120 protein-coding genes (2 of these 120 running past the window's edge) are annotated in these 115,343 nt (G+C 29.0%); 67 read left to right on the top strand and 53 right to left on the bottom strand.

Going from position 1 to position 115,343, the window contains the following annotated elements; translation table 11 throughout:
- Positions 1–79, bottom strand: partial view of a hypothetical protein gene (locus R3342_RS10740; RefSeq protein WP_318940086.1) — the start only. Its footprint begins 476 nt before the window's first position; the window shows 79 of its 555 coding nt (coding positions 1–79); it begins with the start codon at positions 77–79; its stop codon lies beyond the left edge, outside the window.
- A gap of 180 nt (positions 80–259) precedes the next feature.
- Here R3342_RS10740 and R3342_RS10735 point away from each other — a divergent pair, with 180 nt between their 5' ends.
- Positions 260–2,809, top strand: a complete 2,550-nt coding sequence (locus R3342_RS10735; RefSeq protein ID WP_318940084.1) for an adenosylcobalamin-dependent ribonucleoside-diphosphate reductase — start codon at positions 260–262, stop codon at positions 2,807–2,809.
- A 43-nt stretch (positions 2,810–2,852) separates the two neighbouring features.
- Here R3342_RS10735 and kdsA read toward each other — a convergent pair whose 3' ends face one another.
- The 4 genes from kdsA to R3342_RS10715 form a co-directional block, all read right to left on the bottom strand.
- Positions 2,853–3,671 carry a 3-deoxy-8-phosphooctulonate synthase gene (kdsA, locus tag R3342_RS10730; protein WP_318940082.1) on the bottom strand — a complete coding sequence of 273 codons (819 nt, stop codon included), beginning with the start codon at positions 3,669–3,671 and terminating at the stop codon, positions 2,853–2,855.
- A 78-nt stretch (positions 3,672–3,749) separates the two neighbouring features.
- Positions 3,750–5,639: an OmpA family protein gene (locus tag R3342_RS10725; RefSeq protein ID WP_318940080.1), complete on the bottom strand. Its 1,890-nt coding sequence runs from the start codon at positions 5,637–5,639 to the stop codon at positions 3,750–3,752.
- A gap of 16 nt (positions 5,640–5,655) precedes the next feature.
- On the bottom strand, positions 5,656–6,591 hold the full coding sequence (locus R3342_RS10720; protein WP_318940078.1) for a type IX secretion system membrane protein PorP/SprF: 936 nt from the start codon (positions 6,589–6,591) through the stop codon (positions 5,656–5,658).
- Positions 6,592–6,618: 27 nt separating this feature from the next.
- Positions 6,619–9,645, bottom strand: coding sequence for a gliding motility-associated C-terminal domain-containing protein (locus R3342_RS10715; RefSeq protein ID WP_318940076.1), 3,027 nt, complete (start codon positions 9,643–9,645; stop codon positions 6,619–6,621).
- 202 nt (positions 9,646–9,847) lie between these two features.
- On the opposite strand from R3342_RS10715, the gene R3342_RS10710 reads away from it, so the two are divergent.
- From R3342_RS10710 to R3342_RS10675, 8 genes are all read left to right on the top strand, one after another.
- Positions 9,848–11,200: a UDP-N-acetylmuramate--L-alanine ligase gene (locus R3342_RS10710; RefSeq protein WP_318940074.1), complete on the top strand. Its 1,353-nt coding sequence runs from the start codon at positions 9,848–9,850 to the stop codon at positions 11,198–11,200.
- 184 nt (positions 11,201–11,384) lie between these two features.
- On the top strand, positions 11,385–11,951 hold the full coding sequence (locus R3342_RS10705) for an RNA polymerase sigma factor (RefSeq protein WP_318940072.1): 567 nt from the start codon (positions 11,385–11,387) through the stop codon (positions 11,949–11,951).
- A gap of 6 nt (positions 11,952–11,957) precedes the next feature.
- Entirely contained in the window at positions 11,958–12,407 is a 450-nt protein-coding gene (locus tag R3342_RS10700; protein WP_318940070.1) for a hypothetical protein, read from the top strand.
- Between the two features lie 89 nt (positions 12,408–12,496).
- Positions 12,497–12,982, top strand: a complete 486-nt coding sequence (locus R3342_RS10695; RefSeq protein WP_318940068.1) for a hypothetical protein — start codon at positions 12,497–12,499, stop codon at positions 12,980–12,982.
- A 76-nt stretch (positions 12,983–13,058) separates the two neighbouring features.
- Entirely contained in the window at positions 13,059–13,931 is an 873-nt protein-coding gene (locus tag R3342_RS10690) for a hypothetical protein (protein WP_318940067.1), read from the top strand.
- Between the two features lie 79 nt (positions 13,932–14,010).
- A complete protein-coding gene (gene radC, locus R3342_RS10685; RefSeq protein WP_318940065.1) occupies positions 14,011–14,709 on the top strand; it encodes a RadC family protein in 699 nt (232 codons plus the stop codon).
- A 39-nt stretch (positions 14,710–14,748) separates the two neighbouring features.
- The gene (locus R3342_RS10680) at positions 14,749–16,041 is read left to right on the top strand and encodes a polysaccharide deacetylase family protein (RefSeq protein ID WP_318940064.1); all 1,293 of its coding nucleotides are present in this window, start codon (positions 14,749–14,751) and stop codon (positions 16,039–16,041) included.
- Positions 16,042–16,047: 6 nt separating this feature from the next.
- Entirely contained in the window at positions 16,048–16,917 is an 870-nt protein-coding gene (locus R3342_RS10675; protein ID WP_318940062.1) for a hypothetical protein, read from the top strand.
- Here R3342_RS10675 and R3342_RS10670 read toward each other — a convergent pair.
- The 3 genes from R3342_RS10670 to R3342_RS10660 are packed head-to-tail and all read right to left on the bottom strand — an operon-like array spanning position 16,887 to position 21,174.
- Entirely contained in the window at positions 16,887–18,152 is a 1,266-nt protein-coding gene (locus R3342_RS10670) for a polysaccharide biosynthesis C-terminal domain-containing protein (RefSeq protein WP_318940059.1), read from the bottom strand. The two genes, R3342_RS10675 and R3342_RS10670, sit on opposite strands and share 31 nt — an antisense overlap.
- Complete coding sequence (gene asnB / locus R3342_RS10665) at positions 18,149–20,044, bottom strand: asparagine synthase (glutamine-hydrolyzing) (RefSeq protein ID WP_318940057.1); 1,896 nt, start codon at positions 20,042–20,044, stop codon at positions 18,149–18,151. The genes R3342_RS10670 and asnB overlap by 4 nt, the downstream gene beginning before the upstream one ends.
- Positions 20,045–20,046: 2 nt before the next feature.
- The gene (locus R3342_RS10660) at positions 20,047–21,174 is read right to left on the bottom strand and encodes a glycosyltransferase (protein ID WP_318940055.1); all 1,128 of its coding nucleotides are present in this window, start codon (positions 21,172–21,174) and stop codon (positions 20,047–20,049) included.
- Positions 21,175–21,253: 79 nt separating this feature from the next.
- On the opposite strand from R3342_RS10660, the gene R3342_RS10655 reads away from it, so the two are divergent.
- From R3342_RS10655 to R3342_RS10640, 4 genes are read left to right on the top strand one after another with little or no spacing between them, the layout of a single operon-like run.
- Positions 21,254–21,934, top strand: coding sequence for a YjjG family noncanonical pyrimidine nucleotidase (locus tag R3342_RS10655; RefSeq protein WP_318940054.1), 681 nt, complete (start codon positions 21,254–21,256; stop codon positions 21,932–21,934).
- A gap of 29 nt (positions 21,935–21,963) precedes the next feature.
- Positions 21,964–22,518 carry a hypothetical protein gene (locus tag R3342_RS10650; protein ID WP_318940052.1) on the top strand — a complete coding sequence of 185 codons (555 nt, stop codon included), beginning with the start codon at positions 21,964–21,966 and terminating at the stop codon, positions 22,516–22,518.
- The gene (locus R3342_RS10645; protein ID WP_318940050.1) at positions 22,515–23,888 is read left to right on the top strand and encodes a DUF5723 family protein; all 1,374 of its coding nucleotides are present in this window, start codon (positions 22,515–22,517) and stop codon (positions 23,886–23,888) included. The genes R3342_RS10650 and R3342_RS10645 overlap by 4 nt, the downstream gene beginning before the upstream one ends.
- A 25-nt stretch (positions 23,889–23,913) precedes the next feature.
- On the top strand, positions 23,914–24,738 hold the full coding sequence (locus R3342_RS10640; protein ID WP_318940049.1) for a hypothetical protein: 825 nt from the start codon (positions 23,914–23,916) through the stop codon (positions 24,736–24,738).
- Here R3342_RS10640 and R3342_RS10635 read toward each other — a convergent pair.
- The gene (locus R3342_RS10635; protein ID WP_318940047.1) at positions 24,735–26,009 is read right to left on the bottom strand and encodes a replication-associated recombination protein A; all 1,275 of its coding nucleotides are present in this window, start codon (positions 26,007–26,009) and stop codon (positions 24,735–24,737) included. The genes R3342_RS10640 and R3342_RS10635 overlap by 4 nt on opposite strands.
- 118 nt (positions 26,010–26,127) lie before the next feature.
- Between R3342_RS10635 and R3342_RS10630 the strand changes: the two genes are divergently transcribed.
- Positions 26,128–26,802: a rhomboid family intramembrane serine protease gene (locus tag R3342_RS10630; protein WP_318940046.1), complete on the top strand. Its 675-nt coding sequence runs from the start codon at positions 26,128–26,130 to the stop codon at positions 26,800–26,802.
- 67 nt (positions 26,803–26,869) lie between these two features.
- Here R3342_RS10630 and rlmB read toward each other — a convergent pair whose 3' ends face one another.
- From rlmB to R3342_RS10595, 7 genes are all read right to left on the bottom strand, one after another.
- Entirely contained in the window at positions 26,870–27,616 is a 747-nt protein-coding gene (gene rlmB / locus R3342_RS10625) for a 23S rRNA (guanosine(2251)-2'-O)-methyltransferase RlmB (RefSeq protein WP_318940044.1), read from the bottom strand.
- A 75-nt stretch (positions 27,617–27,691) separates the two neighbouring features.
- Positions 27,692–28,540: a hypothetical protein gene (locus R3342_RS10620; RefSeq protein ID WP_318940042.1), complete on the bottom strand. Its 849-nt coding sequence runs from the start codon at positions 28,538–28,540 to the stop codon at positions 27,692–27,694.
- A gap of 19 nt (positions 28,541–28,559) precedes the next feature.
- The gene (locus R3342_RS10615; protein ID WP_318940040.1) at positions 28,560–29,978 is read right to left on the bottom strand and encodes a RagB/SusD family nutrient uptake outer membrane protein; all 1,419 of its coding nucleotides are present in this window, start codon (positions 29,976–29,978) and stop codon (positions 28,560–28,562) included.
- A 12-nt stretch (positions 29,979–29,990) separates the two neighbouring features.
- The gene (locus R3342_RS10610; protein ID WP_318940037.1) at positions 29,991–32,987 is read right to left on the bottom strand and encodes a TonB-dependent receptor; all 2,997 of its coding nucleotides are present in this window, start codon (positions 32,985–32,987) and stop codon (positions 29,991–29,993) included.
- A gap of 216 nt (positions 32,988–33,203) precedes the next feature.
- On the bottom strand, positions 33,204–34,616 hold the full coding sequence (locus R3342_RS10605; RefSeq protein ID WP_318940036.1) for a SusD/RagB family nutrient-binding outer membrane lipoprotein: 1,413 nt from the start codon (positions 34,614–34,616) through the stop codon (positions 33,204–33,206).
- 12 nt (positions 34,617–34,628) lie between these two features.
- The gene (locus R3342_RS10600) at positions 34,629–37,838 is read right to left on the bottom strand and encodes a SusC/RagA family TonB-linked outer membrane protein (RefSeq protein WP_318940034.1); all 3,210 of its coding nucleotides are present in this window, start codon (positions 37,836–37,838) and stop codon (positions 34,629–34,631) included.
- 200 nt (positions 37,839–38,038) lie between these two features.
- Positions 38,039–39,724 carry a hypothetical protein gene (locus R3342_RS10595; RefSeq protein ID WP_318940032.1) on the bottom strand — a complete coding sequence of 562 codons (1,686 nt, stop codon included), beginning with the start codon at positions 39,722–39,724 and terminating at the stop codon, positions 38,039–38,041.
- 162 nt (positions 39,725–39,886) lie between these two features.
- On the opposite strand from R3342_RS10595, the gene rpsL reads away from it, so the two are divergent.
- The 39 genes from rpsL to R3342_RS10400 all read left to right on the top strand — a co-directional run bounded on the left by rpsL (position 39,887) and on the right by R3342_RS10400 (position 64,835).
- The gene (gene rpsL / locus R3342_RS10590) at positions 39,887–40,261 is read left to right on the top strand and encodes a 30S ribosomal protein S12 (protein ID WP_318940030.1); all 375 of its coding nucleotides are present in this window, start codon (positions 39,887–39,889) and stop codon (positions 40,259–40,261) included.
- A 23-nt stretch (positions 40,262–40,284) separates the two neighbouring features.
- Positions 40,285–40,761 carry a 30S ribosomal protein S7 gene (rpsG, locus tag R3342_RS10585; protein ID WP_318940029.1) on the top strand — a complete coding sequence of 159 codons (477 nt, stop codon included), beginning with the start codon at positions 40,285–40,287 and terminating at the stop codon, positions 40,759–40,761.
- 11 nt (positions 40,762–40,772) lie between these two features.
- On the top strand, positions 40,773–42,863 hold the full coding sequence (fusA, locus tag R3342_RS10580) for an elongation factor G (protein WP_318940027.1): 2,091 nt from the start codon (positions 40,773–40,775) through the stop codon (positions 42,861–42,863).
- A gap of 17 nt (positions 42,864–42,880) precedes the next feature.
- Positions 42,881–43,186 (top strand): 30S ribosomal protein S10, encoded by a 306-nt coding sequence (gene rpsJ / locus R3342_RS10575; protein ID WP_075342599.1) that lies wholly within the window; start codon positions 42,881–42,883, stop codon positions 43,184–43,186.
- A 149-nt stretch (positions 43,187–43,335) separates the two neighbouring features.
- Positions 43,336–43,953: a 50S ribosomal protein L3 gene (gene rplC, locus R3342_RS10570; protein ID WP_318940015.1), complete on the top strand. Its 618-nt coding sequence runs from the start codon at positions 43,336–43,338 to the stop codon at positions 43,951–43,953.
- A complete protein-coding gene (gene rplD, locus R3342_RS10565; protein ID WP_318940013.1) occupies positions 43,953–44,582 on the top strand; it encodes a 50S ribosomal protein L4 in 630 nt (209 codons plus the stop codon). Before rplC ends, rplD begins: the two co-directional genes overlap by 1 nt.
- Positions 44,583–44,591: 9 nt before the next feature.
- Positions 44,592–44,882 carry a 50S ribosomal protein L23 gene (gene rplW / locus R3342_RS10560; RefSeq protein WP_318940011.1) on the top strand — a complete coding sequence of 97 codons (291 nt, stop codon included), beginning with the start codon at positions 44,592–44,594 and terminating at the stop codon, positions 44,880–44,882.
- Positions 44,883–44,893: 11 nt separating this feature from the next.
- Positions 44,894–45,718: a 50S ribosomal protein L2 gene (gene rplB, locus R3342_RS10555; RefSeq protein ID WP_318940008.1), complete on the top strand. Its 825-nt coding sequence runs from the start codon at positions 44,894–44,896 to the stop codon at positions 45,716–45,718.
- A 7-nt stretch (positions 45,719–45,725) separates the two neighbouring features.
- Entirely contained in the window at positions 45,726–46,004 is a 279-nt protein-coding gene (gene rpsS / locus R3342_RS10550; RefSeq protein ID WP_318940007.1) for a 30S ribosomal protein S19, read from the top strand.
- 9 nt (positions 46,005–46,013) lie between these two features.
- Complete coding sequence (rplV, locus tag R3342_RS10545) at positions 46,014–46,418, top strand: 50S ribosomal protein L22 (RefSeq protein ID WP_318940005.1); 405 nt, start codon at positions 46,014–46,016, stop codon at positions 46,416–46,418.
- A gap of 12 nt (positions 46,419–46,430) precedes the next feature.
- Positions 46,431–47,162: a 30S ribosomal protein S3 gene (gene rpsC, locus R3342_RS10540; protein WP_318940003.1), complete on the top strand. Its 732-nt coding sequence runs from the start codon at positions 46,431–46,433 to the stop codon at positions 47,160–47,162.
- 23 nt (positions 47,163–47,185) lie between these two features.
- Positions 47,186–47,614, top strand: coding sequence for a 50S ribosomal protein L16 (gene rplP / locus R3342_RS10535; RefSeq protein WP_318940001.1), 429 nt, complete (start codon positions 47,186–47,188; stop codon positions 47,612–47,614).
- Positions 47,615–47,629: 15 nt separating this feature from the next.
- Positions 47,630–47,821, top strand: a complete 192-nt coding sequence (gene rpmC / locus R3342_RS10530; RefSeq protein WP_318940000.1) for a 50S ribosomal protein L29 — start codon at positions 47,630–47,632, stop codon at positions 47,819–47,821.
- A gap of 19 nt (positions 47,822–47,840) precedes the next feature.
- Positions 47,841–48,098: a 30S ribosomal protein S17 gene (gene rpsQ / locus R3342_RS10525; RefSeq protein WP_318939998.1), complete on the top strand. Its 258-nt coding sequence runs from the start codon at positions 47,841–47,843 to the stop codon at positions 48,096–48,098.
- 2 nt (positions 48,099–48,100) lie between these two features.
- Positions 48,101–48,472, top strand: a complete 372-nt coding sequence (gene rplN, locus R3342_RS10520) for a 50S ribosomal protein L14 (RefSeq protein ID WP_318939997.1) — start codon at positions 48,101–48,103, stop codon at positions 48,470–48,472.
- A gap of 15 nt (positions 48,473–48,487) precedes the next feature.
- Positions 48,488–48,793 carry a 50S ribosomal protein L24 gene (gene rplX, locus R3342_RS10515; RefSeq protein WP_318939995.1) on the top strand — a complete coding sequence of 102 codons (306 nt, stop codon included), beginning with the start codon at positions 48,488–48,490 and terminating at the stop codon, positions 48,791–48,793.
- A 2-nt stretch (positions 48,794–48,795) separates the two neighbouring features.
- Entirely contained in the window at positions 48,796–49,347 is a 552-nt protein-coding gene (gene rplE / locus R3342_RS10510) for a 50S ribosomal protein L5 (RefSeq protein WP_318939993.1), read from the top strand.
- Positions 49,348–49,350: 3 nt separating this feature from the next.
- Positions 49,351–49,620 (top strand): 30S ribosomal protein S14, encoded by a 270-nt coding sequence (gene rpsN, locus R3342_RS10505; RefSeq protein ID WP_318939992.1) that lies wholly within the window; start codon positions 49,351–49,353, stop codon positions 49,618–49,620.
- Positions 49,621–49,680: 60 nt separating this feature from the next.
- Positions 49,681–50,079, top strand: a complete 399-nt coding sequence (rpsH, locus tag R3342_RS10500; RefSeq protein ID WP_318939991.1) for a 30S ribosomal protein S8 — start codon at positions 49,681–49,683, stop codon at positions 50,077–50,079.
- Between the two features lie 18 nt (positions 50,080–50,097).
- Positions 50,098–50,643, top strand: coding sequence for a 50S ribosomal protein L6 (gene rplF, locus R3342_RS10495; RefSeq protein ID WP_318939990.1), 546 nt, complete (start codon positions 50,098–50,100; stop codon positions 50,641–50,643).
- A 14-nt stretch (positions 50,644–50,657) separates the two neighbouring features.
- Positions 50,658–51,011 carry a 50S ribosomal protein L18 gene (rplR, locus tag R3342_RS10490; RefSeq protein ID WP_318939989.1) on the top strand — a complete coding sequence of 118 codons (354 nt, stop codon included), beginning with the start codon at positions 50,658–50,660 and terminating at the stop codon, positions 51,009–51,011.
- Positions 51,012–51,017: 6 nt separating this feature from the next.
- Positions 51,018–51,542, top strand: a complete 525-nt coding sequence (gene rpsE / locus R3342_RS10485) for a 30S ribosomal protein S5 (protein WP_318939988.1) — start codon at positions 51,018–51,020, stop codon at positions 51,540–51,542.
- A gap of 11 nt (positions 51,543–51,553) precedes the next feature.
- On the top strand, positions 51,554–51,736 hold the full coding sequence (gene rpmD / locus R3342_RS10480) for a 50S ribosomal protein L30 (protein WP_318939986.1): 183 nt from the start codon (positions 51,554–51,556) through the stop codon (positions 51,734–51,736).
- A gap of 14 nt (positions 51,737–51,750) precedes the next feature.
- Positions 51,751–52,203 carry a 50S ribosomal protein L15 gene (gene rplO, locus R3342_RS10475; RefSeq protein WP_318939984.1) on the top strand — a complete coding sequence of 151 codons (453 nt, stop codon included), beginning with the start codon at positions 51,751–51,753 and terminating at the stop codon, positions 52,201–52,203.
- Between the two features lie 13 nt (positions 52,204–52,216).
- Positions 52,217–53,551 (top strand): preprotein translocase subunit SecY, encoded by a 1,335-nt coding sequence (secY, locus tag R3342_RS10470; protein ID WP_318939983.1) that lies wholly within the window; start codon positions 52,217–52,219, stop codon positions 53,549–53,551.
- Positions 53,551–53,766 carry a translation initiation factor IF-1 gene (gene infA / locus R3342_RS10465; RefSeq protein ID WP_028887454.1) on the top strand — a complete coding sequence of 72 codons (216 nt, stop codon included), beginning with the start codon at positions 53,551–53,553 and terminating at the stop codon, positions 53,764–53,766. The genes secY and infA overlap by 1 nt, the downstream gene beginning before the upstream one ends.
- Positions 53,767–53,778: 12 nt before the next feature.
- Complete coding sequence (gene ykgO / locus R3342_RS10460) at positions 53,779–53,895, top strand: type B 50S ribosomal protein L36 (protein WP_081932050.1); 117 nt, start codon at positions 53,779–53,781, stop codon at positions 53,893–53,895.
- Positions 53,896–53,897: 2 nt separating this feature from the next.
- Positions 53,898–54,272 (top strand): 30S ribosomal protein S13, encoded by a 375-nt coding sequence (gene rpsM / locus R3342_RS10455; RefSeq protein WP_318939978.1) that lies wholly within the window; start codon positions 53,898–53,900, stop codon positions 54,270–54,272.
- Positions 54,273–54,284: 12 nt separating this feature from the next.
- Complete coding sequence (gene rpsK / locus R3342_RS10450; protein ID WP_318939977.1) at positions 54,285–54,668, top strand: 30S ribosomal protein S11; 384 nt, start codon at positions 54,285–54,287, stop codon at positions 54,666–54,668.
- Positions 54,669–54,745: 77 nt separating this feature from the next.
- Entirely contained in the window at positions 54,746–55,351 is a 606-nt protein-coding gene (gene rpsD, locus R3342_RS10445; protein ID WP_318939976.1) for a 30S ribosomal protein S4, read from the top strand.
- Positions 55,352–55,373: 22 nt separating this feature from the next.
- Positions 55,374–56,366: a DNA-directed RNA polymerase subunit alpha gene (locus R3342_RS10440; protein WP_318939975.1), complete on the top strand. Its 993-nt coding sequence runs from the start codon at positions 55,374–55,376 to the stop codon at positions 56,364–56,366.
- A gap of 36 nt (positions 56,367–56,402) precedes the next feature.
- A complete protein-coding gene (gene rplQ, locus R3342_RS10435) occupies positions 56,403–56,888 on the top strand; it encodes a 50S ribosomal protein L17 (protein WP_318939974.1) in 486 nt (161 codons plus the stop codon).
- 95 nt (positions 56,889–56,983) lie between these two features.
- On the top strand, positions 56,984–58,096 hold the full coding sequence (carA, locus tag R3342_RS10430) for a glutamine-hydrolyzing carbamoyl-phosphate synthase small subunit (protein WP_318939973.1): 1,113 nt from the start codon (positions 56,984–56,986) through the stop codon (positions 58,094–58,096).
- A gap of 142 nt (positions 58,097–58,238) precedes the next feature.
- Entirely contained in the window at positions 58,239–59,525 is a 1,287-nt protein-coding gene (eno, locus tag R3342_RS10425; protein ID WP_318939972.1) for a phosphopyruvate hydratase, read from the top strand.
- A gap of 198 nt (positions 59,526–59,723) precedes the next feature.
- On the top strand, positions 59,724–61,031 hold the full coding sequence (locus tag R3342_RS10420) for a citrate (Si)-synthase (protein ID WP_318939971.1): 1,308 nt from the start codon (positions 59,724–59,726) through the stop codon (positions 61,029–61,031).
- A 135-nt stretch (positions 61,032–61,166) separates the two neighbouring features.
- On the top strand, positions 61,167–62,453 hold the full coding sequence (locus tag R3342_RS10415) for a citrate synthase (RefSeq protein ID WP_318939970.1): 1,287 nt from the start codon (positions 61,167–61,169) through the stop codon (positions 62,451–62,453).
- Positions 62,454–62,519: 66 nt separating this feature from the next.
- Positions 62,520–63,437 (top strand): dimethylarginine dimethylaminohydrolase family protein, encoded by a 918-nt coding sequence (locus R3342_RS10410; protein ID WP_413468709.1) that lies wholly within the window; start codon positions 62,520–62,522, stop codon positions 63,435–63,437.
- 13 nt (positions 63,438–63,450) lie between these two features.
- Complete coding sequence (gene ctlX, locus R3342_RS10405) at positions 63,451–64,386, top strand: citrulline utilization hydrolase CtlX (protein ID WP_318940099.1); 936 nt, start codon at positions 63,451–63,453, stop codon at positions 64,384–64,386.
- A gap of 23 nt (positions 64,387–64,409) precedes the next feature.
- The gene (locus tag R3342_RS10400) at positions 64,410–64,835 is read left to right on the top strand and encodes an Rrf2 family transcriptional regulator (protein ID WP_318939969.1); all 426 of its coding nucleotides are present in this window, start codon (positions 64,410–64,412) and stop codon (positions 64,833–64,835) included.
- 35 nt (positions 64,836–64,870) lie between these two features.
- Here the strand turns inward: R3342_RS10400 and R3342_RS10395 are convergent, their stop codons facing one another.
- The 5 genes from R3342_RS10395 to R3342_RS10375 all read right to left on the bottom strand — a co-directional run bounded on the left by R3342_RS10395 (position 64,871) and on the right by R3342_RS10375 (position 70,197).
- Positions 64,871–66,670 (bottom strand): hypothetical protein, encoded by a 1,800-nt coding sequence (locus R3342_RS10395; RefSeq protein WP_318939968.1) that lies wholly within the window; start codon positions 66,668–66,670, stop codon positions 64,871–64,873.
- A 153-nt stretch (positions 66,671–66,823) separates the two neighbouring features.
- Positions 66,824–67,546, bottom strand: a complete 723-nt coding sequence (locus R3342_RS10390; protein ID WP_318939967.1) for a head GIN domain-containing protein — start codon at positions 67,544–67,546, stop codon at positions 66,824–66,826.
- A 94-nt stretch (positions 67,547–67,640) separates the two neighbouring features.
- Positions 67,641–69,383 carry a PspC domain-containing protein gene (locus R3342_RS10385; protein WP_318939966.1) on the bottom strand — a complete coding sequence of 581 codons (1,743 nt, stop codon included), beginning with the start codon at positions 69,381–69,383 and terminating at the stop codon, positions 67,641–67,643.
- The gene (locus R3342_RS10380; protein WP_318939965.1) at positions 69,380–69,721 is read right to left on the bottom strand and encodes a PadR family transcriptional regulator; all 342 of its coding nucleotides are present in this window, start codon (positions 69,719–69,721) and stop codon (positions 69,380–69,382) included. The genes R3342_RS10385 and R3342_RS10380 overlap by 4 nt, the downstream gene beginning before the upstream one ends.
- A 32-nt stretch (positions 69,722–69,753) precedes the next feature.
- Complete coding sequence (locus tag R3342_RS10375; RefSeq protein WP_318939964.1) at positions 69,754–70,197, bottom strand: DUF4870 domain-containing protein; 444 nt, start codon at positions 70,195–70,197, stop codon at positions 69,754–69,756.
- 89 nt (positions 70,198–70,286) lie between these two features.
- Between R3342_RS10375 and R3342_RS10370 the strand changes: the two genes are divergently transcribed.
- Positions 70,287–70,748 (top strand): DUF4442 domain-containing protein, encoded by a 462-nt coding sequence (locus tag R3342_RS10370; protein WP_318939963.1) that lies wholly within the window; start codon positions 70,287–70,289, stop codon positions 70,746–70,748.
- Between the two features lie 6 nt (positions 70,749–70,754).
- The gene (locus tag R3342_RS10365; protein WP_318939962.1) at positions 70,755–71,555 is read left to right on the top strand and encodes a TIGR00266 family protein; all 801 of its coding nucleotides are present in this window, start codon (positions 70,755–70,757) and stop codon (positions 71,553–71,555) included.
- A gap of 57 nt (positions 71,556–71,612) precedes the next feature.
- Here the strand turns inward: R3342_RS10365 and R3342_RS10360 are convergent, their stop codons facing one another.
- From R3342_RS10360 to R3342_RS10345, 4 genes are all read right to left on the bottom strand, one after another.
- Positions 71,613–72,248, bottom strand: coding sequence for a hypothetical protein (locus R3342_RS10360; RefSeq protein WP_318939961.1), 636 nt, complete (start codon positions 72,246–72,248; stop codon positions 71,613–71,615).
- 3 nt (positions 72,249–72,251) lie between these two features.
- The gene (locus R3342_RS10355; protein WP_318939960.1) at positions 72,252–72,746 is read right to left on the bottom strand and encodes an RNA polymerase sigma factor; all 495 of its coding nucleotides are present in this window, start codon (positions 72,744–72,746) and stop codon (positions 72,252–72,254) included.
- 100 nt (positions 72,747–72,846) lie between these two features.
- Entirely contained in the window at positions 72,847–73,545 is a 699-nt protein-coding gene (locus tag R3342_RS10350; RefSeq protein ID WP_318939959.1) for a DUF4369 domain-containing protein, read from the bottom strand.
- 52 nt (positions 73,546–73,597) lie between these two features.
- Complete coding sequence (locus R3342_RS10345; RefSeq protein ID WP_318939958.1) at positions 73,598–74,899, bottom strand: DUF819 domain-containing protein; 1,302 nt, start codon at positions 74,897–74,899, stop codon at positions 73,598–73,600.
- Positions 74,900–74,997: 98 nt separating this feature from the next.
- On the opposite strand from R3342_RS10345, the gene R3342_RS10340 reads away from it, so the two are divergent.
- Complete coding sequence (locus R3342_RS10340) at positions 74,998–77,202, top strand: S46 family peptidase (protein WP_413468708.1); 2,205 nt, start codon at positions 74,998–75,000, stop codon at positions 77,200–77,202.
- Between the two features lie 49 nt (positions 77,203–77,251).
- Here R3342_RS10340 and R3342_RS10335 read toward each other — a convergent pair whose 3' ends face one another.
- The 5 genes from R3342_RS10335 to R3342_RS10315 all read right to left on the bottom strand — a co-directional run bounded on the left by R3342_RS10335 (position 77,252) and on the right by R3342_RS10315 (position 80,430).
- A complete protein-coding gene (locus R3342_RS10335) occupies positions 77,252–78,181 on the bottom strand; it encodes an aldose 1-epimerase (protein ID WP_318939957.1) in 930 nt (309 codons plus the stop codon).
- Positions 78,174–78,350, bottom strand: a complete 177-nt coding sequence (locus R3342_RS10330; protein WP_318939956.1) for an Arc family DNA binding domain-containing protein — start codon at positions 78,348–78,350, stop codon at positions 78,174–78,176. The genes R3342_RS10335 and R3342_RS10330 overlap by 8 nt, the downstream gene beginning before the upstream one ends.
- 4 nt (positions 78,351–78,354) lie before the next feature.
- On the bottom strand, positions 78,355–79,302 hold the full coding sequence (locus tag R3342_RS10325) for an alpha/beta hydrolase (RefSeq protein ID WP_318939955.1): 948 nt from the start codon (positions 79,300–79,302) through the stop codon (positions 78,355–78,357).
- A gap of 19 nt (positions 79,303–79,321) precedes the next feature.
- Positions 79,322–79,492: a DUF4177 domain-containing protein gene (locus R3342_RS10320; protein WP_318939954.1), complete on the bottom strand. Its 171-nt coding sequence runs from the start codon at positions 79,490–79,492 to the stop codon at positions 79,322–79,324.
- Between the two features lie 80 nt (positions 79,493–79,572).
- Complete coding sequence (locus tag R3342_RS10315; protein ID WP_318939953.1) at positions 79,573–80,430, bottom strand: SPFH domain-containing protein; 858 nt, start codon at positions 80,428–80,430, stop codon at positions 79,573–79,575.
- A 113-nt stretch (positions 80,431–80,543) separates the two neighbouring features.
- Here R3342_RS10315 and R3342_RS10310 point away from each other — a divergent pair, with 113 nt between their 5' ends.
- Positions 80,544–81,335 (top strand): S1/P1 nuclease, encoded by a 792-nt coding sequence (locus R3342_RS10310; protein WP_318939952.1) that lies wholly within the window; start codon positions 80,544–80,546, stop codon positions 81,333–81,335.
- On the opposite strand, the gene R3342_RS10305 is transcribed toward R3342_RS10310, so the two are convergent.
- From R3342_RS10305 to htpG, 5 genes are all read right to left on the bottom strand, one after another.
- Positions 81,324–82,172, bottom strand: a complete 849-nt coding sequence (locus R3342_RS10305) for an RluA family pseudouridine synthase (RefSeq protein ID WP_318939951.1) — start codon at positions 82,170–82,172, stop codon at positions 81,324–81,326. The two genes, R3342_RS10310 and R3342_RS10305, sit on opposite strands and share 12 nt — an antisense overlap.
- Before the next feature lie 165 nt (positions 82,173–82,337).
- Entirely contained in the window at positions 82,338–82,730 is a 393-nt protein-coding gene (locus tag R3342_RS10300) for an NUDIX hydrolase (protein WP_318939950.1), read from the bottom strand.
- A 5-nt stretch (positions 82,731–82,735) separates the two neighbouring features.
- Positions 82,736–83,401, bottom strand: coding sequence for a hypothetical protein (locus tag R3342_RS10295; protein ID WP_318939949.1), 666 nt, complete (start codon positions 83,399–83,401; stop codon positions 82,736–82,738).
- Positions 83,402–83,525: 124 nt separating this feature from the next.
- A complete protein-coding gene (locus R3342_RS10290) occupies positions 83,526–85,907 on the bottom strand; it encodes a LamG-like jellyroll fold domain-containing protein (protein WP_318939948.1) in 2,382 nt (793 codons plus the stop codon).
- A gap of 145 nt (positions 85,908–86,052) precedes the next feature.
- Positions 86,053–87,942 (bottom strand): molecular chaperone HtpG, encoded by a 1,890-nt coding sequence (htpG, locus tag R3342_RS10285; protein ID WP_318939947.1) that lies wholly within the window; start codon positions 87,940–87,942, stop codon positions 86,053–86,055.
- A 152-nt stretch (positions 87,943–88,094) separates the two neighbouring features.
- Between htpG and R3342_RS10280 the strand changes: the two genes are divergently transcribed.
- Together R3342_RS10280 and R3342_RS10275 are read left to right on the top strand one after the other, a co-directional pair.
- Positions 88,095–88,784 (top strand): nitroreductase family protein, encoded by a 690-nt coding sequence (locus R3342_RS10280; RefSeq protein ID WP_318939946.1) that lies wholly within the window; start codon positions 88,095–88,097, stop codon positions 88,782–88,784.
- Positions 88,785–88,974: 190 nt separating this feature from the next.
- Positions 88,975–89,982, top strand: coding sequence for a beta-ketoacyl-ACP synthase III (locus R3342_RS10275; RefSeq protein WP_318939945.1), 1,008 nt, complete (start codon positions 88,975–88,977; stop codon positions 89,980–89,982).
- 217 nt (positions 89,983–90,199) lie between these two features.
- On the opposite strand, the gene R3342_RS10270 is transcribed toward R3342_RS10275, so the two are convergent.
- From R3342_RS10270 to pyrR, 9 genes are all read right to left on the bottom strand, one after another.
- Positions 90,200–92,644 carry a TonB-dependent receptor domain-containing protein gene (locus R3342_RS10270; RefSeq protein WP_318939944.1) on the bottom strand — a complete coding sequence of 815 codons (2,445 nt, stop codon included), beginning with the start codon at positions 92,642–92,644 and terminating at the stop codon, positions 90,200–90,202.
- Between the two features lie 594 nt (positions 92,645–93,238).
- Positions 93,239–94,819 carry a DUF1036 domain-containing protein gene (locus tag R3342_RS10265; protein WP_318939943.1) on the bottom strand — a complete coding sequence of 527 codons (1,581 nt, stop codon included), beginning with the start codon at positions 94,817–94,819 and terminating at the stop codon, positions 93,239–93,241.
- 84 nt (positions 94,820–94,903) lie between these two features.
- The gene (locus R3342_RS10260) at positions 94,904–95,674 is read right to left on the bottom strand and encodes a LuxR C-terminal-related transcriptional regulator (RefSeq protein ID WP_318939942.1); all 771 of its coding nucleotides are present in this window, start codon (positions 95,672–95,674) and stop codon (positions 94,904–94,906) included.
- A gap of 113 nt (positions 95,675–95,787) precedes the next feature.
- Positions 95,788–96,411: a class I SAM-dependent methyltransferase gene (locus tag R3342_RS10255; protein WP_318939941.1), complete on the bottom strand. Its 624-nt coding sequence runs from the start codon at positions 96,409–96,411 to the stop codon at positions 95,788–95,790.
- A gap of 7 nt (positions 96,412–96,418) precedes the next feature.
- Positions 96,419–97,336, bottom strand: coding sequence for a ribonuclease Z (locus tag R3342_RS10250; RefSeq protein WP_318939940.1), 918 nt, complete (start codon positions 97,334–97,336; stop codon positions 96,419–96,421).
- Positions 97,333–97,686 (bottom strand): T9SS type A sorting domain-containing protein, encoded by a 354-nt coding sequence (locus R3342_RS10245; protein WP_318939939.1) that lies wholly within the window; start codon positions 97,684–97,686, stop codon positions 97,333–97,335. Before R3342_RS10245 ends, R3342_RS10250 begins: the two co-directional genes overlap by 4 nt.
- Positions 97,687–97,703: 17 nt before the next feature.
- On the bottom strand, positions 97,704–98,036 hold the full coding sequence (locus R3342_RS10240) for a ribonuclease Z (RefSeq protein WP_318939938.1): 333 nt from the start codon (positions 98,034–98,036) through the stop codon (positions 97,704–97,706).
- A 6-nt stretch (positions 98,037–98,042) separates the two neighbouring features.
- A complete protein-coding gene (locus tag R3342_RS10235; protein ID WP_318939937.1) occupies positions 98,043–98,972 on the bottom strand; it encodes an aspartate carbamoyltransferase catalytic subunit in 930 nt (309 codons plus the stop codon).
- Positions 98,973–98,976: 4 nt separating this feature from the next.
- On the bottom strand, positions 98,977–99,516 hold the full coding sequence (gene pyrR / locus R3342_RS10230; RefSeq protein ID WP_318940095.1) for a bifunctional pyr operon transcriptional regulator/uracil phosphoribosyltransferase PyrR: 540 nt from the start codon (positions 99,514–99,516) through the stop codon (positions 98,977–98,979).
- A gap of 136 nt (positions 99,517–99,652) precedes the next feature.
- Between pyrR and R3342_RS10225 the strand changes: the two genes are divergently transcribed.
- The 5 genes from R3342_RS10225 to R3342_RS10205 all read left to right on the top strand — a co-directional run bounded on the left by R3342_RS10225 (position 99,653) and on the right by R3342_RS10205 (position 105,831).
- Positions 99,653–101,038 carry a tetratricopeptide repeat protein gene (locus R3342_RS10225; protein WP_318939936.1) on the top strand — a complete coding sequence of 462 codons (1,386 nt, stop codon included), beginning with the start codon at positions 99,653–99,655 and terminating at the stop codon, positions 101,036–101,038.
- A 47-nt stretch (positions 101,039–101,085) separates the two neighbouring features.
- Positions 101,086–102,015: a DUF368 domain-containing protein gene (locus R3342_RS10220; RefSeq protein ID WP_318939935.1), complete on the top strand. Its 930-nt coding sequence runs from the start codon at positions 101,086–101,088 to the stop codon at positions 102,013–102,015.
- A gap of 8 nt (positions 102,016–102,023) precedes the next feature.
- Positions 102,024–103,049 carry a DUF368 domain-containing protein gene (locus R3342_RS10215; protein WP_318939934.1) on the top strand — a complete coding sequence of 342 codons (1,026 nt, stop codon included), beginning with the start codon at positions 102,024–102,026 and terminating at the stop codon, positions 103,047–103,049.
- Entirely contained in the window at positions 103,042–103,791 is a 750-nt protein-coding gene (gene aroE, locus R3342_RS10210; RefSeq protein WP_318939933.1) for a shikimate dehydrogenase, read from the top strand. The genes R3342_RS10215 and aroE overlap by 8 nt, the downstream gene beginning before the upstream one ends.
- 123 nt (positions 103,792–103,914) lie before the next feature.
- Positions 103,915–105,831 carry a DUF349 domain-containing protein gene (locus R3342_RS10205; RefSeq protein ID WP_318939932.1) on the top strand — a complete coding sequence of 639 codons (1,917 nt, stop codon included), beginning with the start codon at positions 103,915–103,917 and terminating at the stop codon, positions 105,829–105,831.
- A 47-nt stretch (positions 105,832–105,878) separates the two neighbouring features.
- Here R3342_RS10205 and R3342_RS10200 read toward each other — a convergent pair whose 3' ends face one another.
- Genes R3342_RS10200 through rsfS form a run of 7 tightly spaced genes read right to left on the bottom strand, consistent with a single transcriptional unit; the run spans position 105,879 to position 111,274 of the window.
- Positions 105,879–106,490, bottom strand: a complete 612-nt coding sequence (locus R3342_RS10200; RefSeq protein ID WP_318939931.1) for a YceI family protein — start codon at positions 106,488–106,490, stop codon at positions 105,879–105,881.
- Positions 106,491–106,510: 20 nt separating this feature from the next.
- Entirely contained in the window at positions 106,511–106,780 is a 270-nt protein-coding gene (locus R3342_RS10195; RefSeq protein WP_318939930.1) for an acyl-CoA-binding protein, read from the bottom strand.
- An 18-nt stretch (positions 106,781–106,798) separates the two neighbouring features.
- Positions 106,799–107,449 carry a phosphatidylserine decarboxylase family protein gene (locus R3342_RS10190; RefSeq protein ID WP_318939929.1) on the bottom strand — a complete coding sequence of 217 codons (651 nt, stop codon included), beginning with the start codon at positions 107,447–107,449 and terminating at the stop codon, positions 106,799–106,801.
- Between the two features lie 5 nt (positions 107,450–107,454).
- Entirely contained in the window at positions 107,455–108,270 is an 816-nt protein-coding gene (locus tag R3342_RS10185; protein WP_318939928.1) for a phosphatidate cytidylyltransferase, read from the bottom strand.
- Positions 108,271–108,273: 3 nt separating this feature from the next.
- Entirely contained in the window at positions 108,274–108,861 is a 588-nt protein-coding gene (locus R3342_RS10180) for an LUD domain-containing protein (RefSeq protein WP_318939927.1), read from the bottom strand.
- Between the two features lie 38 nt (positions 108,862–108,899).
- The gene (gene ftsH, locus R3342_RS10175; protein WP_318939926.1) at positions 108,900–110,870 is read right to left on the bottom strand and encodes an ATP-dependent zinc metalloprotease FtsH; all 1,971 of its coding nucleotides are present in this window, start codon (positions 110,868–110,870) and stop codon (positions 108,900–108,902) included.
- Between the two features lie 38 nt (positions 110,871–110,908).
- Entirely contained in the window at positions 110,909–111,274 is a 366-nt protein-coding gene (gene rsfS / locus R3342_RS10170) for a ribosome silencing factor (RefSeq protein ID WP_318939925.1), read from the bottom strand.
- Positions 111,275–111,360: 86 nt separating this feature from the next.
- Here rsfS and R3342_RS10165 point away from each other — a divergent pair, with 86 nt between their 5' ends.
- The gene (locus R3342_RS10165; protein ID WP_318939924.1) at positions 111,361–112,098 is read left to right on the top strand and encodes a biotin--[acetyl-CoA-carboxylase] ligase; all 738 of its coding nucleotides are present in this window, start codon (positions 111,361–111,363) and stop codon (positions 112,096–112,098) included.
- Positions 112,099–112,107: 9 nt separating this feature from the next.
- Here R3342_RS10165 and R3342_RS10160 read toward each other — a convergent pair whose 3' ends face one another.
- Both R3342_RS10160 and pyrE read right to left on the bottom strand, forming a co-directional pair.
- Positions 112,108–112,497, bottom strand: coding sequence for an SRPBCC family protein (locus R3342_RS10160; RefSeq protein ID WP_318939923.1), 390 nt, complete (start codon positions 112,495–112,497; stop codon positions 112,108–112,110).
- A 9-nt stretch (positions 112,498–112,506) separates the two neighbouring features.
- Positions 112,507–113,148, bottom strand: a complete 642-nt coding sequence (gene pyrE, locus R3342_RS10155; RefSeq protein ID WP_318939922.1) for an orotate phosphoribosyltransferase — start codon at positions 113,146–113,148, stop codon at positions 112,507–112,509.
- 7 nt (positions 113,149–113,155) lie between these two features.
- Here pyrE and R3342_RS10150 point away from each other — a divergent pair, with 7 nt between their 5' ends.
- Together R3342_RS10150 and R3342_RS10145 are read left to right on the top strand one after the other, a co-directional pair.
- A complete protein-coding gene (locus R3342_RS10150) occupies positions 113,156–113,737 on the top strand; it encodes an NUDIX hydrolase (protein ID WP_318939921.1) in 582 nt (193 codons plus the stop codon).
- 132 nt (positions 113,738–113,869) lie between these two features.
- Positions 113,870–115,343 carry the 5' portion of a SulP family inorganic anion transporter gene (locus R3342_RS10145; RefSeq protein ID WP_318939920.1) on the top strand. 131 nt of this gene lie beyond the right edge of the window, so only the first 1,474 of its 1,605 coding nucleotides appear in the window; it begins with the start codon at positions 113,870–113,872; its stop codon lies beyond the right edge, outside the window.

Raw genomic sequence — 115,343 nt, 5'->3', positions numbered from 1 at the left:
ACCCAAAAACAAATATCAAGGATAAAATTCCAAATATAATTCCTGTACTCCCGCGTAAAGATAAATTATGATTTTTCAATTTTTCTATGAATTACATTAGTTTATGGGCAAAACCTAAATCTACAAAAAAAAATCAAATTATTTCAGGAACTTTTCAACAGTAAAATGTTATTAACTAATTTAAATAAAGGACAGATTAGGTTTATTTATTCTCTAATTTTATTAACTCAAAATTAACAAATTAAACCAACTTTTTAAAATGCAACAATTAGTGTTTCCAAAAATATTTACATATAAAGAAGTGTTAGAGAGTGCTTTAGATTATTTTAAGGGCGATGAATTAGCTGCAACAACTTGGCTGAATAAATATGCAATGAAAACCAAAAAAGGTGAATATTTAGAAGCTACGCCTGATGAAATGCACCATAGAATGGCATCAGAATTTGCACGAATGGAAATCAAGTTTAAAGAGCAAGAAAAAGACACTGAAGGATTATCAGAATACGGAAAATCTCGAGAATTTTTATCTGAAGAAAAAATATACGAGTTGTTTAAAGACTTTAAATATATTATTCCTCAGGGTAGTGTTATGTCTTCTTTAGGAAATAAAAATGTAATTGCATCTTTATCTAATTGCGTTGTTGTTCCACCAGTTTACGATTCCTATGGAGGAATTTTTTATACAGATCAACAATTAGCCCAGTTATTTAAAAGAAGATGTGGTGTTGGAGTTGATTTATCTAATTTAAGGCCAAACGGAGCATCGGTATCTAACTCTGCAGGAACTACAACTGGAGCAGTTTCATTTATGCATAGATTTTCTAATACTACTCGCGAAGTTGCTCAAAACGGTAGGAGAGGAGCTTTAATGTTAACTATGGATATTGCGCATCCAGATATTGAAAATTTTATAACGGTAAAACAAGATTTAAGCAAAGTAACAGGCGCAAATATTTCACTTAGGTTGTCTGATGAATTTATGGTAGCGGTTGTTAATGATGAAGATTATACATTGCGCTGGCCAATTGATAGTAAAACTCCAAAATATACAAAAACAGTTAAAGCAAAAAAGCTTTGGGATTTAATTATTAAAAGTGCACATAAAACAGCGGAACCAGGTTTAATTTTCTGGGATCGCCAACATTTTTATTCTACATCTTCTATATATCCAGGCTTTAAAAATAGTTCAACTAATCCATGCTCTGAAATAGCAATGCAAGGTGGCGATAGCTGTCGTTTAATAGCTTTAAATTTATATAGTTTTGTTGAAAATCCTTTTACGGATAAAGCTAAATTCAACTATAAAAAGTTTTATAAAGTGGCTTATGAATCACAACGATTAATGGATGATTTGGTTGATTTAGAATTAGAAGCAGTAGATAGAATTTTTAATAAAATAATGCATGATAAGGAGCCACTTAATATTAAACAAGTTGAAATAGAAACTTGGAAATTATTATATAAAACAGGTAAAAAAGGTAGAAGAACAGGACTAGGGTTTACCGCTTTGGCAGATGCAATAGCAGCTTTAGGAATTAAATTTGATACGGATGAAGCTATTGCTGAAGTAGATAAAATTATGCAAACTAAATTTAAAGGAGAGTTTGATAGTTCTATTGATATGGCTATAACAAGAGGAAAATTTGAAGTATTTAATCCTGAAATTGAGAAATATTCAGAATTTGTTCAAATGATAGAAAAAGATTTTCCAGATATCTACAAACGTATGATGAAATATGGAAGACGAAATATTTCTGTTAGTACTGTTGCTCCAACAGGTAGTTTAAGTATGTTGGCGCAAACTTCTTCAGGTATTGAACCAGTTTTTCTATTATCGTATAAACGACGAAGAAAGGTTAACCAAGATGACGATAATGCTAAAGTTGCGTATGTAGATGATTTAGGAGATGCTTATGAAGAATTTGAAGTGTATCATCCAAAATTAAAAAAGTGGATGGAAATTTCAGGTAAAACGTCTATAGAGGAAAGCCCATACAAAGGAGCAACTGCTCCAGAAATAGATTGGAAAAAACGTGTAGAAATGCAAAGTTTAGTGCAAAAATACACTACACATTCTATAAGTTCTACCATAAATTTACCTTCAGATGTTGATGTGGAAACTGTTGGAAATATTTATATAGAATCTTGGAAAAAAGGTTTAAAAGGAATTACAGTATACAGAGATGGCTCAAGAAGTGGAATTTTAGTTGCTAGTGATAAAGGGAAAAAAGAAAAGAAGAGGGATGGTTGTTATGCAGACACTATTTTTCCAAAGCGTCCTAAAAAAATTAAAGCAAAGGTAGTACGTTTTCAAAATGATTATGATAAATGGGTTGCGGTTGTTGGATTAATTGATAATAGACCTTATGAAGTTTTTACTGGTAAAATTGAAGATGCTTTTATATTGCCAGCTTGGTTAGAAAATGGTTGGGTAATTAAAAACAGAGATAAAAAAGGAAATTCAAGATACGATTTTCAATTTTTAGACAAACAAGGTTACAAAGTAACTTTAGAAGGTTTATCTAGAACTTTTGACAAAGAATACTGGAATTATGCGAAACTAATTTCAGGTGTTTTACGTCATGGAATGCCTATTCAATATGTGGTTGATTTAATAAATAACTTAAACATGTATGACGAAAATATTAATACATGGAAAAATGGTATTGCACGTACTTTAAAACAATTTGTTAAAGATGGTACGGAAGCAGTAGATAAAAAATGTCCGGAATGTGGTGATCCTGAAGGTTTAATTTATGAAGAAGGTTGTTTAAAATGTAAAAATTGCGGACACTCTAAATGTGGATAAATTATGGTTAAATTAAAAAAAGCTCCTTTAAAGGAGCTTTTTTTTATAAGGTATTTATAACTTTTCGAATAGCTACTAAATTAGTTAGTAACTTTTCTAAATGTTTTATATTTAACATGTTAGCTCCATCACTTTTTGCTATAGAAGGATCAAAATGTGTTTCTAAAAATAAGCCATCTACACCAACAGCAACACCAGCTTTAGCTATGGTTTCAATTAATTCAGGTTTTCCTCCTGTAACACCACTGGTTTGATTAGGTTGTTGTAGAGAATGTGTAATATCTAAAATAGTTGGTGCAAATTGTTGCATTTCAGGAATTCCTCTAAAATCTACAATCATATCTTGGTAGCCAAACATAGTTCCTCTATCTGTAATCCAAACTTTATCATTTCCGCTATCTTTAACCTTTTGAACAGCATGTTTCATCGCAGAAGGACTCATAAATTGTCCTTTTTTCAAATTTACTACTTTGTTAGTTTTTGCTGCTGCAACTACTAAATCGGTTTGACGAACTAAAAACGCAGGTATTTGTAGTACATCTACATATTCCGCAGCTTTAGTTGCATCTGAGACTTCATGGATATCTGTAACTGTTGGTATATTAAAAGTTTCTCCTACTTTTTTAAGAATTTTTAAAGCTTTTTCATCTCCAATTCCTGTAAAACTATCAATTCTAGATCGGTTTGCTTTTTTAAAACTGCCTTTAAATACAAAAGGAATTTCTAATTTATTAGTAACCTTTAAAATATGTTCGGCAATTTTTAATGCCATTTCTTCTCCTTCAATAGCACAAGGACCAGCTAATAAAAAGAAGTTATTACTATTGGTGTGTTTTATGTTTGGAATTAGATTTAAATTCATGTAATGATATTTTTTTGCAAATGTACATTTTTTTTAATCAGATTAATATAGCAAGCTTGTTACTATTTAACCCAAAAATTAGTGTAAAATTACAAATTCACAACGTCTATTTTTATCATATCCTTCTTCATTACAAGATCCAGGTTTAGTACAATTATTTATAGGTTGTGTTTCTCCATATCCTGCAGAGGTTACTCTGTCAGAATTTATTCCTTGACTTACTAAATATTTTTTAACGGATTTTGCTCTTTTTTCAGACAGCATTAAATTATAATCAGCACTTCCTCTAAAATCTGTATGAGCACCAACTTCAATTTTCATGGAAGGATATTTATTTAAAATAGTTACAACGTTATTAAGTTCTAATGCAGCATCCTTTCTAATATTCCATTTGTCAAAATCAAAATAAATAGGTTTAATTTTTATTTGAATTTTATTGTTTTCGGCAATAATATTTTTTTCAGCTTGTTCAAAAGATTCCATTAATATAGGTAACTTGTTTGTTGCAATATTATTGGTAACTTGAAATTCAGTTTGAAAAGGAACGTATAAATTTTTAGTAGCTTTAATTAAGTAGCTTTTCCCATTTTCAACCTCAAAATTATAAGATGCTTGGTTATCAACTACTACTTTTTTAAGTAGTTTACCATTATTATTTAATAGGCTCACTTCCGTTTCAGGTAATAACTTCATAGAAGTTTTATCTTTAACTAACCCATTTACAAAATATTTCTGGTTTTGAATAAAAGCGTAAATATCATCATCTCCAACACCACCATTTCTATTGGACGAAAAATAACCTTTATTTTTATCATTAATGATAAAAGAAAAATCATCTAAATTACTATTAATTGGAGTGCCTAAATTTATAGGTGTTGTAAATTGATTGTTAACCAAACTACTTTTAAAAATATCTAATCCTCCATAACCTAAAGGTCTATCTGAAGAAAAATAGAGGTCGTTATTTTTACTAATAAAAGGGAATTGTTCTCTATAAATAGTATTAATTTTTGGACCTAAATTTTTAGGAGTTCCAAAAGTACCATCTTTATTAATATCCACTTCAAATAAATCTAAAGAACCAATGCTACCAGGCATATCTGATGCAAAATACAGTTTATTTTCAGCACTATTTAAAGCTGGATGCTCTACAGAATAGTTTACATTATTAAACGGTAATTCCGTAATGTTTGTCCATTGGTCATTAACTAATTCTGCTTTATAAATTTTTAAGTGGTTTATTTTTTGAGCGTCTTTTCCTTTTTTGCCGTTTAAATAATTATTACGTGTAAAATACATAGTTTTACCATCTTTTGTAAAAACAGCATTAGCTTCATGCATTTTAGAATTTATATTTTTTGATAATGGTTCTATATTAGATAAATTACCATTTTCATCTTTGTTTGCAATATATAAATCTAAGTAAGGTTCATTATTCCAAGCATATAAGTTTCCTTTTTTACTTGCGGATGCAAATACAATTTTATCGCCATAAAATGAGGTTCCAAAATCAGAGAATGATGTATTTCCTTTAATTTTATGAACTACATAATTGTTCTTTAATTGCTCTTTTTCATTTTTAAGAGTAGAAAGTGTTTTAATTACTTCAGGGGTTTGATGTAATTGTTCTTTATATTTTTGAAACCATTCATCAGCTTCATCATATTTTTTTATTCCTTTTAAAGTTTGCGCGTATCTATAATAATATTGTGGTGAAACGGTATTATTATATTCGGTTAGCAAAAATTTATACCATTTGGCTGCTATTTTCATATCACTATTAAAATAGTAACAATCTCCTAACTTTTGATAAATTTCTTGTGTTTTAGGACTTTCATTTGCATATAATTCGGCAGCATCCATATAAGCTCTATCTTCAAATAGATGGTTAGCTCTGTTTAAATTCTGTGAATTTGCAACTTGTGTTGAAATTGCTAAAATAAAAAGTATGTAATATATGTTTTTCATGGTTAAAGTCATTTTGTTAGAAGAATCTTGGCGATTTATCAAATCCTTTATGTAAGTTGAAAATATCTAAATTATAAAGCACAAATATTTCATGAGAACCAGAACTAAATGGTCCTAAGTTTGAGGTTGTATAATCATAAGCATAACCAATTCTTAATTCAGGAGTTGCTTTAAAGTTGACCATACCACTTATTGCATCATCAAAACGATAGCCAATACCTACTTCTAATTTATTGTTGTATAAAGCGTTAAGTGTTAAATCAACAACTGGGTCAGCTCCTTTAACAATTTTAGTCATAAAAGCTGGTTTTAGTTTTATTAAGTCATTTATTTCAAATACATAACCACCAGTTAAAAAAACGTGTGCTTGTTTAGTACCTTGGTATTTTCCATTATCTCTATCTAAATATTTACTATTTAATAAAGTTGGAACGGAAAGACCTACATAATAATTATCGGTATTATAGTAAACACCTGCACCAACATTAAAGTAGGATTTATGAATATTATCTGTAAAATTTGGATCGGTAAATACATCACCAGATTGAAGTGTAAATCCATTAAAGTCTACATCTAAAAAGGATACACCAGCTTTTAACCCAAAAGATAAATTACCATAATCTTCTAAATCTAGTTTATAAGCAACATCAGCATATAGGTTGTTTTGTTTAACAACATCACCAATATTATCATTTACCAATGAAAAACCTACTTCAATTTTGTTATTAATTGGAGTGTGTAAAAATAAATTAGATGATTTTGGTGATCCTTCAACGCCAACCCATTGTGTACGATGTAATGCACCAATATTAACAATTCCTATAGTGTTAGTTGTGTAAGCAGGATTTATAACACTCATATTGTACATATATTGTGTGTATTGAGCATCTTGCTGAGACCAAATAACCGCTGTTAAAAAAAGCGATAGTATGGATAGAATATATTTTTTCATATGTTTTAATTTTTCGCTAATTAAGGGTTAACGATTTAGGTATAATCTTTTTTGAATAGGTTTTCTGTTGTTTTTGTTAAAATGAATAACAAAGTAATAAACTCCAGTAGGAACTAAATTACCGCTACCATTTAATCTTCCATTCCAATTAGGTTTTGTAGCATCTTGAGTGTAAATTAATTTCCCCCAACGATTATAAAATTCAAGTTTAAAGTTAGGATAAAGTGCTTTTAAATTTCCAATTTCAAAAGTGTCATTTATGCCATCTCCATCTGGAGAAAACCCATCAAAAATTTCAACATCGTATTGGTCACAAGCATCTAAATTAACAGTTACTTGTAACGGATTTACACTAGAACAACCGTCAACATCTGTTTCAACAGCATAATAAGTATTCCCTTCAATTAAAGGATCAGATAGATTTAACATATTTCCATTTGGGTAGCTATCATACCAAGTAATCGGGTTAGAATTTGAACTTGTTACATTATTGTTTAAATCTGAAACAGTTGGATTATCAATAATACAAAATTCATTACCTGAGGTGCTTATTATTGGTGTTCCTGGATCTGTTAAAACTACATTAACAACCATTCTTGTAGAACTTTCACAATTTGAAGCGTTAGTTTGCGTAGCCCAATAATCTTCTCCATCAACTAATAATTCATTTATACTTAATGGAGTAGTAGCTGTTTCAGATTCATACCAGTTAATATTACTACCTGTTACATTTAAATTTTCTACGGTAGGCTCATCAGAAGCACAAAATGTTTGTGTAGTTTCAGTTATGGTTACAGGGGCATTATCTGTTATTGTAACTGTAACCTGAAGTCTGTTAATACTTTCACAACCTGAAGAGGCATCGCTTTCAGCAGCCCAATAATCTTCTCCATCAATTAAACTATCTGTTGAATTTAAAGGTGTAGTAGAAGTTTCTGTATCATACCATACAATATTAGTTCCATTTGCTTGTAAATCTGCAACTGTTGCATTGTCAACGACACAAAAAGTTTGATTTGTTTCAGAAGTAGTTGGTGTTACAGGGTTTATAAAAGTAACAGTAACCGCTAATCGAGTTGCGCTTTCACAACCAGAAGTTGCATCGGTTTGTGTAGCCCAGTAGACTTCTCCGTCAATTAAATTATCTGTTGAATTTAAAGGTGTAGTAGAAGTTTCTGTATCGTACCATACTACGGCATTACCTGACACACTTAAATCTCCAACGGTTGGTAAATTTGGATCATAATCTTTTAGACAAAAAGCTTGATTGGTTTCTGTTGTGGTAGGTGGTGGAGTTACATTAATGGTTACGTTAACCACAGTTCTTGTAGCACTTTCACAGCCAGTAGTAGCATCCGTTTGTGTAGCCCAATAATCTTCGCCATCTACTAATAAATCTGTTGAATTTAAAGGCGTAGTAGAAGTTTCTGTATCATACCATTGCACTGCATTACCTGAAATTGCTAAATCACCAACAGTAGCGTTATCAATTTCACAAAAAGCTTGATTGGTTTGTGTTGTTGTAGGTGGTGGAGTTACATTAATAGTAACGTTAACCACAGTTCTTGTAGCGCTTTCACAGCCAGTAGTAGCATCCGTTTGTGTAGCCCAATAATCTTCGCCATCAATTAAATTATCCGTTGAATTTAAAGGCGTAGTAGAAGTTTCAGTATCATACCATTGTATTGCATTTCCTGAAGCAGCTATATCAGCCACGGTAGCATTATCAATTTCACAAAAAGCTTGATTGGTTTGTGTTGTTGTAGGCGGTGGAGTTACATTAATGGTTACATTAACCACAGTTCTTGTAGCACTTTCACAACCAGTAGTAGCATCTGTTTGAGAAGCCCAATAATCTTGGCCATTAATTAATAAATCTGTACTATTTAGTGGTGTAGTAGAAGTTTCTGTGTCGTACCATTGTACATTATTTCCAGAAATAGCTAAATCAGCCACGGTAGCATTATCAATTTCACAAAAAGCTTGATTACTTTCTGTAGTTGTTGGAGGAGGAGTTGTGTTTATTACTACAGTAACATTTGCAGAATCATCAGGGCAAATTCCATTTGTACTAGAAACAGTATATGTATAGGTTCCAGCAACATTTACACCAGGTTCAAAAGTTCCTAAATAACCGTTGGATAAAGCACTAGGCCCTGTCCAACTACCAGTATTGCTAGGTGTTCCACCTAATAAAGTAAATAAATTTGTAGTAGTTAAATCAATTTCACAAACAGTTAATGAACCATCAGTACCAGCATTTGGTGCTGCATCTAATTGAACAGTTGTTTGAACTCTAGTAGTACTTTCACAAGGGAAAGAACTTTCTACAGCCCAATAATCTTCTCCATTTACTAAAGGTTCAGAAATATTTAATGGTGTAGTAGAAGTTTCTGTATCATACCATACAATATTTGTTCCAGTTGCTTGTAAATCTCCTACTGTTGGGTTTGGAGGATAACAATAGGATTGAATTGGTTCAACAGTAGGTGGAGTAGGATCTACTAAACTAACTGTTGTTGGTAAACGAACGCTGGTACAACCGCTCTCAGTTTGTTGTACCCAATAAGTCTGTCCATCAGTAAGGGGAGTTGTACTTGCAAGTAAATTACCTCCTGTTTGTGCATCAAACCATTCAATATTTGTACCAGTAGCGTTTAAATCTGCAATTGTTGGATTTTGACTAGCACATTTACCTACATAAACATCTACATTAGTAGGTATATCACCAACTATAGAAACAAGGACAGCTAATCTACTTACACTACAATTATTGCTACTTATGTCGTCAGCATAATAAGTTACTCCATCAAAAAGTGGAGTGGAAGGGTCGTATTGAGTTCCTCCTGTTGGAGCGTCATACCACACAATTGTGCCACCTGAAGCAACTAAATCTGCTACAGTACTATTATCTACCTTACAAAATGTTTGAGGTGAAGTTCCAGTTGGTGTAGCATTTGTACATTGTGAATATCCTATTTGAATATTTGAAAATAAAGCAATTACAAATATCAATAAGAATTTTTTTGTAATTGAAAAGTAATCTTTTTTCATAAAAAGAATGTTTGGTTAATTTTTTATAACATCGTGTAAAGGACGTTAAATACATTTTAATAAAAATAAGAAGTTAGCAGTAGCAATTAAAATTTAAATTTAAGTATTTAAGTTGAGTTATAAACAAAGTTATTAAAAAAATATGGTTATTTTATTTCTAATTAAAGATTAATTACTTTTGATAATCTTAATATTTTGATTGATGAAAATACATTTTATTGCAATTGGAGGAAGTGCAATGCATAATTTAGCACTTGCCTTAGTTGAAAAAGGTTATATAATAACAGGTAGTGATGATGCAATTTTTGAACCTTCAAAATCTCGTTTAGAAGCTAAAGGTTTATTACCAGATGATTTAGGTTGGTTTCCTAATAAAATAACTAAAGATTTGGATGCAATTATTTTAGGAATGCATGCAAAATCGGATAATTTAGAGCTAGTAAAAGCTAAGGAATTAGGAATTAAAATTTATTCTTATCCAGAGTTTTTATACGAGCAATCTAAAAATAAAACTAGAGTAGTTATTGGTGGTTCACATGGAAAAACAACCATTACTGCTATGATTTTACATGTATTAAATTATCATAATATTGAAGTAGATTATATGGTTGGTGCTCAGTTAGATGGTTTTGAAACCATGGTACATTTAACCAAAGAAAATGAGTTTATTGTACTTGAAGGTGATGAGTATTTAACTAGTCCAATAGATTTAAGACCAAAGTTTCATTTATACAAACCTAACATTGCTTTAATTAGCGGAATAGCTTGGGATCACATTAATGTTTTTCCAACATTTGATAATTATGTTTCTCAATTTTCAAAATTTATTGAAACTATTACTAATGGTGGAATTTTGGTTTATAATGAAGAAGATAAGGAGGTTGAAAAAATAGTTAAAGAAGCTAAAAATCAAATTAAACTATACGCTTATAAAACTCCAAATTATACTATAAAAAATGGAACAACATTTATAGATACTGCATTAGGTGAAATGCCTTTAGAAATTTTTGGCAAGCATAATATGCAAAATCTAGCAGGAGCTAAATGGATTTGTCAACATATGGGAGTTGGAGAAGATGATTTTTTTGAAGCAATTAGTAGTTTTAAAGGAGCTAGTAAACGACTTGAAAAAATTGCAGAAAATAAATCTACTGTTATTTTTAAGGATTTTGCACATTCTCCAAGCAAAGTTGAAGCAACTACAAAAGCGGTTAAAAATCAATATAAAGACAGAAAATTATTGGCCTGTTTAGAGCTACATACATACAGTAGTTTAAACTCAGAGTTTTTATCACAATATAAAGGAGCTTTGGATATGGCAGATGAAGCAATAGTATATTATTCTCCAAAAGCAGTTGAAATTAAACAACTTGAAAATATTAGCAAAAATCAAATTAAAAATGCTTTTGACAATTCTAATATAACAGTGTTTACCAACTCCGATGAATTTAAAACCAATTTATTTAATAAAAACTTGAATGAAACAGCTGTTTTACTTATGAGTTCAGGTAATTATGGAGGTTTAGATTTTGAAGAATTAAAAAATACACTTTAATTCTTTTTAAATAAAGTTTAAGAAGTTTCAGTATTAATGTACTCTAATTAACAGATTGAATTAAAAATTCTTAGTAACTTGTAATTAATTTTTTAGGTTCTTTAAACTATTTTAGTTTTTAAGGGTCTAACTAAATTATGATGATAAATTAGTCATTACATTTTGTTACTAAAAACTATTTCTGTTGAAAAAAGAAGCTGATTTTATACAACAATTGATAAGTAGTAAACATCGTGAAAAAGCGTTTAAAAAATTATTAGACCTTTATCAAGAAAGATTATATTGGCATATAAGAAAGTTAGTAATAACGCATGAAAATGCTAATGATGTTTTACAAAACACTTTTTTAAGAGTATATAAAAGTTTGCCGAAATTTAAACAAAAAAGTACCTTACATACTTGGATGTATAGAATAGCATACAATGAATCCATTCGATTTTTAGAGCAAAAAAATAATAAAATATATTATTCAGTGGATGATTTAAATAAAGGATATCTAAATAATTTAATTGAAGATGAGTATTTTGATGGAAGTGAAATTGCTATTAAATTACACACAATTTTATCAAAACTACCAGACAAACAAAGGCACATATTTCAAATGAAATATTATGATGATTTAAAATTTAGAGAAATGTCTGAAATATTAGATATTAAAGAAGGAACCTTAAAGTCATCATATTATAATACCGTAAAATTTATTGAACAAAATATAACAAATGTTGAACTTTTGGCTAAAACCGAGGTCTAAGTAATTATGAAAAAGTCCGTATTAAATAGAGTTAGAGTTAAATCATTATTTAATGAAAAAATGAAAAGAACTCATGCAGAAGAATTAGGATTAAACGTACCTAGCGATTATTTTTCTAATTCTAAACATGATATTTTAAATCAGGTTTCTAATTCCAAAGTAAAAGTATTATATAGTAAAAGGAATTTCCTTTTACCTATTGCAGCAGCAGTTGCTTTAATAATAACTTTAACAGTTTTTAAACCAAGTGTATTTTCATCATTTAATAATGTGCCAGCTATAGTTTCTGATACCATTAATAAATTTAAAACTAACAATTTAGCAAATGAAAATAATCTTTTTAATGTAGAAGATGTTTCTGTAGCAGCACTTTTTGTGGAAGATGATAAAATAGATGAATTTGTAAATGATTACGTTTTAGAAGATGTTATTAAAGATGTATCTTTAAAAAATTAAATATTTTTAAATTAAAAAACTATTTGTAAAAGCTAAGGTCTATACTAATAGAGTTCCCCCAAAATGAAAATTAATAAAAGAATATTAAGATGAAAACAATAAAAATATTTACTATATTAGTGTTTGGTTTACTAGTTGGAATTTATAGTTCTCAGGCTCAACAAAAAGAGCAAGAACAAATTCAAACTAAGAGCAAAATAAACCAAGCTGCAATGGCAGATTTAACGGAAGCTCAAAAATTAATGTTGCAAAAGCAACGAGAATTAATTAAGCAAAACAGAGAGAAGTTTAAAGCTAGTCTTTCTAAAAATCAGTTAGCTATTTTAGAAAATACAAAACTTACAAAACAAGAAAGGCAAAGAGCTTTAATAGCATCTTTTACAGAAGCACAACGAAAAATGATACAGGAGCAAAGATCAACTGTTCAAGCAATTAAGCAACAGTTTAGAAACTCTCTTACATCAGAACAGATTCAGCAAATTAGAACAAGATTACGTTCTGTAAAAAATATTCAAGACAATAAAGAGTTAATAGATAGAGTTAGGGATAGAAGGAATGGTCGGAATAATAATTAATGATGAATTAAAATTTATAAAACATAGCATAAGTGGTTAATTTAAATTAACCACTTATGCTTTTTCAGTTTCAAAAATGAAAAATATATTAACTCTTATTTTACTATTTTCAGGTATGTTTTTTGTTTACTCTCAAGAAACGCCAACAAAGGAAAATGAAGTTGATGAAATTATTGACAATTTGTTTAAAGAAGATGAGGTTATAAACGAATTAATTAATTCTCTTTCCAATTTTCAGTTTTTACATATATCCTTAAATTATAATAGTAACACGTATTTTTCAGGACGAGATATTGGTATAGATCAATATAATTTAAGACCACAAATTTCCTATATAAACTCTAAAGGAATTTTTGCCAGCATTTCAGGGACTTATTATAGTGAATTTTATCCTAAATGGGATGTAACTATGCTAACTTTAGGATACGGAAAAAATTTTGGAAAAAATAAGATTGGTAGATTTAGTACATCCTATTCTAGATATTTTTATGCCAATAGTGAAGATAATATATTTTCAAATGTTATAAATTTAACATTAGGTGTTCATAGCAAAAATAGAAGTATAGGAACACAAGTTTCAGGAGATTTTCTATTTGGCGATGATCAATCCTTTCAAATATCTTCACGAAGTTATGTTAAAATTAATTTTTTAAAAACTAAAAAAGTTACTTTAAATCTGCGTCCTCAGTTAAATATTATTGCAGGAAAACAAACTATAGAATTATCTAGATTTATAATTGAAAACGGACAGCAAACAACTCAAAATTATACTAGTAATACGTTTGAATTATTTAATACTCAATTAAATATTCCATTACAATTAAATGTAAATTCATTTGATTTTGAATTAGGGTACAACATTAATTTCCCTACAGAAATTGGTGATGAAACCAACTTAAAAAATACAAGTTATGTTAACTTTTCAGTAGCATATTTAATTGGTTTATAGTTTTTTTAAACCCAAAAACAGCAACTTACATCAAATTTATATTTTAAAATAATACTCTTATATTTGAAGAAAAGAGCTAATGAATAATTCTTCAAAATTTTTGAATATTAAATCTTGGGCTGTAGATGACAGGCCACGTGAAAAATTTATTTTAAAAGGAAAGGAATCTTTATCGGATGCCGAACTAGTAGCCATATTATTAGGTTCAGGCTCAAAAGAAGAAAGTGCGGTAGGATTAGCAAAACGAATTTTAGCATCCATAAATCATAATTTAAATAAATTAGGAAAGCTAACTATTGCCGATTTAACCAAATTTAAAGGAATAGGAGATGCAAAAGCAATTACCATAATTACAGCTTTAGAACTGGGTAGACGAAGACGTTTAGAAGAAGCATTAACTTTACCAAAAATAACTAGTAGTAAAGCAGTTTTTGAAGTAATGCAGACTTTAATAGGTGAATTACAACACGAAGAATTTTGGATATTATATTTGAATAATTCCAATAAAATAATAGAAAAAAGCCAACAGAGTAAAGGCGGATTAACAGGAACATTAGTTGATGTTAGGTTAGTGTTAAAGAAAGCCTTAGAATTAAATGTAACCGCTATTATTTTATGTCATAATCATCCTTCAGGAAAATTAAAACCAAGTAATGCAGATAAATTACTTACTAATAAACTAAAAATAGCAGGCGAAACAATGGATATTAAAGTGCTAGATCATGTTATAATCACCGAAAATGATTACTTTAGCTTTGCTGATGAAAATTTATTGTAAAAAGGAAATATTTATTAATTTTAATCATACTATAACCATATGTTATTGGTTTATACTCATAAAATTACTCCAAGGCTAAATTATATTTTTAAGCATTTTTTTGTTAGAATTTTACAAATTCCTATCACTTTTACCACTAAAGTAGATGAATTTGTAGCACATAATGGGCCAAAAATTACGTATTCAAAATCTCCTTTAGGTTCTGAATTTTTTATAAGAAGCCATACTTTATTATTTGAACAAGGTATAAATGATATAGATATAACTATGTCTAATTGGGATGATACTCCTTGTTTTTTCCCTACAGGAGAAAAATCGAGTATTCCGTTTGATATTTTTGCAGCGGGGTTTTATTTAATTACAAGGATTGAAGAATATTTACCACATGTTCAAGATGAGCATGATAGGTTTCCTGCAGAGGAAAGTTTAGCTGTTAAAAATGATTTTATTGAAAAGCCAGTAATAGATATTTGGGCGTATAAATTTCTAGAACTTTTAAAACAGAAATTTCCAAACTATGAATATAGGGACAAAAAATTTAAGTTAATTTCTACCATTGATGTAGATTCTGCATTTGCATATAAGCATAAAGGAATAGTTAGAACAATTGGTGGATTTTTTAATGATATTTTTCGATTCAGAATATTTAATTTATGGCATCGAATTTTAACTGTATTTAATTTTGAAAAAGATCCTTTTAACACTTTTAAAGAAATTTTAAAAATTAAAAAAGAACATAATGTAAATACGTTGTTTTTCTTTTTAATTGGAGATTATACTACGTACGATAAAAATATATCTTCCACTAATCTTAAATTTCAAGCACTTATAAAATCTGTTGCAGATTACGCAAAAATAGGAATGCATCCATCATATTTCTCCTATAAAAGTTTTGAAAAATTAAAAAAGGAAAAGACACGTTTAGAAAACATAATAAATACTCCAGTTACTTTTTCTCGTCAACATTATTTAAGGTTGAGTATTCCTGAAACGTATCAAAATTTAATAGATTTAGAAATTCAGGAAGATTATACAATGGGCTATGCTAAAGTTGTTGGTTTTAGAGCAAGTACGTGTACTCCTTTTTATTTTTATGATCTAGATTTTGAAATTCAAACACCGTTAAAAATTTATCCGTTAGCTTTTATGGATGGAACTTTAAAAGATCATATGAAATTAAGTAATGAAGAAAGTATCCAGAAAATAATGCAATTAAAAAATGAAGTTAAAGAAGTAAACGGCACATTTATTTCTCTTTTTCATAATGATACTTTAAGTGAAAATAATAATTGGAAAGGTTGGAGCACTATTTATAAACTTACCGTTATTTAAGGTTGTATGATTCGGTATTTAAAAAGAAACCAATTAGATACAAAATTATACGATGCTTGCATTCAAAAATCAGATAACGCTAGAATTTATGCTTATAGCTGGTATTTAGATTGCGTTGCAGATAATTGGGACGCATTAGTTTTAAATAATTATGAAGCGATCATGCCATTGCCTTGGAGAAGGAAATACCTTATAAAATATATATATCCACCAACTTGGACACAACAATTGGGTGTTTTTTCAAAAAATAGAATTACTCAGGAATTAATGCTAGATTTTATTAATGCTATTCCAAAAAAGTTTAAGAAAATTACCATACAATTTAATTCTGAAAACCAAAATAATTTTTTAAAACTAGAAGAACGGAATAATTTTATTTTAGCTTTAAATCATTCAAATGAAGCGTTAATAGATCGGTTTAATAATAATCGTAAAAGAGATTTAACTAAAGCTAAAGCTACTTCCTTAAAAATTGAAAAAGGAATAGATATAAACACTTTTTTAGATTTTTATTTAAGTGAAGATAAAAATTATACGTTAACTTTAAATCAGATTTCAACTTTAAATAACTTACTAAACAGTAATAATAAAAGTATTAATATTTGGGGAATTAGAAATAAAAAACAACTTGTAGCATGTTTAGTTTGGTTAAAAGAGGAAGACAGAATAACCTACTTATTACCAATTGCAACTTCTACGGCAAAAAACACGGGTTTACCAACGTTATTAGTTGCAGAATTAATACGTGAGTTTTCAAATAGTAATATGATTTTAGATTTTGAAGGATCTATGATTGAAGGTGTTGCAGATTTTTATAAAAGTTTTGGAGCAACCAAAGAAATTTATTATACTTTGTTGAAATACAATTTCTTATAAAAGTAGAAAAAGAATATAAGAGATAAAATACCAGTAAACCACATTATAATTGCAGAAGTAAAAGCTGCACCTAAAATTCCATATTTAGGAATAAAATAATAATTTAAAATTATATTTAGTGCTAAAGCTAAAGTTGTTGTTATAAAATTAATGTGAGTTTTACCTATTGAAGAAAGTAGATTTCCAAAAAGACCTCGAAAAGTTAAAATACCTGAAACGCCAATAGTTAATACCATTAATGAAGAGAAATAAGTAGTATAATTTTCATCGAAAAAGGATAAAATTACTTCACCAAATAAATAGATAATTAAAACACAAAAAGCACTTATAAGGCTAAATAATTTTATGTAATTTTTTATATAGTTTTTAATGTAGTTGCTATTATTTATTTTTTCTGTAAAGTCCACAAAATCAGTAGTTATAACTACGTTCGATAAAAACAGTAAACTATAAGGGACTATCGAAACGTATTTAAAGGCTGTTACCATTTCCATATCTTTTAAAATAAATCCTATTAAAATAATATCTATAGAAATAAGTAATTGTGTAGTTACATTAGATAAACTAGCAAAAAAGCCATATCTAAAAAAATAGACATCAATAAGCGATAACTTTAAATGTTTTTTCCACTGTATATGTAGTTTCGAAATAAAAATTAATGAGGTAATTAATGGTGTAATAATTAATGAAATGGCATAACCTAATTCATTGAAATTATAACTTAAAGTAAATACAAAAATTACTAGTAAAATATTGTAAGATAGTTCAGCTAAAGAAAATAACTTATTGTTTTTTTGAAGTCTAAATTGAATTTTTATAATTTCAAATATAAAACTTGAAGTAATTATTGTTGATAAAAGGATTAAATAGAAGCTGGTTTCATGTAATTTAAAGTCTAAAAAATAAGCAGTAATTGCTAGTATAATTGTTATTGCTAAACTAATAAGTATTCCTTTTTTTAAAATGAATAGAAAAAGAGCATTTTTTTCTTCAGTAGATTTTAATTGAGAACCATATCTAAGTAAACCTTGATTCAGTCCAAAACCTCCCATTGGAATTATAAAAACAATTATTTGAAAAGCATAAATTACAACTCCCAACTCTTTATTTGGAATTAGCTGTAAAGCAATCCAAGAAGCAAAAAATGAAAGTAGGCGAGAAGCAATGGTTGTAGTAAACACATAGCTGCCAGAACGACTTAAAAAGCTATTAATAAAATCTATAATATTTTTCACTTTATAAATTCATTAATCCATAATTCAGTGGAAACTAACTGCCATATTTTACGCTCATTGTTAGATTTTAAAATAAGGTCAATTTGATTATTATTAAAAATATTTCTATTTTTTAAGTTTATTATTGAGTCGTTTATTAAATCTCTAAACTCATTTTTAATCCAATATTCTAAAGGTAATCCTAATCCTTTTTTCTTCATAGAAAAGCAACTGGGAGCTATATATTTCTTTGCTAGTTTTTTTAGAATATATTTTTGAGTATTGTTTTTGAATTTGTATTTAGTTGGGATTTTAAAGGCTGTTTCTATAAAGTTATGATCTAGCATTGGAAATCTTCCTTCAATCGAAAATTTCATAGTACTATGATCTACAGCTCTAGTTTGATGATTACTTATATATGATTTTAAATTATAATAACTGATACCTTCAAAATCATCAGTAAAATTTAAGTGTTTAATATTGTAAAGATTAGAAATAGTGTTTTTTGTAGGAAATTTTTTATGATTAAATAACTTATCTATTTCATCATCATTATAATTTGTGAAATAATGAGAATAGAATTCTCCTAAATTTGTATATCTTGAAATGGTTTTAGCTTTTTTTATTTTTGGATAAATATTAGGTAATAAATTTATAATTTTTTTGGATCTCTTTAAGTTATTCCAAAATTGCAATTTATAAAAAACATCATAGCCTCCAAATAATTCATCACCACCAAGCCCATTGAGCACAACTTTTAAATTATTTTTTGCAGCCATATTGGCTAATACAAAATTAGCGGGTAAATGATGATATGGTTCTTCATAAGCAGTTGTAATATTTACAATGTTGTCGGTTATTTCATTTGAATTTGTATATGCTATTATATGATTTAAATTGTTTAAAGCAGCTGTAGCTTTTGCTTCTTTAGTTTCATCAAGTTTATTAAATTTTTTAAATCCTAAAGTTAATACTTTAATATTAGGGTTCATTTTTGAAGCAATTACAGAAAGTGTTGTTGAATCTATTCCACCACTCATAAAGGTGCCAACTTCTACATCAGCATTTAATCGATATTTTATTGACTTAAATAAACTTTCATTAATTAAATTAATTGATTGTTTTTCAGTTAAACTTAAATCTTGATTGTTTACTGGGATTTCCCAATATTGTTTTTTTTCTATTTTGTTGTTGTTTAAATCAATTTTTAAATAGTGTGCTGGTTCCAGAGCAGTAATATTTTTAAAACTAGTATTTGGTCTTTGAGCAATTGAGAATCTAAAATTTTGAGATAACCCATCCCAATTTATTTCAGGTTTATAAAGTTTTGAGTCTATAATTGCTTTAATGGTACTTGCAAAAATAAATTGTTCATTATTTTCATAAAAATAAAGAGGTTTTATACCAAGTCTATCTCTTGCAATAAATATTTCATTTTTTGTCTTATCAAAAATGGATAGAGCAAACATTCCGTTAAATTTATTTAAAGCTTTAGTATTCCATTCTTTATATGCATTTAAAGCAACTTCTGTATCTGAATTAGAAAAAAAAGTATAACCTAAACTAATTAATTCGCTTTTAATTTCTTTATAATTATAAATTTCACCATTAAGAATAATCCAATAATTCTGATTTAAATCAGACATTGGTTGATGACTTCTATAGGATAAGTCAATAATTTTTAATTGTCTAAAACCAAAACCTAGTTTAAAAGAAAATTGAGAGGCAGTATTAATATGCTTATGATTTTTAGAAATTGTATCATCTCCATAATAAGGGATTGTATTATTCCTAAATAACATATAACCTTCATCATCAGGCCCTCTATTTATCATACTCTCTGTCATTAATTTAAGTGATAATGATAGTTGAAGAGGGTATTTTTTATTTATTATTCCGGCAATACCACACATTATTAATTTAGATTTAAGGTTTGCATATATAATTTTGTAAATGAGTTGCTAATGGTATTTATGCCAAAATTTTTCTCAGCATAGCTATGCATTAGTTTCTTATCTATTCTAATTTCTTTATGATATATTTTTAAGATATTTTTTTCTAAACTATTTTCATCTTTTACAGGAATTAAATAACCGAAGTTTTCAGGAAAGTATTCGTTAATTCCACCTACATCTGTAGAAACTACAGGAATACCACACGAAAAAGCTTCAAGAATTACGCAAGGAAGATTTTCATAATTACTGAACAAAACAAAAATATTCGATTTTTTTAAATAATCAGCAACTTCATTATGTGGTATATTATTTATAATATGAGCATTTTTAATATGCAAAGATTTAATTAATTGCTTATATTTTTCTGAATCTTTTCCAATTAAATTAAATTTTAAATTAGGTATTTTTGTTTGTAATTTACTTATTACATTTATAATTCCAGATACATTTTTTATACTATTATCCATATCTGAAATATGAGCTATTGTAAATCTGTTGGAATTAAAATTTTGAGGTTTAAATAAATCTGTTTTAACTACATTTGGTACGCAAAAATAGGTTCCTTTTAAACCAAAGTTAATCATATGTTTTTGTAAATTGTTGGTTACAGGACACACAAATGATGCCTTTTTCACAATTAATTTAGTTGCCATTTTTCGAGAGAAACCGATAGATTTGTTTAATGGAAATTGATAATCACTCCAATGCTCAGAAATTATATAAGGCTTACGTAAAAACCATTTTAGGTATAACGCAACTAATCCAATAGGAAAAGCAATATTTGCATGAACCAAATCTATACTTTTGAGCTTTTTTATTGCAGATAAATAAGCTTTAAAAAAATGAAATAATTTTAATAGCTTATTATTATACTTTGGTAAATGAATAAGTTTTGTTATCACATTATTTATTTCATTACTAAAATACTCAGTAGATTTTACATTGGAATCTGTTACTACATGAATTACAGTAACGTTATGTTTTGTAGCAACAGCTTCTGCATGTCGTTGCACAAAATCACCATTAGTTGGGAAAACCCTTGAAGGATACCAACTGCTTAAAAAAAGTATATGTAATTTTTTATTCAAGTATTAAATTAATGTTAGAAAACAAATATAAACAGATAAAAACTATTTTATATCTAGATTAAATTTATAATTTTAAAGCATGAATATAAAACACATCTTTTTTGATTTAGATCACACACTTTGGGATTTTGAAACTAACTCTGATATTGCTTTTAAAACTATATTTGAAAAGCATAAATTACCTGTTAATTTAGATAAATTTTTAAATTATTACAGAGGTATAAATCAGGAGTACTGGAAGCTATATCGTGAAGAAAAAATAACTAAATCAGACTTAAGAATTGGTAGATTGAAAGACACTTTTTCAAAAATTAAAGTAACTGTTTCGGATGATTTAATTGATAACTTATCGGTAGATTATATAAAAGTTTTACCTAATAATAATGAGCTGTTTGATGGCGCTATTGAAATTCTAAATTATTTAAGTCCAAAATATAATTTACATATTATAACTAACGGATTTAATGAGGTACAATACAAAAAATTAGATAATTCAGGATTAAGCAGTTATTTTGATCAAATTATTACCTCTGAAGATGCTGGAGTTAAAAAACCAAATCCAATTATTTTTAATTTTGCTTTAAACAAAGCATCTGCGTCTTCCAAAGAATCTATAATGATTGGCGATAATTATGAAGCGGATGTTATGGGAGCAATTAATAATGGAATAGATGCCATCTACTTTAACTCAAAAAATGAACAAGTATCACATACAATAAAGAGTATTAATACGTTATTACAATTAAAGCAGTATTTATAAACTAAATTAAATCATATAAGTTTACCATTATGAACCCCAGATATTACTACATAACTATATTATCTATTTTAATAACTTTAACTAGTTGTACAAAAGAAGTTGATTTTAATCAAATTGATGATGTAAATGTTCATGCTGTTTACACATCAACTTTAATTTATGCAGATTTTACTGCGGATAAATTTTTAGATAACAATAATAATGAAATAACCTATTCAACAGATTTAATTGATGCTCCAATTGATAAAACAACTATCAAATATCTTGAAAAGGTTGAATTTACTTTAATTATCTCAAACTCCTTTAATAGACAATTTAACTTTAATTTCAATTTTTTTGATGATGCAGGCCAATTAATTTATACACTTCAACCAACGGTAGTAGTAGCACCAAATTCAGAAGCAACTACTTATATTTTAGAAATACCAACAGATGATATTAGTGTAATAGAAAACACACGTTTTTTTGGCTTTTTAGTAAAATTAGAACCTAGTTCAGATGGAAGTACATTAGATGGAACTGAAACTGCAAATTTAAACTTAAAATCATCCGTTAAATTATTTTATAATTACAGAAAAATATGAGGAAAATAATTTATCTGTTTTTATTTATAAGTTTGCAAAGTGTTGCTCAAAACAAGCAAGTGCTTTACGATTTTAATAACTTACCACAAACCTTACTATTAAATCCTGGAGCGGAAGTTTACAATCAATTTCATATTGGGTTTCCATTACTTTCACAAATATCTTTTCAAGGTGGATTTACGGGGTTTACAACCTATGATATTTTTGCAAATAATGGAGTTCCTATTAATGATAAAATTAGAGAAGCAATTAATAAATACGGAAAGGCTGAATTTTTGGAGACAAATCAACAATTAGAAATAATTAATGCCGGATTTCGATTAAATAATAATAATTATTTATCCTTTGGATTCTATGAAGAATTTAATGCATTAGCAAAAATTCCACGTGATTTAGTGGATTTGTTTTATGAGGGAAATTCAGTTATAGGCCGTCATTATTCTATTAAAAAAATGGCTGCAAGAGCAGAATTATTGAGCGTTTTACATGTTGGATTATCCAAAAAAATAAATAAAAAATGGCAGGTAGGAGGGAGATTTAAAATATACTCCAGTGTTTTTAATGCAAATTCTAAACAGAATTCAGGAGAATTATATTTAGAAAACGGCACAAACAATATTTACAAACAATATATAGATAATGTTAACTTTTTACTGCAGACTTCAGGAGTGTTTTTTGATAATACGGACGTAATAACGCAATCCTATATTCAAAAGAAACTATTATTTGGAGGTAATTTAGGAGTTGGTATAGATGTTGGTTTTACGTATCATCCAAAAAAGCATTGGACTATTACAGGAAGTATTTTAGATTTTGGATTTATAAACTATAAACAAAATGTAGAATCGTACAGCGTAAAAGGATCTTATGAAGTAGAAGGTATTCAATTAAATTTTGATCCTGCAAATCCTGAAACATATTGGCAAAATTTAAAAGATGATTTTGATAATCAGGTAGTTTTAGATACTATTTATACCAAATATTCTTCTTTACGACCTATAAAATTAAACGGAAGTATTGCATATTCTTTTGGTAGACCTTATTACGATGATTGCCATTTTTCAAAAGAATTAGATACTTATACAGATAAAATGGGTTTGCAATTATTTTCTACTGTTGGAGCTGTACATTCTTATTTAGCAGCGACTTTGTTTTATGAAAAAAGAATAAATAAATATTTACAAACTAAAATTACCTATACTGCCGATCCTTTTTCATCCACCAATATTGGTTTGGGTATTTCTACCCATTTTAAAGCTTTTAACATGTATTTAGCAGCAGATAATTTAATTAGCCTCTCCAATGTGTATAATGCCAAAAGCGCTAATATACAATTAGGGATAAACTTTATATTTAATAAGAAAAATTAGTACTTTTACTAAAACCATAATTCAAATGAAAAATATAATAATTATAATTACCATATTCTTTACAACATTTAGTTTTTCACAAAGCAAATTAAATAACTACAAATATATTCTAGTTCCAAATCAATTTGAATTTCAACGATCACCAGATATACATCAAATAAATTCTTTAACTAAATTTTTATTTAATAAAGCAGGTTTTACCGTTTTTTTAACCAATGAATCTTATCCAAATGATTTAGCAGAAAACAGGTGTAAAGCTTTAACTACTCGTATAATAAATAACCCTAATATATTTAGTACTAGAGTTACTATCGAATTGTTAGATTGTAATAATAATATTGTTTTTACAACTCGTCAAGGAAAATCAAAATTAAAAGATTATAGAAAAGCTTATAATGAAGCTATTAGAGCTGCATTTAGAGATATTGAAAATGTAAATTACCAGTATAAACCAATTCCTAAACCAGAAATAAGAGAGAAAACTAAGGAAAATAAAGTAGTTTCAAAAACTGTGATAAAGGATGTTACACTTCCAAAATCAGTTGTGAAAAAAGAAAAAAGAGTACCTAAAAAAATAGTAGTAGCAGAGGTTAGTAATAAAAATATAGTAGGTAAATACCAAATTGGAGATTATGGTATTTGTACTATTGTAAAAGATAATCATAATTTTAAAATACTTAGTGGCGATGAAAATTTTGAAATTGCAAAAGCGTATAAAACATCACAACCAAATATATTTATAGTTAAATGGGTGGCTTATAAACAGCCGCAACTAATGCAATTAACTAAGCAAGGGAATATAAAAATAGATACTGTAAAAGGGGTAAAAGAATACAACCGAAAAAATTAATAATTGTATTTATTTAACCATCGCTTTTTTAGAAACTCACGCATTGAATTTTCTCGGCTATTATTTCCAGGCTCAAATAATTTAGTAGAAATAATTTCATCTGGTAAAAATTCTTGTTCTGCAAAATTGTTTTCAAAACTATGAGCATATTTATAATCTTTACCATAATTTAATTCTTTCATCAATTTTGTAGGAGCATTTCTTAGATGTAGCGGAACAGATAAATCTCCAGTTTCCTTAACTAATTGTTGCGCATTTTTGATAGCTTCGTAACTAGCATTACTTTTTGGGGAACTTGCTAAATAAATGGCACATTGACTTAAAATAATTCGTGATTCAGGAAAACCAATTGTGGTAACTGCCTGAAACGTATTATTAGCCATTATTAAAGCGGTTGGATTTGCATTTCCAATATCTTCAGAAGCTAAAATTAGCATTCTTCTGGCAATAAATTTAACATCTTCGCCACCTTCAATCATTCTAGCTAACCAATAAACGGCTGCATTTGGATCACTACCTCTAATTGATTTTATAAATGCTGAAATAATATCATAGTGCTGCTCTCCAGCTTTATCATATAAAACGGTATTTTTTTGAATTTTAGATAGTACTAAATCATTGGTAATTATAATAGGTTCATCTTCTGAATTTACTACCAATTCAAAAATATTTAAGAGTTTTCTGGCATCACCACCCGAAATTTTGAGCAGAGCTTCAGATTCTTTTATGGTAATATCTTTTGATGCAATAAAATCATCTTCTTTTAAAGCACGTTGTAATAAAAGTTCTAAATCAGTTTTTGAAAAAGCATTTAATATATATACCTGACAACGTGATAATAATGCAGGAATTACTTCAAAACTAGGATTTTCAGTAGTTGCACCAATTAAAGTAACCCAACCTTTTTCAACGGCACCTAAAAGTGAATCTTGCTGAGATTTGCTAAATCTATGAATTTCATCAATAAATAAAATTGGATTTTTAGTGGTAAATAAACCATCATTTTGTTTAGCACTATTAATTACATCTCTAACATCTTTAACACCACTACTAATGGCACTTAACGTGTAAAAAGGCCTGTTAGATTCTTTAGCAATTATGTTAGCTAACGTGGTTTTGCCAATTCCAGGAGGCCCCCAGAATATTAAGGAAGGAATAATACCTCGTTTAATATGCTGTGTAAGTGAACCTTCAGCACCAACTAAATGTTGCTGGCTTATATAATCTTCTAAAACTTTAGGTCTAATTCGTTCTGCTAAAGGTGCTTTCATAGTGTAAAAATACGAATAAAAATAAATTTTAAAGCATTCCATTTGTAGTAAGAAGTACTTTGATTTTTTTATATCCAAAAAATAGAGATTAAATCATGTCAATTTGTATTTTTATACAATGAAAAATAGAAAAGCTAAAATAGATAGATTGACATTAGTTGTTCCAATTTCGGTTTTAGTTATTATTTGGGGAGTTTATTTTATAGAAATTAATTATGGATATAATTTTAATAAATATGGTATATACCCAAAAACCTTTAAAGGATTAAGAGGCATATTTTTTTCCCCATTTATTCATGGTTCTGTTTCTCATATATTTAATAACAGTATTCCGCTAGCAGTTATGCTTGGAAGTTTGTACTTTTTTTATAAAAAAATTGCTACAAAGGTATTATTGATAGGAGTTTTACTTACAGGGTTATTGACTTGGTCGTTTGCACGACCAGCATATCATATAGGGGCAAGTGGTGTAGTATATTTTTTAGTTAGCTTTGTTTTTTTTAGCGGAATATTTAGAAAATATTATAGATTAATTGCACTTTCATTAGCCGTAGTTTTTTTATACGGAAGTATGATTTGGTATGTTTTTCCTGTAGAAGAAAAAATTTCTTGGGAAGGACATCTGTCTGGGTTTTTAGTCGGATTTTTATTTGCTTATATTTTTAGAAAACAAGGACCGCAACCAGAACAGTTTGTTTTTTCAGAAAACGAAGCTTTTGAAAAACATTTTGATAAAGACGGTAATTTTATTCCTAATATAGAAATTATTGATGAGGAACAAAAAACACCTTAGAAATAATAAAAAGCTCCTTAGTAAATAAAATTTTCTCCTTAGTAAATTAAAAAAGTAACGGTGTTTTTTAACTTTTTAAACGCTGTCTTGTAACTTCATATAAAAATGCACCACAAGCTACGGAAACATTTAAAGATTCTATTTCACCTAATAAAGGTAGTTTTGCTTTATAATTTACCAATTTTAAAATAGATGGGTGGATTCCTCTATCTTCTGAACCCATTATTATAGCAGTAGGAACTTTTAAATCTATGTCATAAATTAAATCGTCTGTTTTTTCAGTAGCAGCTACTAATTGAATTTCGGCAGACTGGAATTGAAAAATGGCGTCTTTAATATGATCTACTTTGCAAATAGGGACTTTAAAAGCAGCACCTGCAGAGGTTTTGATTGTATCTGCACTAATTGGGGCGTTACCATGGTTTGGAATTATAATTCCATCAACTCCTGTACATTCTGCTGTTCTAATTATAGCACCAAAATTTCTTACATCTGAAATTCTATCTAATAGCAAAAATAGAGGAGTAGTGGTTTTGTTTAATGTAGACGTAATTAAATCGTCTAATTCCACAAATTCAATTGGAGAAATTTGAGCAACTACACCTTGGTGGTTGCTGTATTTTGAAAGCCTGTCTAGTTTTTCTACAGGAACATAGCTTGTGGCAATTGCTTCTCTTTTTATAATTGTATTTAATTCTGAGAATAAATGACCACTTAAACCTTTTTGTAAATAAACTTTGCTAATGGTTTTTCCTGCATTTATAGCTTCTATAATTGCTCTAATACCAAATATTTTTGAAATTTCGTTTTCCATGATGTTGCAAATGTACTATAATAAAAAAAACCATCTCAAAAGAGATGGTTTTTTTATTATGAATATTAAAAATATTTATTTTTTTGTTAATTGAATATGGAAAGAATATCCTCCATATAGAGTTAAGTCAAAAATCCCGTTTAAATTCATATAATTATCACAAGTTCTAAAGCTTGAAATAGGAGATGAATATCCGTATGCTGCCCAGTTATAGATGTATGTACCTCCATAAGAATCTGAAACATATTCACCATCTGTCCAAGTTAAAATTGGATTATCAGGGTCATCATTGTTTAAAGTTGCTGTTGCAACAAAACCTGAATCCCATAAATTTGATAATATAATTGTATTTGGGTCTGGACCAAGAACAGCATCAATTTCATAACAACCATCACAATAACCTTCTTCATTTGCAGAATAAGTTCCTACAAAAGTTGAAATATCTAATGGGCAATCATCATCTATAATAGTTACGTTTGTATACTTACCTAAAGTATTGGTAGGTCCTGGATATCCAACATTAAACGTATTACTTGGAGTTCCTAAATTTACAGTTATTAATTTATCTCCATCAGAAATAGCATTATTAATAGGTTTAATTTTTAAAGTATCAGAGTACACACCTGGTGCAAATGAAAAACTAGTTTTTCCATCCAATACTTCATAGTCAACACCTTCTACAAAAGTAGAACTTATTGAAAAGTCAATACTTACTTCACTTGTATGAGAGGTAGTTCCTAATAATGCAACCACATTATAGGCACCAGTATTATTTTCAGTTATAACTCCTTCGCTTTTAGCTAAAGCTATAAATGAGTCTGTATCATAATTTAATGGATTATATACAGTTTCATTTTTATCACAAGCAACAAGATAAACGCTAATTATTGCGATAAATAAGAAATATTTCATTATTTTTTTCATAAGTTGTAATTTAAATTAATTAATAACCAGGGTTTTGTTCAACGTTAGGATTTACATTTATCTCATCTTGAGGTATTGGTAATTGAAATTTATAATCATCTGCTGGTAAAGTTTGATAAAGAGAAGGAGTTCCACTTCCATCAGAAAATTCTCCATAATTTGAACGTTGTACTGGTTGTCCCCAACGTTTTAGATCAAAAAATCTATGTCCTTCAAATGCTAATTCAAGTCTTCGTTCTTTTTTAATAGCATTTTTTAAAGCTGTACCGGTTTCCCCTGGAGAGGTGAAATTTGAATATCTATTAGAACGTACTACATCTAAAGCAGCTAATGCAGCTGCATCTTGAGTATCTAATTCTGCTAAAGCTTCCGCTTTATTTAAATAAACTTCTGCCATTCTTAATACTTTCATATCAACAACATTAGCATCACCTGTAAGTCTTCCAAGGTATTTGTTAATGTTATTATAACTATTTCCTTCAAAAACAGAAGTAAAAATATATGCTGATTTTCTAACATCTTCGTTAACATACATTTGATAGAAATCATAATCAATTACATATTCAGATTTAGTACCTGCAGGACTTGTTTGGCTATAAGGTACTCCAACACTAATACCATCTTGTGAAGTGTTTCTTACTAAGAATAATACTCCTTCTCGGCTTGCATCTTTCCATACTAATGGAAAATCAGTTCTACTTGCAATTGGCGTATTTGAATTCGCTATAGCATTATCTGCAGCATCACTAGCATTTTGCCATTCTCCCATATATAAATATACTCTTGATAAAAGTGCATAAACTGCTGCTTTATTCATACGTCCTTCTCCATTATCTGCACCAATTTTAGAAGCAGCTGTAGTTAAATCAGAAATTAAATTAGCATAATTACTACCTACAGTTTCTCTTGCAGGTAAAATCTGTGGATCAGGTTCAGTTACATATGGTAAACCTAATGTTGCATTAGCACCAGATCTTACAGGAATTTGTGCATAAACTCTAAGAGCATCAAAATGAGCTAAAGCTCTTAAGGCTAAGGCTTCTCCTTCTATATCACTGGCATTACTTCCAGCTTTATCGATATTTTTAAGTACTAAATTTGCAGAGTAAATTACTCGGTAGCAATCAGTGTACATACTCCAAGGCACATTTGGATTATATCTCCATTCGTAATTAGTTTTATTTGAAAGTCTTCCTTGAGGATTAATAATTAAATTATCAGATAAAATATCTGGCTTAGCCAAAAATTCACCACCATAGTAATTGCCTCCTCTAAGTCTTCCATAAGCTCCTAGTAATGTGTTTTCAACATCATTAGCAGTTTTTATACCAGATGCTGCATCAACCGCATCAAATGGTACTGTATCTAAATCTTTTTCGCATGATGCTAATGTGATTATTAGCATACTTGCAAATAGTATATAAAATATTTTTTTCATAATTTCTTTAATTTAAAATTTAATATCAATTCCAAATGAATATGATTGAGTAATAGGATAACTATATAAAGAAAATTCACCAGGAATTAAGACAGTTGTTTGAGTCTCTCCTGACCCAATACCTACTTCTGGGTCTCCTTTATAGTAAGGTGTATAAGTCCATAAGTTTTGACCTTGGAAATAAATTCTAAATGAATCTATTGGTGTTTTACTTAGGTAACTTTGTGGTATAGTATAACCTACAGTTAAACTTTTCAATCTTATATAAGAACCGTCTTGTAAGAAACGATCTGTAACTTGATTTGAGTTGTTATTTGGTTTTGGAAGTACATTAGTATCTCCTGGATTTTTCCAATAATTAAATGCATCAACACGTTGGTTGTCATTGGCATTATCACCATCACTTAACATATTCCATTCCATATAGTTCATAATATAATTTCCATATCTATATGAGAAGTTAGCAGATAATTCAAACCCTTTATATTTTGCAGAAGTATAAAAACCTCCGTCTAATTTTGCAAAAGGAGTTTTTCCTTTTAAAAGTACTTCTTCTCCACTAGGGTCCAATACAATGTTACCCTCTGTATCATAATATAAAGCATCACCATTTGCAGGGTTAACACCAGCATAGCGAGGAACGTAATAAGTGAAAGCATTTTCACCTTCTCTTAGTATTAAATTACCCATAATGATATCATTTCCACCAGCTAATTTATCTACTTTTGTTGAATAGAAGTTGATATTACCTCCCATTGTCCAAACAAAATTATCAGTTTTAATGATTTCACCACCAATTTCAACTTCTAAACCAGAACTTTTTAAAGAACCAACATTATCAGTAATTGAAGCAAATCCTCCAAACCCAGATAGCGGTCTATCTTGTAGTAAATCTTCACTTTTTTTAGTATAATAATCTACAACACCCCATAAACGACCATCAAATAATTTATATTCTAAACCTATATCCATTTGTTTTGAAGTTTCCCATTTTAGATTACGGTTACCTACTTGTGATGGGAATAATGTGTTTAAGTTGTTATAGCTTCCTAAACCTAATGTAGTTAAATGACTATAGCGTCCAATACCTGAAGTATTACCTGTTACACCATAAGATCCTCTTAGTTTAAGATCAGTTACAAACTCTGCTGAACTCATAAAGTTTTCTTTAGCTATATTCCATGCTAAACTCGCACTCCAGAAATTACCAAATTTACTGTTTGCACCAAACCTAGAGTTTCCTTCTCTTCTGAATGTAGCAGTTGCAATATATTTTTCACTAAAATCGTAATTTGCTTTTACTGCATAAGCTAATGAAGCTGCATTTGATTTTGCTGTTGTAGCTGCAGTTGCTTCAGCAGCAACAGATTGAACAGATATATCTGGATTAGAAAAACCTTTTGATGATAAACTGTAGCTATCAAATTCTGTATAAAAATAATCAATCAAAGCTAAAACATTAACGTTATGTTTTTCATTAAAAGTTTTAGTCCAGTTTGCTTGATTTACAAATGAGTAACCATAATTATGACTACCATTATCTGTTTTAATACCTGGTTTATCTGGGTCACCAACATAACCATCTAATATAGATCCAGGTTCAATAAAGTATTCACGTGTATAAACATTGTATTTTGGGGAGAAACGAGTATTTAATGAGATTTCATCTGTAAGCTTAATTGTTGCTCCAATACTAGCCCAAAAAGTAGTGTTTTTTAAACTTTCAGGATTAGTTCTAATTGCTTCTGCAATTGGAAATCCAGTATGAGTTAAGTTATAAGTTGGCTCTCCATTAGCATCTAAAATAATATTTCCATTAGCATCTACATTATATAATGTTTCATATGGATTGTAATCATACATTGCTCTAAATGGGTTTTGCGCATTATTTCTATCTCTAGGATCACTTGTAACATTATGTGTTGCACTAAAGCTTAAATTTAATGTTAGCCATTCTTTTACTTGAGTGTCTAAGTTTAAACGGGCTGTAATTCTGTTAAATGCATTTACAGCATCAATAATACCACCATCAGTGTCATTTGAAATAGAAGCAAAATAGTTTGAAGTTTCTGTCCCACCAGTAAATGAGATTGATTTAGAAGTTAATAACCCTTTTTTTAATAAATCATCTTGCCAGTTATGGTTTTGAGATATTAATTGTGCGATTTCTGCATCTGTAGCGCTAGCTCCTGTTCCTATTCCTAATTCTTTTTCATATTGAAGTTTTTGTTCAGCATTCATCATTGTAAAATTATCTGCTACTTTTTGAGAATAACCTACTCTAGATTGGAATCTAATAGAACCTTCTTTATTACTACCTCTATGAGTAGTAATTACAACAACACCATTGGCACCTTCAGCACCATAAATAGCAGTTGTAGAAGCATCTTTTAAAACAGACATTTCTTTAACATCAGAAGGGTTAATTGCTGCCATATCATCAGCTGAAGCTCTAACCCCATCAATAATGTATAATGGAGGTTCTCCACCATTCAATGACCCTACACCTCTAACTCTAATAAATGCTCCATTACCAGGTTTACCGTTTTGAGCTACAACTTGTACCCCAGCAGCTTTACCTTGTAACATGTTATCTAAACTAGTTGAAGGTGCAAGTTCTTCAAGCTCTTTAGCGGTAACTGTTGAAACCGCAGAAGATAATGCAGATTTTCTTGTTTGTTGACCAAAACCAATAATAACCACTTCGTCTAAAACATTAGAAGACTTTAAAACTACATTAATAACGTTTTGGTTATCAACTGTTTTTTCTATGTTGTTCATACCAACATAACTAAATACTATTACATCCCCAACCGATGCTTTTAGTGTATAGTTTCCGTCAAAATCTGTTTGAGTACCATTATTAGTACCTTTAACAATGACATTTGCTCCAGGTAATGGACCGCCTTCATCTGAAACCGTACCTGTAATTGTTTTTTGTTGCGCAAAACTAACTTGCACTAATAACACTAATAAAAGTGTTAAAAAACTTTTAAACCATGTTTTCATATTAAAATTTGTTTGAATTAATTTTTGTACTAAAATCTTAAATTAATCTTAAAAAACCTAATTTTTGGTTAAATTAATGTTAATTTAAATTAGCACTTTTATTAAAGATGATTTTATTTTTGATAAGTTGCGTTAAAAAAGAAAAAGAATTGTTATTAAATAAAAAAAAGAGTGGTAATTACCACTCTTTTTTTTATTTAAATATATACTTATATATTAGTTATCCCAGAATAAAGGAGTATCTAAACTATCACCTCCTATATTAGCAGATGCAGCAGTATAATTTGTTCCATTTAAGGTTTGTTCAACTACTGGGTATGTCAATCTTAAAGGAACTGGTAAACCAGATCCAACAGCAACATTTAATGTTGGGTAATTTAAAAATCTCCATTGAGTCCAAGCAGCAAAACCTCTACCATATAGTGCTAACCAAACTTGGTTACCGATTGTTTCTTGCCAAGATGGTGCAGCAGTTGAGTATGCAACGGTTGGTTGAAGTAGATAATCTGCAGCTTCAGCAGCTGTTCCACCCCATTCTTCAATAGAAGCAGTAACCCCATTGTTATAGTATGTTTCCGCTGTGCCACTTGTTAAAAGTCCCATTTCAACAGCTTCTGCTTTTAAAAATTCAGTTTCAGCAAAACTGAAGATTGTACCAGCAAAAGTAGGATCTTCAAGAGTAGGACCTATATGAGTATAGGAATTATAAGAATTATTATCTCCATAAGGACCTCCAGTATATGGAACGATATTATCATCCATAAAAACAGCTTGACGAGGATCTTGAACTGTAACTTCAATTGCAGCCATTTTATCAACAAGTGTATTTGCTACAACAAAATCTGAACGACCACTTTGTACTAAATCTACCCAAAGTGGGTTAGTATTTGGTGTAGAAGGTAAATATTCTAATGTTGCATTGTCTGCATTAGATGTAAATGTATCTGCAGCAGCAGCACTAACTGTTGCAGCATCTCCCATCATAACACCAAATTGTAATTTTAATGCATTTCCAAATTTTATCCAGTTAGCTACACTTCCATTATAATACAAGTCAGCATTTCCCATTCCGTCGAAACTAGGATCTAAATTTGCGATAGCAGTATTCAAGCGAGACAATAAATCTGCATAAATAGTAGCTGCATCATCATAAACAGGGTTTACATTGTTTATATCAAGAGCTTCAGTATAAGGCACATCTCCGAAGGTATCCACCAAAACTTTATAGGTATAAACATTCATTATTTCAATCATTGCTTGTTTATTAACTGTAATTTGTGGATCAGCTAATGGATCAACATCGGCAGCAATATTTGTAGAAGCCTCTTTAAGATCTTTTAGTACATCTCTATAAAGTCTATTCCATTGGTTACGAGGTATAGCTCTACCTTGGTCGTAGTTAGCTTCGTCTGTATATGTAGTTTCTGTCCAGTACTGTGCAAACATTTTAAAATTATTTACGTTTACATTAGTACTTTGCATAAAGTCTACAAAGTTCTTTTGTGCGTTAGAGAACAAGGTTTCCCCTGGTGCAACTACAGCATTTTTAGTGTCAACATTCATGTTAGTCAAATCTGAACTACATGAGAAAGTGACAACTAGCGTTAATATAAAAATTAGTTTTTTCATTTTTTTCATTAATTAAAATTGTAATTTAACGTTAAATCCTACATCTTTAGTAGTTGGCATTACACCACTTTGGTATCCTTGTAAATTACCTGAACTTAATCCAGATTCTGGGTCAGCATAAGGTAAGTTTTTGTGTATAATCCATAAGTTGGATCCAGTTAATGAGAATTGAACTGATTTAAAGAATGATTTTTCAAGCATTTTACTTGGTAAGTCATAAGTTATAGCTACTTCTCTTAATTTTATGTAAGAAGCATCATAAACATGTAATGCATTTGGAGCTCTACCCCAACCTAATGCATTACCATAATAGTCATATCTACCAGGAATAGTATTAACAGAACCATCTGCTTGAACACCATCTAAGATTAAACCACCACCATTTGCGATAGTATTACGAATAGGATTTCCTAAAGAATTTAAACCAACAGAGCTAGCATATATACCAGTCCCTTCTCCATACCAATGGTCAAGAGAGAATAAACTTCCACCTTTTTGAATATCTATTAAGAAACTTAAAGATAAGTTTTTGTATTTAAAACTGTTGCTAATACCAGCATTGTAATCTGGATTAACATTACCAATGTTTTCAGCAGAACCAGCAGAAACTTCATAATATCCTGATGAGTTGATAACACGTTTACCGTTTAAATAAACAAAATCTGTACCTCTAAGAATACCGTAAGGTTGACCAACAGCAGCATTTAAAGTAACATTTCCTTGGAAACTACCTAATTGTAGATTGTCTACACCATCAAATAAAGATAATACTTTGTTACGGTTTCTTGAGAAATTAATACCCATATTCCAAGAGAAATTATCTGTTTGTACTGGAGTAGCATTTAAGCTTAGCTCAATACCTTTGTTTTCTACTTCACCAGCATTTACATATTTGTTCGTATAACCAGTAGCACCAGTTATGGCAACAGGCATAATTTGATCTTTTGTGTTTGTTTTATAGTATGAAAAGTCAAATCCAACTCTGTTTTTTAAGAATTTCATTTGTAAACCTGCTTCCCAACTTGTTGTTTGTTCAGGTCTTAAGTTAGGATTCTTTTTAGTACTTGAAACTGAATAAAGAGTTTGAGTTCCATAAATATCAGGTTTAGTGTATGTATCTACTAAACTATTAAATGGTGCATCATTACCAACTTCAGCATAGTTTAATCTTACTTTACCAAAAGATAACCAATCTGCTTCAATTAATTTAGAAAATACTAAACTTGAAGAAACTGAAGAATAAAAGTAGCTGTTATTATCAGATGGTAACGTTGAAGAAGTATCATTTCTTCCTGTTAAATCTAAAAATAAGAAATCTTTGTATCCAAGTGATAAGTTAGCGTAAATACCATCTACACCTATTCTACCTGCATATTCTTGAGGAGCAGAAATACCACTTTTAGAGTTTGATAGAGAGTATAATCTAGGAACTACTAATCCTCCATTAGTAGAAGCATAAATAGAATTTATCACATTACGTCTAATATTAGCTCCTATAACACCTTTTAAATTTAAGTTGTCACTTAGGTCTTTATCAATATTTAACATAAAATCATAATTGAATTCAGAGAAATCTCTATTGAAGCGTGTATATTGAGATGGGTTTAAACTTCCAATTGCAATTCTAGTTTCTTGCATTTCGTTGTAGGTATCAACAGACACTCTACCATAAGCACTTAACCAATCGGTTAATTTATAATTTAATGAAACATTACCAATAAAACGATTTCTTCCATCGTTTTCATAATTTTCATAACGTACCCAATATGGGTTATCCCAGTATATTGGAGTTAAATCAGTTGGTGAATGATAATTCCAAGTAACATTTCTTCTAGTGCTAAAGTAAGCATCTTTAAGTTGTTGTATATCCACATTTACTTGGAACCACTGTCTAAAACTTGTTAATATATTATCACTATAACCAGTTAAGTTTCTACCAACAGCTTTAGTTTTAATATAGTTTGCAGAACCTGCAACAGTTAATTTGTCATTTAAATCAAATGATCCAGTAAAGGTAAAGTTGTCTTTTCCTAAAGAAGCATTTGGCATTATACCATTTTGATCAAAATTAGTATAAGAAAAACGGTAACTTCCATTTTCAGTATTTCCATTAATACTTAAAGTGTTTACAGCTGTAACAGCAGTATTAAAGAAAGTGCTTGGACCATTTTTTGCTGCTACCCAAGGAGTAGCTTGTTGGTATAATGGAGAAGCTGGATCAAGAGAATTCCATTGATACACTAATAAGTTTGGATCAAATGCTTGACCATATGAAGCATCCTCTGTTAAAGGAGTTACAAGGTCTAAAATACCATCTCCATTTACATCATAATCTTCAAAAGCCCCAGTTGAACCATAATAATAGTTACTATAACCAGCACCATATTGATCTTGATATTTAGGGAAAGTAGACTTGTCAATAGTACCTGTAGTTAAACTACTGTTTACAGTTATACTAAATTTTTGTCCATTTTTTGCTCCTTTTTTTGTAGTAATCATTACTACACCATTTGCAGCTCTTGAACCGTATAGAGCAGATGCAGCAGCACCTTTTAATACGTTAACTGATTCAATGTCATCAGGATTAATATCTGATGCAGCATTACCAAAGTCATATCCACCTCTAGCAGTTTTTTGTCCACTAGCATTAGTGTTAGAGTTGTCAACAGGTACCCCATCAATTACAAAAAGAGCTTGGTTGTTACCAGTTAATGAAGTGATACCACGAATAACTACGTTTGTAGATCCACCCATGTTTGTAGATCTTTTAATTTGAATACCAGCAACTTTACCAGATAAACCGTCTACAAAGTTATTTTGTTTAGAGGTATTGATATCATCTCCTGATACTTTTTGTGTAGAATAACCTAATGATTTCTCATCACGTTTAATACCTAATGCAGTTACTACAACTTCATCAAGCATTTGAGCATTCTCAACCATTTTTACATTGATAGAGTTTGATGCACCAACTACTTTGTCAACTGTAGTCATTCCTACAAAACTAAATTGTAAAGTAGAACCAACCGTTGCTTTGATTGAATAATTACCATCAAAATCTGTTTGAGTACCTGTACTGGTACCTTTAACTAAAACAGTAACACCTGGTAGTGGTCCGTTTGCATCGGAAACAACTCCAGTAACTGTCTTTTCTTGTGCAAAAACAACTTGCACTAATAACGCTAAGATTAACGTTAAAAAACCATTAAACTTTGTTTTCATTATATAATTATTTGAATTAATTAGGCCAAAAATCTTAATAATTTGTTAATATTCCAAACTTTTTAGTATTAAACTCACAAGGAGAGGTAAAAATTATCACATCATTAGTAATAAGGTTAAATTATTATTAATATTAAACAAGAAATGTTTATTTAGACTGATTAAGTGTTTTTTTGTTAGAAAATGAATTAATTTTTTGTTTAAAAAGGGTGTGATATTCGCAAATGAAATTTTGAATCTCTAAAATCGAAAGGAATTCTGCCTGTTTTACCTAAAGCATAACTTATATTAATAATACTTTTTTCAGTTTTAAAGGATAAACCAAAACCAATACTATATAGTTTTTGGTTAACGTTATTAAAATCGTCTTTTAAAAAAGCAATATCAGTAATAGTGTATAAAGCATTGTTTTTATTTAAGGTGTAATAATATTCTACAGAAGAAATACTATATTTTGAGGTAAATATACTTTGCTCATCAAAACCTCTAATGGTGTTAATACCTCCAATTCTGTAAAGTTCATTTTGGTAATAATTATTAGAATTCAATAAGGCATTTTCGCTTTTAAAGAGAATACTGTTTTTAGTATTAAAATTTATTAGGTAAGTTCCTTTTATGTTAAGTTTTGTTTGTTGTTCTTTTGTTGCTGAAATTTTTCTGTTTCCAATTAAAAATTGGGTTTCTATTAAAAATTTGAACGGAAGGAAATCATTAAAAATATTTCTTTTAAAATAGGTGTAAGAAGCTCCATAATAATTGTTATTAAAATCAGCAAGGTTATTATTCGTTATGGGAGATTCAGTTAAATTTGATTTTTCACCATTATATATTATGGTGAATTTAGTATTCTGATTAATTTGATATGCTAATTGAACAGCAGTTTTGGAATTTAAGTAAGTTGAGTCTTGTTTAAAAATTGAAAACTCAAAATTTGGAGTGATAGGAGTATTAAAAATGTAAGGTGCATTAAATTGGATGTTTAGGGATTTGCTAGATTTTTGGAAACTTTTCCAGTTTAACTTTAAGTTCTCTCCATTGTTAAAAATATTATTTAAATTTAAATCTACATATCCATTAAATTGAATTTTATTACTAGATGGTTGATTTGCAAATCCAATAATTCCATCAAAATTATTATTTGATTTCTTTTTAAGATATAAAAATACAGAAGTAGAATCTTTATTAAATAAAACAGCAGGTTTTTTAATTTGAGATATAAAAGGTAATTGATTTAATCTATCACTAATTGATTTTAACGTTTTGGTATTAAAAACGGTGTTTTTTTTAATTTTAACAAAATAATTTAAAAATTTTCTAGGGAAGTTAGGGTATCCTTTTATAATCACATTTGTAATTTGTCTTTTTTTAGAAGGCTCAATAATTAAATCAGCTGTAAGTAAATGGTTATTTTCTTTTATATTATTTAAATAGATAGAAGTGAATGAAAAACCTTGAGATTCATAAAAATTAATAATGGAGTTTAAAGTAGATTCAATTTCATTGGTAGAAACTTCAAAATAGGTTGTTGTAGCTTTAATGTTGGTTAAACTATTTAATAACTTTTGATTCAGTTTAGGAGTATAATAAACTCTAATAGAATCAAACTTTTTATTTAAGGTGTAAGTGCAATTAATTATAGAATCTTTCTCCTTTATATTATAGGTGTTATTAAAGTAACCAGCTTTAACTAATATTTTTGAAATATTTTTTATTTCAGTGGTTGCGCTTTGTCTTTTTAAATGTTCTTTTTTATAAGGAATTCTTTTTAAAACATTTGTATTTAAACTGTCCTTTGTAAAAATATTTAATTGAAAATGTTGCGCGTTAATCCCTTCAAAACAGGTAACAAACAACATTAATAATATTGAATTTAGCTTGCTTTTCAAATTGACAAAAATTAGTTTGTTAATATACTATAATAATATGGTGTAATTTTAATAAAAAATAAAATAATTACAGGTTTGAAAAACAAGAAATTATTTGTAGATTTGCAAACTCTTAGAAAAGAGCTAAGTAAATTTAAAAGTAATTAATAACAAAATTTTAGTATGCCAACAATTTCGCAATTAGTACGAAAAGGAAGAACCAAAATAACTAAGAAGAGTAAATCGGCTGCTTTAAATTCTTGTCCTCAAAGACGAGGAGTGTGTACACGTGTATATACTACAACACCAAAAAAACCTAACTCAGCTATGCGTAAAGTAGCAAGGGTAAGGTTAACAAATGGTAACGAAGTAAATGCCTACATTCCTGGAGAAGGACATAATTTGCAAGAGCACTCGATAGTATTAGTTAGAGGTGGAAGGGTTAAAGATTTACCAGGAGTTAGGTATCATATTGTTCGTGGAGCATTAGATACAGCAGGTGTTGATGGAAGAACTCAACGTCGATCTAAATATGGTGCAAAAGCCCCAAAAAAGTAATTTAAAAACTTTAATGTAAAGAGATGAGAAAAAGGAAAGCGAAAAAAAGAGTTCTTTTACCAGATCCAAGATTTAATGATCAATTAGTTACGCGTTTTGTAAATAACTTAATGTGGGATGGTAAAAAATCCGTAGCTTTTAAAGTATTCTACGATGCTTTAGATATTGTAGAACAAAAGAAACAAGACGATGAAAAATCAAGTCTTGAAGTTTGGAAAGATGCGTTAAGTAATGTAATGCCACAAGTTGAGGTTAGAAGCCGAAGAATTGGTGGTGCAACATTTCAAATACCAGCACAAATTAGACCAGATAGAAAAGTATCTATCGCAATTAAATGGCTAATTAATTATTCAAGAAAAAGAAATGAAAAATCTATGGCGCAACGTTTAGCTGCCGAGATTCTTGCAGCTGCAAAAGAAGAAGGAGCAGCAGTTAAGAAAAGAGTAGATGTTCACAAAATGGCTGATGCTAATAAAGCATTCTCACACCTTAGATTTTAATAAAGTAAGAGATGGCAAGAGATTTAAAATACACTAGAAATATTGGAATTGCAGCTCATATTGATGCAGGTAAAACTACTGCAACTGAGCGAATTTTATACTATACAGGTGTTTCACATAAAATTGGAGAGGTTCATGATGGCGCTGCTACAATGGACTGGATGGAGCAAGAGCAAGAAAGAGGTATTACAATTACTTCTGCAGCTACGCATTGTAAATGGCCTTACAGAGGTAAAGAATATGCAGTAAATATTATTGACACTCCAGGTCACGTTGATTTTACGGTTGAAGTAGAGCGTTCATTAAGAGTTTTAGACGGTGTTGTTGCATTGTTTAGTGCTGTTGATGGTGTTGAACCACAATCTGAAACAGTTTGGAGACAAGCAGATAAATATAAAGTACCTAGATTAGGATTTGTAAATAAAATGGACCGTCAAGGTGCTGATTTCTTTAACGTTTGTAAACAAGTTAGAGAAATGTTAGGAGGTAACCCTGTTCCATTACAAGTTCCAATAGGAGATGAAATAGATTTTAAAGGTGTTGTAGATTTGATTTCCAAAAAAGCAATTGTTTGGAATGAAGCTGATATGGGTATGACCTATGAAGAAATTGAAATTCCAGCTGAACTACTTGATGATGTTGAGAAATATAGAGCTGAATTAGTAGAAGCTGTTGCAGAATATGATGAAGAATTATTGGAAAAATTCTTTGAAGATGAAGATTCAATTACTGAAGATGAAATAATTGCTGCATTACGTGCTGCAACTATTGATATGTCTATTATACCAATGATGTGTGGTTCTGCTTTTAAAAATAAAGGGGTTCAAGCTATGTTAGACGCTGTTATGCGTTTTCTACCTTCTCCATTAGATATTGAAGCTATTGAAGGTTTTGATCCAAAAACAGAACAACCTGCTTTTAGAAAACCAAATGTTAATGAACCATTTGCTGGTTTAGCATTTAAAATTGCAACCGATCCATTTGTTGGTCGCTTAGCATTTTTCCGTGCTTATTCAGGAGCTTTAGATGCTGGTTCATATGTGTTAAATACTCGTTCTGGTAAAAAAGAACGTATATCACGTATTTATCAAATGCATTCAAATAAACAAGAACCTATTGCTAGAATTGAAGCTGGAGATATTGGAGCAGCAGTTGGCTTTAAAGATATTAAAACAGGAGATACACTTTGTGATGAAAAACATCCAATAGTGTTAGAATCTATGACTTTCCCTGAGCCAGTTATTGGTATTGCTGTGGAGCCTAAAACTAAGGCGGATGTAGATAAATTAGGGATGGCCTTAGGTAAATTAGCGGAAGAAGATCCAACATTTGTAGTTAAAACAGATGAGGCTTCTGGTCAAACAATTATTTCTGGAATGGGTGAATTACACTTAGAGATTATTGTAGATCGTTTAAAACGTGAATTTAAAGTTGAAGTAAATGAAGGTCAGCCACAAGTAGAGTATAAAGAAGCTATTACTGCAAAAGCGGATCACCGTGAAGTTTATAAGAAACAATCTGGTGGACGTGGTAAATTTGCAGACATTAAATTTATAATGGAGCCTGCAGATGACGATAAACCAGGATTAGTTTTTGTGAATGAAATTAAAGGTGGTAACGTTCCAAAAGAATTTATTCCTTCAATTGAGAAAGGATTCAAAATGGCTATGAAAAATGGACCATTAGCAGGTTACGAAATGGATAGCTTAAAAATTACTTTATATGATGGATCTTTTCACGCAGTGGATTCAGATCAATTATCTTTTGAATTAGCTGCTAAAATGGGATATAAAGTTGCTGCAAAAGCTGCAAAAGCTGTAATTCTTGAGCCTATTATGAAGTTAGAGGTTGTTACTCCTGAAGAAAATATGGGAGATGTAGTTGGAGATTTAAACCGTAGAAGAGGACAAGTAAATGCAATGGATGATAGATCTGGAGCTAAAGTTGTAAAAGCAACAGTTCCTTTATCTGAAATGTTTGGATATGTAACTACATTAAGAACATTATCTTCAGGTAGAGCTACATCATCTATGGAGTTTTCACATTACGAACAAACTCCAAACAATATAGCAGAAGAAGTAATAGCAAAAGCAAAAGGTTAATCTCTAAATTATTAACGATGAGTCAAAAAATTAGAATAAAATTAAAATCATACGATTACAATTTAGTAGATAAATCTGCTGAAAAAATTGTAAAAACCGTAAAAAGTACGGGTGCAGTTGTAAACGGACCAATTCCATTACCAACTCATAAAAAGATTTTTACTGTATTGCGTTCACCACACGTAAACAAAAAATCTAGAGAACAATTTCAATTAAGTGCTTATAAACGTTTATTAGATATTTATAGTTCTTCATCAAAAACAATTGATGCTTTAATGAAATTGGAATTACCAAGTGGTGTTGAAGTAGAAATTAAAGTTTAAGTACTTTAAACATCGAAATGGAAATTTCGGTGACTTGTCCGGAGCGGTTGACGAAGGAAAAACGGAAAAATACATTCAGGGTTGAAGTATTTTGACCCTGTTTTTTTGAAATAAAAATAGAATAATAAATAATTAATTAATAAATAAACATGTCTGGGTTAATAGGAAGAAAAATCGGAATGACCAGTTTATATGACGAAAGTGGTAAAAATATACCATGTACAGTTATAGAAGCAGGTCCTTGTGTAGTTACCCAAGTCAGAACCGAAGAAGTAGATGGGTACAAAGCCCTTCAACTTGGTTTCGATGACAAAAAAGCAAAAAGCTCCAATAAAGCTTTAGATGGCCACTTTAAAAAAGCTGGAACCACTGCTAAAAGAAAAGTTATCGAATTTCAAAGTTTTGATGAGGAGCACAAATTAGGAGATCAAATTACTGTTGAACTTTTTACTGAAGGAGAGTTTGTTGATGTTTCAGCAACTTCAAAAGGAAAAGGTTTTCAAGGAGTAGTTAAACGTCACGGATTTGGTGGTGTGGGTCAAGCAACTCACGGTCAACATAACCGTTTAAGAGCGCCAGGTTCAATTGGTGCAGCATCTTATCCAGCTAGAGTATTCAAAGGAATGCGAATGGCAGGAAGAATGGGAGGAAATAAAGTTACAGTTCAAAATTTAAGAGTTTTAAAAGTAGTTCCAGAAAAGAATCTACTTGTGGTTAAAGGAGCAATTCCTGGTCATAAAAACGCTTATGTAATCATTCAGAAATAATGAAAGTATCAGTTTTAGACATACAAGGAAAAGATACAGGAAGAAAAGTTGAACTTTCTGATACTGTATATAGTATTGAGCCAAATAATCATGCCGTTTATTTAGATGTAAAACAATATTTGGCTAATAAACGACAAGGAACTCATAAAGCTAAAGAAAGAGGTGAAATAGCTGGAAGTACTCGAAAAATTAAAAAACAAAAAGGTACAGGTACAGCTCGTGCAGGAAGTATTAAATCTCCAGTTTTTAGAGGAGGTGGTAGAATTTTTGGTCCTAGACCTAAAGATTACTCTTTTAAATTAAATAAAAATTTAAAAAGATTAGCACGTAGATCAGCCTTAAGTATTCAAGCAAAAGAAAATAATATTTTAGTTGTGGAAGACTTCAGTTTTGAAACTCCAAAAACTAAAAATATTACTAATGTTTTAAAGGCTTTAGGAGTAGAAAACAAAAAATTATTATTTGTATTGGCTGAACAAAATAATAATGTATATTTGTCATCGCGCAATTTAAAAAGTGTTAAAACCGTAATGAATTCAGGATTAAGCACTTACGAATTATTAAATGCGAATAAAATAATTCTTTCTGAAAGTTCTTTAGAAGGAATTGAATCTAATTTAACTAAATAGGTAACGAAAATGAGTATTTTAATTAAACCTATTATAACAGAAAAAGCAACAAGTGATAGCGAACTATTTAACCGTTATGCATTTGTAGTAGATAAAAAAGCTAACAAGCTTGAAATTAAAAATGCTGTAGAAGAAGTTTACGGTGTTACAATTGAAAGTGTTAAAACTATGAATTACCCTATGAAAAGAAAGTCTAAATACACTAAAAATGGTGTTGTTCAGGCTAAAGTTGGAGGGTATAAAAAAGCAATAGTTCAGTTAGCAGAAGGAGATAATATTGATTTTTATAGCAATATCTAAGAAAAGATACAATGTCAGTTAGAAAATTAAAACCAATAACACCAGGTCAGCGTTTTAGAGTAGTAAATGGGTTCGACACCATAACTACTGATAAGCCGGAGAAAAGTTTATTAGCTCCGAAAAAAAGATCTGGAGGTCGAAACAACAGAGGGAAAATGACTATGCGTTACTTAGGTGGCGGTCATAAAAAACAATATCGTATTATCGATTTTAAAAGAGATAAAAACGATGTTCCTGCAATAGTTAAAAGTATTGAGTATGATCCAAATCGTACTGCATTTATTGCTTTATTGCATTATGCAGATGGAGCAAAAAGATACATTATAGCACAAGCAGGATTAAAAGTTGGACAACAAGTAATTTCAGGCGATGGAGCTACTCCTGATGTTGGAAATACTATGTTGTTAAGCAAAATTCCTTTAGGAACTACAATTTCTTGTATAGAGTTACATCCAGGTCAAGGAGCTGTTATTGCTCGTAGTGCTGGATCATTTGCTCAATTAATGGCAAGAGATGGAAAATATGCAACCATTAAATTACCTTCAGGAGAAACTAGATTAATTTTAGTTACTTGTGTTGCTACAATTGGTGCAGTGTCAAACTCTGACCATCAATTATTAGTTTCAGGTAAAGCTGGTAGAACTCGTTGGTTAGGAAGAAGACCTAGAACTAGAGCCGTTGTAATGAATCCTGTGGATCATCCAATGGGAGGTGGTGAAGGTCGTTCATCTGGAGGACACCCAAGATCAAGAAATGGAATTCCTGCTAAAGGATTCAAAACAAGATCTAAGGTTAAAGCGAGTAATAAATATATTATAGAACGTAGAAAAAAATAATTAAGATATGGCACGTTCATTAAAAAAAGGACCTTACGTTTTTCATAAACTTGATAAAAAAGTTCAAGTTAATATTGAGTCAGGAAAAAAATCAGTAATCAAAACTTGGTCAAGAGCCTCTATGATTACACCAGATTTTGTAGGACAAACAATAGCTGTTCATAACGGTCGTCAGTTTGTACCAGTTTATGTTACAGAAAACATGGTAGGGCATAAATTAGGAGAATTTTCACCAACACGTTCCTATAGAGGACACGCTGGTGCTAAAAATAAAGGTAAAAAATAGTAGGTAATCATGGGAGTTCGAAAAAAAATAAGAGCACAACAAATAAAAGAAGAGAAAAAGCAATTAGCTTTTGCTAAGCTTACAGGTTGTCCTACGTCACCAAGAAAAATGCGCTTAGTTGCAGATTTAGTTAGAGGAGTTGAAGTTGAAAAAGCTCTTCAAATTTTAAAATTCAATGCAAAAGAAGCATCTATAAATCTTGAAAAATTATTATTGAGTGCTATTGCAAACTGGCAAGCAAAAAATGAGGATTCAAATATTGAGGACGCTGGACTTTTTGTTAAAGAAATTTTTGTAGACAGCGCAGGTATGTTAAAAAGATTAAGACCAGCTCCACAAGGTAGAGCTCACAGAATTAGAAAACGTTCTAATCATGTGACATTAATCTTAGGAAGTAAAAATGTAAGCAATTAATCAGAAGTAGAAATGGGACAAAAAACAAATCCAATAGGAAACCGAATAGGAATTATCAGAGGATGGGAATCTAACTGGTACGGAGGAAGAAACTACGGAGATAAAATTGCTGAAGACGATAAAATAAGAAGGTATGTAAATGCCAGATTATCTAAAGCAAGTGTTTCATCTGTAATTATTGAGCGTACACTTAAACTTGTAACCGTTACTATCACTACTGCAAGACCTGGTATTATTATTGGGAAAGGCGGACAAGAGGTAGACAAGTTAAAAGAAGAGCTTAAAAAAATCTCAGGTAAAGAAGTACAAATCAATATTTTTGAAATTAAACGTCCAGAATTAGATGCACGTTTAGTAGCTTCAAGTATAGCTCGTCAAATTGAAAATAGAATTTCATATAGAAGAGCAATTAAAATGGCTATCGCTGCAACTATGAGAATGAATGCTGAAGGAATTAAAGTTCAAATTTCAGGTCGTTTAAATGGTGCTGAAATGGCACGTTCAGAACACTATAAAGAAGGAAGAATTCCTCTTTCAACTTTTAGAGCAGATATTGATTATGCACTTGTAGAAGCTCATACTACCTACGGCCGATTAGGTGTTAAAGTATGGATTATGAAAGGCGAGGTTTATGGTAAAAGAGAATTATCACCATTAGTTGGTTTATCTAAAAAACAAGGTAAATCAGATAAAGGTTCAAGAGGAAACTCAAGACGTTCTCAATCCCCTCGTAAAAGAAAATAAATTTTTAAAATTTAGAAGGTAAAATGTTACAGCCAAAGAGAGTAAAATATCGTAAAGTACAGAAGGGGAAGGGGAACATGCATGGAAACTCACAAAGAGGGCACCGACTTTCTAACGGAATGTTTGGTATCAAATCTTTAGACCAAGACTTACTTACATCTCGACAAATAGAAGCAGCGCGTATTGCAGCTACTAGACATATGAAAAGAGAAGGACAATTATGGATTAAAATATTTCCAGATAAGCCAATTACCAAAAAACCATTAGAAGTACGTATGGGTAAAGGTAAAGGAGCTCCTGAATATTTTGTTGCAGTTGTTAAACCTGGTAGAATTCTATTTGAAGTAGGAGGAGTATCTATTGAAGTAGCAAAAGAAGCTTTACGTTTAGCAGCGCAAAAACTTCCTGTGAAAACTAAGTTTGTGATAGCTAGAGATTTTGATAACGCTTAATAACCGATTAAGAAAATGAAACAATCAGAAATTAAAGAATTATCAACGGAAGAGTTACAAGATAAACTTGGAAGTTTAAAGAAAAGTTATATTGATCTAAAAATGGCTCATACAATATCACCATTGGAAGTTCCAATGCAATTGAGAGCCCTTAGAAGAAGTGTAGCCAGAGTTGCTACAGAATTAACTAAAAGAGAATTACAATAATTGTATTCAGAAGTAAAAGATGGAAAAAAGAAATCTTAGAAAAGAAAGAATAGGTGTAGTTTCAAGTAACAAAATGGAGAAATCTATAGTTGTTTCTGAAGTAAAAAAGGTGAAACACCCTATGTACGGAAAATTCGTGTCAAGCACAAAAAAATATGTTGCACACGATGAGAAAAATGATTGCAATATTGGTGATACTGTTAAAATAATGGAAACTCGTCCAATGAGTAAATCTAAACGTTGGAGATTAGTAGAAATCCTAGAAAGAGCTAAATAATTATGTTACAAACAGAATCAAGATTAAGAGTAGCAGATAATACTGGAGCTAAAGAAGTTTTGGTTATCCGCGTTTTGGGAGGAACTAAAAAAAGATATGCTTCTATTGGTGATAAAATAGTAGTATCTATTAAAGATGCTACACCTAATGGAACAGTTAAAAAAGGTCAAGTTTCTAAAGCAGTTGTTGTTAGAACGAAGAAAGAAATTAGAAGAAAAGATGGATCTTACATAAGATTTGATGATAATGCTTGTGTATTATTAGACGCTACTTCTGGTGAAATGAAAGGAACTCGTGTTTTTGGACCAGTTGCTAGGGAACTTCGTGAAAAACAGTTTATGAAAATTGTATCATTAGCACCTGAAGTGCTTTAATAAAACAATAAGAAAATGAAGTTAAAGATAAAATCAGGAGATACTGTTAAAGTTATGGCAGGTGACCATAAAGGAGAACAAGGTAAAGTAGTTGAAGTTTTTGCTAACAAAAACAGAGCTACTGTTGAAGGTGTTAATTTGATTTCAAAACACACCAAACCAAGTGCTCAAAATCCGCAAGGAGGAATAGTAAAAAAAGAAGCTTCTATACACATTTCTAATTTAATGTTAGTTGAAAATGGAGAACCAACTAAAGTTAAATTTAGAATTGAAGATGGTAAAAAAGTTAGGGTTTCAAAAAAATCTGATAAAGTAATTTAGATATGGCTTATACACCAAGACTTAAAGAAGAATATAAAACTAGAGTTATTAAAGCTCTTACTGAAGAATTCAGTTATAAAAATGTAATGCAAGTTCCTAAATTACAAAAAATTGTAATTAGTAAAGGAGTTGGTGCTGCTGTAGCTGATAAAAAATTAGTTGATTATGCAGTTGAAGAATTAACAAATATTTCTGGACAACAAGCTATATCAACAATATCTAAAAAAGACGTTGCAACATTCAAACTTCGTAAAGGAATGCCAATTGGTGCAAAAGTTACACTTAGAGGAGATAAAATGTTCGATTTTTTAGATAAATTAGTAACAACTGCTTTACCACGTGTTAGAGATTTCAATGGTATTAAAGCTAATGGTTTTGATGGCAGAGGAAACTATAATTTAGGTATTACAGAACAAATCATTTTCCCTGAAATTGATATTGATAAAGTGCACAAAATTGGAGGTATGGATATTACATTTGTAACATCTGCAAATACTGATAAAGAGGCAAAATCATTATTAAGTGAATTAGGTTTACCATTTAAAAAAAAATAAGAAATGGCTAAAGAATCAATGAAAGCCCGCGAGGTTAAAAGAAGAAAGTTAGTAGATAAATATGCTGAAAAACGTAAAGCTTTAAAAGAAGCTGGAGATTATGAAGCATTACAAAAACTACCAAAAAATGCATCACCAGTTCGTTTACACAATCGTTGTAAATTAACAGGAAGACCAAAAGGTTATATGAGGCAATTTGGTATATCACGTGTAACTTTCCGTGAAATGGCCAACCAAGGGTTAATACCAGGAGTTAAAAAGGCTAGCTGGTAAATTATAAATTGGTTTTAGGTTCAATAAAATATTGAAAACCGAAACCGCAAATTAATAAATATGATTACAGATCCAATCGCAGATTATCTAACACGAGTTAGAAATGCAATTATGGCAGGCCACAGAGTTGTTGAAATTCCGGCTTCAAAAATTAAAAAAGAAATTACCAAGATCTTATTTGATCAAGGTTACATTTTAAGCTATAAATTTGAAGATAATAACGTTCAAGGTGTTATTAAAATAGCTTTAAAATATAATAAAGAAACAAAGGCATCCGTAATAAAAAAATTACAGAGAGTTAGTACACCAGGATTACGAAAATATTTTGGAGCTAATGATTTGCCACGTGTGTTAAATGGATTAGGCATAGCAATAGTATCTACTTCAAAAGGTGTGATGACAAGCAAACAAGCTCGTCAACAACATGTAGGAGGAGAAGTATTATGTTTTGTATATTAATAAATAAACTGAACAAAGATGTCAAGAATAGGAAATAATCCAATTACTTTACCAGAAGGAGTTACATTTGAAATTAATAATAATGTAGTTACTGTAAAAGGTAAATTAGGAGAATTATCACAGGAAATTACAGATGATATTACTGTTGAAGCTATAGATGGAACTATTGTTTTAAAACGACCATCTGAAAGTAAAAGCCATAAAGCAAAACATGGTTTATATAGGTCATTAATTAATAATATGATTGTTGGTGTATCTAAAGGATGGACTAAAGAACTTGAACTTGTAGGTGTAGGTTATAGAGCCTCAAACCAAGGACAAGTACTAGACTTAGCTTTAGGATTTTCACACAATATTATTTTAGATGTTGCTCCAGAAGTAAAAGTTGAAACAGTTTCTGAAAAAGGAAAAAATCCAATAGTTAAATTAACTTCGTTTGATAAACAATTAGTAGGTGCAGTTGCGGCAAAAATTAGAGCTTTCCGTAAACCAGAACCATACAAAGGAAAAGGAGTTAAATTTGTAGGAGAAGTATTAAGAAGAAAAGCAGGTAAATCTGCATAATAAGTTATAGTATTATGGCATTATCAAAGCTTGAAAGAAGACAAAGAATTAAACACAGAATTAGAAAAGTAGTTTTTGGAACTGCAACTAAACCTAGATTATCTGTGTTTAGAAGTAATAAAGAAATTTATGCTCAATTAGTAGATGATAAAACAGGTACAACATTAGTATCTGTATCATCAAGAGATAAAGAAATTGAATCCAAAGGGTCAAAATCAGAAATTGCCAAATTAGTTGGTAAATCAGTTGCAGAAAAGGCAATTAAAGCTGGAGTTGAAACTATTGCATTTGATAGAAATGGATTTTTGTATCACGGTAGAGTTAAAGCTCTAGCAGACGCTGCAAGAGAAGCAGGTTTAAAATTTTAGTATAATATGTATCATAAATACAAAAACGTAGAAAGAGTAAAACCTAGCGGTTTAGAACTACAAGATCATTTAGTAGGTGTTCAAAGAGTTACTAAAGTAACTAAAGGAGGTAGAGCATTTGGATTTTCAGCTATTGTTGTAGTTGGAGATGGAAATGGTGTTGTTGGACATGGTTTAGGTAAATCTAAAGATGTTGCTTCAGCAATTGCAAAAGCAATAGAAGATGCAAAGAAAAACTTAGTTAGAATTCCTATTTTTAACCAAACTTTACCACACGAACAAAAAGGTAAATTTGGAGGAGCAAGAGTGTTTTTAAAACCAGCATCACATGGTACTGGAGTTATTGCAGGTGGAGCGGTTCGTGCCGTATTGGAATCTGTAGGAGTTCATGATGTACTTTCAAAATCACAAGGTTCATCAAACCCTCATAATGTTGTAAAAGCAACTTTTGATGCTTTATTACAACTTAGAAGTGCTAGTATGATTGCTAAAGAAAGAGGTATTTCTTTAGATAAAGTGTTTAATGGTTAAAAGGAAGTACTATGGCAAAAATAAAAGTAACACAAGTTAGAAGTAAAATTAGACGTCCAAAAGATCAAAAAAGAACTCTTGAAGCTCTAGGTTTACATAACATGAATCAGGTTGTGGAGCACGAAGCTACTCCTTCAATCCTTGGAATGGTAAATAAAGTTAAACACTTAGTTTCTGTTGAAGAAATTAAATAACAATTTATAAAGCGATGACATTAAATAACTTACAACCTGCTAAAGGTTCAGTTAAAACTCAAGGGAAACGAATTGGTAGAGGAGAAGGATCAGGAAAAGGTGGAACTGCTACTCGTGGACATAAAGGAGCAAAATCTAGATCAGGTTATTCAAGAAAAGTAGGTTTTGAAGGAGGTCAAATGCCTTTACAAAGACGTGTTCCAAAATTTGGATTTAAAAACATTAACCGAAAAGAATATGTTGGTGTAAATTTAAGTAAACTTCAATCTTTAGTAGATGATAAAAAAGTGAAGGATACAGTTACATTAGACGTTTTGGTTGAAAACCGTTTAGCACGTAAAAATGATTTAGTAAAAATATTAGGTAACGGAGAGCTTAAAGCAAAATTAAATATTACTGTTCATAAATATACTGCAACAGCTAAAGCAGCTATTGAAAGTGCAGGTGGTACAGCAGAAACGATATAATTAATAAAAAGCAATGAAAGAATTTATTCAAACCATACAAGACATTTGGAAAATAGAAGAACTTAGAAATAAAATTCTATTAACGCTTGGCTTTATGGCAATTTATCGTTTTGCTGCTCAAATTCCATTACCAGGAATTGATATTGCTGTAGCTCAAGCTGCATTGCATAATCAAACAAGTGGTGGAGGAATTTTAGGTTTATTAGATATGTTTACTGGTGGAGCTTTTGCAAAAGCTTCAGTAGTAGCTTTAGGTATTATGCCTTACATTTCAGCATCTATTGTTGTTCAGTTAATGGGAATCGCAGTTCCTTATTTGCAAAAACTTCAAAAAGATGGAGAAAGCGGAAGAAAGAAAATAAATCAAATTACACGTTGGTTAACTATAGCAATTACTATGGTTCAAGGACCAGCTTATATTACAAATATTTATCAATTAATTCCTTCATCAGCATTTTACATTAGTGGAACTATGTTTTGGTTAACCTCTATGGTTGTGTTAACTGCGGGTACTATTTTTGCTATGTGGCTTGGTGAAAAAATTACAGATAAAGGTATTGGTAACGGTATTTCGTTATTAATTATGATTGGTATTATTGCTCGTTTTCCAGGTGCATTCTTTCAAGAGGCTGTTTCTAAAGTTACCGCTTCAAATGGAGGATTAATTATGATTTTAATTGAAATTGTAGTATGGTTCTTAGTAATTTTGATAAGTGTATATTTAGTTACTGCAGTTAGAAGAATATCGGTTCAGTATGCAAGAAAATCTGTTGCTGGTAATATTAAAAGTGTTGCCGGAGCAAGAGATTATATTCCATTAAAATTAAATTCTTCTGGTGTAATGCCGATAATATTTGCACAAGCAATTATGTTTGCGCCTGCATTATTAGGAAGATCAGATAATCAAATTATTAAGTCTATTGGACTTGAATTTGGAAATATGTTTGGAGTTTGGTATAACTTATTATTTGCTTTTTTAATTATAATATTTAGTTATTTTTATACAGCAATTACTATTCCAACAAACAAAATGGCAGATGATTTAAAACGAAGTGGTGGATTTATACCTGGAATTAGACCAGGAAAAGATACTGCTGAATTATTAGATCGTATTTTGTCATTAATAACATTTCCAGGATCCATATTTTTAGCATTAGTAGCTATTTTGCCATCTATTGTTATTAATTTTGGAATAACACATTCTTGGGCATTATTTTATGGAGGAACCTCATTGTTAATTATGGTAGGAGTTGCAATTGATACCATTCAACAAATTAACTCTCATTTACTAAATCGTCATTATGATGGTTTAATGAAAAAAGGAACTAAACGAAAATCAGCTATATAATGGCAAAACAACCAGCCATACAACAAGATGGAACAATTACTGAAGCTTTGTCTAATGCAATGTTTCGTGTAGAGTTGGAAAACGGACATGTGGTAACTGCACATATTTCGGGTAAAATGCGTATGCATTATATTAAACTTTTACCTGGAGATAAAGTGAAGTTAGAAATGAGTCCGTATGATTTATCAAAAGCAAGAATTACTTACAGATATTAAAGTATTAAACCGATGAAAGTTAGAACATCAGTAAAAAAGAGAAGTGCCGAGTGCAAAATTGTGCGTAGAAAAGGCAGATTATATGTAATCAATAAAAAGAATCCTAGATTTAAACAAAGACAAGGATAATTATGGCAAGAATAGCAGGTATTGATATTCCAAAAAATAAACGAGGGGTTATAGCATTAACCTATATTTTCGGAATTGGAAAAAGTAGAGCTAAAGAAATTTTAGCTGCAGCAAAAGTTGACGAAAACACAAAAGTTCAAGATTGGACGGATGATGAAATTCATAATATAAGGGAACAAGTTGGTTCTTTTAAAATTGAAGGAGAATTACGTTCCGAAATTCAATTAAGCATTAAACGTTTAATGGATATAGGATGTTACAGAGGTATTCGTCACAGATCAGGTTTACCATTAAGAGGTCAAAGAACTAAAAACAATTCTAGAACCAGAAAAGGTAAACGTAAAACCGTAGCTAATAAGAAAAAAGCAACTAAATAATAACTAAAGAAAATGGCGAAATCTAGTTCAAAAAAGCGTAAAGTTATTGTTGAGACAGTTGGTGAAGCACATGTTACCGCTTCATTTAACAATATTATTATTTCTCTTACTAATAAAAAAGGAGAAGTAATATCTTGGTCTTCAGCAGGTAAAATGGGTTTTAGAGGTTCTAAAAAAAACACACCTTATGCAGCTCAATTAGCAGCAGAAGATTGTGCACAAGTTGCACACGAAGCTGGAATGAGAAAAGTTAAAGTATTTGTAAAAGGACCAGGAAACGGTAGAGAGTCTGCAATAAGATCTATTCATAATGCAGGAATTGAAGTAACTGAAATTATTGATGTTACGCCAATGCCACATAATGGATGTAGACCTCCGAAAAGAAGAAGAGTATAATTAAATTTTAACCGATAGGATTTAATGATTATCGAAGGACAGCCTTAATTCATAATCCCTATCATTAATAATAAAAAATGGCAAGATATACAGGACCAAAAACTAAAATTGCTCGTAAATTTGGAGAAGCAATTTTTGGAGATGATAAAGCTTTTGAAAAAAGAAATTATCCTCCAGGGCAACATGGAAATAACAGACGTAGAGGTAAAAAATCTGAATACGCAATCCAGTTAGCCGAAAAACAAAAAGCTAAATATACCTATGGTATTTTAGAAAAACAATTTTCTAATTTATTTAAAAAAGCATCAAGTAGTAAAGGTATTACTGGTGAAATTTTATTACAACTTTGTGAATCTCGTTTAGACAACGTTGTTTATCGTTTAGGTATTGCTCCAAGTAGAAGTGGAGCCCGTCAATTAGTTTCTCACCGTCACATTACAGTTAATGGAGATATTGTTAACATTCCATCCTATTCATTAAAAGCAGGAGATGTTGTTGCAGTAAGAGAAAAATCAAAATCGTTAGTTGCTATTGAAGATTCACTTGCAGGTAGATCTGACGTTTACGAATGGTTATCATGGAATTCAGAAACTAAACAAGGGAACTTTGTTAGTGTACCTGAAAGAATTCAAATTCCAGAAACCATTAAAGAACAATTAATCGTAGAGTTATACTCTAAATAATTTTAAAGATACCAATTCAATTATGGCAATTTTAAATTTTCAAAAACCAGATAAAGTAATTATGATTGATTCTACCGATTTTCAAGGTAGATTTGAATTTCGTCCATTAGAACCAGGTTTTGGTTTAACTGTTGGTAATGCTTTAAGAAGGGTGCTATTATCTTCATTAGAAGGGTTTGCAATAACATCTCTTCGTATTGAAGGTATAGAACATGAATTTTCAACAATAAAAGGAGTTGTTGAAGATGTTACTGAAATTATTTTGAACTTAAAACAAGTTCGTTTTAAGAAACAAATTGAAGATTCAGATAGAGAAACTGTAAATATTTCTATTACAAATCAAGAGCAATTAACTGCTGGAGATTTGCAAAAATATATTTCAGGTTTCCAAGTATTAAATCATGACTTGGTAATTTGTAATATGGAGAAATCAGTGAAATTAGATTTTGAAATTACCATTGAAAAAGGTAGAGGATTTGTTCTTGCAGAAGAAAATAAAAAATCAGGAGTAGCTTTAGGTACAATTTTTACAGATTCAATTTATACACCAATTAAAAATGTAAAATACTCTATTGAAAACTATCGTGTTGAACAAAAAACAGATTATGAAAAACTAATTTTTGATATCACTACAGATGGTTCAATAACACCTAAAAACGCTTTAACAGAAGCAGCTAAAATATTAATTCATCATTTTATGTTATTCTCTGATGAACGCATTACTTTAGAAGCTGATGAAATTGCTCAAACTGAAACATATGATGAAGAATCATTACATATGCGCCAATTATTAAAAACTAAATTGGTAGATATGGACTTATCAGTAAGAGCTTTAAACTGTTTAAAAGCTGCTGAGGTTGATACTTTAGGAGACTTAGTATCCTTCAACAAAAATGACTTAATGAAATTCCGTAATTTCGGAAAAAAATCTTTAACAGAACTTGATGAACTAGTTCATAATAAAGGATTAAATTTTGGAATGGATTTAGGTAAATATAAATTAGATAAAGATTAATTTAAAACGAAAGTTTTAATTAGTAAAGCATAAGAGATGAGACACGGAAAGAAATTTAATCACTTAGGAAGACAATCTGCTCATAGGAAAGCAATGTTAGCTAATATGGCTTGTTCATTAATAGAACACAAACGTATTAATACAACGGTTGCTAAAGCAAAAGCTTTAAGAGTTTATGTTGAACCATTGATTACAAAATCAAAAGAAGATACTACTCATAACCGTAGAGTTGTATTTAGTTATTTAAAAAACAAATATGCAGTTACTGAATTGTTTAAAGAAGTTTCAGTAAAAATTGCAGATCGTCCAGGTGGATATTTACGTATTATAAAATTAGGTAATCGTCAAGGAGATAATGCTTCTATGGCTATGGTTGAATTAGTAGATTATAATACAACGTACAATCCAAACAGTAAAAAGAAAAAGAAAACAACACGTAGAGGTAAATCAAAAGCTACTGAAGCTAAAGCTACCGAAACTAAAGTTGAAGAAACTACTGAAGATGAAAAGAAAGATAATTAATGTTAATTATTAACTCATACAAAAGGGATAAGCTAAATTTTTAGTTTATCCTTTTTTTTATATTTGAATATTTAAATTGTAACAATATTTATTTTATGAAATACAAACAGCAAAAAAAAGCTATTTTATTATTAGAAGACGGAACTGTTTTTGAAGGAACATCCATAGGGAAAGATGGAACTGCATTTGGTGAAATTTGTTTTAACACTGGCGTAACAGGTTATCAAGAAGTATTTACAGACCCTTCTTATTATGGGCAAATAATGCTTACAACTAATGCCCATATTGGTAATTACGGAGTTAATAAAAATGAAAATGAATCCGACTCCATAAAAATTGCAGGTTTAGTTTGTAAAAATTTTAATTATAATCCTTCACGAGCAAATTCAGATGATTCTTTAGAAAACTACTTTAACGAACAACAAGTTATGGCTGTTCAAAATATTGACACACGTGCAGTGGTTAGATATATTAGAGATAAAGGAGCCATGAATGCTGTAATTTCAACAGAAACTGACCTGCAAAAATTAAAAAAGGAATTAAAACTTATTCCGTCTATGGATGGATTAGAATTGGCTTCGAAAGTATCAACTAAAAAGCCTTACTTTTTTGGAGATGAAAATGCCAAATATAAAATTGCAGCGTTAGATATAGGAATTAAAAAGAGCATTTTAATGAATTTGGCGGAAAGGGATTGTTATATTAAAGTGTTTCCATACAATGCGTCTTTTGAAGATTTAGAAGCCTTTAAACCTGATGGTTATTTTTTGTCGAATGGTCCAGGAGATCCAACTCCATTAAAAGAAGCTCAAGAACTTACTCGTGAAATTTTAAAAAGAGATTTACCTTTATTTGGAATATGTTTAGGGCATCAAATTATTGCTTTGGCAAATGGAATTTCAACCTACAAAATGCATAACGGGCATAGAGGTATAAACCATCCAGTTAAAAATTTAATAACAGGGAAAGGAGAAATCACTTCTCAAAACCATGGTTTTGTTGTGAATAAAGAAGAAGTTGAAAAAAACGAGGAATTTGAAATTACACACATTCATTTAAATGATAATACTTTATCAGGAATGAAAATGAAACATAAAAATTGTTTTTCAGTTCAATACCATCCAGAAGCTAATCCTGGACCACATGACTCTTCCTATTTATTTGATCAATTTATTGAAAATATTATTACTTATAAAAAATCAAATTAAATTTAAAGAATATTCAATTTAAGCGTATTTATTTTTGAAAATATTCGAAAACGTTATCGTACAATCACTTTCAAAATAAAGCCTAATTAAGACTTATTTTGTAACTTTGAAACACAGAAAAATAATTTTAAACAATAATAAAATGAGTATAATATTAAGTGTTCATGCACGTCAAATTTTTGATTCAAGAGGAAATCCAACTGTTGAGGTTGATGTGGTGACTGAAAATGGAGTTTTGGGTAGAGCAGCTGTGCCATCTGGCGCTTCAACTGGTGAGCATGAAGCTGTAGAATTACGCGATGGTGGAAAAGATTATATGGGTAAAGGAGTTTTAACAGCTGTAAATAATGTAAATACTATAATTGCTCCAGAAATAGTTGGTTATTCTATTTTTGAACAAAATGAAATTGACAATTTTTTAATTGAACTAGATGGTACGACAAATAAAGCTAAATTAGGTGCTAATGCTATTTTAGGTGTTTCACTTGCAGTTGCAAAAGCAGCAGCCAATGAGCTTAATTTGCCATTATACAGATATATTGGGGGAGTTAGTGCAAATACTCTACCAGTACCAATGATGAATATTGTAAATGGAGGTTCGCATTCTGACGCACCTATTGCTTTTCAAGAGTTTATGATTATGCCAGTAATGGCAAAAAATTTCACCCAAGCTATAAAAATGGGAACAGAAATTTTTCATAATCTTAAAAAAGTATTGAAAGATAGAGGTTTAAGTACAGCAGTTGGAGATGAAGGAGGTTTTGCTCCAAACTTTGATGGTATTGAAGATGCACTTGAAACAGTAATAAAAGCAATTACAAAAGCAGGTTATAAAGCAGGAGAAGAAGTAATGATTGCACTTGATCCAGCATCTTCAGAATTTTATGTTGATGGCAAATATGATTATAGAAAATTTGAAGGAGAAAATGGAGCAGTTAGAAATTCAGCAGAACAAGTAGCTTATTTAAAAGAGTTATCTGAAAAATATCCTATTATATCTATTGAAGATGGTATGGCTGAAGATGATTGGAATGGATGGAAATTATTAAATGAAACCATTGGTAATAAAGTTCAAATTGTTGGAGATGATTTATTTGTAACTAATGTTGAAAGATTATCTAGAGGTATAAAAGAAGGATCTGCAAACTCAATATTAATTAAACTAAATCAAATAGGAACTTTAACGGAAACTATTGCAGCTATTAATATGGCTCATAATGCAGGTTACACTTGTGTTATTTCTCATAGATCAGGTGAAACAGAAGATACTACTATTGCAGATTTAGCAGTTGCTTTAAATACTGGGCAAATTAAAACAGGTTCAGCTTCAAGAACAGATAGAATTGCAAAATACAATCAGTTACTTCGAATTGAAGAGGAATTAGGTGATACCGCATTTTTTCCACAAAAAGCAGCGTTTAAAATCTAATATTCAATTAATTATATAATTTATATAAAGCTAGCATTATTCAATGCTGGCTTTCTTATTTACGTATAAATTTTGTTTCTATTAGTATCAAAAGTTACTAAAATTAAAAGTATAATATGATATTTATCATCTTTTTCAGAGGTATAACTTATTAACTTTGAGAAGATTGTAGAAAAATAACATAAAAAAAACAGAATTATGAGCGGTTTAAAAGATAAATTGTATGAAAAAATTCAAGTTCAACGCCCAAAAACAGCAAGGTTAGTAAAGGAGTTTGGAGATAGCGTTGTTGACCAAGTAAAGGTTTCACAAATTATAGGTGGAATGAGAGGTATTAAAAGTTTAGTTACAGATATCTCATATTTAGATCCTATGGAAGGAATTAGATACAGAGGTTTTACTCTACCAGAAGTTTTAGAAAAATTACCTAAACCAAAAGGAGCAGAAATGCCTTATGTAGAAGGATTGTATTATTTATTACTAACAGGAGATATGCCTACTCAAAAAGAAGTAGAAGATTTAATGGTAGATTTTAATAATAGAAGAACAATTCCTCAATACGTTAAAGATGTAATTGATGCTTTTCCAAGTGAAAGTAGTCCAATGGCAATTTTATCGGCTGCAGTTATGAGTTTAGAAAGAGAATCTCTTTTTAACATAAAATATAAACAAGGTATGAGCAAAATGGATTATTGGGATGCAACTTATGAAGATGCAACTAATTTATTAGCTAAAATGCCTTTAATTGGAGCTTATATTTATAATAAATTATACCATCCAGAAAAAGGACATCGATATGCAGATCCAACTTTAGATTTAGGAGCAAATTTTGCATATATGATGGGTAAAGATAAACCTTATGATGACGTTTCAAGAATGTACTTTATTATACACGCAGATCACGAAAGTGGAAATGTAAGTGCACATACTGGACATTTAGTTGCAAGTTCGTTATCAGATGTTTATTATGCTAACTCAGCAATGATTAATGGTTTAGCAGGTCCTTTACATGGTTTAGCAAATCAAGAAGTACTTCGTTGGCTTCAAGGATTAAGAGAACAAATGGGAGGTAAGTTACCATCTGAAGAAGAAATGAAAAAATATGTTTGGGATACTTTAAATAGCGGACAAGTAATACCAGGATACGGTCATGCTGTTTTACGTAAAACAGACCCTAGATATTCAGTTCAAAGAGAGTTTTGTTTAAAACACTTACCTGAAGATGACTTATTTAAATATGTAGATGCTTTATATAAAGTAGTTCCAGATATTTTAAGAGAACATGGTAAAGCTAAAAACCCTTGGCCAAATGTAGATGCACAATCAGGTGTTGTTCAATGGCATTATGGTGTAACTCAATACGATTTTTATACTGTATTATTTGCAATAGGACGTTCATTAGGCGTATTATCTAATATTATTTGGGATAGAGCTTTGGGTTATTCATTAGAAAGACCAAAATCATTAACAACTAAGATGATAGAAGATATGGTTCATGCCAATTAAATTTTAGTTATAATTATTTAAAAAAACACCACTTTTAGTGGTGTTTTTTTTATGAATATTTATTAGTAGTTACATTTTAAAAAGACCTTTAATTTTCGTATTTTCGTACGGATTTTTAATTTAAATAAATAGACAATGAGTGAAAAGGCAATATTAGAAATAGATGGGAAAAAATTTGAATTTCCAATTTTAAGAGGCTCTGAAAATGAAATAGCAATCGATATAAAATCATTACGAAGTGCAACAAATGGTATTATAACTTTAGATTCAGGATACAAAAACACAGGATCTTGTAAAAGTGAAATAACTTTTTTGAATGGGGAAGAAGGAATTTTACGATATAGAGGTTATGCTATAGAAGATTTGGCAGCAAATTCTAATTTTTTGGAAGTAGCTTATTTAATTATTTTTGGAAATTTACCAACAAAAGAACAGTTCAATAAATTTGAAAAAGATATTAAATCTCATTCTTTATTAAATGAAGAAATAAAAGATATTATTGATGGTTTTCCAAAGGTTGCTCATCCAATGGGAATGCTTTCTTCTTTAACAAGTGCATTAACAGCATTTAATCCAGCTACAGTTGATATAAATTCTGAAAGTGAAATGTACAATGCTATTGTTAAAATATTAGCTAAATTTCCAGTTTTAGCAGCTTGGGCTCATAGTAAAAATAAAGGAACTCCGTTAAATTATGCAGATAATTCATTAGATTATATTTCAAATATCATGCAAATGTTATTTAGAATTCCTACTGAAAAATACGTACAAAATCCTATTATTATTAAAGCATTAGATCAATTATTAATATTGCACGAAGATCATGAGCAAAATTGTTCTACATCAACAGTTAGAATTGTTGGTTCTTCAGAAGCAGGATTATTTGCCTCTATTTCAGCTGGAGTTTCGGCATTATGGGGAAGACTTCATGGAGGAGCAAATCAAGCAGTTATAGAAATGTTAGAGCAAATTCAGAATGATGGAGGAGATGTTGAAAAATATATTTTAAAAGCAAAAGATAAAGATGATCCGTTTAGATTAATGGGATTTGGACATAGAGTTTACAAAAATTTCGATCCAAGAGCTCGTATTATTAAATCGGCAGCAGATGAAGTACTTGCAGATTTAAATGTGAACGATCCAGCATTAAAAATTGCCAAACATTTAGAAGAAGTAGCTTTAAAAGATGAGTACTTTGTTAGTAGAAAATTATATCCAAATGTTGATTTTTACTCAGGAATAATATACAAAGCATTAGGTATCCCTTCTGAAATGTTTACCGTTATGTTTGCAATTGGTAGATTACCAGGTTGGATTGCTCAATGGCGAGAAATGCGTTTAAATCATGAACCAATTGGTCGCCCACGTCAATTATATATTGGTGAGAATTTAAGAAAATATACTTCAATTAATAACAGATAAGAACAAAAAAGCCAATGAATTTTGGCTTTTTTTGTTTTTTAAATATAAAAACTATTTTTATATAATATGAGTATTATCCCTTTAAAAATAGAAAACGAAACTTCAAGTTTAAAGTCAGTAATATTAGGAATTGCAAATGATAATGGACCAATTCCAAAACCAGAAGATTGTTACGACCCAAAATCTAAACAACATGTTTTAGCAGGAACATATCCTGATGAAAAAGATATGATTGCTGAAATGGATGCATTTAATGCAGTTCTTGTAGAACATAATGTTAAAGTATATAGACCAGAAATATTAGAAAATGTGAATCAAATTTTTGCACGAGACATTGGTTTTGTAATTGATGATTTGTTTTTTAAATCTAATATTTTACCAGATAGAATTGATGAATTACAAGCAATTGAACATGTTTTAAATAAAATTGATTCAACTAAAATAGTAACACTTCCCGAAGAAGTGCACGTTGAAGGAGGAGATATTATGCCTTGGAATGAACATTTATTTATTGGAACTTATACTGCGCCTGATTACCCAGATCAGATTACTGCTCGTACAAATAAAGCAGCAGTCGATTATTTTGTGAAAAAGTTTCCAAACAAAAAAGTGAAATCTTTTGAATTGCGTAAATCTACAAATCCAAAAGAAAATGCATTACATTTAGATTGTTGTTTTCAGCCAATTGGAAAAAATAAAGCAATACTTCATAAAAATGGTTTTTTGTTAGAAGAAGATTATAATTATTTAGTCAATTTGTTTGGAAAAAGTAATATTTTTGAAATCACTAAAGATGAAATGTATAACATGAATTCAAACGTGTTTTCCATTTCAGAAGAAGTAATTGTTTCGGAAAAGAATTTTACACGGTTAAATACTTGGTTAAGAGAAAATGGATTTAAGGTTGAAGAAATTCCATATGCTGAAATAGCCAAACAAGAAGGATTATTACGTTGTTCAACGTTACCATTAGAAAGAGAATAAAAAATAATTTATGATGAAACAAGCATCCAATACTATTTTAATGATTAGGCCAGTTGCCTTTAGAATGAATGAGCAAACAGCCGTAAATAATTATTATCAAAAGGTGCTAGACAATATTTTGCCATCAACAGTCCAAAATAAAGCTAAAGAAGAATTTGATAATTTTGTAGCTAAATTAAGAAACGTTGGTGTAAATGTTATAGTTGTAGAAGATACTATAGAACCAAATACACCAGATTCTATTTTTCCTAATAATTGGGTTTCTTTTCATCAAGATGGTGCAGTTGGTTTGTATCCAATGTTTGCAGAAAATAGAAGATTGGAAAGAAGAGAAGATGTTTTTGATATTTTAGAAGAGAAAGGATTTTCAATCAATAACTTTTATGATTATACTTCTGCAGAAGAGGATGATTTATTTTTAGAAGGAACAGGAAGTTTAGTGTTAGATAGAGTTAATAAAAAGGCATATTGTGCATTATCTCCAAGAGCAGATGAAGATTTGCTAATTGAGTTTTGTGAAGACTTTGAATATACACCAATTATTTTTAAAGCTTATCAAACTGTAAATGACCAGCGAATGGAAATTTATCATACTAATGTTATGATGTGTGTGGCGCCTAATTTTGCAGTGGTTTGTTTATCTTGTATTGATGATAAAAAAGAGCGAAGAAATTTAATTAATCATTTAAAAGAAGATGGTAAAGAAATTATAGATATTACAGAAGCTCAAGTAAATAATTTTGCTGGAAATATGTTAAGCATTTATGGTGATAATAACAAAGAATATATTGTTATGAGTGAATCGGCTTATAAATGTCTAACTAAGAATCAAATAGCTGTTTTAGAAAAACATGCAACTATTTTATATAGCAATGTAGATACTATTGAAGCTTGTGGTGGAGGTAGTGCTCGTTGTATGATGGCTGAAGTTTTTTTACCTAAAACTTAAATTAAAATTTGTATTTTTAATACATGCTTTCCAAAAAGACAAAATATGGTTTAAAGGCGTTAAGTTATTTAGCTAACAAAGAAAATAATATTCCTGTGTTAATTTCTGAGATAGCCGTTTCCGAAAATATTTCTCAAAAATTTTTAGAAAGTATTTTGTTAAGTTTAAAGAAAAACGGAATTCTAGCATCTAAAAAGGGTAAAGGCGGAGGATATTATTTACGTAAAAATTCAGATGAAATTAAAATTTCTGAAGTAATACGAATTCTTGAAGGACCTATTGCTATGTTGCCTTGTGTTAGTTTAAACTATTACGAACGTTGCGATGATTGTACCAGTGAAGATGAGTGTAGTTTAAATATTTTAATGGCAGAAGTAAGAGACAGCACTTTAAAAATATTAGAAAACAAAACCCTTTCCGATTTTAAATGTGGCTCACAAATATTTTAAAAGACCAATTCAATAAAATTGAATTGGTCTTTTTTTTATGCTTTAACTAAAACAGGTATTTTAATATCAAATAAATTTTGTTGTAAAGTATTTAGCTCCTCAAGTAAAGTAACTTTATTAAATTCAAAATCTGAAAATAAACGTTGATAATATGCTATACCATCATTTAGATTATTTTGAAAATTAGTTAAATACTTTTCTTGTTTTACGGATATAGATTCTTTTACTTCATTTACTTTATTCGAAAAATAATCAATATATAGCGATAGTTCTTTAATAAACATATGTGGTCGGTTATTGGTTGCAATTACATTCGCCTTTCCGTAAATATGATCAACCATTTCTTTTAAAGAAATTTCTTTTGAAAAATAAGCCATATTTGGTCCAGGGCAAATAGCAACACCATTATCTTCACCTTTTTGTATTATATTATTATCTATTAAAGCAGCACTAGCCAAACCTTCACATAAGCAAGATTTAACGGTAATTTGATTTTCTTTTTTTGTGTATTCATTTTCATCAATATCAGATTCTTTTAAGGCTTGTAATTTTAAATTTTGATATTTTTTTGAAGCAGTACAAATAGGTTTATCTGAAAAATCTGAATTTGAAACTAGAAATTTTTTAGGACAAGAACTTCCTGCTTTATTATTTGCAATTTTATAATCACGTATAACTTCGTTTGCATTACCTTTTAAACTGTTAAAAGGTACTCCTAATGGAGAAATATTACTTAAATACAAATCCTTTTCTTTAGCTAGTTCTAATTTTTTGATGGTATTTTTGTCAACAGTTGTTGCCTCTGGCACTAATAAAAAAGGGGATCCCCAGCCTACAGAATCTAAATTGTAATTATCTAATAAAAATTCATGCTCTTCTGCAGTTCCAACACCACCTTGAACAGTAATTTTAAGTTCTAATGGTTCTTCAGGAACATGTTTACCTTTGTTATGTAAGGCGTTTTGTAAAATAGAGTGAATATCTTTTGTAAGTGTTTCTTTATTATTTTTAAATTCATCTAAAATGGGTCCTAATAAATAACCATCAGAAGCAAATGCGTGTCCACCACAATTTAAGCCCGATTCAATTCTGTATTCTGAAATCCAAATACCTTTTTTTGCTAAAAATTTACCTTGAATTAATGCCGAACGATAATCACTAACTTTTAATATAATTTTCTTTTTTAAGTAGTTTTCTTTAGTTGGATAAAAATCTTCAAACTCTTCAAAATAACCATATAACCTTGGATTCATACCAGCAGATAAAACCACAGATGACTCTAAATTACTATTGGCAAAACCTCGTAACGCTGCATGTGCATCATTAAATTTTAAAGGTAATGGCGTATTTTTTACATAATTAGTTTTATCAATTTTGGTCATTATGTTAACATCAATACTTCCAAGATTCAAGTTTTCTTGAATCCATTTGCTAACATCTTCTTTTAAGGTGTTATTTTTAAATGTTTCATTAAAACTTTGTTTTAATTCTGAAAAATTTGGAAATAGATTTATATATTTTTCTAACTCATCATTTTTTTCTTCAAAATTCTTTTTTAAGTTTTCAAAAGTTTCTTTAACAATGGTATCAACAGTATTAAGGTATGATGTTATTCTTTTAGCTCTATAATCTTCAATTTTTGTTGAAATTGCCGTAAACGGAAGTTTAAATTTATTTGAATAATGCTCGTTCATTTTTTCTATAATAAAATCATCTACAATAGAAATTACAGAAGATATACCATATTTTGCTACCTTAATTGGACTGTCAATAGTAAAAGCCAGCCCCATTACGGGAATATGAAATGTATGGACATCTTTATTTTTTTGTGACATGTATATTATTTATATGGATTAAAATAGTGGTAAAGGTAGTTAACTATAGATGAATTATGTTGACAGATATCATTATTTAACAATTTAATTAACTAAAAAAACCAGCTCAAACAAGTTGAACTGGCTTTAACAATTTAAATATATAAATTGGAATTAGCTCTGATTTACACTACCTCCTGAAGAGGTATCTTTATCTATTGTTGTAGGATTTCCTTCATAATCTACATCGCCACCACTACTAGCTTTTGCGGTTAATTTCCCAGATACATTAACATTTATACTTGCTCCGCTACTAGCTTTTGCATAAGTATCTACACTATTTAATTCATCTGCATCAATAGAGCTTCCGCTACTGGCTTTTACGGAAAGGTTATTGGTTTTTCCATATAATCTAATGTTTGATCCACTAGATGCAGAACAACTAATTTCATCAGCATTTACATGAAATCTAACGGAACTACCGCTACTTGTATGAATTTGCAAGTTAGTAGATTGCCAAGTATTTTCAGATTTTACATAAGAACCGCTTGAAGCATCTATACTTGAAATAGAGTTTGTTGTTAAATATACATTTCGTGCTTTTGCTTTGTATACATTTTTTTTGAAGTAAATTTTTAGTTGATTATTTTTTACTTCCGTAACTAAAAGTTCCATAATGTTTTCATCAGCTTCCACTTTTAAACTATTTGAATTTCCTTGTGTTAAGTATAGTTTTATACCTTGCTGAATATCAATTTCATTAAATTTTGAGTCAATAGTTCTGTTTTCACTTATCACATTTTGATTTCCTCTAATGCCTGTAAATCCATCGATAAAACATGAAGTAGTGGAAAATAAAACCACAAGCATTGCAACTAATTTGGTGATTGTTTTCATAAGTTAGATTTTTAATGTTTTAAAAGTATATATATTGTTGAAGTAAATAAATATTTTTAGGTTGAGTTGTTAAATTATTAGGATGAATAGATTGTTAATCGATATTTATTCCGTTTTGATCAATTTTTATGTCTGCTTTTTTATCGCCATCTTTCACTTTAATTTTTAAACCATTTTCATCGAGATTTAATTTGAAATGATTGTTTTTATTTTTATATGGTTCGCCAAAAATACTTGGGTCACAGTCTAAACACTTTAATCCTTCTTCTTCAACTTTATAATAATGTTTTGGCATATCGCCATCATAAATATTTTGAATGTTATCTACATCATCTAAAAAGGTTCTTGTAGATTTATCTAAATAAACCACTGAATTTATAGGTAAATAAACTGTAATATCAACAACTTGTTTTTTAAACTGGTTTTCAACATCGCTTAAAAAATAGCCATTTAGCAATAAATTGTTATTGCTTAAATTGTATTTATATTCTATTTTTTCAGCTGTATTATTAGCATTTAATCTATTATTACCTTCCGAATTTTTTCTAATTTTTAAATATCCTGTTGCATTTTCAGTAGGTTTAATATCAAGATTTATTCTTGAAGAATATAATTTCTGAATTTCATTATCGTATACTAATTCTGGATTATATCTTTTACGTAGTTCTTGGTTATTTGATAAGTTTTCATCACTTAACATTTTAATTTTTAACGTATCTACTGCTGCAGTATGTAGTTCTTCAGTGGAGTTAAAAGCACCTCTATATGCAGTTTGAGTAGCAAAATTTACGGCAGCAAAACCTAACCCTAATAAAGCTATAATCCATACTCCTAGTAAAGATAATTTGGTAGTAGTGCTAAATGATTTTACATTGTTTGAAAGAATTCTTAATCCTAACATAAACAATACCACAAAAGGAATTCCGATAGCAATAAAAACAAAAACAATTAGTAACCAAGGCGGAAGTATTCCGTTATGAATAAAAAGAGGAATATGATTATAGGTGTTTCCAAACCCCATTATTTCAATGCTTCCCCAAGAAAAAGCTCCAAAAATTAATACTAATAAAGTTATTGCTGCAATTAGTATTAAAATAGCTCCAATAAATTTCCCAAAAACATTTAAAATAGCAAGTATTATTTTGCCTAGAGTATCAATTAACTCTTGCAACCCTGATTTAGCTTTGTTTTGAAATTCGGAACTTTTAACAGTTTCTGTTACATCATTTACCCCTTTTTTTACTTTTGAAGTAACACCACTTAATTCTTCTCTAATTTTACGTTCAATATTATCAATATTAACAGGCTCACCTTTCATCTGTAATTTTTCGGCAGTTGTTTCTGCTTGAGGAATTAAAATCCATAGTAAAGGATAAATTAAAAATCCTATCCCAAATCCAAATAAAAGAATTAACCAAATAATACGCATCCAAATTACTTCAATACCAACATAATGTGCTAATCCTGAGCATACACCACCTAAAAATTTATCATCTCCGTCTCTAAAAAGCTTTTTGGTATTTGTATTTGAACCTCTTTTTGTATTAGACTCATCTTCAAATAATTCTTCATCTACTAAATAATCTTCAGGTTTCCCCATAATTTTAGTAATTTCATCAATGTCATTTTCATTAATTACTTGTCTATCATTGGTAATTCTTTCGGAAAGTAATTCACCAATTCTATGTTCAATATCATTAATGATCTCATCTTGTCCTTGAGGATCATCACTTAATGATTTTCTAATGGCATCTAAATAGCGTTTTAGTTTTTGATATGCTACTTCATCAATATGAAAAAAGATACCTCCTAAATTTATATTTATTGTTTTGTTCATTTTTTTGCTGATTTATTGGTAGTTACTAAATTTACGGCTTCTACTAATGCACTCCAAGTGGTATTTAATTCTTTTAAAAATAGTTTTCCAGTTTCGGTTAATGCATAGTATTTTCTAGGTGGGCCAGAAGTAGATTCTTCCCATCTGTAGCTGAGCAATCCTGCATTTTTTAGTCGTGTTAATAAAGGATAAATGGTTCCTTCCACAACTAATAATTTTGCATCTTTTAGCTGCGAAAGTATTTCAGAGGTATAAGCATCATCATTTTGTAATAAGGATAATATGCAATACTCTAAAACGCCTTTTCGCATTTGTGCTTTTGTGTTTTCTATCTTCATAAATGTTAACTTTTTAGATTAAAAGCAATGTGTTATTTTATAAATTGTATAGTTAACGGATATTTAAAATATTCGTTGTTGTTTACTTTAATGGCTGCTATAATAATTAATATTAATCTAATTATAGATATAATAGCCACTAATGAAACGCTTCCAAATAATCCAATAAAATTTGGAAAATGGAAAAAGAATGTTGAAAATGCTGTTAAACCAGCTACAAATGAATAAAGGGCAAAACTTAAATTAAAATTTACTGCAGCTTTACCTTGTTCATCTATATAGTTGCTTTCATCCTTTTTAACTTGCCAAATTATTAAAGGTGCAATTACACCACCAAAAGGGAAAATATAACTTGCCAATGCAGATATATGTATTAAAAAAGCAGTGCTTGTATTTTTAGTAGTTATCATAATTGTGTTATACTTGTTATTATACAATACAAATATATGTACAAAAGATGGTATTATGCAACACATAGTACTGTATTTTAACATAAATTTAACAAAAAATAGTAATTTTTAATACTGATATTTTAACTAACTTGTTGCCAATAATTATTAAGAATATGAATGTTACAATAAAGCAAATGAATAAGTTTTTGACCTTTAATTTACCGTCTGCTTATTTATGTGGAGTAAGGTTAAAAGAATTAAATAACGAACTTTCTAAAGTTACTGTAAGGTATAATTGGCTAACTAAAAATCCATTTAAATCCATGTATTTTGCTGTTCAATCTATGGCAGCAGAATTGTCTACAGGTGCTATTGTTATTAAAAAAATTAAAGAAAGTGGTAAACCAATTTCTATGTTAGTTACTAATCATAAAGGGAGTTTTACTAAAAAAGCAATTGGAAAAATAACATTTACTTGTACGGATGGTTTGTTAATTGATAATGCTTTAAAAAGTACTATAGAAACAGGAGAAGGACAAACTATTTTAATGAAATCGGTTGGAATTGATCAACAAGGAGACCAAGTTTCTGCTTATGAATTTGAATGGAGTGTTAAGTTAAAATCTAAAAAATAATAAATTATGAATGCACATGAAATAGATTATCAAATTTTTGGAGAAGAAATGCAATTTGTGGAAATTGAATTAGATCCACAAGAGGGTGTTGTTGCTGAGTCAGGTAGTTTTATGATGATGAATGATGGTGTAAAAATGGATACAATTTTTGGAGATGGTTCTAATCAAAATGAAGGAATTATGGGCAAGTTGTTTTCCGCAGGTAAGCGATTGTTAACAGGAGAAAGCTTATTTATGACTATTTTTTCAAATGCAGGCTCAGGAAAAAAGAAAGTTGCTTTTGCGGCTCCATATCCAGGAAAAATAGTGCCTATTGATTTAAGTGAAGTTGAAGGAAAATTTATTTGTCAAAAAGATGCTTTTTTATGTGCAGCAAAAGGAGTTTCTGTTGGTATTGAATTTTCAAAAAAATTAGGAAGAGGGTTATTTGGAGGAGAAGGGTTTATTATGGAAAAATTAGAAGGTGATGGATTGGCTTTTGTACATGCGGGAGGAACAATGCATAAAAAAACATTAGCTCCAGGCGAAGTTTTAAAAGTTGATACTGGTTGTATAGTTGGTTTTACTAAAGATGTTGATTATGATATTGAATTTGTTGGAGGTATTAAAAATACCATATTTGGAGGTGAAGGATTATTTTTTGCAACCCTTAAAGGACCAGGAAACGTATATATTCAGTCTTTACCATTTAGTAGATTAGCTGGAAGAGTTTTAGCTTTAGCACCTCAAACAGGTAATAAGCGAAGAGGAGAAGGTAGTATTTTAGGAGGAATAGGGGATATTTTAGATGGTGACAATAGAATATAAAACAATTAAAAAATATTAAAACATAAAAAAGCCGAAGAAATTTCTTCGGCTTTATTATTATTCTAAAGTTTCTAATTCTCTATAGTTCTTATTTAATTTTTTTAATAAAATTCCATAAATAATTTTATAATAAAGCCAAAGTATACCTATCATAACTACTAAAGCAATAATTTGTGCTATTAATAAAATATTGAAAAATTTATCAGCATTAATAGGTTTGTTATTAGGATTAAAAACCTCAATTAAAAGATCAGCATCAGAAAACATCATGAAGTTAATGATAATAGATAGAATTATTGTCATTATAATATTGTAATACACATAATAATTAACAGTTTTACGTGTTTTAATTATTTTTTTCATTAATAAACTAGTAGAATCAATTACACATATTGAGTTATAATTTTTATAGAAAAGATAAATAAAGCCTATAACAACACTATAATGTAGTACGTATGAAAAATTTATAATAGTTTTTAAATGTAATTTTTCATAAACCTCAAAATAGCTATCAGGAATTAATAAATTAAGAAATCCCCAAAAAATAAATTCGGCAATACAAATAATAAAAATCCATTTTACAATAGAAGAAGATTTTTTATGAATAATATTATAAATTTCTTTATAGGATAATTCCTTAAAACTTCCTTCTTGCTTCTTCCAGTCTTTTTTTAATAAATCTAATTCATCCATAGTTTACGGATTTAATATTTTCTTTAACCGCGTTTTAATTCGGTTCATTTTTACCCTAGCATTTACCTCAGAAATACCTAATGTTTCGGAAATTTCTTTGTAATTTTTATCTTCTAAATACAAAAAAATAAGTCCTTTATCAATATCAGATAATTGATGTATTGCTTTGTACATTAATTTAAGTTGCTCTTCTTCTGTATCATCATAATCTGACGATTCTATTTTATGTAAAACAGAATCAAAATCTTGAGTTTTAATACTTCTTTTAGACTTCCTAAATAGTGTTATTGCAGTATTTAAACCTATTCTATACATCCAAGTACTTAATTTAGCTTCACCTCTAAATTTTGGATATGCTTTCCAAAGTTGAATAGTAATTTCCTGAAATAAATCATTATGTGCGTCTTGATTGTCTGTATAAATTCTACATACTTTATGTATTATATTCTGGTTCTGTTGAAACTCAGAAATAAATTTATGTTCAAGGTCTTTAGTCACAAGTTGTTGATTTCAACTAATAAGTAGTTTATTAGCCTATTTTGTTACACTAATATAAAAAGGAAAATAAAATTGGAAAAAACGAAAAACAAATGAAATTTTATTTTTCGTTTTTCTTAATGTTTTTAATGAATTTTTTTAATTCTAAACCGTATTTTGATTTTTTTACTTTTTTAGATAATGATTTATTTACTGTATCTAAAAGCTTAACATTTGCATAGTATAAATCCGTTAAGGCAATATATGGTGCTACTTCAAATTTACCATGTTGAATGGCAAAATTAGTAGTGTATAAATATTTTCGTTTTACTAAGTCATTTTCTTCTTTTTCAATCTTGGCTAATAATTCAGAATCGTTATTTTTTTGAGCATCAAACTTTTCTTTTATTAAATCTAATTGTTTATCATTAAACTTTTTAAGCATTGCTTTGTGCTCGTCTAACAATTCTTGGTTTTTTGAGCCTTTAATTTTCGCACCAACAGCAAATTTTGAAAGTTTAGTATTAATGATAATTTCTCCTTTTTCACCAAAAAATGAAATAGTTTCATCGGGTTTTTCACTAAGGGTTAAATTATATACTTCTGGACTTTCAACATTATCGGTTAATGTAAAAGTATTTGTTCCGTTTAAACTAACAGAATCTACAGAAACAAGTGTAGTGTCTTTTAACTTCTCTAAGTAAACAGTTCCTTTTTTAAGTCCATCAATAGTACCATGAACAACCATGTTACCATTTTTTTTACCATTGCAAGAAATTAAAATACTAATAATTAGTAAACTACCGATTAATTTTTTCATTGTTTAAATTTTATGCTACAAATATCTAATTTTTATTTGGTTTTTGAAATTTTTAGGAAGCAACAATTCGCATTAATTCAGCAGTTAACATAGCCCCATAAGTTCCAACTACATAACCAAAAACGGCTAATAAAACTCCAACCGTTGCAAGTGAAGGATGGAATGCTGCAGCAACCACAGGTGCAGAAGCAGCTCCACCAACATTAGCTTGACTTCCAACAGCTAAAAAGAAAAAAGGTGCTTTTATAAGTTTTGCTACAATAATTAATAAAACGGCATGAATAGTCATCCAAACTAAGCCAATAAATATAATTCCTGGGTTATCTAATAATTTACTTAAATCCATTTTCATACCAATAGTAGCCACTAAAATGTAAATAAAAACGCTTCCTATTTTACTCGCTCCGGCTCCTTCATATAATTTAAATTTAGTAAAAGATAGAATTATACCTAAAAAAGTGGCAATACTTATCATCCAAAAAAATTGAGACCCGAATGATGATAGAGCAGAACTTTTATTATTTACAGCTTCAAAGGTGTTTTTTAAATAAGCAGATATTTCATTTGCTCCAAAGTGGGAAATCCCAACAACTGTAAAAGCTATGGCCAAAATAATTATCATATCTGATAAAGTTGGATTTCTTGTTATTTTTGAAGAAAAAGAAACTACTTTTTCTTTTAATTTTTCAATTGCAGAGGTGTCTGCTTTTAGCCATTTATCAATTTTTTTTGTTTTTCCAATTCCTATTAAAATAATTGCCATCCATAAATTAGCTACTACAATATCAACCAAAACCATTCCACCATATTTTTTAGGATTGTATTCGTATATTTCCAACATTGCAGCCTGATTTGCGCCACCACCAATCCAGCTCCCTGCTAAAGTTGCTAATCCTCTCCAAACGGCATCTGGCCCAGCACCACCTACAGTTTCAGGAGATATGTGAGAGATAAGTAATATAGCTATTGGTCCGCCAATAATAATTCCAACGGTTCCTGTTAAAAACATAATTAAAGCCTTTGGACCTAAGTTAAATACTGCTTTTAAATCAATACTTAAAGTCATTAAAACTAATGCTGCAGGAAGTAAAAATCTACTTGCAATATAATATAGTTTTGAAGAGTGTTTGGTTATTTCGCCTGCTTTATTAACGGTTTCCCATTCTGGTGCTATAATTCCTGCAGAGGTAAAAATTGCAGGTAATAAATAAGCCATTAATAAGGCAGGAACAAATTTGTAAAACTTTTTCCAGTTTTTATTTTCACTAGCAGAAGTATAAAAAACAAAGCCTAAAGTAAACATTATTATTCCGAAGGAAATAGTATCTTGAGTTATTAACGGTGTATTATCCATATTTTCTTGAATTTTGGCTAATTTACATGTTTTTAAGTTTTAAAAACTAAAAAAAATTGTGGTTAGTTACTTATATTTGTTATTTAAACAAATACAAAATGAAATATTTAAAAATAAGCTTATTATTGGCATTTTTGATAGTATCCTGTAAAACAGTCCAAGATACTACTCAAGTAGTTAAAACTCCTACAGATAAAGTAATAAAAAACACTAAAGATATCCAAGGCGGCATGTGGATTCCTTCTTTGTTAGAAGGAATGAATGAAACTGAAATGCAACAGTTAGGTAGTAAAATGACTGCCGAAGATATTTATAGCGTTAACAAATCTAGTTTAAAAGATGCTGTGGTGCATTTTAATGGAGGTTGTACATCCGAAGTTATTTCGCCAAGCGGACTTTTATTAACTAATCATCATTGCGGCTATGGCGCTATTCAATCACATTCTTCAGTTGAACATGATTATTTAAAAGATGGATTTTGGGCAATGAATAAAAGTGAAGAACTACCAAATCCTGGTATGACAGTTACTTTTATTAAAAGAATTGATGATGTAACGAAGGAAGTTTTTGCTGGAGTAACAGATGCGATGGATGAGGTTTCTAAAATGAAAATAATTCAGAAAAACATTTCTAAAATTACTAAAACAGCCCAAAAAGAAGATTGGCAAAATGCTTTTGTAAAATCGTTTTACAAAGGCAATCAATACTTGTTGTTTATAACGGAAGTTTTTAAAGATATTCGTTTGGTTGGTGCTCCACCTTCTTCTATTGGAAAATTTGGAGCAGATACGGATAATTGGATGTGGCCACGTCATACAGGTGATTTTTCAATGTTTAGAATTTATGCAGATGCAAATAATAAACCTGCTGAATATTCAAAAGATAATGTTCCATATACTCCAAAACATTATTTACCAATCTCTTTAGATGGAGTTAAGGAGGGTGATTTTACCTTAGTTTTTGGGTTTCCAGGAAGAACAAATGAATATTTACCTTCAGTAGCTGTAAATCAAATTGTAAACGTTTTGAACCCTGCAAAAATTGAAATTAGAGATAATGCATTAAAAATTGTAGACGGTTTTATGCGAAAAGATGAAGCAATTAAAATAAAATATGCTTCAAAATATGCTAGTATTGCTAATTATTGGAAAAAATGGATTGGTGAAGATCAAGGAATCAAAAAATCTAAAGGAATTGAGAAAAAACAGGCTTTAGAAAAAGAGTTTGCTAAAGAAGTTGAGGCTAAAGATTTGGTAGGATACAAATCTTTATTGCCAGAGTTTGAACAGCTATATAAAGAAATAGAAAAAGTAGCTTTGGCTCGTGATTATTGGATTGAAGTGGCTTATAGAAATGTAGAATTATTAAATAGTACTTTTAGAGCATTTCAATTAGAACAAGCTTATAATAGAGGAGGAGCGCCTGCATTTGAACGAGCAAGAAAAAATCTTTTAGAAAGTTTTAAAGGAAAATATAAAAATTACAGTGCAGATGTAGATAGACCAGTTTTTGAAAAATTAGTTGGTTTATATGCAAAAAATGTTCCTTCACAATATGTTCCTGAAAACATGAAACAAAATGATATGAACACTTTAGCAACTGCTATTTATGCTACTACTAAATTCACAAGTTTTGAAGGCGCTAAAGAGTTATTAACAGGAACGCCAGAAGAAGTAATCAAAAATTTAAATGAAGATAGTGCTTATGTGTTTGGAATAGAATTACATACTCTTTTTTATAATACAATTGAACCAACCTATCAACAAATAAACTTAAAAATAGCAGCGGTTCAAAAAAAATATATGAAAGCTTTGATGGAAGTTTTTCCAAATAAACGATTTTTCCCAGATGCAAATGGCACTTTACGAGTAACTTACGGGCAAGTTAAAGGTTACGAGCCAAGAGATGCAGTTTATTATGAGCCAGTAAGTCATTTAAAAGGAGTGATGGAAAAATATGTTCCAGGAGATTATGAGTTTGATGTTTCGCAAAAATTGCAAAATTTATATAAATCAAAAGATTTTGGACCGTACGGAGAAAATGGAAAAATGCCAGTGGACTTTTTAGGAACAAATCATACAACAGGTGGTAACTCTGGTAGTCCAGCTATTGATGCTGAAGGAAATTTAATAGGATTGAATTTTGATAGAGTTTGGGAAGGAACAATGAGTGATTATAATTACGATGCAGATATTTGCCGTAATATTATGGTAGATATTCGTTATGTTTTATTTATAATTGATAAATATGCAGGTGCAACTAATTTAATTGATGAAATGACGTTGGTTCATCCAAAAAAGTAATTTAAAACATAAATTTTATAAAAAACTCCAACTTTTAGTTGGAGTTTTTTTATTCACTTTTTAGAGCATAAGCTATATTAATATTCAAATTAAACTCTTCATTAGGGTTAAGTTTAAGTAAACCATCTTTAAGATTAAAAATATTTGGAGCGCAAGTCATAGGCTCAATAGCTATACTTTTATTGTTTTCTGGTGTGTAAACTTGTAAATAATTTTGATTATGTGTTTGATCATAATTAATAGTTACATCGTATAAATCTGTTTGTAATGAAACTTTAGGCGATTTAGTAATAAAGCAATCATCTAGTGTAGGTTTGTTTAACTTTATTGGAACTGAAAATTTTAACGGGATTTTATGTAAAGGAATCATTTTATCCGATAAAAGATATTTTTCAGAACTTTCAAAATCTAATATACAATTTTGTAAGGTTGTATAACAGAAATAAGGATGCCACCCAATACCAAAAGGGAATGGTTTTTTTCCTGTATTTAATACGTTGAAATGAATAGTAATATTATTTTCTGAAAAAGTATAAGTTACAATTAATTGGTAAGGAAACGGAAAACCAGTGTCATTTCCATTATAATTATAACTTAAGGTAATTTTAGCATGATTTTCAGTTTGAGTAATTGTATCAATAGTAAATGCTTTATTAAAAACGTGACCATGAAGTGCATTATTTAAATCGGCTTCATTACAAATTAATTGATAATCTTCATTTTTAAAGCTATATTTTCCATTTTCTATTCTGTTAGGAAAAGGAAATAAAAGAGATGAATTATATCTGTTTTTATAGGTTTCTAAAGGATTTGTTTTATTATGAATTCCATCAATAATGGTTACCTGCTTTACATTAAGTTTTTGAATAGAAGCACCTAAATTTGGATAAATTAATGACTCTAAATTTGTTAAATCGTTTGTTATTTTGATATGTTCTAAAAACGAGTTTTTGTTTTCAATAATTTTAATTTTATACATTATTTTCAGAATCGTTATTTTTAGGTAATCTTTTAGCTTCTTTTAAACATTTATTTAACATCCATTCTAACTGTCCGTTAGTAGATCTAAATTCATCTGAAGCCCATTTTTCAATGGCTTTTAGCATATCTTCATTTATTCGTAATGCAAAAGCTTTTTTCTTTGCCATTATTTTATTTTAATTGATTTATAAAATTTAATATAGTAGTAGTTAATATTGGTGTAATTGGTAATTTTGGATTGGAATAGGACTGCAAATTTTCATTTACATCGCCATTAATTTCTTTAAAAATATGATTCATATTTTCTATAAGTTTTAATTTTGATGTTGTATTTGCTTTATGCAACAGCTCCGCATCTTTAATGTTTACTTGTATATCTTTTGTTCCTTGGATAATTAATATTGGAATAGTTAATTTTTTAATTTCAATTTGTGGATTATATTGTATCCAAGAAATTAAAAAAGGTTGTACTTGTTGGTTAAACAAAGAAATTAACATTGGATTAAAATCGGTTACTAATTTTCCTTGTTTTAATTCCTTTAGTACACGAATAGTTTCCTCTTTTAAATAAGGTGCTTGCTTAGCAATTTGCTCTATTATGATTTCATCAATTGGTCTTCCGGCACCTTCTAAAGAAATAAAAGCATCTGCATTATTTTTTGAAGCCACCATACCAACTAAGCTTCCTTGACTATGTCCAGCAATTATTATTTTTGAATAGTTTTTAAACTTCTTAAAGTATTTTATTACTGAAGTTGCTTCATTAATAAAAGTATTAAAGGTCAACGCTTTTATTTTTAAAGTATCTTTTTTAGTAAATGTTAGTACACTTTTATCAAACCTGTACGTTGCAATTTTTTGATTACTTAATGATTCTGCTAAATATTTTAATGAATTATTTTTCATTACTGCATTATTGCCATCTCTATCCGTTGGCCCAGAACCTGGAATTAAAATAACCAAAGGAGGTTTTTTTACAGAATTGGGTGTTAATAATGTTCCATAAATAATTTGGGTTTTGGTTGGAATATCTATTTCACTTTCCTTAAAGTTGTTTTCTTGAGAACTAACAATATGTGTAATAAACAGAAAAATTAATATTAATAATTTAGATTTCATTTATAATGTGAATTAAATTTTAACTGTTTTTGTACTTTTCTCTTGATAAAATTACTTTAGAAATATCTCCATGATTATTTCCAACTGTAGAAACTACTTCCCATCCTTCACGTGCTAATTGATTTAAATTATCTTCAAATTCTATAGATTTTTTCCAAATACTTTTCTTTAATATTTTATATTCTTTCATAATAAGTGTTTTTAAATACTGAATAAGGTAGATAATTTTATTATCAAAACCATTATTAAAATAATTACATGAGCCATTTTTTAATGATTTAAAGTGCCAGTATTTACTACAGGAATAGTGTCTTTATCTGAACAAAGTACTACCATTAAATTACTAACCATTGCAGCTTTTCGTTCTTCATCTAACTCAACAATATTATTTTTATTTAATTCTTCCAAAGCCATTTCAACCATACTTACAGCTCCTTCAACAATTTTATGTCTGGCAGCTACAATTGCTGTTGCTTGTTGTCGTTTTAACATTGCTCCAGCAATCTCTTGAGCATATGCTAAATATCCAATTCTAGCTTCTAAAACTTCAATTCCAGCCATATTTAATCGTTCAGAAAGTTCTTTTTCTAATGCTTCGCTAACTTCATTAACACTTGCTCTAAGCGTTATTTCTTCTTCCATTCCTTCATCTTCAAAATTGTCATACGGATATAAACTAGCTAATTTTCGAACAGCAGCATCGGATTGTACACGAACAAAATTTTCATAATTATCCACATCAAAGGCAGCTTTAAAGGTGTCTTTTACTTTCCATACTAAAATGGTACTTATCATTATTGGATTTCCTAGTTTGTCATTTACTTTAACTCGTTCACTATCAAAATTGCTTGCTCTTAATGAAATTCCTCTTTTTCTATATAAAGGATTTGCCCAATAAAAACCATTTTCTTTAACGGTTCCAATATATTTTCCAAAAAGTAATATCACTTTTGAAGTGTTTGGATTTACTAAAAAGAATCCAGGTAGTGTAATAATAAATAAAAATATAAAGGCTAAAATCCATAATGATGAATTAATTAAGCAATAGACTCCTCCTGCTATAAGTACTATTAATACAAATAACATAAAATAGCCATTGGATACTTTAATAATTTTTTCTTGTGTCATAATTGTAATTTTTAGTTGATATTAAAATGATATCATAAAGATATAAAATATTTATTAATATTTACAATTTTTTTAACAACAATATTCTTACTTTTGTATGAAAATTAAATATCATGAAATTTATAAAGAATAGTTTGCTTATATTCCTCATTTTAGCTTCATTTACTCAGGTAGAAGCTAGTAATAAACCTTTTTGGGGACAAACAGGTCACAGAACAATTGGCGAAATTGCTACACATTATTTAAAACCAAAAACAAAACGTAAAATTGAGGCATTGTTAAACGGACAAAGCTTGGCTTTGGTTTCAACTTTTGCAGACGATATAAAATCAGATAAAAGGTATAATAAATTTTACTCTTGGCATTATGTAAATATGCCTTTTAGTGAAGATTATCAGCATTCTATAAAAAACCCTAAAGGAGATTTAGTTACTGGAATTGAAAAATGTGAAGCAGTTATTAAAGATCCAAATAGCACTAAAGAAGATAAAGTATTTTATTTAAAAATGTTGGTACATTTAATAGGTGATTTACATCAGCCAATGCATGTTGGAAGAAAAGAGGATAAAGGAGGTAATATGATTCAATTACAATGGTTTGGTCAAGGAACTAACTTACATGCAGTTTGGGATTCTAAAATGATAAATCATTATAATATGACTTATACTGAACTTGCAAATAACACAGATGAAATTTCTAAAGAACAAGTAAAATTTTTACAACAAGGAACTATAGTTGATTGGGTTAATGAAACACATAAGTTAGCTATAGAAACTTATAATTCAGTTAAAGTTGGTGAAAATTTACGTTATAGATATATGTATGATAACTTTGGATTGGTTCGTACTCAATTACAAAAAGGAGGGATTAGATTGGCAAAAGTTTTAAACGATTTATTTGATTAAATTGTAAGTATTCCAACGTCTTTTTTCACGAATCAAAAGGGATTTGAATTTGTGAGGAATATCTATTTTTAAATGTATTTTTTTAAAGGATTTTGGGTGTAAAAATTCAATTTCAAAAGCACATAAAAAGAGACCTTTACCTTTGTGATTAAATTCAGGGTTTCCATAAATTTTATCGCCTAAAATAGGACGATTTATAGATGCTAAATGAATTCTGATTTGGTGTGTTCTGCCAGTTTTTGGAACTACTTTTAAACAGCTTAATTCTTTAAACTTTAAAGATTTTACAATTTTAATAATTTCAAAACTAGTTTCAGCGGTTTTGGATGCAATTGGAGTTTCAATTTTTTGATTTGCATGAATATTTCCAATAACAATAGTGCAGTATTTTTTTAAAACAGTTCTGTTTTCAAATTGTTTACTTAATTCAATTTGTGCAGTTTTAGTTTTCGCAATTACTAAAATTCCAGAAGTTTGATTGTCAATTCTATGAACTGGCATAGGAAATGTTAACGCATCTTTTTGAGAGCTTTTAAATAAATTAAAAGGCAGAGCATTGGTAACCGTTTTAAATTGATTTCCACTAACTGTTAATCCGGCAGGTTTGTTAATAACTGCCATATAATCATCTTCAAAAAGGACAGGTAATTTACATTCAAAAATTTTAGGAACTTTAACAGGACTTTCCAATAACTCTAAAACCTGACCATAGGTTACCCAAGTAGCAGTTTTTCCAATAATTCCATTTACTAATATTTGCCCACGTTTAATAGCTTTTTTTACACCACTATTGGATGGAATATAATTGTAAAATATTTTTGGAGCATAGTCTTGCAATCTAATGCTGCTAATTCCTTTTGGTACAATATGAGAATGAATAGTTTTAATTCAATTTAAATTTAAGTCAGTTATAAAATAAAGACGATTGTATTTGTTTAAAGTTACAATTGGAAGATTTTAAAATTGCTAAAAAAATGTTAAATATAAACTATTATGTATCAATTAATTATATTTTATTAATTCCTTTTGGCGTAGAATTTCAAGTACATCTTTATAATCAAATGATAGTTTTAATTTTAATGCTTCGTTGTAGGTAAACCAGTTGTAATCTAAAACTTCTAATTCTTGAATTTTAATTTCACCTGTCCAATTTCCTAAAAATCGAAAGTACTTTCGATTTTGCCAAACACCTGTTTTTAATATGGAAGTTGGAGAAAAATCTAAATTGCATTCTTCTTTAACTTCTCTAATTACGTTTTGTTCAGCTGTTTCACCAATTTCAGCTCTTCCACCAGGACAACCCCAAAATTTGGGATAATTTTGTGTGTAATTAGATCGTTGAAGTAATAAAATCTTTTTGTCTTGAAGTATAATTCCTGAAGCCGCTAAAATCATTAGTTTTATTGTTTAATAATACCTAATGTGGCAGTTTGACCTGTATTTAAATTCCATTCTTTATCAGATAATAAATTACCATTTTCATCATAAACACTAAATTCAGCTGTGTTTGGACCAGAAAACCCCTGATTTAAAGCTTGAAAATCAATACGATTATAGCCATCATTTAGTTTTACATACAGCACAAAATAGTTGCTTTTTAAACCTATATTATCACTAATTACTTGTTCATTTAAATATACCTTAATTCTGTCACCATCTACATAACTATGATCTCGAGCTTCAATTTTAACCGTTCGGCTTCTTGTAGTAACAGTTCCTAAACCATAAGTACTAGCTAAACTTTTATGCGTAACATCTTTGTTATTCCAATATTTTACGCCAATAATATCTTTATCTTCAGGACGATTTTCTAATAAAATACTTTGCGTATTATTATTTGAATATTTTTTTAAATTTTGATTAATAGCGTCTGTATTAATCTTATTATTAGCATTAAAATTGTAGTTAGTATTAGGACTTGCTTTAGCATTTGGAGGATTAGCTTTTAGTTTATTTGTAGAAGTTGTTACACCAACTTCATTATTTATTGATGTACTATCTGACTGAGAGAATAAAGCATTAGAACTCCAAATTAAAATAATAGTAAGTATTAATTTTTGTATCATATAACTTTTTATATGGTATTTTATAACAAATAAAATGCCATAATTTTATTAATGAGTAAAAATACTAAAAAAAGTCTCAACGATAATTGAGACTTTTTATTAATTGTTTGTTAAAGTGATTCTTTTAGTAGCTTACAAATTTTAAAATATTGTAATTGCTATTTTTATCTTCTACTTTCAAAATATAAATTCCTTTTTGAAGATTAGTTATAGGGATTTGTTTTTCTATTTTTGAAGTTTTATATACTTTTTGACCTAATAAATTAAATGCTTCAACACTTTTAATTTCTTCTAAATTTTGTGTGTTTTTAAAATATAAAATGTTATTGTTTACATAGAAATTATTAGTGTATATAGTTGCTGTAGAAACAGCAAGAGTTTCAGTATTATATATAGTTAAAACTTCAGTGTTTGTAAGTGCTTTGTTGTAAATTTTTACTTCATCAATTGCACCTTTAAAATAACCATCAGCAGTAAAATTACTTTTGCCAATAAATTGTTGCGTTCTTAAAATTGTTGTTGGTGTAACTCCATCTGTTTTTTGTGCAATTTGTGCTCCATTTTTATACAATGTCATAATTCCATTTTCATCGACTGTTGCAGTATAAAAATCCCATTGATTTAGAGTTATGGTATTTGTGTTAATTAATTTGGTTTCACCACTTGTATAAATTGAAAAGAATAACCCATTATTAGTTTGATAATTAGAAATAATAATATTATTACTTGATGAACCATTTCCTAAATCAATGATTCTTGAATAATTATTAAATTCATCCCAACGTGCCCAAAAAGTGAAGGACATTTTGCCACCATTTTCCCAATCTCCAATGTCAATATAATTATTGATTCCATCAAAATAGTAAGCACTATTAGGGTTTCCAGAATTATCCGAAGTTAGAGTTGGGCCATTAACAGTACCGTTATGGTTATTACCACTTTCATCATTGGCATTACCATTAAAAGGGTAGTAGGCAATTAAATTACTTGCTTTAAATTGAATCTCATTTCCATAATATTTTGTGCCATCAAATTGTACCCAAGTTTTGTAATAGTATAATTGATTTTCTGTAAGACCAGTGATGTTATTGATATAAGTTCCCAATCCAGTTGCCGAATTTGTAACAGATGTTGCTGTAGTTACATCAAAATCTGAAGTGGTTGCATAAACAAATCCTCTTGAAATAGTGCTTGATGTTTCGGCAAAAAGTATTTCTCCATTTAAACTTGCAGAAGTTGGTTGTTGATTGGTAGCTAGGTTGGTAATTATATTGGTTAAGGATTCATAAGCACCAGCATCCATGGTAGTGTTAATGGTTCTGTTGTTTCCTATAATGTCAACTGTTGGCGTATCTGCTATAGTTGGGTATAAGGAATTATCTCCAAAATCAATGGCTGCCGACTGTGGATTAATGCTCCAATCTGCATTTAAAATTTCATCTAATTCGGTTTGATTTGTTGCATTACCTGTAAAGCTTGTAGGTTTGGTAAACCTTGGATAATTTTCACCAAATACTGCTCCATCATTTGTATTTGAAATACCCATATTAGTTCCTGTGGTTGTAAAATCTTGAACAAGATTATTTTCAGAGCCTGCAATATTACTTATTTGACCTGCATCATTTCCCCAAATAATACTGTTATAACATGAGCTGTCAACACCATAATTTCCTTTATTGTTTACTATGATACAGTTGATAAGAGACCCTTTAGATTGATAAGCTCCAGATCCAAGTAAACATTCATTATTAGCAATAACACAATTTATAGCTTTTGGAGCTCCAATACTTCCACCTAAATAAATACCTCCACCATAACTACCTGCTGAATTATTTACAATATATGAATTATAGATATTACCACTTGTACTTATAGTTAGACCTCCTCCATATCCGTCAGCATGATTTGAATAAATTTTACAATTGTATATTTTAAATTGTTTTCCGGCAGATATTCCTCCACCATCTCTGGCATAATTATTACGAACTGTGCAGTTTCTAATATAAACACCATAAGCGCTTGTATCTGTTGTGTTTATAAATATGCCACCACCAACATATTCATAAGTTCCAGTTCCATTTGCATAACCTTTTTCAACAATAAAACCATCAAATTCATTAAGAGTAGAAGTATTATAAAAATAAACTACATGATACGAATTATCTGTATTATCACCTATAGTACCAATGTCTCCACTTAAAGTAGTAGGATAGAGTTCAGGGTCTCTTATTCCTCCACCAGTTGGGAAACCTCCAAACAGTTTTTTATCTCTAGGAATATTAAAATAAATAGTCCTGTCGGTAGTTGCAGTTGGATAATATATACCTTGTGCTACATTTATGGTTGTATTTGAACCTATATTAGCAATAGCAGTTTGTAAATCGGTATAGGCATTTGCCCAATCAGTTCCGTTATTTAATCCTGTTGCATTTTGATCAACATAAATTATCTGAGAAGATAGAGTATAAGAAACAAGCATTAAAAGAAAAAGTAGTTTTTTTATCATAACTTTAGATTTTTGAAGAAAAAATTTACTGGGGATAACTTAAAGTTAAAGCAGTAAATGAATAAAATGTATGATAAGTGTCATAAAAAAGAAAAATCCTTAGCTTAAGCTAAGGATTTTTAAAAAGTTTTTACGATTTGGTGATTTATTTTACCATTTGAAAACTACGTTTTATAAAGTTTGTTAATTCTTCACCTTGTAAAAGTCCTTGGGATAGTTTTGCCAAGTCAAAAGCTTGTTGAATTAAACGTTCTTGTTTCTTTTTAGTTTTGGTGTTTAAAATTTCACTTACTAAATCGTTATTAGTATTAATTACTAAATTGTACATGTCTGGAAAGTTACCCATTCCCATCATTCCACCTCCGCCAGTAGCTTGCATTTCTTTCATGCGTCGCATAAATTCTGGTTGTGTAATTATAAAAGGGTTAGCATCAGAATCCATAGCTTCCATTTGAACTGTATAGGTTTCCTTTGGAATTACTTCTTCAATAATAGGTTTTAATTTTTCTTTTTCTTCATCAGAAAGTTTACTGATTTTATCTTCATCTTTTTTAATTAAGTTGTCAATATGGTCAGCATCTACACGTACAAATTGAATTTTTTCTTTACTTGTTTCCAGTTTTTGTAATAAATGAGAAACAATAGGAGAATCTAATAATAAAACAGTGTATCCTTTTTCTTTAGCAGCATCAATATAACTATGTTGCGCTTTTATATCGGAAGCGTATAAGATTATTAATTTATCGTCTTTATCTGTTTGAATAGGTTTAACTTTTTCTTCTAATTCTTTCCAAGTTAAATATTCTTTATCTACTGTAGGATATAATGCAAATTTGTCAGATTTTTCAAAGAATTTTTCTTCGGAAAGCATTCCGTACTCAATAATAATTTTAATGTCGTCCCATTTTTCTTCAAAAGCTTTACGATCATTTTTGAATAAACTAGTTAGTTTATCTGCTACTTTACGAGTAATATAACTTGATATTTTTTTAACAGCAGCATCGGATTGTAAATAAGAACGAGACACATTTAATGGAATATCTGGAGAATCAATAACTCCGCGTAACATTTGTAAAAAATCTGGAACAATTCCTTCCACATTATCTGTTACAAATACTTGATTTTGGTATAATTGAATTCTGTCTTTAGTTGGATCTAAGTTTTTACTTAATTTAGGAAAATATAAAATTCCGGTTAAATGAAATGGATAATCTACATTTAAATGAATATTAAAAAGAGGTTCTTCAAATTGCATTGGATACAATTCTCGGTAAAAAGATTTGTAATCGTCATCTTTTAAATCACTTGGGTTTTTGGTCCAAGCCGGATTAGGATTATTTACAATATTATCAACTGTAATTTTTTCAGGTTCCGCATCTTCTTTTGCATCTTTAGGTAGAGGTAAGGTTTCTTCACGAGTTCCAAATTTAATTGGAATAGGCATAAACTTGTTATACTTGGTTAAAAGCTCAGTGATTTTAAAATCTTCTAAAAAGTCTTTAGAATCCTCATCAATATGTAAAATTATTTCAGTTCCTCTTTCTTTCTTTTTAGTTTCTTCTAAACTATATTTTGGACTACCATCACATTCCCAGTGAACTGCTTTTGCTCCTTTTTGATAGGATTTGGTTATAATTTCAACTTTATCGGCCACCATAAAAGCAGAATAAAAACCTAACCCAAAATGACCAATAATTCCAGAATCTTCTACTTTATCTTTGTACTTTTCAACAAATTCTTCTGCACCAGAAAAAGCTACTTGGTTGATGTATTTTTCAACTTCTTCACCAGTCATACCAACTCCTTGGTCAATAATTCTAATTTCTTTTTTCTTTTTATCTACTTTAATTTCAATTATTGGTTCTCCAATATCTCCTTTTACTTCTCCTAAAGTAGAAAGGTGTTTTAATTTTAAAGTTGCATCCGTTGCATTTGAAATTAATTCACGTAAAAATATTTCGTGATCAGAATACAAGAATTTTTTTATAATCGGAAAAATATTTTCAGCCGTTACATTAATATTTCCAGTTGCCATATTTTTTATTTTTTTAAGATTTAATGTTTACCTATTGTCAAAAAAAATACCAAACTTTTTAAAATGACATTATGACAGTGATTAATATGATTTCAATTTTGAAATAAGCTATTTAAAGATTTTTAGTACTTTTAAAAACTAATGCCTTATTTATGGAAAATGAAGATTCTATTTTAATTGAAGGATATAAACATATACGTTATAAACAGTTTTCATTAACCGAAAATGAAATGTTGTCTAGAAGTGAAAATTATTTTAAATTGTTAAATAATAGGAGATCTGTTAGAAATTTTTCAAATAAAAAAATACCTAAAGAAATTATTAATAATATTATAAAGACAGCTTCAACAGCTCCTTCAGGAGCAAATAAGCAGCCATATACTTTTTGTGTAGTTGAAAATCAGGAATTAAAGAAAAAAATTAGAATTGCAGCGGAAGAAGAAGAAAAAAGAAGTTATAATGAACGAATGGGTGAAGAATGGCTAGAGGATTTAAAGCATTTAGGTACGGATGCTAATAAACCTTTTTTGGAAATAGCACCTTATTTAATCGTGGTTTTTAAACGTCCATTTGAATACGATAAAAATGGTGATAAACATCAAAATTATTATGTGAATGAATCAGTTGGATTAGCTTGTGGCATGTTGATTTCTGCCATTCATAATACAGGTTTAGTAACATTAACTCATACACCAAGTCCAATGCGTTTTCTAGAAAAAATACTAAATAGACCTAATAATGAGCGAGCTTTTTTATTATTACCTGTTGGCTATGCAGCTGAAAAAACATATGTTCCAGATATTAAAAGAAAACCGTTGACTAAAACTTTGGAATGGTATTAAACTAACTTCTTGTTGAAATGTAGATTTCGTTTATTACTTTTAAGATATTTGGGAAGATGCTATATTTTGAATTCTGAGAATTTGTTAATTTTAATATAAAAGTTATCAACCAAATTTAAGAATTAATAATTTATTATAGTAAAAATAGTACTTTTGAACAAGTTAGATATTAATAGATAAAAAATAAAATATGTACAATTCAAAAATAACTGGACTTGGATACTATGTTCCTGATAACGTTGTTACTAATGATGATTTATCCAAAATGATGGATACTAATGATGCATGGATTCAGGAAAGAACAGGTATTAAAGAAAGGAGATGGATAAAAGAAGGAAGTGAAGACACTTCTGCGGTTATGGGCGCAAAAGCTTCTAGAATTGCTATTGAAAGAGCTGGATTAACGAGTGATGATATTGATTTTGTAATTTTTGCAACACTTAGTCCAGATTATTACTTTCCTGGCTGTGGTGTTCAAATTCAAGAAATGCTAGGTTTAAAAACTGTTGGTGCATTAGATGTTAGAAATCAATGTTCTGGATTTGTTTATGCATTATCTGTTGCAGATAAATTTGTAAAAACAGGAGATTATAAAAACGTGTTAGTGGTTGGTTCTGAATACCATTCAGGAGGTTTAGATAAAACAACTAGAGGAAGAGGTGTTTCTGTAATTTTTGGTGATGGAGCAGGAGCAGCAATAGTTTCTAGAACGGAAGATAATACTAAAGGAATTTTATCTACTCATTTACATTCTGAAGGAAAATACGCAGAAGAACTTACCGTTTTAGCTCCTAGCATTAAGCATTGGGTTCCACAAATTATGGCTGAAAATGATGAAAATGACGAATCATATTTCCCATATATGAATGGAACATTTGTATTTAAACATGCAGTTGTTCGATTTATTGAAGTTATTAATGAAGGGTTACAAGCTAATAATTTAACTGCTGAAGACATTAATATGTTTATTCCACATCAAGCAAATCTTAGAATTTCACAATTTGTTCAAAAGAAACTAAGATTGTCAGATAATGAGGTATTTAATAATATTATGAAATATGGTAACACAACAGCAGCATCTATTGCAATTGCTTTAACAGAAGCTTGGGAACAAGGTAAAATTAAAGATAATGATATTGTAGTTTTATCAGCTTTTGGTAGTGGCTTTACTTGGGGAAGTGTTATTATTCGCTGGTAATTAAAATTTATTTTTTTAAAAAGTTAAAAGCCTCTAAAATGCAAATTTAGAGGCTTTTTTTAAAAAGTTTATTGTTTAATTAATTCAAATAATTACAATATTCTTTTTAGTATTTTTATGCTATGTTTCTTTTTTATTTATAACGGCAAAAATATACTAATAAGATATTTAACTTGTTAAATAATAGTTAATTAAAAGTGATTTTAATATTTTGTAATTACATGAAACCACCACCTCCTTGGACTTCATTGTTATCTCTTGATTTACGTTTTTTAGCTTTGTTTTTTCCTCCTCCAAATCGGTACATAAAGCCAACATAAGCAGTTCTACTTTCCCAATTAAATTGTCCAGATTGAGGATAAGGATTTTCAGAATCGAATTTAAATTTCATTCCTTTAAAAATATCATTTACTCTAAAGCTTATAGTGCCTTTTCCTTTAAGTACATTTAAGCTTGCACCAGTATTTATCATCCACATTGGATATACTTTAAATTGAATAGATTGCCCGCCGCCTCTATACATTGTAAATAATTGAAAACGAAGGTTTTTACTAGCGGTAAAGCTATTACTTAATCTAAAGTTTAATGAATTATTAGTTACTTCAATCTGTTCTCCGTTAGCTACACCGCTCTCTTTTTGAGTATATAAATCAAAACTGGCGTTTGTTCTCCACCATTTTGCAATTTTATAATTTGAGGATAATTCAAATCCATATCTGTCATTGCTTTCGGTATTGTTATAAGATAACTCAACTTTGTTTTCATCTAAAGGATCTATATTTAATATTCTACTAATGTTATCATTTACTCTTCTATAAAAAGTTCCAATAGTAAAGGAGCCTTTATTGTGTTTTTTTGTATAGTTAAACTCATAAGAATTAGTAAACTGAGGTTTTAAATTTGGGTTTCCAATTGAAGTAATTAATGGAGTACTCCATTCTCTAATTGGATTTACTTGTCCAATTGAAGGACGATCAACTCTTCGGCTGTAACTTAATTGAAATTGATTTTTTTCACTTGGGTTATAGGTAATAAATGCAGAAGGATATACTGAAAATATTTTATCAGAATATTTTAAAGTTTCAGCTCCTTTTACAAAAGTTCCATCTACTTCATACTGTTCAAAGCGAGCACCTAGTTGCATAGATATTTTATTAATTTTATGGTTATAGTTTATATAAGCTGAATAAATATCTCTGTTATAATTAAATGAAGTAAAATCTTTAAGTTTTGTTTTATACCATCCGTTGCCATCATCAATTAACTCTCCGTTGGTGTCATATATGAATTCATGTTGAGTTGTTACATTACTTTTATTTGTTTCATTATACCTAGCTTCAAGTCCAAGTTCTAGTTTAGAATTTTCGGATAATGGATTTGTATAATCAATGTTATAGAGTCTTAAGCCTCTTTCATTAATAATTTTATCATTATAATTTGTAGTTAAATCATTTGGATGAACTAACTCATTATAATTAGCAGTTTCAGGACTTTCAGAGTCTGAAAAGTTTGCTTCAAATTCTAAATTATGCCCTTTTTTATTAAAATCAATTTTATAATTAAAATTATAGGCATGTGAATTTGACTCTCCATCAACTATCATTTTGCTATCGCTATCTAGAACATTGTCAAAAGTTGCTTTAGTATCACCTTTAAACAAGCTATTTGTCATATTTTGTGTAGTATAAAATGAAAAAGTGTTTTTATCATTTAAATAAACATCGGCGCCAACTTTTAGAAGTTGCGAAGTTCTATTATCTAAAAAGAAAAAATCTTGAATTGAATTATTATCCAATCTGGTTATTCTTCCATCATTTTCACTTTTTCCATCATTTAAACCGTAATTGGCAAAGAAATTTACTTTTCCAGTTCTTAAATTCATATCTAAAGAACCATTATAACGTTCGTTTTTACCAACTGTAAGTCCTGTATTTATAGAGCCATTAAAGCCTAAATTAGCATTTTTATGTAAAACAATATTTATAATTCCACTCATTCCTTCTGGATTATATTTTGCGGAAGGATTGGTAATTAATTCAACACTTTTAATAGATGTTGACGGAATTTGTTTTAATAGTTGAGCCGCACTAATATTTGTTGGTTTACCATCTACTAATACACGAACATTTTCATTACCACGCAAGCTAATAGCCCCAGTTTGGCTATCTACAGAAACAGATTGTACATTGTTTAATAACTCGGAAGCAGTTGTGCCAGCCGATGTTAAATCTTTACCTACATTTATAACTTTTCTATCCACTTTTTGTGTAACAGTTGAGGTTTCTGCAACTACTTCAACTTCATTAAGAGATGTTGCTTCTTCTTTTAAAATTATAGTTCCTAAATCAATTTTTGGGTGGTTACTAACAATGTTAATTTTTTGAGTTTCAGTTTTATATCCAATAAATTGAACTTCAATAATATAATTCCCTTCAGGTATTTGTTTTATATTAAAAAGACCTTTGTCATCAGTTATACCACCAGTAATGGTTTTATTATTAAGATCTTTCACAATTATAGTAACATATGGTATTGCGTTGTTAGAAGTATTATCTATAACTTTTCCATAAACAGCACCTAGTTTTGGAATATTGTTGGTGGGTAGCTGTGCAAAAATGGTAAAAGATAAAAATAAGCTACACAATAAAATTAGATTTTTCATAAAGATATTTGAGTTTTTATTTCGGTAATATTGATTTTAATTTGTTAAAAATTTAGTTTGATGCATCGCAAACTATTTAATTTAGTTTTAATAGAAGACTAAAATTTTGGGTAGATGTTACTGTGTTTAACAAATCTTTAACTTATTTAACAAATTATCCAAATAGAATAAAGGAGGGTTTTTACGTATAACTATTGTAAATACGTAGTATAAAATTTATTTTAAGAAATGTTTATAGAGGTGTAATAGAGAATATTAAGCAAAATTAAAGTTCCATAATTTTGATTTTAGAAGCATTTAATTGTTTGAATATTTCTTTAAAGTAAATATATAGAGTAAAATTTAAATGCGGGAACTATCTAAAATCCTTTTATGGAACTTTATAAAGTTTGGTTTGTGCTATTTATTTCATAGTATTTATTCCTTTTTAATTAGCAATAATCCTCCGATAAAGAATTAAATTAATTACTTAAATAAGTATTTTAAATTTCAGCTTAAAAATAATTGGAGTAATTGAATTACACAATACTCATTATGAGTATTATTCTAATTTTAAATTAGTTATAACAATTTTAAGTTTTTAATCTTTTATCCTTAATTACTACACATTAGATTTTTTGTAACTATTCCTTTACCACTTTTAATATACCATTTTTTTAAACCGTATTGTTTCCCTTTAAATGTTTTATAATGGGTTCCTTTCCATACACCATTCTTAGTTTCTGCGTAATAGTAAATAATAGCATTTTTAGTATCCGCTAAATATGCTTTTTTACCAGAACTTAAATTATACCATCCTTTAGATACCCATATTCCATTATCTTTTTTGAGCCTAATAAATAGTGAAACTATATTGCGACATTTGTTTTTAAAGTGGATTTTATAGTGAGTTTCTTTTTGAGCATAATCATTACTTTCATTTTTAGTTAATACTCCATTAACCCAAATTTCTTTATCAACTATTGTATTATTTTTAATTATGTATTTAATAGTTTTAATTAGTTTATTGTTTTTGTAATGTTTTTCTCCAGTAATATATTTTCCATCATCTAAATAAGTAATACCATCCTTAATGGTTCTAATTTTAATACCGTTTTTATAAACGTTAATTGCCTCTGGAGTTTCATTTCTGTTATATTCAATCCAGTTACCGTCTTTTTTGCCATTTACATAAGGTCCTTTACGATATAATTTATGTTTTTTGGAATAGTAATTAGTTCCATAATGTTTCCAAGTACCATTTTTTTTGCCATTTTTATAAGTTCCTTCATCTTCAATTTTACCATAACTATCGTAGATTTTCCAATACCCAGATTTTTCGTCATTTGTATAATATCCTTCTTTATTTAGCTGATTTTTAGAATAACTATAAACTTTCCAGCTACCTTCTTTTTTTCCGTTTTTATAATTTTCTATACTTTTTACTAATCCATTTTCTTTATATTTAATCCATTTTCCTTCACTTTCGCCATTTATAATTGAGCCAGATAAATAGAGTTTCCCATTTTCGTAGTAGCTTTTAAATTCACCATTTAGTTTTCCATTTTCAAAATTACTAACGTTTTTTAAATTGCCATTTTCAAAATAAGATTTTTGAATTCCTTGTTTTTCCCCATTAAAGAAAATAAACTTTTCTTTTAAATTGCCGTTATAGTAGTATTTATTTTTATACCAAGTTCCTTTTTCTTCTCCATTGGTATATGTACCTTTTTTTAATAATTTTCCATCATCATTATATTTAATAAAATCACCTACGAGCTTGCCTTCATTTGCAGAACCAATTAATTGAATATTACCATTTTCTAAATATTTAATAAATTTTCCATGTTCTAAACCATTTTTGAAATTGCCAATTGCTAGTAATTTTCCATTTTTATAATAAGCTTTCCATTTTCCATTTTTTTCTCCATTTACATATTTTCCAATTTCTTCAATTTGACCGTTATTATAATAGGATATCCATTCGCCATTTTCTATTCCGTTAGAATATTTTTCTTTAATTTCTAATTTACCATTTTCATCGTAATATTTCCATTCACCATCTTTTTTACCATTAATATAATTGCCAATTTCTTTAATGTTTCCATTTTTATAATAACTTTTGTGTTCTCCATTTTGTGCAATTGAAAATTGTAAAAAACATGTAAATAGAATTAAAAGGGTAATTTTTTTCATAATAGTAGTAAATTTGTGAGCAGCAATTTAGATATGCAATTTATGCTGCACAATACTCAATATGAGTATTTTTATAGAAAATAACTATATAGGTTCTAGGTTGTTTTTAAAATAGTTTTTAAGCTCGCTAGTGGAATTTAAATGGAATTTTTTTAAAATATTTCTTCTATGTGTGTCTACTGTATGTTTGCTAATATGAAGTTTTTCAGAAATTTCATTGCTAGTTTTATTAAGCAATAGAAGGCGAACTATATCACGTTCACGATTACTGATGCTGCTCAATAATTTATTATTGGTTAAATTATTAAAAAATAGTGTTTCGTATTCGTTTTGATTGTTCAAAAATTTAGCTGAGGCACAAATATCCATATGAATTCCTTGATGTAAAACAGTATAATGAGCTAGCCCAATAATTGGTTTATGATTTTCATCAAATTGGATAGGAGTAGTGTTTTGAATTATATTAACATATTCGCCAGAAGCGTTCTTAAACCTATAATTCCAAGTATAACTCATTCGTTCTCTTTTTTCATCATCTAGCTCTTTCATGGTAAAATTCATAAGCGATTTAAGGCTTTGTACCCATAAAGCAATATCATCTTTATGAAATCTTGACCAAAAAAAGTCCATGCCGCCTTTTAGTAAGTCTTCTTTTTTTAAACCAGTACAGGAAGTAAAGTTTTTACTTACATATTCAAAATTTTGATAAACCGTATTGGTAATGCAAAAAAAAGTAGTGTTATAAGGATAATAAAAATCAAGCTCAATTATTTTTTTTATATGTTCCTCAAGTTCAATTTTAGGATAGGTTTCAAATATTTCTTTATAAATGTTTTTAATTGAAAAAGAATCCAAATTTTATGTTTTTTTAGTTACTATTTATGCTAATATAGTAATAAATAAACAATTAGATTTTAAGGATATTTACTTATAAACCCTAAATAATACAAAAAATATTGATGTTGTTATTAGTTTGCTTTTTTGCAAATCATTAAAAATAAAGGATATTTTTGAATTTTATTATTCACCTCTTTTTCAATTTCAAAATATATGTTATAGTATTCAACTATAAATCCATTAGCTTTTAAAAGATTACTTAATTCTTCTTTATCAAAGCCATTATGTCCATCAAAATCAGGATGATTAGCATGAAATGAGCCATCTTCTTTAACTAAATCGGCAATACATAAATATCCGTGTGTGTTTAATAAGGAATTAAAGATGTTTAAAATTTTTGGAATATCTAAAATATGATGTAAAGTCATCATAGTATAAATAACATCAAAGTTGTTTTTTGCTAATTTTTCATCTAATAGATTAATTAATAAAGGGTTGAAATTCGTAATGTTTTCGTTCTTTATTTTTTGTTGCAAAACATCTATCATTCCTTTTGATGTATCCGTAAGGGTAATAGTGTTAAAATAATCTTTTAGTTGGTAACTTAATAAACCAGTTCCACAGCCAAATTCTAGAGCCGAACTATTTTTAACAGGCTTTATAAAATTTTTAATTTCTGCAGCAACTTTTTTAGCTCTTAAAACTTTATTTGGGTCGTTATCCCATTCTTTAGCTTGTTTATCAAAATGTTCCATAAATTGTTTATTTTATTTCAAATACTTTTCCTTCTTCTGCCAAAACAGTATTTTTAAATACGTTTTTTGCTTCCGTTAAAAAATCATTTTTATTTTTATATCTACTACTAAAATGACCAATTATAAGGTTTTTTACTTGTGCCATTTTAGCAATTTCTGCTGCTTGTTGTGCGGTGGAATGTTTGGTTGTTTTTGCTAATGCTTCTTTATCGTTTAAAAATGTTGATTCATGATATAAAGTATCTACTTCATTAATAATAGTAGCAATTTCCGGAAGATATTCTGTATCGCTACAAAAAGCATAGCTTAAAGGTTTGTTGGGATTTAAAGTAACCTTTTGGTTTTTCAGAGTTGTGCCATCTTCTAATTTAAAATCTTTACCGATTTTTAAATTTTGGTAATCACAAATTTTAATATCAGGATAGTTTGCAATTGCTTCCATGTTTAATTTACGTTCTCCTAATTTTTCTTTAAATAAAAAACCATTAGTATAAACCCTATGACTTAATGGAATAGTTTGAACAGTTACTTTATCATCTTCAAAAATAATTTCACTTTTTTCAGAATTTAATTCATGAAAGTAAAGTGGATATTGTGTCCAAGATTTAGATAACTTTAATTGAAGTGTGATAATTTCTTTTAATCCTTTTGGACAATAAATGTGTAATTCTGTTTCACGATTTAATAATCTAAAAGTTGAAATTAAACCTATTAAACCATAAAAATGATCGCCGTGTAAGTGCGATATAAAAATATGTTTTATTTTGTTGAATTTTATGCTATATTTTCTAAGTTGGACCTGAGTTCCTTCTCCACAGTCTACTAAAAAAGTATGATTTTTTATAGATACAATTTGTGATGTAGGATGCGCATTTTCTCTTGGAGTAGCAGAGTGACAACCTAGAATTGTGAGTGTAATACTCATCGCATAATTAGCCTTTTTGAAACAACTTCGGTGTTAGTTTGTAAGCTGTAAATGTACATTCCTCTAACAAAATTGTTCCTATTAAATTTAAAAGAATTATATCCTTTTTTTGCAGTAAAATTTTTTCTGAAAATAGTTTTTCCAAGTAAATTTTTTAGAGAAAATTGAATAGTTTGTGAGTTTGAACACGTAAAACTAATTTTTGTACTTTCAGAAAAAGGATTTGGATATGCGTTGATATTAGAAATAGAGGTAACTACTTCATTTTTTAATGTAGCATCCTTTTCTTTTTTTTGCGCAAAAGAAGCTGTAATAATCATAAAAAAAAGTAGTAAAAGTAATTTTTTCATCAATAATCTATTCTGTTTTAAAATCCTAAATCTCTTGAAATATTATCCATTTCAATAATATCTATTGCTTCCGTTAATGTTGGAACAATGTCTAATTCGTCTAATAAATCTTCTTCAAAAGCATTATTAAAAATAATCACAAAACTTGTGCCATTTTGTTTATGTTGCTTATTTAAAGGTAAAAATACATTTAAATTTAAAAAATCTGTGTTAAATTTTTCTGAAATATCTAAAATTAAATTATTCTCTTTAATTAATTTTTCTTCTTTAATTAATTTTTCAACAAACTCAGTAATTGAACCACCGTTTGGTTTTATAAGGAGGTAGTTATCAGTTTTAGTAATTTTCATTAACAATTATTGTTTTATTTGTTGTGCCAATAAATAAATTACTGCCATTCTAACTGCAACACCATTTTCAACCTGATTTAGTATAATAGATTGATCGGCATCAGCAACATCACTTGTAATTTCAACTCCTCTGTTTATTGGCCCAGGGTGCATTATAACTATTTTTTTGTCTAACGAATTTAATAAGGCTTTATCAATTCCAAATAGCTGAGCGTATTCTCTTGTAGACGGAAAATAATTAATAGCCATACGTTCATTTTGAACTCTTAAAACATTTGCAACATCACACCAATTTAAAGCTTTTTTTAGGTTTGTTTCTACAATTACACCAAGGCTTTCTATGTATTTTGGTATTAATGTTTTTGGACCACAAACCATAATTTCTGCACCTTGTAATTTTAAAGCATAAATATTGGATAATGCTACGCGAGAATGTAAAATATCACCTATTATCACTATTTTCTTCCCTTTAACATCGCCTAGTTTTTCTCTAATTGAATAAGAATCTAACAATGCTTGTGTAGGATGTTCATGAGTTCCGTCTCCTGCATTTACAATTTTTGCATTTACATGTTTAGATAAAAAATCGCTTGCGCCAACACTTGAATGTCTCATTACAATAATATCTACTTTCATAGATAGAATATTATTGGCAGTATCAATTAAAGTTTCCCCTTTTTTTACAGAAGATTGACTTGCTGAAAAATTAATTACGTCTGCAGATAATCTTTTTTCGGCTAATTCAAAAGATAGTTTGGTACGAGTACTATTTTCAAAAAATAAATTAGCTATGGTAATATCGCGTAATGAAGGTACTTTTTTTATTGGACGGTTAATAACTTCTTTAAAATGATCAGCCGTTTTAAAAATTAAATCGATATCCGATTTTTTTAGATGCTTAATTCCTAAAAGATGTTGTACACTTAACTGATTCATGTTTTTAATTATTTATAATATAAACCGCATCCTTTTCATCTTTTTCTTGCCAGTTTACGGTAACTTTTTCTTTGTTAATTACATCTACTTGTCTTCCTCTATAATCGGGTTGAATAGGTAAATGTCGGCTAAACCTTCTGTCAATTAAAACTAGTAATTCTATAGCTGATGGTCTTCCAAACGATTGTATTGCAGTTAATGCAGCTCTAATACTACGCCCTGAAAATAGCACATCATCAATTAATACAACATTTTTATTTTCTACTATAAAATTTATATTAGTGGTGTTTGCAGCTATAGGATCCTCTCTTCGTCTAAAATCATCTCTATAAAAAGTTATGTCTAATTGACCAACTTTTATATCAGATATACAATACTCATCTTTTAAAATTTGCACTAAACGGTTTACTAAAAAAATCCCTCTAGGTTGAATTCCTATTAATACGGTAGATTTAAAATCGTGGTGATTTTCAACTAATTGACAGGCTAATCTGTGTAAAATTATTTGAATTTCTTTTTCAGTAAGTAATAATTTTTTACTCATGGTAGTACCAAACATTGTTTGGAATACAAATATAGAGTATTTTGTTAATTAAATTGTTAAAAAAAATAAGGTATAATAATTTTATATAACATTAGTTCATGTACTTTTATTCTGTGAGTATCTAATAACTCTTACTATGTCTTTAACTCCAAGAGATGAAAATCTACCTTTATCGAAATTTGAATCTATGTTAAAAACAAATAGTGTTTATTTCTTTGATTCTGTTGAATTTGAGGAAATTATACATTATTATTTAGAGATGGGTAAAAATCCTTTAGCTAAAAAAGCTATAAAATTGGGATTAGAGCAACATCCAAATTCTATAAACTTAAAATTACTTCACGTTGAAGTTTTGGTTTTTGAAGGCGAATTAGAAAAAGCAACTACACTGCTAAATACTCTTAAAGCTCTTGAACCAAACAATGAAGAGGTTTATGTACAGCAAGCAAATATTTTATCTAAAAAAAATGAACATCAACAGGCTATAAATCTGTTAAAATTAGCATTAGCTATTACAGATGATGAAGCGGATATATACGCAATAATTGGAATGGAATATCTGTTTTTAGATAATTTTGAAGAAGCCAGACTTAATTTTGCCAAATGCTTAGAAGTTGATTATGAAGATTATTCCTCTTTATACAATGTTATTTATTGCTTTGATATGGAGAGCAAACATGAAGAAGCAATTTCTTTTTTGAATAAGTATATAGATAAAGATCCATATAGTGAAGTTGCTTGGCATCAGTTAGGAAGGCAGTACTATATTTTAGAAAAATATGAAGATGCTTTAAAAGCTTTTGATTACGCGGTTTTAATTGATGAATTTTTTGTTGGAGCCTTTTTAGAAAAAGCTAAAACTCTTGAAAAATTAGAAAATTTTGAAGCAGCAATAGAAAATTATGCTGCAACTTTAGAATTAGATGATCCTACATCTTTCGCTTTTTTAAGAATAGGAGAATGCTACAAAAACTTAGGAGAAAATACATTAGCAATTCAATTTTACAAAAAAGCAGTGCACGAAGATCCGTTATTGGATAAAGCCTGGATTGCAATTGCGAATACTTATCTGGAAAATAAAAAATATCAAAATGCTTTATACTATGTAAAAAAGGCAATTGAAATTGATGAGCAAAATACTTTGTATTGGAGAAAATATGCCGAAATAAATTTAAAGCTTTCTTTTTATGAAGAAACTATTAAAGCGTTTCAAGAATGTTTAAGATTAGAAGATAATGATTTAATAATTTGGGTTGGTCTTTGCGATACACAAAGTTTTATTGGAGATTATGAAGACGCATTAATTACCTTACATAAGGCAAGTGTTTTTTATGAAAGTTTTGCAGAAATTGAATATCGACTTTGTGGATTATATTTTAAATTTAAAAATAAAGAAAAAGGGAGAGTTCATTTACAAAAAGCGTTAGAAATAGATTTTGAATATCACACTATTTTAAAGGAATTATTTCCAGCCGTTTTTAAATTATCAGAAGTCCAAACAGTTATAAAAAACTTTAAATAAATTTCCCTATAATTATAGTACATTTGTCGGATAATTAAACTTGACAAATGCAACAAAGAAAATTAAAACATTACTTAATTATTACTCTAAAAGGAATAGCTATGGGCGCTGCAGACGTTGTTCCAGGAGTTTCAGGAGGAACAATAGCTTTTATTTCCGGAATTTATGAGGAATTACTAACATCTATTAGCTCAATAAATTTACATACGTTAAAGACTTTTAAAACAGAAGGGATAAAAGGAGTTTGGAAAGCAATAAATGGTAATTTTTTGGTGGCGCTTCTTTCTGGAATTTTTATTAGTGTTTTATCATTAGCCAAATTAATTTCTTGGTTATTAGAACATAAACCAGTAATGGTTTGGTCGTTCTTTTTTGGTTTAGTATTAGCAAGCATATTATATGTTGGAAAACAAATTACAAAATGGAGTCCGTTAGTAATATTTGCATTAATTACAGGAGCAGTTCTAGCATTTTATATAACGACATTGCAACCATTAATTACGGAAAACTCTTCGCCTTTATTTTTGTTTTTAGCTGGTGCTTTAGCTATTTGTGCAATGATTTTACCCGGTATTTCAGGAGCTTTTATACTTGTACTTTTAGGTGCGTATAAACCAGTTTTAGATGCTGTACATAATAGAGATGTAAAACTTTTAGGAATTGTAGCTGCTGGAGCAATTGTTGGATTACTTACTTTTTCTAATATTTTAAAATGGCTATTTGCACATTATAAAAATAGCACATTAGCTGTTTTAACAGGATTCATATTGGGGTCATTAAATAAAATTTGGCCATGGAAAAATGTGATAGAATCAAAAATGTTTGGCAATAAATTAATAGTAATAAAAGATGTTAGTGTTTTGCCAAATGCATATAAAGGAAATCCTGAATTAATTTGGGCAATACTTTTGGCTATAATTGGTTTTATTATTATAATTCTGTTAGAAAAAGCAGCAAATTATTCGACCAAGCAATAAAATCAATTATGGCTCGAAAAGAAAGAAGTTTACTAGATAAATTTTTCCTTTTTATTAAAGGATTAACTATGGGAGCAGCAAATAAAGTTCCCGGAGTTTCTGGTGGAACGGTTTCTTTTGTTTTAGGTTTTTACGAAGAACTTATTTATTCCTTTCGTAAAATTAACTATAAAGCATTATTATTATTAATTAATGGAAGATTTAAAAGTTTTTATAATTATGTAAATGCTACTTTTTTACTTTTAGTATTAGGTGGAAGTATGTTTAGTTATTTTAGTTTTTCTCTTGCGTTAGATTATTTATTAAAGTATTACGAGTTATATGTTTGGAGTACTTTTTTTGGTATGATTTTAGGATCCATATATTATATTTCAAAGGACTTTAACGATTGGAGATTGAGGAATATAATAGGAATAGTCTTTGGAGTAACAGCCGGTTTGTTAATTAGCTTTATGAGTCCAGCTACGGAAAATGATAACCTTTGGTTTGTGTTTTTTTGTGGTATAATTGGTGTGTCAGGAATGACATTGCCAGGTTTATCTGGCTCATTTATCTTAATTTTAATGGGAAATTACGTGTTATTATTGGTTGATTCCGTTAACGTATTACTTAAAACGCTAACACAAGTTATTACTGGAGATTTCAGTTTTTTAGATAATATTGAGCAAATAAAATACTTAAAAATTATAGCCACCTTTACAGCAGGATCTGCATTTGGTTTGGTTTTTATTTCTCATATTTTAGGCTATGTATTAAAACGTTGGCATCAACTGGTAATTGCTATTATTATTGGTTTTATTACAGGTTCTTTAGGAATGGTTTGGCCTTGGAAAAAAGCAATTTACAAAGTACTTAATGGTGAAATTATGTTAGATGCTAATGGAAATAAAATAATTAAAAACTTTGAAAGATTTTTACCTGATTTTTCAATGTCACAAACTTGGATAGCTATTTTCTATATTTTATTAGGAGCTGGGGCTATATTGTTAATAGATAAATATGGAACAGAACGAAAAGAGTATATTGATGAATAACAACCGCACTAAATTTGGATTAGTTGGAAAAAATATTTCCTATTCTTTTTCTAAAAAGTATTTTACAGAAAAGTTTGAAAAATTAAACTTAAAAAATTATAAATATGTAAATTTTGATATTCCTGAAATAGAGGAATTCCCATTTTTGTTATATCATAGAGAAGAGGAATTTAGAGGCTTAAACGTAACAATTCCATATAAGCAAAGCATAATTAAATACTTAGATGATTTAAGTGAAAATGCCAAAGCAATTGGAGCAGTAAATACTATAAAAATAACACACGATAACGAGTTAATTGGGTACAATACGGATATTTATGGATTTATAAATTCCATTAAACCTTTATTAAATATAGAATCTAAAAAAGCTTTAATTTTAGGGACAGGAGGAGCATCAAAAGCAATAGCTTTTAGTTTAAAAAAAATGGGAATTGATTTTAAATTCGTTTCACGAAGTAAAAGTGGAAATGTATTGTTGTATAATGAATTAGACGAAAAAATATTAGAGAATCATCAAATTATTATTAATTGTACTCCTGTCGGAACTTTTCCAAATATTAATGAAAAACCACAAATTCCATATTCATTTATCACTAAAAATCATATCGCTTTTGATTTAATATATAATCCAGAGGAGACCGCTTTTTTAAAGGCTGCTAAAAAGAAAGGTGCAAAAATTAAGAATGGATTAGAAATGCTTCAATTACAAGCAGAAAAATCGTGGGAAATATGGAATTCATAAATGATTTGCTTAAATTTACGCAACTTTTAAATAAAGTATTCATCTTATAAAAAATGTATTTTTTATAAAATAACTAACTTACTTAGTTTTGAATACATAAAAACGAACCTTAAACATTTTTATATGTTAGACGACAAAGAGAATATACCAAACGGAAATGAAATCGATTCAACTCCAAATCAAACAGAAGAAAAAATAGAAAAAAAAGAGGAAACTATTCCAGTTGCTGAAAAAAAGCCAGTAGTTGAAACCTCAAATAAAGCTATTGATGAAATAGAGGGTAAAGTGGCTGAAGAAGCGGAAACTGATAAGGTTGAAGCTGTTCAGATGAAGGAATATAAAGATTTTAGCCTTGAAGATTTGGTTGATGAATTAAGAAATTTAATTAAAGACAATCCAATACAATCTATTAATGATAATGTAAACAAAATTAAGAGTGTTTTTAATGTTAAATTTGGAGAAATTCTTAAAAAAGAGAAAGAAAAATTTATTAGTGAAGGAGGAGAAAGTATTGATTTTAAATTTGAATTTCCTTTAAAATCTACATACAATAGTATTCTTTATGATTATAAAGAAAAACGAAATGAGTTCTATAAAAATCAAGAAAATAAATTAAACGAAAATTTAGAGGCTAAGCTAAATTTAATAGAAGCTTTAAAGCAATTAATTGAAAATGCAGATGGAGCTACTATGTACAAAAAGTTTGAGGAAATTAGAGATTCATGGAGAAAAATTGGTCCTATTCCTAGAGCAAAATATAATGACACTTGGCGTACTTATCACCATCATACCGAACGTTTTTACGATTTACTTCATTTAAATAACGATTTAAGAGAGTTAGATTTTAAGCATAATTTAGAAGAAAAACTAAAATTAATTAAACGTGCTGAAGAATTAACAGAATTAGAAGACGTATCCGTAGCTTTTAAAGAATTACAAACTTTACATAAACTTTGGAAAGAAGAAGTTGGTCCAGTTGCAAGAGAAGAAAGAGAAGAAGTTTGGAATAGATTTAGTGAAGCTACAAACAAAATACACGAAAAACGTCATCAATTTTATAAAGAATTAAAATCGAAATTTGAAGAAAATATCGATAAAAAGTTAGCAGTTATTGCTGAAATTGAAGCTGTAGATACTTCAAAAAATTCTAACAGATCTGATTGGCAAAAAAGTATTAATGAAATTGAAAAACTAAGAAATAAATTTTTTAGTATTGGTCAAGTTCCAAGAGGAAAGAGTAATTTAATTTGGGAGAAATTTAAAACAGCAACCAAAAAATTCAATACAGAAAAAAATAACTATTTTAAAGAAGTTAAAAAGGAGCAGCTTGAAAATTTAAATAAGAAGAAGCAACTTGTTGAACAGGCTTTATCCATGAAAGAAAGTGAAGATTGGGATGTAGCGACAGATGTTTTTAAGAAAATTCAAGCAGATTGGAAAAATATTGGGCACGTTCCTAGAAAATATTCCGATAAACTTTGGAAAGAATTTAAAGATGCGTGTAATTTTTATTTTGACAGGTTACATAATAAACAAAATGAAGGTAATAAAGAGCAATTAGAAGTCTTTAATAAGAAGAAAGAAATGTATGCTCAATTAAAATCGGAAGTGGATAAAGAATCTGAATTTACCATGGATGATATAACAAAATATGTAGATGAGTGGAGAGCTTTAGGTAGAGTTCCATTTGAAATGAAACATATTGAAGTTAAATTTAATAAGCTGTTAGATAAAATTGTTGAATCTTCTGATAAATTAGATAAAACTGAAATTGAAATGATTAAGTTTAAAAACTTAATTAATAGTTATTTAGAGCAAAATAATTATAGAAAATTAGATTCTGAACAGTTGTTTATTAGAAAAAAGATAGATGAAACTGTTAGAGAAATTCAACAACTTGAAAATAATTTAGGATTTATTTCTAATGTTACGGAAGATAATCCTTTAGTTAAAAATGTAAGAAAAGATATAAATAATTATAAGTCTAATTTAGAAATTTGGAATTCTAAATTGGATTATTTAAAGAAATTAGAATACTAAAAAAAGCAGCCAATTGGCTGCTTTTTTTATATAATTTAGATGTTTATTTATTCAGATTTAAGTTGAGTTGTTGCCTCAATCTTAACTTCACTCCACGTTTTTGGAATACCATCTTTACCAGAATGTAATTCTTTACAAGCAATGTCTAGTGCACTTAATGCAGCTTGTGCTTGCCAGTTATTTAAATCTAAAGTTCCCTCAACAGTAACTAATTTATCTTTAATGGCGTAAGTTATAGGGAGTTCTTTTGTAACACCATTCATAGTTAACATTAAAGAACCAGTATTGTCTCCTTTTAAGTCAAATGATCCTGTAATATTTTTAGTGTCTATCATTTTACCAAAAAAGAATTTTTTTAATTTTCCATCTCTAATAGTATCTTTTGTAAAAATACTTGCAACAGGAATACTAAATTTGACAGAGTTTAAAGCTTCAATTGGTGTAGCTGCTTTTTCTTGATTTAATGTAATTTCTTTAAATTCTCCTTTAACAGGAACTTTATCTGTAGTTTTATAAGCAGTCCAATTAATAGTGGTTGCTTTAGAATCAATAGTATAACTTTTTGTTGCTTTTTTTGCTTCTACTTTTTTTGTCTTTTTACAAGAACTTAGTGTTAACGTTACTAAAACGAATAATACTAATACGTTTGTTGTTTTCATGATAATTTAGTTATTATAGTTTATTTTAAATGTTTATTTACAAGATTTATATATTCTTGTTTTGCTTCTTTTTCTGATAAATGGCTAAGTTGAATCCATGCATTTAATTTAAATGCGTTACGTAATTCTACATCTCCAGATGGTTTTTCATAATTGTTACCTTTGGTAGCTTGTTTGTAATATGCGTAAAGATGTAGCATAATATCAGGAGGTAACTTTATATTTGTGTTTGAAGCAATGTAGTAGGCTTCGTCAAAGGATTTATCCAATTCATTTAATTCTTTCCTCATTTGTACAAAAGTATAAAATTATTGATATGCAATTATTTGTTCTCCACCTTTAACCTTATCATTTAAGAGAACTTTAACTTTAGTGTTTAGAGGTAAAAATACATCTACACGTGATCCAAACTTAATAAAACCAGCATCTTCTCCTTGCGTTACTTCTAAACCAACATTTGCATAATTTACTATTCTTCTTGCCATAGCTCCTGCAATTTGGCGGTACATTATTTCACCAAAATCTGGAGTATTAACAACAATAGTTGTTCGTTCATTTTCTTCGGAAGATTTTGGATGCCAAGCTACTAAGTATTTTCCAGGATGGTATTTACTATATACAACTTTTCCGCTAATTGGATAGCGAGTAACGTGTACATTTAATGGTGACATAAATATGGAAATCTGTAATCTTTTATCATTAAAATATTCTTTCTCAAATACTTCTTCAATAACTACCACTTTACCATCTACTGGCGCAATAATTTGCTTATTATTAATTATAGTTTTTCTTTTCGGATTTCTGAAAAATTGTAAAATAGCAACATAGAAAAGTAGTAAGGTAAATGCAAGTATTTTGTTTACCCAAAAATCCTCAATAAATTTATCTATTAGTATAATGCCAATACCAACAATAAAGGTTGCTGTTAAAATTATTTTATATCCTTCTTTATGAAACATATTGCTTATTGTACAAGTTGTAAATAAATAAATATAAATGGTGCTGCAAAAATAACACTATCAAATCTATCTAAAAAACCTCCGTGCCCAGGAATTAAATTACTACTATCTTTTACTCCTGCTTGACGCTTAAACATAGATTCTATTAAATCTCCTAATACGCCAAAGGTACTAACTATTCCTGCAATTACAAGCCATTCAATCTGAGAAAGTGTTGTAAACTGCGAGGTTAACAGTATACTTACAATAAAAGTAAAAATCATTCCTCCAATAAAGCCTTCAATGGTTTTATTTGGCGAAATACGCTTTAGTAATTTATGTTTCCCAAAATTAGAACCAATTAAAAATGCAAAAGTATCATTTGTCCAAATTAGTATGAAAACCCCTAATATAGTTGTATTTACATAATTAAAAGAGGAGTTTAAAAATGGAATCTGCACCATTAATGAAAAAGGAACTACTATATAAATTATGGATAAAAATATTTTACCTAAATGGCTAATCACTTCCTCTTTTTTTGCAAATAAAATAGAAGCAAAGGAAATAAAAATAGTTAAAAACAAAGCTACACCTACATACTCAAAAATGGTTCTTGATGGTACATCTTCTACATTTAATATATTACTAAAAATAAAAAGTAATGTTCCAATAATATAAGGGAAAACACTTTTTAATTTTATCATTCTCACAAATTCAAATAAGCATAAAATCATTAAAATATAGAATAATATGATAAATGAAATTTTGTTGAATAAGATGGAAAAAATTAGAACACTAACAAATATTAATCCAGATAATGCTCGGCTAGATAGTTTTTTCATGTACTATAAATCTTCAAACAATAACAAATATAAATTTTTTGCATTAGTGTTGCCGTAATTTAAAAAGTCATCATTTGTTAAATGGATATTATAATTTTTTATGGCGCTTATGTTACTTGGAATATTTCCTTGATACCTCATTTTTATACCTGTTAGGCTTTCTCCTTTTGTTTTAACTAGCTGACTAGTAGTTGCATACACGATAAAATTATCAGACAACTCTGAAATTTTCCTTTCTTTTAGTTGATTTGATGATAATAAAATACTACCGTTTTCAGCAATTAAATGCTCACAACTAATAAAAACAGGCTTATTTATATCAAAATTATCAATAACTTTTATAGGAATAGTTTTTAATAATTTTTGTAAATCTATGTCATCACAAATTAAAGTATCCCAAGAATTTTCATTTATAATATTTCCTAAGTTTTCAACAACATCTTGTATAGAAGTACAGTACAAAAACTTACCATTATTTTTAATGAAATTATGAACAAAATATTGATCTAACGGTTTTTGCTCAATCTTTAAATCTGGCTCAATTTCCTCTTTACTTTTCGATGAACTAAAAAACTTTTTGAATATACTCATTATTTAATTTGAATAAATTCAAAATTATAAAAAACTTATCAATTATTAGAGGTTTCATCAGATTTTTCATCATCTACAACAACATCTCCTAAAAGCTCATCTTCAAATAGACGCTTACCAAATATAGTTTCTAAATCTTTTTTAAAGATAACCTCTTTTTCTAAAAGCAATTCTGCCAATGTAGTAAGTTTATCTTTATTTTCCTCTAAAATTTTAAGCGCTCTTTTATATTGAGTTTCAATAATTTCTGAAATTTCTTTATCAATTATTTGGGCAGTTTCTTCACTATATGGTTTTGTAAAATTATAGTCAGATTGTCCTGAAGAATCGTAATAAGTTAGGTTTCCAATTTTAGAGTTTAAACCATATACAGTTACCATTGCTCTTGCTTGTTTAGTAACTTTTTCTAAATCGTTTAAAGCTCCAGTTGAAATTTTATTAAAAATCAATTCTTCTGATGCTCTACCTGCAAGTGTAGCACACATTTCATCCAACATTTGTTCTGATTGGACAATTTGGCGTTCTTCAGGTAAGTACCAAGCTGCACCTAACGATTGTCCACGTGGTACAATAGTAACTTTTACTAAAGGTGCTGCATGTTCTAACATCCAACTTGCAGTTGCATGACCAGCTTCATGGAACGCTATTGTTTTTTTCTCTTTAGGAGAAATTAATTTATTTTTCTTTTCTAAACCACCAACAATTCTATCAACGGCATCTAAGAAATCCTGATGGTGTACGGCTTTTTTAGCTTTTCTTGCTGCAATTAAAGCGGCTTCATTACACAAGTTAGCAATATCAGCACCTGAAAAGCCAGGAGTTTGTTGTGCTAGAAAATCTAAATCTACATCTTTATGAATTTTAATTGGCAATATATGTACTTTAAAAATAGCTTTACGCTCTCTTAAATCAGGTAAATCCACATAAATTTGACGATCAAAACGACCAGCACGTAATAAGGCTTTATCTAATACATCGGCGCGGTTTGTTGCAGCAATTACTATTACATTAGTATCTGTACCAAAACCATCCATTTCTGTAAGTAATTGATTTAAAGTATTTTCTCTTTCGTCATTACCTCCTGTAATATTATTTTTACCACGAGATCTTCCTACCGCATCAATTTCATCAATAAATATAATTGATGGTGCTTTTTGTTGTGCTTGTTTAAATAAATCTCTAACTCTTGATGCTCCAACTCCAACAAACATTTCCACAAAATCAGATCCTGAAAGTGAGAAAAATGGCACATGAGCTTCACCAGCAACTGCTTTTGCTAATAACGTTTTACCTGTACCAGGAGGACCAACAAGTAACGCTCCTTTTGGTATTTTACCTCCTAATGAAGTATATTTATCAGGACTTTTTAGAAAGTCAACAATTTCTTGAACTTCTTCTTTTGCCCCTTCTAAACCTGCAACATCTTTAAACGAGGTTTTTACTTTTTGATCTTGATCAAATAATTTAGCTTTTGATTTGCCAATACTAAAAATTTGTCCGCCTCCGCCGCCGGCTCCTCCACCAGACATACGGCGCATGAAATAAATCCATAATCCAATTAAAAAGATAAATGGTAAATACACAAAAATTTGATCTAGGAAATTTGTTTTCTCTATATTTTTAGTATCAAAATCAAGATTATTTTTTGTTCTTTCAGAACTTAGTTCTTTTTCAAAATTCTGCAAATCCCCAAAATCATAAGAATATAGTGGCATGCTTTCATTGTAAAAAGAACTTTTATCTTTTTTGTATTTTTCTTTTTCTAAAGATTTTGGTTTAATGTATATATCTGCAATATTTTTATTTACTATTTCAATTTTAGATATATCATTATCTTTTAAAATAGCTTTAAATTCATTTTCACTTAATTTTTTTGAAGATAAATTTCCACTATTTAAAAATTGGTAGCCTAAAATAAGGACGAATATAATACCATATATCCAATAGAAATTGAATTTAGGAGGTTTAATATTCTTATTAATTGGTGGTTTTTTATTATTGTTAGCCATTTGTATTTTTTCTTAAGAATGTAATTTAAATTTTTTAACTATGAAGAAATTGAAGTTATTTTAGCATCTCCCCATAAACTTTCAATATTGTAAAATTCGCGAGTTTGTTTTTGAAAAATGTGTACTACAACATTTATATAATCTAATAAAACCCATTCAGCATTTCCTTCCCCTTCTACATGCCAAGGTTTTTCTTTAGCTAATTTTCCAACTTGTTTTTGTATAATACCTGAAATGGCATTTACGTGAGTATTTGAGGTTCCGGAACAAATTATAAAATAGTCACAAACTGTATTTTCAATTTCTCTTAAATCTAATAATTGAACATCAACTCCTTTTATTTCATCAATTGCTTTTAGTATAGTTGCAATTAAGCTATCAGCACTTTCACTTCTTTTTGTCATTAATTTTTTTTAGTTTGTTGCAAAGTTATTATAATTTTTTAGGATAATTTTTGTTTTAAGTAACTTTGCTAAAATTATTAAACTAAATGAACATAATCAAACTTAATGCCATTGATTCCACAAATTCTTACTTAAAGAAGCTAAGCAATGAAAAGGTATTAAGTGATTATACTATTGTTTGCGCTGAATATCAAACCAAAGGCAGAGGGCAAATGGGAACAAAGTGGCAGTCATCTGTTGGTAAAAATCTAATATTCAGCGTGTTAATTAATTTTAAAAATTTACCAATAGATTATAGATTTTATATTAGCATGGCGGTTTCTTTAGGAATAATTTCTACACTGAATAGCCAAATCGATGGTGATTTTAAGATTAAATGGCCTAACGACATAATGTCAGGAAAGGACAAACTTGCGGGAATTTTAATCGAAAATACTTTTAAAGGAGCAAACATAAATCGCTCTATTATTGGAGTTGGTTTAAATGTAAATCAAGAAAATTTTTCAAAATCTCTAAAAAATGTAACTTCTTTGATAAAATTAACGAAACAAAATATAGATAGGGATTTATTGTTAAATCAGCTAATTACAAATATTCAATCAGAAATTTTGCTGCTTAAAGAGAAAAAGTTGGATTTACTAAAAGAGAAATACTTAAAACAACTTTACGGATACAATTTAGAATTGAATTTTGTAGATAAAAATAATATAACTTTTACTGGGAAAATAATTGGAGTTACGGAAGAGGGTAAACTAAAAATTTTAGATAAAAACAAAACTATCCGCAAGTTTAATTTAAAAGAAATTAGACTTGCGGATAGTTAATTAGGTTACTTATAATTTAGCAGAATTTTCCACTAAAGTATCTATAAATTTTTGTAATGGACCTTTAACCATCATTGCCATCATTGGGTTAAAATCTCCCTCAAATAATAATTGAGTTTCACAACTATTAGCATCAATTGAGTTTATAATTGTAGTTAAAGTAAAATCTAATTTACTACTAGCTGCACCAAAAACAAGCTGATTAAATTCTTTTTTTTCTTTTAAAACCAATCTTATTTCAGGCATGCCTTTTAAACTAAAAATAAACGATTCGCCATCTACTTCAAATTTATTAATGTTTTCAGGCATTAATTGCTCAAAGTTTTCTAAGTTGGCTAAAAATTGGTAAAAATCTTTTTGAGATTTTTGTATAATTGATTTTTTACTTTCTAATTGCATTGTATTTAATTAAGGTTTCCAATTACTTGGGTTAGTTCTCCAATTTTTTAGAGTATCTAATTCTTTTTCAGATATATAATTATTATCTAAGGATTGTTCTAATAAATGTTCATAATCACTTAAAGTGTATAAAGCTATGTTAGCTTTTTCAAAATTAGTGGTGGCAATATCAAATCCGTATGAAAATATAGCTACCATTCCTTTTACATTTGCTCCAGCTTCTTTTAAAGCTTTTACTGCATTTAAGCTACTTTTTCCTGTACTAATTAAGTCTTCTACAACTACCACGTTTTTGTTTGGCTCAAGTAATCCTTCTACTTGGTTTTTCCTTCCATGTTTTTTAGGTTCAGGACGAACATAAATAAATGGCACGTTTAATTGCTGAGCAACTAGCATTCCAATAGCAATTGCACCAGTAGCAACACCGGCAATAACATCGGGCTTTCCATATTCTTCTTCAATAATATTCGCTAAATTTTCCCGTAAATAATTTCTAATTTTTGGATAAGATAGCGTAATTCTATTATCACAATAAATAGGTGAATTCCATCCCGAAGCCCATGTGAACGGATTATTAGTTTGCAATTTTATTGCTTTAATTTGCAAAAGTAATTCGGCTGTTTTTTTTGCAGTACCTTTGTTCTTAATCATGTTACAAATGTATAAAGTTTTTGTAAACGATTATCCAATTATTTTAACGGATAATCAAAACATTTCAACAAATTATAAAAAAATCAATTTTGAAGAAAGTACAATCTTAAAATTGGTGGGAACGCTTTTTAATAACAACTCTACTGGTTTTTGTTTGATATGTAGTGATTTAGAGCAATCTTGGAGTATATTTCAATCTAAATTTGAAATTCAAAAAGCAGCTGGTGGGAAAGTTTTAAATTTAAAAAACGAAGTGTTATTTATTTATCGTTTTAATAAATGGGATTTACCAAAAGGAAAATTAGAAATTGGTGAATCTATAAAAGAATGTGCGGTTAGAGAAGTTGAAGAAGAGTGTGGAATATACAATTTAACTATCCAAAAAAAGTTACCAACTACCTATCATATATTTAAAAGAGAAGGTAAAACAATTTTAAAAATCACTTATTGGTTTCTAATGAACACCAATTTTGATGACGTTTTAAAGCCTCAAAAAGAAGAAGATATTACAGAAGCTGTATTTAAAAATGATGCAGAAATTAAATCAGCATTAAAAAATTCGTATCAAAATATAAAACTATTGTTTTAATTCATTCCCTAAACTTATTTAAAAGATATACAATTAATTAGGTTTTAAATAGTTTAAGATTCCTTGTTTTTATAGTGGAATCTTAATTAATTTAATTATCCTATATTTGCCGCTTTTTGTAAATAAAATACTATGACTGAATTTATTCAAAAACGGCTTACTAATGTAAGAAATGATATTTTTTCTGGAATCACAGTTGCTTTGGCCTTAATACCTGAAGCGGTTGCTTTTGCATTTGTAGCAGGTGTTGACCCTTTAGTTGGTTTATATGCAGCTTTTATGGTAGGCTTAATAACTTCAGTTATTGGAGGTAGACCAGGAATGATATCTGGAGCTACGGGAGCTTTAGCTGTAGTTATGGTTTCTTTAGTTTCGGAAGGAAATGCTATGGGAAATCCAGCGGAAAATTTAGGATTGTATTATTTGTTTGCAACGGTAATATTAATGGGAGTTTTTCAAATTTTGGCAGGTGTTTTTAAACTTGGAAAGTTTGTACGGTTAATTCCTCATCCAGTAATGATGGGTTTTGTAAATGGACTAGCAATTGTTATTTTTATTTCTCAGCTAGGGATGTTTAAAAAAACAGTAAACGGCACTAAAACATGGTTACAAGGGAATCAATTATATATAATGATTGGCTTGGTTGCGTTAACTATGCTAATTATGTGGGGGTTACCAAAAATTAAACAAGCAAAAAAATTACCTGTAGCCTTAATAGCAATATTAGTGGTTAGTATAATTGCTATTGTAATAAATTTTGATGTTGCTACTGTTGGTAGTTTTATAAAAGATGGAGGAGGAGAAGGTTTAAAAGGAGGTCTTCCAATATTACATTTAGAAACATTTTTAAAAATTCCGTTTACTTGGAAAACCATTCAATTTATTTTGCCGTATGCTTTAATTTTAGCAGCTATAGGTTTAATTGAATCCTTAATGACGATGAATTTAATTGATGATTTAACAGAAACTAGAGGTGATGGAAATAGGGTTTGTATTGGACAAGGAAGCGCAAATATTATTACAGGTTTATTTGGCGGAATGGGTGGTTGTGCAATGATTGGTCAATCTATAATTAATATCAAAGGAGGAGGAAGAACTAAATTATCAGGAATTGTTGCTGCTTTAATGCTATTGTTTTTTATAGTATTTGGATCTGCATATATTGAAAAAGTTCCTATTGCTGCTTTGGTTGGAGTAATGTTTATGGTTGTTATTGGGACTTTTGAATGGAGTAGTTTTAGAATTTCTAATAAAATTCCTAAAACCGATTTATTTGTTTTGATTTTAGTTTCGGCTTTAACGGTTATTTTTGATTTAGCTGTTGCAGTTATTGCAGGTGTAATTGTTAGCGCATTGGTTTTTTCTTGGGAAAATGCAAAAAGAATTAGAGCTAGAAAATCTATTAGAGAAGATGGAACCAAAGTTTATGAAATTTGGGGGCCCCTGTTTTTTGGTTCCATAAAAGCTTTTAATGATAAGTTTGATGTTAAAAATGATCCAAAAAATGTAGAAATCGATTTTATTGAATCTAGAATTAGTGATCATTCTGCTTTAGAAGCTGTTTTTAATTTGGTTGAAAAATACGAAGCTGCTGGAAAAATTATTC

The organism is Lutibacter sp. (assembly GCF_033723435.1).
In the GTDB taxonomy this organism is placed as follows: domain Bacteria; phylum Bacteroidota; class Bacteroidia; order Flavobacteriales; family Flavobacteriaceae; genus Lutibacter.
The sequence above is the reverse complement of the archived record's forward strand: the minus strand, read 5'-3'. Positions and strand labels throughout refer to the sequence as shown.

Coding starts and splice junctions, on each gene's coding strand:
- R3342_RS10735 (WP_318940084.1), top strand. CDS start 260: ATGCAACAATTAGTGTTTCCAAAAATATTTACATATAAAGAAGTGTTA.
- kdsA (WP_318940082.1), bottom strand. CDS start 3,671: ATGAATTTAAATCTAATTCCAAACATAAAACACACCAATAGTAATAAC.
- R3342_RS10725 (WP_318940080.1), bottom strand. CDS start 5,639: ATGAAAAACATATATTACATACTTTTTATTTTAGCAATTTCAACACAA.
- R3342_RS10720 (WP_318940078.1), bottom strand. CDS start 6,591: ATGAAAAAATATATTCTATCCATACTATCGCTTTTTTTAACAGCGGTT.
- R3342_RS10715 (WP_318940076.1), bottom strand. CDS start 9,645: ATGAAAAAAGATTACTTTTCAATTACAAAAAAATTCTTATTGATATTT.
- R3342_RS10710 (WP_318940074.1), top strand. CDS start 9,848: ATGAAAATACATTTTATTGCAATTGGAGGAAGTGCAATGCATAATTTA.
- R3342_RS10700 (WP_318940070.1), top strand. CDS start 11,958: ATGAAAAAGTCCGTATTAAATAGAGTTAGAGTTAAATCATTATTTAAT.
- R3342_RS10695 (WP_318940068.1), top strand. CDS start 12,497: ATGAAAACAATAAAAATATTTACTATATTAGTGTTTGGTTTACTAGTT.
- R3342_RS10690 (WP_318940067.1), top strand. CDS start 13,059: ATGAAAAATATATTAACTCTTATTTTACTATTTTCAGGTATGTTTTTT.
- radC (WP_318940065.1), top strand. CDS start 14,011: ATGAATAATTCTTCAAAATTTTTGAATATTAAATCTTGGGCTGTAGAT.
- R3342_RS10680 (WP_318940064.1), top strand. CDS start 14,749: ATGTTATTGGTTTATACTCATAAAATTACTCCAAGGCTAAATTATATT.
- R3342_RS10675 (WP_318940062.1), top strand. CDS start 16,048: ATGATTCGGTATTTAAAAAGAAACCAATTAGATACAAAATTATACGAT.
- asnB (WP_318940057.1), bottom strand. CDS start 20,044: ATGTGTGGTATTGCCGGAATAATAAATAAAAAATACCCTCTTCAACTA.
- R3342_RS10655 (WP_318940054.1), top strand. CDS start 21,254: ATGAATATAAAACACATCTTTTTTGATTTAGATCACACACTTTGGGAT.
- R3342_RS10650 (WP_318940052.1), top strand. CDS start 21,964: ATGAACCCCAGATATTACTACATAACTATATTATCTATTTTAATAACT.
- R3342_RS10645 (WP_318940050.1), top strand. CDS start 22,515: ATGAGGAAAATAATTTATCTGTTTTTATTTATAAGTTTGCAAAGTGTT.
- R3342_RS10640 (WP_318940049.1), top strand. CDS start 23,914: ATGAAAAATATAATAATTATAATTACCATATTCTTTACAACATTTAGT.
- R3342_RS10635 (WP_318940047.1), bottom strand. CDS start 26,009: ATGAAAGCACCTTTAGCAGAACGAATTAGACCTAAAGTTTTAGAAGAT.
- R3342_RS10630 (WP_318940046.1), top strand. CDS start 26,128: ATGAAAAATAGAAAAGCTAAAATAGATAGATTGACATTAGTTGTTCCA.
- rlmB (WP_318940044.1), bottom strand. CDS start 27,616: ATGGAAAACGAAATTTCAAAAATATTTGGTATTAGAGCAATTATAGAA.
- R3342_RS10620 (WP_318940042.1), bottom strand. CDS start 28,540: ATGAAAAAAATAATGAAATATTTCTTATTTATCGCAATAATTAGCGTT.
- R3342_RS10615 (WP_318940040.1), bottom strand. CDS start 29,978: ATGAAAAAAATATTTTATATACTATTTGCAAGTATGCTAATAATCACA.
- R3342_RS10610 (WP_318940037.1), bottom strand. CDS start 32,987: ATGAAAACATGGTTTAAAAGTTTTTTAACACTTTTATTAGTGTTATTA.
- R3342_RS10605 (WP_318940036.1), bottom strand. CDS start 34,616: ATGAAAAAACTAATTTTTATATTAACGCTAGTTGTCACTTTCTCATGT.
- R3342_RS10600 (WP_318940034.1), bottom strand. CDS start 37,838: ATGAAAACAAAGTTTAATGGTTTTTTAACGTTAATCTTAGCGTTATTA.
- rpsL (WP_318940030.1), top strand. CDS start 39,887: ATGCCAACAATTTCGCAATTAGTACGAAAAGGAAGAACCAAAATAACT.
- rpsG (WP_318940029.1), top strand. CDS start 40,285: ATGAGAAAAAGGAAAGCGAAAAAAAGAGTTCTTTTACCAGATCCAAGA.
- fusA (WP_318940027.1), top strand. CDS start 40,773: ATGGCAAGAGATTTAAAATACACTAGAAATATTGGAATTGCAGCTCAT.
- rpsJ (WP_075342599.1), top strand. CDS start 42,881: ATGAGTCAAAAAATTAGAATAAAATTAAAATCATACGATTACAATTTA.
- rplC (WP_318940015.1), top strand. CDS start 43,336: ATGTCTGGGTTAATAGGAAGAAAAATCGGAATGACCAGTTTATATGAC.
- rplD (WP_318940013.1), top strand. CDS start 43,953: ATGAAAGTATCAGTTTTAGACATACAAGGAAAAGATACAGGAAGAAAA.
- rplW (WP_318940011.1), top strand. CDS start 44,592: ATGAGTATTTTAATTAAACCTATTATAACAGAAAAAGCAACAAGTGAT.
- rplB (WP_318940008.1), top strand. CDS start 44,894: ATGTCAGTTAGAAAATTAAAACCAATAACACCAGGTCAGCGTTTTAGA.
- rpsS (WP_318940007.1), top strand. CDS start 45,726: ATGGCACGTTCATTAAAAAAAGGACCTTACGTTTTTCATAAACTTGAT.
- rplV (WP_318940005.1), top strand. CDS start 46,014: ATGGGAGTTCGAAAAAAAATAAGAGCACAACAAATAAAAGAAGAGAAA.
- rpsC (WP_318940003.1), top strand. CDS start 46,431: ATGGGACAAAAAACAAATCCAATAGGAAACCGAATAGGAATTATCAGA.
- rplP (WP_318940001.1), top strand. CDS start 47,186: ATGTTACAGCCAAAGAGAGTAAAATATCGTAAAGTACAGAAGGGGAAG.
- rpmC (WP_318940000.1), top strand. CDS start 47,630: ATGAAACAATCAGAAATTAAAGAATTATCAACGGAAGAGTTACAAGAT.
- rpsQ (WP_318939998.1), top strand. CDS start 47,841: ATGGAAAAAAGAAATCTTAGAAAAGAAAGAATAGGTGTAGTTTCAAGT.
- rplN (WP_318939997.1), top strand. CDS start 48,101: ATGTTACAAACAGAATCAAGATTAAGAGTAGCAGATAATACTGGAGCT.
- rplX (WP_318939995.1), top strand. CDS start 48,488: ATGAAGTTAAAGATAAAATCAGGAGATACTGTTAAAGTTATGGCAGGT.
- rplE (WP_318939993.1), top strand. CDS start 48,796: ATGGCTTATACACCAAGACTTAAAGAAGAATATAAAACTAGAGTTATT.
- rpsN (WP_318939992.1), top strand. CDS start 49,351: ATGGCTAAAGAATCAATGAAAGCCCGCGAGGTTAAAAGAAGAAAGTTA.
- rpsH (WP_318939991.1), top strand. CDS start 49,681: ATGATTACAGATCCAATCGCAGATTATCTAACACGAGTTAGAAATGCA.
- rplF (WP_318939990.1), top strand. CDS start 50,098: ATGTCAAGAATAGGAAATAATCCAATTACTTTACCAGAAGGAGTTACA.
- rplR (WP_318939989.1), top strand. CDS start 50,658: ATGGCATTATCAAAGCTTGAAAGAAGACAAAGAATTAAACACAGAATT.
- rpsE (WP_318939988.1), top strand. CDS start 51,018: ATGTATCATAAATACAAAAACGTAGAAAGAGTAAAACCTAGCGGTTTA.
- rpmD (WP_318939986.1), top strand. CDS start 51,554: ATGGCAAAAATAAAAGTAACACAAGTTAGAAGTAAAATTAGACGTCCA.
- rplO (WP_318939984.1), top strand. CDS start 51,751: ATGACATTAAATAACTTACAACCTGCTAAAGGTTCAGTTAAAACTCAA.
- secY (WP_318939983.1), top strand. CDS start 52,217: ATGAAAGAATTTATTCAAACCATACAAGACATTTGGAAAATAGAAGAA.
- infA (WP_028887454.1), top strand. CDS start 53,551: ATGGCAAAACAACCAGCCATACAACAAGATGGAACAATTACTGAAGCT.
- ykgO (WP_081932050.1), top strand. CDS start 53,779: ATGAAAGTTAGAACATCAGTAAAAAAGAGAAGTGCCGAGTGCAAAATT.
- rpsM (WP_318939978.1), top strand. CDS start 53,898: ATGGCAAGAATAGCAGGTATTGATATTCCAAAAAATAAACGAGGGGTT.
- rpsK (WP_318939977.1), top strand. CDS start 54,285: ATGGCGAAATCTAGTTCAAAAAAGCGTAAAGTTATTGTTGAGACAGTT.
- rpsD (WP_318939976.1), top strand. CDS start 54,746: ATGGCAAGATATACAGGACCAAAAACTAAAATTGCTCGTAAATTTGGA.
- R3342_RS10440 (WP_318939975.1), top strand. CDS start 55,374: ATGGCAATTTTAAATTTTCAAAAACCAGATAAAGTAATTATGATTGAT.
- rplQ (WP_318939974.1), top strand. CDS start 56,403: ATGAGACACGGAAAGAAATTTAATCACTTAGGAAGACAATCTGCTCAT.
- carA (WP_318939973.1), top strand. CDS start 56,984: ATGAAATACAAACAGCAAAAAAAAGCTATTTTATTATTAGAAGACGGA.
- eno (WP_318939972.1), top strand. CDS start 58,239: ATGAGTATAATATTAAGTGTTCATGCACGTCAAATTTTTGATTCAAGA.
- R3342_RS10420 (WP_318939971.1), top strand. CDS start 59,724: ATGAGCGGTTTAAAAGATAAATTGTATGAAAAAATTCAAGTTCAACGC.
- R3342_RS10415 (WP_318939970.1), top strand. CDS start 61,167: ATGAGTGAAAAGGCAATATTAGAAATAGATGGGAAAAAATTTGAATTT.
- R3342_RS10410 (WP_413468709.1), top strand. CDS start 62,520: ATGAGTATTATCCCTTTAAAAATAGAAAACGAAACTTCAAGTTTAAAG.
- ctlX (WP_318940099.1), top strand. CDS start 63,451: ATGAAACAAGCATCCAATACTATTTTAATGATTAGGCCAGTTGCCTTT.
- R3342_RS10400 (WP_318939969.1), top strand. CDS start 64,410: ATGCTTTCCAAAAAGACAAAATATGGTTTAAAGGCGTTAAGTTATTTA.
- R3342_RS10395 (WP_318939968.1), bottom strand. CDS start 66,670: ATGTCACAAAAAAATAAAGATGTCCATACATTTCATATTCCCGTAATG.
- R3342_RS10390 (WP_318939967.1), bottom strand. CDS start 67,546: ATGAAAACAATCACCAAATTAGTTGCAATGCTTGTGGTTTTATTTTCC.
- R3342_RS10385 (WP_318939966.1), bottom strand. CDS start 69,383: ATGAACAAAACAATAAATATAAATTTAGGAGGTATCTTTTTTCATATT.
- R3342_RS10380 (WP_318939965.1), bottom strand. CDS start 69,721: ATGAAGATAGAAAACACAAAAGCACAAATGCGAAAAGGCGTTTTAGAG.
- R3342_RS10375 (WP_318939964.1), bottom strand. CDS start 70,197: ATGTGTTGCATAATACCATCTTTTGTACATATATTTGTATTGTATAAT.
- R3342_RS10370 (WP_318939963.1), top strand. CDS start 70,287: ATGAATGTTACAATAAAGCAAATGAATAAGTTTTTGACCTTTAATTTA.
- R3342_RS10365 (WP_318939962.1), top strand. CDS start 70,755: ATGAATGCACATGAAATAGATTATCAAATTTTTGGAGAAGAAATGCAA.
- R3342_RS10360 (WP_318939961.1), bottom strand. CDS start 72,248: ATGGATGAATTAGATTTATTAAAAAAAGACTGGAAGAAGCAAGAAGGA.
- R3342_RS10350 (WP_318939959.1), bottom strand. CDS start 73,545: ATGAAAAAATTAATCGGTAGTTTACTAATTATTAGTATTTTAATTTCT.
- R3342_RS10345 (WP_318939958.1), bottom strand. CDS start 74,899: ATGGATAATACACCGTTAATAACTCAAGATACTATTTCCTTCGGAATA.
- R3342_RS10340 (WP_413468708.1), top strand. CDS start 74,998: ATGAAATATTTAAAAATAAGCTTATTATTGGCATTTTTGATAGTATCC.
- R3342_RS10335 (WP_318939957.1), bottom strand. CDS start 78,181: ATGTATAAAATTAAAATTATTGAAAACAAAAACTCGTTTTTAGAACAT.
- R3342_RS10330 (WP_318939956.1), bottom strand. CDS start 78,350: ATGGCAAAGAAAAAAGCTTTTGCATTACGAATAAATGAAGATATGCTA.
- R3342_RS10325 (WP_318939955.1), bottom strand. CDS start 79,302: ATGAAATCTAAATTATTAATATTAATTTTTCTGTTTATTACACATATT.
- R3342_RS10320 (WP_318939954.1), bottom strand. CDS start 79,492: ATGAAAGAATATAAAATATTAAAGAAAAGTATTTGGAAAAAATCTATA.
- R3342_RS10315 (WP_318939953.1), bottom strand. CDS start 80,430: ATGACACAAGAAAAAATTATTAAAGTATCCAATGGCTATTTTATGTTA.
- R3342_RS10310 (WP_318939952.1), top strand. CDS start 80,544: ATGAAATTTATAAAGAATAGTTTGCTTATATTCCTCATTTTAGCTTCA.
- R3342_RS10300 (WP_318939950.1), bottom strand. CDS start 82,730: ATGATTTTAGCGGCTTCAGGAATTATACTTCAAGACAAAAAGATTTTA.
- R3342_RS10295 (WP_318939949.1), bottom strand. CDS start 83,401: ATGATACAAAAATTAATACTTACTATTATTTTAATTTGGAGTTCTAAT.
- R3342_RS10290 (WP_318939948.1), bottom strand. CDS start 85,907: ATGATAAAAAAACTACTTTTTCTTTTAATGCTTGTTTCTTATACTCTA.
- htpG (WP_318939947.1), bottom strand. CDS start 87,942: ATGGCAACTGGAAATATTAATGTAACGGCTGAAAATATTTTTCCGATT.
- R3342_RS10280 (WP_318939946.1), top strand. CDS start 88,095: ATGGAAAATGAAGATTCTATTTTAATTGAAGGATATAAACATATACGT.
- R3342_RS10275 (WP_318939945.1), top strand. CDS start 88,975: ATGTACAATTCAAAAATAACTGGACTTGGATACTATGTTCCTGATAAC.
- R3342_RS10270 (WP_318939944.1), bottom strand. CDS start 92,644: ATGAAAAATCTAATTTTATTGTGTAGCTTATTTTTATCTTTTACCATT.
- R3342_RS10265 (WP_318939943.1), bottom strand. CDS start 94,819: ATGAAAAAAATTACCCTTTTAATTCTATTTACATGTTTTTTACAATTT.
- R3342_RS10255 (WP_318939941.1), bottom strand. CDS start 96,411: ATGGAACATTTTGATAAACAAGCTAAAGAATGGGATAACGACCCAAAT.
- R3342_RS10250 (WP_318939940.1), bottom strand. CDS start 97,336: ATGAGTATTACACTCACAATTCTAGGTTGTCACTCTGCTACTCCAAGA.
- R3342_RS10245 (WP_318939939.1), bottom strand. CDS start 97,686: ATGAAAAAATTACTTTTACTACTTTTTTTTATGATTATTACAGCTTCT.
- R3342_RS10240 (WP_318939938.1), bottom strand. CDS start 98,036: ATGAAAATTACTAAAACTGATAACTACCTCCTTATAAAACCAAACGGT.
- R3342_RS10235 (WP_318939937.1), bottom strand. CDS start 98,972: ATGAATCAGTTAAGTGTACAACATCTTTTAGGAATTAAGCATCTAAAA.
- pyrR (WP_318940095.1), bottom strand. CDS start 99,516: ATGAGTAAAAAATTATTACTTACTGAAAAAGAAATTCAAATAATTTTA.
- R3342_RS10225 (WP_318939936.1), top strand. CDS start 99,653: ATGTCTTTAACTCCAAGAGATGAAAATCTACCTTTATCGAAATTTGAA.
- R3342_RS10220 (WP_318939935.1), top strand. CDS start 101,086: ATGCAACAAAGAAAATTAAAACATTACTTAATTATTACTCTAAAAGGA.
- R3342_RS10215 (WP_318939934.1), top strand. CDS start 102,024: ATGGCTCGAAAAGAAAGAAGTTTACTAGATAAATTTTTCCTTTTTATT.
- aroE (WP_318939933.1), top strand. CDS start 103,042: ATGAATAACAACCGCACTAAATTTGGATTAGTTGGAAAAAATATTTCC.
- R3342_RS10205 (WP_318939932.1), top strand. CDS start 103,915: ATGTTAGACGACAAAGAGAATATACCAAACGGAAATGAAATCGATTCA.
- R3342_RS10200 (WP_318939931.1), bottom strand. CDS start 106,490: ATGAAAACAACAAACGTATTAGTATTATTCGTTTTAGTAACGTTAACA.
- R3342_RS10195 (WP_318939930.1), bottom strand. CDS start 106,780: ATGAGGAAAGAATTAAATGAATTGGATAAATCCTTTGACGAAGCCTAC.
- R3342_RS10190 (WP_318939929.1), bottom strand. CDS start 107,449: ATGTTTCATAAAGAAGGATATAAAATAATTTTAACAGCAACCTTTATT.
- R3342_RS10185 (WP_318939928.1), bottom strand. CDS start 108,270: ATGAAAAAACTATCTAGCCGAGCATTATCTGGATTAATATTTGTTAGT.
- R3342_RS10180 (WP_318939927.1), bottom strand. CDS start 108,861: ATGAGTATATTCAAAAAGTTTTTTAGTTCATCGAAAAGTAAAGAGGAA.
- ftsH (WP_318939926.1), bottom strand. CDS start 110,870: ATGGCTAACAATAATAAAAAACCACCAATTAATAAGAATATTAAACCT.
- rsfS (WP_318939925.1), bottom strand. CDS start 111,274: ATGACAAAAAGAAGTGAAAGTGCTGATAGCTTAATTGCAACTATACTA.
- R3342_RS10165 (WP_318939924.1), top strand. CDS start 111,361: ATGAACATAATCAAACTTAATGCCATTGATTCCACAAATTCTTACTTA.
- R3342_RS10160 (WP_318939923.1), bottom strand. CDS start 112,497: ATGCAATTAGAAAGTAAAAAATCAATTATACAAAAATCTCAAAAAGAT.
- pyrE (WP_318939922.1), bottom strand. CDS start 113,148: ATGATTAAGAACAAAGGTACTGCAAAAAAAACAGCCGAATTACTTTTG.
- R3342_RS10150 (WP_318939921.1), top strand. CDS start 113,156: ATGTATAAAGTTTTTGTAAACGATTATCCAATTATTTTAACGGATAAT.